The following is a 115016-nucleotide window of genomic DNA, read 5'->3' as shown; positions in this document are numbered from 1 at the left end:
CCCTTACGCACCAGGTCCCCACGGTCCGGGACAGCGTAAAAAACTATCAGAATATGGTTTGCAATTGCAAGAAAAGCAAAAACTTCGTCACATGTACGGTGTAAACGAACGTCAATTCCGCACATTGTTTGACAAAGCTGCAAAAATGACTGGTAAACACGGCGAAAACTTCATGATTCTTTTAGATGCACGTCTTGATAACGTTGTGTACAAGCTCGGTCTTGCGCGCACTCGCCGTCAAGCACGCCAATTAGTTAACCACGGTCACATCCTTGTTGACGGAAGCCGCGTTGACATTCCGTCTTACCAAGTAAAACCTGGTCAAACAATCGGTGTTCGCGAAAAATCAAGAAACCTTTCTATCATCAAAGAATCTGTAGAAGTAAACAACTTCGTTCCTGAGTACCTTACTTTCGACGCTGAAAAGCTTGAAGGTACATTCACTCGTCTTCCAGAGCGCTCTGAGCTTGCTCCGGAAATTAACGAAGCGCTTATCGTTGAGTTCTACTCCCGTTAAGTAAAACGCTCTTTAAAGAGCATTGGATTAAACCCCGGACATGTTGTAATGACAATGTTTCCGGGGTTTTTCTTTTGGGCTGTCAGAATAATGGACAGATGCTCCCTCTCTTTATTAAAAAAAGCCCCTGTCCGGGGCTTTTTTTATGTGCCTACTGGCTTTTCAGCTACATGTACATTAGAAAATCCCATTTGACAAGCAGAAGCGATTTTTTACATAATGAATCATCATACCTTACAAAAAAGGAGCGACGGAATGAACAGCATCCCCTCTATCGTCAGCAAGCACAAAGCCTATTTTGCGGCGGGGCATACGAGACAGCTAGAATCGAGACTGAACATTTTGCAGAAGCTGAAACAAGCCGTCAAAACTCATGAAGCCGATCTCATAGCCGCTCTCTACCAGGATCTCTACAAATCCGAACAGGAGTCGTACACGACAGAAATCGGAATTGTACTGGAGGAAATCAGTTTTGTGATGAAGCGGCTGGGAAAATGGATCAAACCGAAACGAGTCAAAACGCCTCTGACTCACCTAGGCTCGAAAAGCATCATTATCCCTGAGCCGTATGGAACCGTTTTGGTGATTGCGCCTTGGAATTATCCCTTGCAGCTGGCGCTTTCACCCTTGATTGGAGCCATTGCGGCCGGAAACACAGTCGTTCTTAAACCGTCAGAATATACGCCGGCGGTTTCCGCTGTTCTTTCCAAACTCATCAGCAGCGTTTTTCCGAGTGACTATGTCGCTATGGCGGAGGGCGGGCCCGACGTCAGCACTGTGTTATTACAGCAGCCCTTTGACTATATTTTCTTCACTGGAAGCGTTGCCGTGGGAAAAATCGTCATGGAGGCCGCCGCCAAACAATTAATTCCCGTTACCTTGGAGCTCGGCGGCAAAAGTCCCTGCATTGTCCATAAGGATGCTGATATACAGCTTGCCGCCAAACGCATTGTCTTCGGGAAATTTACAAATGCAGGGCAAACCTGCATCGCACCGGATTATTTATTTGTCCACCAAGATATCAAAACGAAGCTCACAGAAGAAATGAAGCGTGCGATCAGTGAATTTTACGGCCCTCAGCCTGAACAAAATCCGCAGTACGGCAAAATCGTCAGTGAACGCCACTATCAGCGGCTGCTCAGCTTTCTAAATGATGGCGTCCCGCTCACAGGCGGACAATCTGATCCTGCTCATCATAAAATTGCGCCGACCATTCTCGAACAAGTGAGGGATGACTCTCCAGTGATGCAGGAAGAGATTTTCGGGCCGATTCTTCCGCTGTTTACATACGGCGATATCGATGAAGTCATCGAGAAAGTCCAATCGCGCCCAAAGCCGCTCGCCCTGTATCTCTTCACAACAAACAAAGGAATCGAGCGAACTGTTTTAGAGAATCTGTCGTTTGGCGGCGGCTGTGTCAATGATACGTTAATGCACGTCGCGACACCGTATTTGCCATTCGGCGGCGTCGGGGAAAGCGGCATCGGCAGCTATCACGGATTTGACAGCTTTAACACGTTTACGCACAAAAAAAGCGTCGTCAAACAAACGAACCGCTTCGACTTCGCTTTCCGTTATCCTTCTTCCAAAAACGGGCTGCGAATGATTAGGAAAATACTTAAATAAAAAAGCGCAGAGTATCTGCGCTTTTTATAAATCCTCTATACACCAATTAATCGGTTCGTCTCCCATTTCATCTAAAAGCGGTTTGATCTCTTCAAAATATTTCTCAGCAGACTCAGCGTCTTGTTGTTTTATCGCGATATACCAATCATTTAATATATTTGCAACTTTTTTAGAAGCCAGTTTACTCATATGATAAACACCTATTTCTACAAATATTCTAAATTTTATCAAAAAATATTCTAGCATACCTTTACATAAAATGTAATTAATAGGAGTTTTTTCGACATCGCGAAATTCCAAAAAAAGGCTATTGACCCACTTTTTCAGAACGGTATTATAGCGGACTATTTATCTCCATTGTCGAATCTACACTCCGCTGTCCCCATTCTTAAATAATAACAAGTCCGGTATAATTTGGATTGTAACGAATATACAATAGGGAGTGTGATTGTTTGAAGAAATTCAAGTCAGCTTTACTTTTGTTTTTGGTCACTGCATTGGTTGTAGGGGTTATGCCTAATTTTAAAGCCAAAGCAGAAAGCAATGAAATGTTGAACACCCCTGCATCAATGTCAAATGATACTGTAGGTGAGAATGTTTTTGAGATTAATGGGGAAAAGTATGTCTATTCTTACGACTTTACTGACCCTGCTGTGAATAAAGCTAAAGTTATTGAGGAAAATGGGACAGTTACAAAATTTGAATACAACAACGAAACAAACACACTTTATAAAAACGGTGAGGTCGATTTTAACCTTACTATGGAGGAAGATGGGGTATTTTCTTCTCCTAATATGTCAACTATGAAGATACCGCCCGGTGGAAAATACATGGGGAAATACAATTATAAATACAATTTGAAAGGCGTTTCTGTCGGTGTGGCAGCCACAGCTATTTCAACAATAACAAAAACACCTTACAACGTAGTATTCGCTATTGTAGGGTTTTTAGCAGGTACCCAAACAACTGCTTACTATACAGTATTCCAATATCGTTATGCCTTTAAATGCAGCGCATACCCTTATGCTAATAGAACAAAATTCTACGAAGACTCTAAAAGAAAGAAAGTCCTTAAAACGGCAGACAGTCCCAAATTTTTTGGAAGCAGGCCAATCCCATCAACTTGCCGACCATAAAAACGAGGTGAAAAAATATGCAACAAGAAAAAACAACGTCTAATGTTAACAGGATATTAAAAAGATATATCCTACTGTTCCTTGTTTTATGTGCATGTTATTTTGTTTACATGGGCGTTTTGGGTAATAAATTCACTCCAGTCCCATTGATTATTTTCATCGCTGGATCAATTATTGGGGAGTTAATCAGAATAGGAAGAATGAGAAGATAGGGGGTTACATCCTCCTATCTTTTTTAAAACACACAAGCTTCACAAATTTGTTTTTACCCATTTTTCTTTTATGCTCGGGTATATAACAGTGAAGACAATAACATCGAAACAGATGAAGTTAAGTGTACGCAAAAGAATTTAATTTTTAGTCTTGGGGATTTTGTACATTCTTTCATTTGATGTTCTGTTCCCAAATCCTCCATCCTCCGTCGCTATGACACGAGGCGCATAAGGGCCCATTTACTTGAGGTTCATGCCGCCTTTATGCGGAACGATATGATTGATAACTGTCTCCGGGGTTCTTCTTCCTTGCATTAAGCAGACAGCACATAACGGATGCTTGGATAGGTAACCAGCGCGCGACGGCCTCCACTTGCTGTTATACCCCCGTTTGCCAGCTGATTCCCGGTATTGGTCATAGGCCGGTTTGGTTCGTTTGTGCTGTTCGCAGTAACCCTCCCTTGTTGGCTTGCATAATATACCTCCATATAAAAAAGCGCCCTTAAAGGTGCGCTTTTTAAAATTTAATACCCGATTGATACGTTAGCCCTGATTTATCTATAAAAGAAAAAGTATCCTCATGTCTAGTGTCAAACAATATTCTGTCGATTATCACTCCTACTATCAAATCATCATCTTCAATATGTGTATCTGCTAATCCTCGAGGACTCGGTATATAGGCTCGAGCACCATCAACCATATATAGGCATACATTCTTTACGGTAGAACCATTATAATTAAGCGAGTAATAGTGATAACTAGCCTTTGAATTTATAAATTTATCAGTAAACTCATTTGAAATATCATTATCTTCTCTATCAGGCTTTTCTTTAATTGTTACAGAAATATCTTCTCTAAGTGTAAAGGTGTATCTGTGATCCCGATCAATACTTTTAACCCAATCTTCACAATGTGCGTTCTTAAGTAACAAAGACATTAATTCTTGATATTTCACTTCAGCATCACCTCTATCAATTTTATCTATAATTCTGACAGAATACTAAATTCTTTCGATTACAAAAATTTTAGACTTAATCGTAGGAACAATATGATTCCTATTAATTTCATTGGTTTTGTGAACATACTTAATACTCTTGCTTAAGATTTTAAAATTCATATCTGAATCGTAATCAAATGTTTGTGTATCACTAAGAAATATTGAATTTTTATTATTTGCCATAAAAATTCTAATCTGTTCTGCTGTATAGATTTGATTAATCTCTAAATCAATATTCTCATATGCCATTCCCTCACCTCCTCTTCCTTATTATCGGCGAAAAAGTATTTAAAGGAACTGTTCGTGGAATTTGTCGAATTATTTATGTACAAGCATTCATTTTGTCTCACTATTATAAATCGTTCCCTTAGCTGCTTCAAACATACAAGAGAATCTTTTCTATAAATTACAGTTTAGCCTTTATCACAGCACTAACCTAACAGCCAAAAACTTTGTACATAGTCTTTCCATAACCTTAAATATAAAGAGCGCCCTCCCGATTGGAAAGCGCTTGGTATATTCTTTCTAAACTGCCCCCGCACTCAAGCCGTTAACCGCCGATTGTCCATCCTGAGATTTACCGGACACAGTTTACAGAGAATATAAAAAACACCCAAAAAAGGGTGTTTAGCTTTTAATTTTAATCTCTTTTTTAATCTGTTTATTTAAACTTTCTAGAGTAATATCAATTTCTTCTTTAAGTGAAGCAGTTTTATCTTGATTCTCTTTTGGATCTGGTATTTCATAAGTAACCAGTAAATTTAGCATTTTCTTTATAGCTTTATTTGCAATCACATTAATTTCATCAGATGAGAATATTGCAATTTCATTGACCCAATTATTTAGTTCTATCCATTTATTTCTTGCCTCATATAAGTTATTACGCTCAATGAATTTATACACTAACTTGGACGCTTCTTCGCTTGATCTTTTAAATGCATCTAATACATCTGACTCTTCTTTCTTTGTCAATTTTAGAATTTCACTTGTATAATTACGAACATCCTCTTCATTAGAACGTTCAAAAGACGGGCAACTTATAAAATAATCGCGACACGCAAGTAGAGCACCATGTGCTTGTAAAGATTTTTTATATAATTCTGGGTACATTTCATATTTCTTATTCATAGAGAAAGTATGAAAGCCCATTTTCTTTTCAAGCCAATGTTTAAGTAGTTGTAATGCTGAATTAAATACCAAAATAGTTATTGTACTTAAGATTACCTTGCCGAAAAATTCCATATTGAAAATTTCATTCACTAATATCCCTCCCACCTTATTATCGCTAAAAGAAAGGAACAATGGAATCATTTACGAAATTTGTCGAACGTTTTACGGAAGCAGTTTATAGAGAACATAAAAAAGCACCCCCGCTCACTAGCAGTGCCGCTCCCTTGATTTATTACCTATTACCATAATACCTTATCTAAAACAAAATGGTGTGCCATCTTTCTGCCGTTATTCTGCCATTTGTCTGCCATCTATTTGTTTTTTCTGCCTTAAGATTAATATAGTCTAAAATTTTTCTATAGTTCTGAATGTCATGATTAAAAAAAGAGGCTAAAGCGTTTATAACAACTAACTTTTCATGTTCTATATCCTTAATTTTCGTTTACAACTGAATTTGAAATTGTCTCTATGATTAAACATGCTTCACTAGAGTTTGCAGATAAAATTTTATTAATTGTATTAGCAATAAATTCCGCTCTTATTGGATTATCTATATATTTTCTGAGCTTTTGAATCTGCTGATCTAAAGGTATATCATTTTCGTTAAAACCTTTCAAAAACATATTGAATTTTATTTCTTGAGCAAAGTCGAATATGTTCTTCGCAAACTTCAACATTGGAGAGATTTCACTAAACATTTCAACATAATCATTTTCTACAATTGTCTTTTTCAAGTGCTTATAACCGTTGAATTCATCTCTTAACCCCTGATTCAAGTCCTCTAATCTCTGAACTAATATCTTTACTTCGCCACTCAATAAAAGCTCCCCTTTTTTTCATCAGTATAACATATCCACATTGTCCACGAATTACCCATATGTTATACTGTGCAACTGCCTGAAGCGCCGTTAGCCCTTTCCCCTACTGTTTTCAACCCATATGCCAATATTTTTCTCAACGTGTGTATGTGGCTATATCATCCAAACCGCCATATTCAGCAGCAGCCCTCAGAATATCTTATAGGCCATCGACTTGGAAATGGGCTTGTTGATCCCTTCGCGGCCAACCGCTCTAATTCCCTGTTCGTTCTCTATCCCTATTTCCCCTACTTCTGGTAAAAATCCTGTTCTCTAGAATAAAAAAGCACCCAATCCAGGTGCTTCATACATTAAAATCCTTCCTTCTTCCGTCACACCATACTCAGCTGGGGTTCAAATAATTCATAGTGAATGGATTCCGGCGGTGTATTGAATTCAGAAATCAGCTTTTTCATTTCTTTAATGAACGACGGTGATCCGCACAGGTAAAAATCAGCATCTTTATCTGTCATCACTTCTTCTAACAGCTGTTTGTCAATCCGGCCTTCCCGAAAACGAATGTTTTCTGAACGGTCTTGTTCGGACGGCTCGCTGTAAATAAAGAGGGTGTCAACGGATGAGTGTTCCGCGGCTTCTTCAGCTTCATGCCGCAACGCATGATACTCTCCGCTCCTTGCCGCATGGATAAAGAGAACGTTTCGCTGCGGCTGGGTTTTGGCAACCGTCTTTAACATGCTGATCATCGGAGTAATTCCGACACCGGCACTGATGAGAACGAGATTCTTTTTGGAATCAGGGTCTAATACGAAATCCCCGGCCGGAGCGCTGATCTCAATTGAATCCTTTTCGTGTAATTGGTCATGCAGATATGAGGAAACAACCCCTTCTTTTTTAACGGAAATCCGGTAATAATCCTTACCGGACACGTCGGATAAGCTGTACTGGCGGATATGCGTATAGCCCGTGTCCGGAATGTATACTTTTACACTGATATACTGCCCTGCTTTGAATTCGGGGAGAACTTGTCCGTCTTCCGGTTTTAAATAAAACGACGTTATCTCCTTGCTTTCTTTTACCTTTTTATCAATTGTAAACGCCTTATAGTCTTTCCAGCCGCCTTTTTGCGTTTCCGCTTGTTCATACATGTCCTTCTCAATTCCGATAAAAGCGTCTGCAATGACGCCGTATGCTTTTTCCCATGCCTGAATGACCTCAGGAGCGGCCCCGTCTTTTAGCACATCCTTTATCGCGATTAACAAGTACTTTCCAACGATTGGGTAATGCTCGGGCTTAACACCGATACTCCGGTGCTTATGGCTGATTTGTTTGACGACGGGGACTATGTTTTCCAGCCGGTCAATATTGGCTGCGGCCGCGATCACAGCATTCGACAAGGCCGTACGCTGTGTTTTTTTCTTTTGATTTGTCTGATTAAAGATATTCAGCAGCTCAGGGTGATGCTGAAACAGCAGGTCATAAAATCGGCCTGTGATTTCTTCACCATGCTCTTCTAAGACCGGCACTGTGCTTTTAATGATTTCAATCGTTTTTTCATCGAGCATTCTGAAATCCCCCTAAAGATGTATGCATCTCGATTGACCTGAGAAAAGAATCGTTTTTGAATTCTTTTTTATAGATTTCCCTGCTTAAAAAGGGTTAATCGTTCCAATTTGAGGCGGATTCAGGAAAAACCAGAAAAACGAAATTGCATATGAAAAATTGTGGACTTGCCACGGTGTACTTGTCCGATGCAAAACCCTCCTTGCCAGCATTTAATAAAGTACGGGAGGTGAGATGAATGGGTAAAAAATCGAAAGTGTATTACTGTGACCCTAAGTATATTGTGACTGACAAGTATACTGACAAAGAAGTGGTTTACGTCCATCCCATCAAACACATTAACAGAGAGCATATCCGTTATGTTCCCCGCCACGTTTATAAGGAAGAAACAATTCACGAAGTCATTGATCCGGGAGATCCGGGGAAATGCGGGTGTAAAAAGCATAAAAAAAGACGCAAAAAGTAATTGGTTCGATTTCTTGCCTTATCTCAAGTTAAACACGTTAGTTTCAGCAGACCTCCGTACCTTTTGGCTCCTCTTTTTCAGAGGGGTCTTTTTTCATAAGCAAATACGTTGTGAGGCGGGAATCTGCCTGATATTCTTGTCATATACAAATTCACAGGAGGCATGATGTATGAGCAAAAAAATCGCAGTTCTGATGACAGATCAATTTGAGGATATTGAATATACAAGCCCGGCGGACGCATTTAAAGAAGCGGGCCACAGTGTGGTGACAATAGATTTGGAAGCAGGGAAAGAAGTGACGGGCAAACACGGTGAGAAAGTAAAGATCGATCAAGCGATCTCAGACGCAGACGCCAAGGAATTCGATGCGTTATTGATTCCCGGAGGCTTTTCACCGGATCTTCTGCGCGGAGATGACCGCCCGGGTGAATTCACTAAAGCATTCGTGGAAGATCAGAAACCTGTTTTCGCAATCTGCCACGGCCCGCAGCTGCTGATTGATACCGACCTTCTTAAAGGAAAAGATATCACGGGATTCCGCAGCATCCGCAAAGACTTAATCAATGCCGGCGCACATTATAAAGATGAAGAAGTCGTCGTGAGCCATAACATCGTAACGAGCAGAACACCTGACGATTTGAAAGCCTTTAATCGTGAATCATTGAACCTGCTGAAATAAGAGAAAAAAGCACAGACCCGTTCAGTCTGTGCTTTTTTTATGGATTTATAAAGAAACACCAATAGTTAGACCTATTCTCTTCCCCATCCATAATAAGTAAAATTAAGAGTAGGTTTTTCGACACTCGACAGGAGGTTCGCTATGTGGATGATCATTTTGCTGCTTATCATTTTAATCGGTTTTACCGGTAATATCGTCTCGCTTTTGAGAGCGCAAAAACACGCATCTCAAAGAATAATTGAGCTTTTAGAAAAGCAAAGCCGAAAATAACCTGTTAGCGCTGTGTTACCCATAATAGTAATAATAATTCCGGCAGATTTCCTGAAATATGATTTGATGCCCTTTCTCGTTCGGATGAAGACCTTCTGACATGCACATGCTGCGGAAAGCGGGATTATACGGGTCGATAAGATCAGTATCAAACAGGTCGGCATACGGTACAGAGAGGAGTGTGCAGGCTTCTTTTTGGGCTTTCACATAGTCAGCCAGCTTCAGACCCAGTTTATTTTTATCAGTATCACGGCGGACGATTTTTCCTTTTGATATTTTTGCTTGTCTCGTTGGGGTCACCACAATGATGCTCGCGCCTTTATTTCCGCTTCGCAGCTGCTGAATCACTTGGCAGAAGCCTCCGTAAAATGTGGTGATATCCTTTTCATCTGTACCGATGGGAATGTGGTTGCACCAATCATCATCTGTTCCCTGGACAATGATGACATCATGTCCCTTTGTTTTAAGCGCCTGCTGATAAATGTTACCGCTTCCGTTGTTGCTCATGTTAACGCCGCTGACAGACAGATTGGTTATATCAGCGTTTGTCCGGTCTTTCAGAATGTCACCAAAGCCGTATTCCGCACGCAGCCCCCGGGCGACGCTGTCACCTAAGATCGCGATTTTTGAAGCCTTCCGCAGCCTGCTTATGCTGATGAAGTCAATGCTGATATGCCCGCTGTCCGTGATATGCAAAAGCTTGCTGCTTATGTTTGGCAAAGAGACTGTCTTTCCTTCAGAGTTATAAAAATCCTCATTCAGCTTCATTCGGCGTCATCCCTTCCTTTTTATCCTCCGGCATCTTTTTTGACATAAAAAACGGACACGAACAAACAGCGCCATGTTGTCAGTTCAGTGTCCGCAGATGATGATACCGGATCTTTTATGCAGTTCTCTTGCCATTATAGCAGATCCCCGTTACTTGTAATAGAGTCTGCAGTCAGCATTTAAAACAGCGTTTGCGGGTGCGTTTTTGATGAGACCGTCTGCTGCGGGAACGGTGTGTCCGGCGATGCGTCCGTCTTCTGCTGCGGGAACGGTGTGTCCGGTGATGCGTCCGTCTTCTGCTGCGGGAACGGTGTGTCCGGTGATGCGTCCGTCTTCTGCTGCGAGAACGATGTGTCCGTTTTCTGCTGCGGGAACGGCGCGAACATTTTTTAGAAACCGGTTCTTGGTATAAATACTCCCCTAAACCTTCTCTTTCCGCAACGGCAACTCCATGTTCAATTTCTTTAACAGAAATAGCGTTCAATTCTGTTCACCTCCCTTTTTCTTTACAACATAACGTATGAAATGAACCCCTCACGTGTATAAGCTTCTCTCTCATATGAGCGAGAAATAGTCATTTATACAACAAAAAGACTCGTGGGAACGGGCCTTTTGCCGGGAACAAACGCAAACATAAGATCGATTTATTTCTTCCTCTCGCTCTCCGGCTCGGGGTGAATCATTACCTGTGCTTGTTTGAATTCATTCGTAATATCTCTTTCAATGCGGTCACACAGGTCGTGCACGTCTTTAATCGTCACGTGAGAGGCTACGACCAGGTGAAAATCAATATACTCCTGCGGGCCGGAGCGTCTTGTACGAAAATCGTGAATTTCAATAAATTCCTGTTGAAATGTTTCAATAATCTTTAAAATTGTTTTTTCTTCCTCTTCCGACAAACGGGTATCAATCAGCGGCGGGAATGCTTCTTTCATTAACTTAAACGCTTCATATATGATATACACCGCCAGCACCATACCTATAATGGGATCAAGTATGTACCACTCCGTTACGGTAACGACCAAAAGGCTTGCCGCTACGCCTAATGATGTGTACACGTCAGTCAGTAAATGCAGGGCATTTGATTTCATTGCCACGGAATTAACCTTTTCGGCTTCTCTTTTTACGAACTTCGAAACGATCAAATTAATGAGAGCCCCCGCAAGCATCACAACAATGCCCAATACGGGCAGATGAACCGGCGCCGGGTTGACCAGTTTTTGAACGCATTCATATATCATCCAAATCCCTGCCGCAAAAATCAGAATCGTCTCGATAGTCCCCGACAGATTCTCGACTTTTCCATGACCGTACGGATGCCCTGTATCAGCCGGCTTTTTTGAAATTCTGACGGAGATAAAGGCAATGAAGGCGGCGATCAAATCTAAAAAAGAATGAATGGCTTCAGAAAGTATCGCGACAGATCCGGTTATTATCCCCACCACTATTTTGAGCATGACGACCAGGGAATTGCTTATAACCGATAAAAAAGCGATTTTAGAGGTGTTTTCCACCGTGATCCTCCTCTTTTTAACTTCTTGAATTTATCGTATCAAACGGCATTCGTGTGGGTCTACGGCAACGTTTTTCACAAAAGCCATACATGTAACTCACCATAAACTAAGTTGGAAAGCGACAAAACAGGCGCACCTTTCTTTCAGCACTCAAGTCCCATTGACAAGATATAATCGCTTACATTATAGTAGTTTCATGAATAACCACTACGGAGGATGTTTATGGAGGATGTTCTGAAAGAATTACAGAAATTTGGATTTTCTCAATATGAATGTAAAGCATATATCGGCTTGTTGAAACACTCGCCTGTTACCGGATATGAAATCAGCAAAAGGTCAGGCGTCCCCCGCTCAATGATCTATGAAGTATTGGGGAAATTAGTTGATAAAGGCGCTGTCCATATTGTGCCGTCTGATCCGGTTACATATGCCCCGCTGGCCGGAAAGGAATTAATCGACCGGCTCCGGCACGATTTCGAGAGCTCATTCGGCTACCTTGAGGAAAAGTTATTGGCACTGGAAAGCGAGCAGGAGATGAATGTCATCCGCCGCATCAGCACGAATGATCATGTCATCAATGAGATGAAGGATATGATTGAAAAAGCCGAGGAAGAGTTGTGGCTGTCTGTCTGGGAACAGCAGATTCCCTTTATTCAAGAAGCCGCTAACAAACGCGCCGCCGAACAATTGCCCGTCTTTTCGATTGTGTTCGGCCCTCCGGAAGTGAAGCTCGGAAATACGACAAATCATAATATGTCTCCTGAAGTGGCGGAGAAACGGATGGGCGGGAGATTAACGATAGCTGCCCGCGATAATAAAGAAGTCTTAATCGCCAATTTTTCCCCGCAGACGAATGCCTGGGCCATTAAATCAGAAGATCCCGCTCTCGTTCTCGTGGCTATGGAATATATGAGGCACGATCTGATGTTCGCGGAGCTTGTGAAAGAAGTAGGGGCTGAAAAAGTTGAGGGCCTGATGAAACAAAACCATTCGTTATTTCATGTCGTCACCGGAAATCGGTTCATATAAATGTGAACCGTATTTTCTTTGATTTTTTCATTAGTCGTTATCATTATAATCTCTATGAAAGGAGTATAAAAAATGATTAACACAGAAGTGCAAAAAACCGCCGTTTCCCGGGAAATGAACGATACGTTTTTACAGGGGGTGCGGGATTGTGTGCCTACGCTGCTGGGCTATATGAGCATCGGTTTTGCTTTCGGCATCGTTGGCGTTGCCTCTCATCTAAGCATTCTTGAAATTTGTTTGTTATCTTTGTGTGTCTATGCCGGCGCCGCCCAATTTATTATTTGCTCGCTCCTTGTTTCCGGGAGTCCTATTTCCGCCATTATTTTAACGACGTTTATCGTCAATCTGCGGCACCTTCTGCTGAGCCTGACCATCGCGCCGTATTTCACGAAATACTCTTTGCTGAAAAATATCGGCTTCGGGGCTTTGCTTACTGACGAATCTTTCGGGGTAGCGGTGAACAAAGCGGCTCAGAACGGCAGGTTATACGATAAGTGGATGAACGGTCTCAATATAACCGCTTACGTGTGCTGGGTTATTTCCTGCGTGATGGGCGGGCTTCTCGGACAATGGATATCTGATCCTTACGCGCTCGGCCTGGACTTTGCTTTGCCCGCTATGTTTGCGGCGCTGCTTGTGCTGCAATTGCAGTCGTCCGCTTCGGAAAAGCTGAAGCACAGCCTCTCCTTAATTCTCTATATGATCATTTTTATGGTCTTGTTATCGTATTTCGTCCCGTCACACATCGCGGTTATCGCCTCAACCGTGATTGTGGCAACGATCGGGGTGGTGACGGACAAATGAGCATCAGCACACAAATGATCTGGATTATACTCGGCTGCATGATTGTTACACTTGTGCCGCGCATTGTTCCGTTTATATTTGTCCGGAACATTCAGATGCCTGAGTTGGCTTTAAAATGGCTCTCCTTTATTCCGCTTTGTATTTTGACGGCTCTGGTAACGGAAAGCATGATTGTGAAAACAAACAGCGCTTTGACCTTTGATTGGAAAGCAATGATCGTTCTCATCCCGACATTGCTTTGCGCGATGCGGACAAAAAGCTTATCCATCACGGTCATCACAGGAGTCGTGCTGATGGCCGCCGTCAGGCTGATATGGTGACAATCAAAAGCCTCCATTCCGCAGAATGGAGGCTTTCCCTTTATGATGTCGGATTTTCTTCTTCCGTCTCTGATTCCTCGGCTTTGGCTTCGGCATTTATGCTTTGCTGCTGTTCCCAATGATCCCGCTGCAATCTTTCTTTTGCGATGGTAAACATGAAATTCACGGCGCAGCACCCCTTCCCTGTTTTGCTTATACTATGTACTGTACTCATTTCCCCGTGCAGTATTCACAAAACATAAAAAAGCAGCCTGCCGCATTGAGCGGCCGGACTGCTTTTTATTTTCAGTACGTGATCAGGAAGTATTTTTTCTTTCCGCGGCGCAGTACGGTAAATTGATCTTCAATGCGGTCTTCCGCAGTCAGAAGATGCCCGATGTCCGTCTGGCGCTCGCCGTTAATGTAAACAGCTCCGTTTTGAATGTCTTCGCGGGCCTGCCGTTTTGAAGGCGACAATTTAGATTCCACAAGCACGTCTACTAAAGACAGTTCTTCAGAGCGGTCTTTTTCAAACGAAGGTACATCTTTAAATCCTACCTTGACGTCTTGAGCGGAAAGCTCTTTAATATTGCCGCTGAACAGCGCCTGGGAGATATGAACGGCCTGCTCAAGCGCTTCGCGGCCGTGTACAAGAACAGTCACCTCTTCAGCGAGACGTTTCTGCGCTTCTCTTTTCTCAGGAGCCGTCTCCGTTTTTTCAGCATAAGCTTCAATTTCCTCTTTTGATAAGAAAGTAAAGTATTTTAAGTATTTGACGACGTCGCGGTCATCTGTATTGATCCAGAACTGGTAGAATTCGTACGGCGATGTTTTTTCTTTATCAAGCCAAATGGCGCCGCCTTCCGTTTTGCCGAATTTCGTGCCGTCAGCTTTTGTGACGAGCGGAATGGTAAGACCGAAAGCTTTCGCCCCTTCTTCTTCTGATTTTCTGATCAGTTCAAGACCGGCCGTGATGTTGCCCCACTGGTCACTGCCTCCGATTTGGAGTTTGCAGTTCTTTTCTCTGTACAGATTCAGAAAATCGTAGGATTGCAGGATCATGTAGCTGAATTCCGTGTAAGAAATCCCGGTTTCAATTCTTGAGCTTACGGTATCTTTCGCAAGCATGTAGTTAATTCCGAAGTTCTTTCCGACGTCACGGAGAAATTCAATAATGCTCAGCTTTCCGATCCAATCAAAGTTGTTCGCTATGACAGCGGGGTTTTCTCCGGCCTCGAAATCTAAAAATCGGGAAAGCTGATTTTTAATTTTTTGCGACCATTCGACAACGATATCCTGAGTATTTAACGTACGCTCCGCTTTTTTGCCGCTCGGATCGCCGATCAGTCCCGTCGCGCCGCCTACAAGCGCAATCGGATGGTGGCCTGCAAGCTGGAAACGGCGCAGTGTCAATATCGGCAGAAGGTGTCCGATGTGCAGGCTGTCAGCCGTCGGGTCAAACCCTGAGTATAAACGGATTTTTTCTTCGTTCAGCTGTTTATTCAGTCCTTCTTCATCCGTCATTTGCTGGATTAAGCCGCGGAATGATAAATCCTCTAATAAGTTAGTCATTTTGTCTGCTCCTTTGTTTATGAAAATAAAAAACGCCCCTTCGTTTAAAACGAAGGGACGATATAATCGCGGTACCACCCTACTAATAAAAGCATAAAAAAGCTTTTATCACTCTTTTTGATAACGGACCGTGTCCGTTCTTTCACTACTGAAAGCCTTGGAATGGCTTTGTTCGCAAAAGCGGTTCATGAGTGTATTCGGCATATCTTATGTGCTGATTTTCACCGGCCATCAGCTCTCTTGAACAATCAGATATCCTACTTGTCTCAATCAAAACCTTTTCGTATGAAGCTTACTCATTTTTAACATAAATAAGATACGATGTCAACGCCGTCTTTAATCTTCCATTGTGGACAGATCGCCTGCCGGCAGGTTCAGCTCCCATGCCTTCAGCACACGTCTCATGATTTTTCCGCTCCGTGTTTTCGGAAGTTTATCTTTGAATTCAATTTCCCGCGGTGCGGCATGCGCGGCAAGCCCCTGTTTTACAAAGAGGCGAATGTCCTCCTTCAGCTGATCGGATGGCTCATGCCCTTCTCTGAGCGCGATAAACGCTTTAATAATTTCTCCCCGGACAGGGTCCGGCTTTCCGATGACGCCGGCTTCGGCAATCGCGGGATGTTCAACAAGTTTGCTTTCGACTTCAAACGGGCCGACGCGCTCGCCGGATGTCATGATGACATCATCGACTCTGCCTTGGAACCAGAAATAACCGTCTTCATCCATATAAGCAGAATCTCCGGAAACATACCAGCCGCCCGGCATGAAATAAGAATCATATTTCTCTTTGTTATTCCAAATGGAATCCATCATCGACGGCCAGCCCTTTTTAATGGCGAGATTTCCCATTCGGTACGGCGGAAGCTCATTTCCCTGATTGTCAACGATCGCCGCTTCCACTCCCGGAATCGGTTTCCCCATTGAACCCGGCTTGATCTCCATGCAAGGATAATTGCAGATGAGCTGACCGCCCGTTTCTGTCATCCACCATGTGTCGTGGATGCGCTTGCCGAATACTTTATGTCCCCACTTGATGACCTCGGGGTTCAAAGGTTCTCCGACACTCAGGACGTGACGAAGTGAAGTAAGGTCAAATTTGGATGCCATTTCATCTCCGGCGCCCATAAGCATTCTGAAAGCCGTCGGAGCGCTGTACCAGACGCTGACACCGAGCTTCTCAATCGTGCCGTACCAGTTTTCCGGACTGAATCTGCCGCCGACGATCACATTCGCCGCTCCGTTCAGCCACGGCGCAAATATCCCGTACACCGTCCCGGTCACCCAGCCCGGGTCCGCAGTGCACCAGTAAATATCGTCTTCTTTAAGATCAAGCACCCACTTGCCGGTCTGGTATTGCTGAATCATGGCTTCATGAACGTGGAGCACACCTTTAGGCGTTCCGGTAGATCCTGATGTGTAGTGAAGCAGGTAGCCGTCTCTTCTGTCCATCCATTCAATATCAAGTCTCGTGCTTTCTCCCTCAGCCGCTTTATCATAATGGATGATTTTATCTCCCGCTTCTTTGCTGCCGCCGACAATGAAAATATGCTCGAGGTCGGGCAGGCTGTCCGCCGGAATCCGTTCGGCCAGTTCAGGTGTCGTCACGACAACCTTTGCCTGGCTGTTCAAGAGGCGGTCTTTGACGGCGCCTTCCATAAACGCTTCAAATAAAGGACCGGCGATCGCACCGATTTTAATTGCGCCGAGCATGATAAAGTAAAGCTCCGGCGAACGCGGCATGAAAATAAAAACGCGGTCCCCTTTTTCCACGTTTCCATACCGTCTCAGTACATTTCCCGCCCGGTTCGATTCCTCCATCATTTCTTTAAATGTGTATTTTTCATCCCGGTTTGCGTCCTTGTAATACAGCGCTACTTTGTTTTTTCGAAATGATTCGGCATGACGGTCAATTGCTTCATACGCCGCATTCAGCTTCCCCGTCTGATGCCAGGAAAACTCCGCTTCGACCTCTTTCCAATCGAAGCTGCGGTACGTTTCCTCATAATTTCGCAGATGATAATTCCCCTTTTCCGCCGGCAACGCTTTCAAATTCATGCAACATCCCCCTTTGCTTATCTATAGACTAATTATAGTAGATGTTCACAGTTTTCTCAATTTTTAAAATATAAATTACAACACTATTGAAAACGCTTTATATTTTGTTATGCTTAAGAGAGATGTGTTTTTATTAAGAACCGACAGGCGGTGAATCAGTGAAACATCATAAAACGTACCATTCTTCATTAATTCAGACAGCAGCCGGCCCTCTTTTAGTAGAAGGGCCCGTTCCTCCAGATGACCTAGCACAGTATGAGTTTCATGAAGGCCTGACAGCCTTTCGCCTTCCTCATGAACAGCACAAAGCGTTAATCGAGATCGCCGGGCTTCCTGAAGGTCGGATCATTATCGCCAGGGACGGACAGACGATTATCGGCTATGTGACGTATTTATATCCTGATCCGCTTGAACGGTGGTCTGACGGAAATATGGAAGACCTCCTTGAACTCGGGGCGATCGAGGTCGCTCCCGGCTACAGGGGCTGTTCTGTCGGAAAAACGCTGCTGACAGTCAGCATGATGGATGAACAGATGGAACGGTACATCATCATGACGACGGAATATTACTGGCATTGGGATTTAAAAGGAATGAAAAAAGATGTGTGGGAATACAGAAAGATCATGGAAAAGATGATGAATGCCGGGGGTCTTGTCTGGTTCGCAACGGATGAACCGGAAATCAGCTCTCACCCGGCCAATTGTCTGATGGCCCGCATCGGCAGGCACGTCAGTCAGGAGTCAATTGAACAGTTCGACAGGCTTCGTTTTTATCAGCGATTTATGTATTGACTGACATACAAAGGGGATAAAAAGATGATTGCAGAACAAATCATGAAACGGGACGTCATCACCGTCTCAAAACACGACTCCATTGAAACAGCCGTCCGTAAAATGAAGGCATATCATATCCGCCATCTCCCTGTCATCGACGACGAGCTGCACGTCACCGGTATTGTCACAGATAGAGACATTAAACAGGCCGGCCCCGGCAGCTTTGAACAAAAGGAACGCGGCGCGTTTCTGACAAACAAAGTGGAGACCATTATGAAGCGGAATGTCATCTGCGCCCATCCGCTTGACTTTGTAGAAGAAATATCCGCTTCCTTTTATGAGCACGGCATCGGCTGTCTGCCGATTACGGTAAACCATAAGCTGACGGGCATTTTAACGAAAACCGACGTGCTCCGGACTTTCGTCAGCCTGACAGGCGCGGCCCAGCCGGGATCACAGGTGGAAATCCTGGTGACGGATATGACAAAAAGCCTTGCTGATCTCAGCTGCATGTGCCGTGATCTTCAGCTGCAAATCCTGAGTGTGCTCGTCTATCCCCATGATTCCGCCGGGTCGAACATTCTCGTCTTCCGGGTGAAGACGATGAATCCGCTCCCTTTTATCCGTGCCGTTCAAGAAGCCGGATACAATGTCTTATGGCCGAAACATTTGAGGGATCAGCCATGAGAGACAGCGTTTTTGTTTACTCGCCTTCTTATCAGACGTATCAATTTCATCAGGAACATCCGTTCAATCAGCGCCGCGTGCTTTTAACATACGATCTGCTTCAGGCGGCGGATGCGTTTGACGAAGGAGATATCGTCACACCGCGCACGGCCGCTAAAGATGAGCTGGCTCTCGTTCATACGGAGGATTATATACAGGCGGTGGAACTAGCGGGTGCGGGCCGGCTCCCTGCCGCAGAAGGAGAAAGCTACGGTCTCGGAACGGAAGACACCCCCGTTTTTGCCGGCATGCATGAAGCCGCGTCACTTCTGGTGGGCGGCACCTTAACGGCGGCTGATTATGTCATGACGGGACAAGCTAGGCACGCCTGCAATTTAGGAGGCGGCCTTCACCACGGCTTCCGCGGCAGGGCCTCAGGCTTTTGTATCTATAATGACAGCGCCGTGGCTATCCAATACATCCAGAAGAACTACGGGGCAAAAGTGCTATACATTGATACAGACGCTCATCACGGCGACGGCGTTCAATTTACGTTTTACGACAGGTCTGATGTCTGCACTGTATCTTTTCACGAGACCGGGCGTTATTTATTTCCCGGGACGGGACAGGTACTGGAAAAAGGAAGCGGGCAAGGCTACGGCTATTCTTTTAACATTCCGCTGGATGCTTTCACAGAGGACGATTCCTTTCTTCACGCTTACAAAACGGCCGCCTCAGAAATCGCGGCTTTTTTTAAGCCGGATGTGATACTTACCCAAAACGGTGCGGACGCCCATTATTACGACCCGTTGACACACCTGTCCAATACAATTTCCATTTATCAGGAGATCCCGCGGCTCGCTCATTCATTAGCCCATCAATATTGCAGCGGCAAATGGATTGCGGTCGGCGGCGGCGGATACGATATTTGGAGGGTCGTCCCGAGAGCATGGAGCCGCATTTGGCTTGAGATGAAAGGGATTGATCCCGGGGAGCGCATACCGCAGAAATGGATTGATAAATGGCAGAAGCACTCCCCCTGCACGTTGCCCGCTTTTTGGAGTGACCCTGAACAATTATATCCTCCGATTCCCCGCAAAGAAGAAATTTCAGAAAAAAATGCCCAAACCGTGGAAAAAGCACTTTTTGCCATCCGGTCTGAGCAGCGGTATAAAACAAAATAAAAAACGACCTTATGACGAGGTCGTTTTTTTGATCACAATTTCTACACGGCGGTTTTCTTTCATATGTCCGGGACTTTTGTTGTCCTTCACAGGTTTCGTATCCGCATACCCGGCAGAGATAAACCGTTTGGCGGAAAAGTCTTCATTCGCGGTAAAATACCGGATCACACTCGCCGCTCTTGCAGACGACAGCTCCCAGTTCGACGGAAATTGATAGGTGGAAATCCGGCGGCTGTCCGTATGGCCTTCTACCTGTATGTCATTCGGAATTGTTTTTAAAAGTACCGCGATCTGATGCAGAACCGGCTCGGCGTTTTTCAGCACATCCGCTTTTCCCGTCTGAAACAGAACGGCCTCCTGCAGCACAAGGACCACTCCGCGCTCATCGCGCTTCGCCGTCAATTTCGAACTCAAATGATGCGCTTTTATGTATGTCTTCACATTTTGTAACAGCAAATCCTGTTGTTTATTTTCGTTTGCTTTGTCTGATGACGCCGGTTCACCCCCGCTGCCGTTTGTATGAATCGATGAAACGGCAGATTGAAATTTTTCCGCGTCTATTTGCGACATCGAAAAAAGCAATATAAAGAACACGAGAATGAGCGTGATCAAGTCAGCGAACGTCACCATCCATCTCGGTGAACCGCCGGAATGTTCCGGTTTGTTTCTTCTTTCAAAACGCTCTTTTCTAAGCTTCATGGACAGCGCCCTTTTTCTTGTTCGCAGGCTGTCCTTTACGCCAGTCTTCTCTTGAGCTGAAGACGACAAGCTGACTTTCGAGGTTGCGGGGATTTTTGCCCGATTGGATGCCGACAACCCCTTCGATCATGACCTGTTTGATGAAAATTTCACTTTCCGTTTTTTCTTCAAGCTTTGCCGCGATTGGGATAAATACCAAGTTGGCAAGCAGCGCTCCGTACAGCGTCGTCAATAGCGCAACGGCCATGTTCGGTCCGAGGGTATGCGGGTCATTTAAGTTTTTAAGCATGAGAACGAGTCCGACGAGCGTCCCGATCATTCCCCAGGCGGGTGCGAAATCACCGGCTTTTTCAAAAACGCGTCTTCCTTTTCTATGTCTTTCTTCCATCGCGGCGATCTCAGAATCCATCACCAGCCGGATCGTTTCCTCGTCCCAGCCGTCAATCGCAAGCAAAAGCCCTTTTTTTAAAAACGGATCCTTGATCTCACGCGCCTGGTCATCCAGAGACAGCAGCCCCTGCCTGCGCGCCTGCTCCGAAAGGCTGACAAATACTCTGACAAGCTCTTTCACATTGTCATCCTGACGGGAGAATACCTGTTTCAGAACAGAAGGGGTTTTCTTTAAATCCCTCGGCGGAAAACTGATAAAGATCGCCGCAGCAAGGCCGCCTGTGACGATTAAAAAAGAAGTCAGATCTAAAAATGAACTGATTCCCGCCAGTCCCGTCCCTGACAGAATACCGATTGCGACAATAATACAGCCTAACATAAAGCCAACGGGCGTCAGATAATCAAAACGTTTCATATCTTCTCCTTACTCAAGTAAAAAAGCAAGATTCCACCCCTCAGAGTGAAGCTTGCTTTTCCGTTTTTTTATGACTTGGTTGATTGTCTTAATTCGATGCGGTGAGGCAATTCGACGATATGCTCTTCAACCGGCTCTTTGTTCATCAGTTTTGTCAAAAGTCTCATCGCCACGGCGCCGATATCGTACGTAGGCTGCACGACTGTTGAAAGCTGAGGGCGGACCATCAGGCTCAATCTCGTATTGTCAAAACCGATAATATCAAGATCATCAGGTATCGAAAGACCTTGATCTTGGGCCGCATGGATAATGCCGAGGGCCATTTCATCCGTCGCAGAAAGAATCGCCGTCGGTTTCCGGTCAAGGCCCATCAAGCTTTGAAGCGCCTCCATACCGGAATCATAGGTGTAATCGCCTTCCGCTACGAATTGCTCGTTAAACGGAATCGCCGCTTCTTCAAGCGCCCGTTTGTACCCTTGCAGTTTTTTCGAACGGTTGATCGGCTCTTGCATCGGTCCGGAGACGAATGCAATATCGCGATGCCCTTTATCAATAAAAAGCTTAACGGCATCATAAATCGCCTGTTCATAATCAATGGCGACAGAAGGCGTCTCGCCCTGTTCTTCCACTGATGCCGCCAAGACGATCGGCACAGGAGAGCGCTTAAATTCTTCGACATGCTCGTCCGTAATGTTGCCGCCCATAAATACGATACCGTCCACTTGTTTGCCGAGCATCGTATTTAACAGATGCAGTTCTTTCTCAAGATTTTGGTCCGAGTTGCTTAAAATAATATTATATTTGTACATCGTCGCGATATCTTCAATTCCACGCGCAAGTTCCGAGTAGAAAATGCTTGAGATATCAGGGATGATGACGCCGACCGTTGTCGTTTTTTTGCTTGCAAGCCCTCTTGCCACCGCGTTCGGGCGGTAGCCGAGCCGGTCAATGGCTTCCAATACTTTTTTTCTGGTCGTCGGTTTTACATTCGGGTTGCCGTTCACGACGCGGGAAACAGTTGCCATACTGACATTTGCTTCTCTGGCCACATCGTATATCGTAATGTTGCTCACTGAAACCACTCCTTTTACTGGATACACTTATCCTTATCTATAGCATAAACACTTTATGTAAAGAAATGTCGTACGATTTCGCATTCTGTCGTTTATGATTGTAAGCGTAAGTCAGTAGTGTACATTATTTTTCATTATTCATCAAATTTAAATATCTCTCATGAAATTATACACGTTTTTCCCAGTGATGAAAACGTTCACTTTCATTTTATAATTAAATAAAATGAAGATACGAAAAAAAAGCCGCGCGAGGCGGCCTTTAAAGAGCGGAACGTTGTATTATGCTTTTACTTTCAGCATTGGCTTTAATTCGTTCAGCCATTTCTCGAATTCAGGTATATCCATCTGCTGCGCAGAGTCTGAAAGGGCAACGGAAGGATCAGGGTGAACTTCGGCCATCACGCCGTCAGCGCCGATCGCAAGCGCCGCTTTTGCTGTCGGAAGCAGGAGATCGCGGCGTCCTGTTGAGTGTGTGACGTCAACAAACACCGGCAAGTGAGTTTCCTGTTTCAAAATCGGCACGGCAGAAATGTCGAGTGTGTTTCTCGTTGCCGTTTCGTACGTTCTGATTCCGCGCTCACAAAGAATGATTTGGTCGTTTCCTTGTGACATGATGTATTCAGCTGCATTGATGAACTCTGAAATTGTTGCGGCAAGACCGCGTTTTAACAATACCGGCTTTTTAACGGAGCCGGCCGCTTTCAGCAATTCAAAGTTTTGCATGTTCCGCGCGCCGATCTGAATGACGTCAATGTAATCAATCGCTTGCTCAATGTGGGCGGGCGTTACGATTTCACTGATCACCGCGAGGTCATATTCATCAGCGACGCGTTTAAGAATTTGCAGGCCTTCAACGCCGAGACCTTGGAAATCATACGGACTTGTGCGGGGTTTAAACGCGCCTCCGCGCAGGATTTTAATGCCTTGTTTTTTCGCTGCGGCCGCTACTTCGGCAACCTGCTCATAGCTTTCTACGGCACAAGGTCCGACGATGAATCTCTGATCGCCGTCACCGATTTTTTCGCCTTTAATATCAACGATCGTATCTTCTGCTTTTTTCTTCCGGGAGACGAGCAACGCTTTGCTGTGATCCTCTTCTTGAAGTTCAAGTCCGGCTTTGAAAATTTCTTTGAAAATATGCTGGATCGTTGAGTTTTCAAATGGGCCGTCATTGCTTTCAATAATGCGGTTAAGCATTGTACGCTCTCTGACAGGGTCAAATCGGTTGACACCCTGTGCTTCCTTTGCTTTACCGATTTCTTTTACAACGGCTCCGCGTTCATTGATTAATTTAAGGATTTCTAAGTTTAGTGCGTCTGCCTGCTGTCTTAGGCTCTCTAATTCCTTGTTGCTCATCTTTTTCATCCCTTCTATGCTATGTTTTATTTTAATGGTTAACATGCATCTTACTACAGTTATGCGAAAATAGGAATATGAAATAATAAATTTTTTCACATTTTACTTTATCACCAAAACGCTTTTAAGCTTTTATGCGTTGAAGTAACGTATATTGATATCCTACATGATCCGGCTGAAATGATCAATAGTTTTTTTCAAAAAAAAACCGCCGGTATCAACCGGCGGCCAGCAATTATGAAAGGTGCTGCTCTATTGCGTTTTTTGTGATTTGTGAATGAGACGCGTGCCATTTCACTTCGCCGTTTGTAATGACGAATACTTGCGGGCTTTCATGTTTCACGCCGTATGTCTCGGCGATATAGTTTGAAAGCGGCCGGCTGTCCTGCACCTGCAGGTAATAAGAAGGCACTTCCGAATGCTCCGATGCAAAGGCGTCAAACTCCTGAAACGCGGCTTGGCTGATCGGGCAGGTTGTGCTGTGTTTCAAAAACACGAGCGTGTTTTCTTTCTCAGCGGCATTTTTGAACTCTTCTTCAGACGATATCAGCTGTTTTGTCATGTCGGTTATCTCTCCTTATTGAAGATCAGCGATTTGCCTGACCGGCTTTTTCCCCGGCGTCTTCCGCTTCGGCCTTGATGCTTTGGGCCGTGTCCTGCATTTCGCTTCTCGTCTCTTCGGCTTTCTCGGTTAGTGTGCTCTTAGAACGGTCTTTTAAATCCTTCACTTTATTCATAATCTGGCCTGACTGATCAGCTACCAGCTGGGTGATATTAGATGTTTTGTCCTTGGCGATGCTGACATATTGAGAGCCTTTTTCTTTCGCGTCGGCCGTCATTCTGTCCGTCTTATCCTTTAACGCAGAAGCCTGACTGCCGAGATCGTCTCGCAGCTCCTTACCTGATTTAGGCGCCAGAAACAACGCCGTTGTCGCGCCGATAATTCCCCCGATCAGCGTTCCGATTAAAAAATCCTTACTATTGATTCCATCTTTGCTCATTATGATTCCTCCTTAGTGGATTTTTCTTATGATTAAAGCGATGTTTTTTTCTTTTGCTTCCACTTGTCCCATATTTCCATAGCGGCCTGGCTCCAGGTGACAACCTGACTGATCTTATCCTGATTCTCTCTTACAGAGGCCGTAACGGAACCTGCTGCCTGCTTTATGGATGTATTAAACTGCTGGACGGAAATTCCCACTTCCTGGACAGCATGGACAACCGTATTTAATTTCTCTGATTTTTCCTGAATGTCTTCCGCGAGACGGTTTGTCTTATGTAACAGCTCGGTTGTCTCTGCGGTAATGCCTTTCATCTGCCCTTCAAGGCCGTCTAAAGTCGAGGCAACGTTTGTTAAGGTCATCTGCACGGACTTTAATGTTTTGGACAGATAGATGACGAGGATGAGAAATGCAACGGCAATGAGTGCGACGCTTAAGTAAAGAATGATGATCATCTAATACCTCCTTAATGCAGGATATAGTGGTATATACCCAATTCTTAAAATGATAAACATATATGAAAGATCTGTATGTATACTATTTCTCCGTTTCTCGGTAAATCCCTTTGCAGCACGCACAAAAAAGCAGTGAGAGCCCCACTGCTTTTTCGTTACGCTATGACGTTTTCATAGGCTCTCATATATTTTTGAATGTCTCCGGCGCCCATGAAGATCAGCACTGCGCCTTCATGCGCTTTTAACACGGATGTGTCATTTTCTTCAATGAGTTCTGCGTTATCGATTTTTTCCTGAAGATCCGTGATCGTGAGCTTGCCGACGTTCTCGCGGGCAGAGCCGAAAATGTCACACAGATACACGCGGTCGGCCGCGCTTAAGCTTTCTGCGAATTCATCCAGGAATGATTGCGTCCGTGTAAACGTATGCGGCTGAAATACCGCGATGATTTCACGTTCGGGATATTTTTGGCGCGCCGCCTCAATCGTGACTTTGATTTCAGTCGGATGGTGGGCGTAGTCGTCGATCAGTACCTGGCTGCCGATCACTTTTTCATTGAATCTGCGTTTGACGCCGCCGAATGATTCAAGTCCGAGCTTAATCATGTTCACGTCTATCTCTTCATAGTGGCAGAGCGCAATGACCGCTAAGGAATTGAGGACATTGTGATGGCCGTATGCCGGGATGTAGAACGTATCGTAAAACGTATTGCGGACAAAGACGTCAAATGTCGTGCCTTCCGTATTTTTTACGATGTTTCTCGCTTGAAAATCGTTTTCTTCTCCCGTGCCGTAATACACGACAGGCACATTGGCGTGAATTTTCGGCAGGTACTCGTCATCACCGCAGGCAATGATGCCTTTGTTGACTTGAAGCGCCATGTTTTGGAAAGCATCAAACACATCGTCAATGTTGGCGAAATAATCAGGGTGGTCAAAATCAATATTCGTCATAATCGCATAATCAGGCTGATAGCTTAAGAAATGACGGCGGTACTCGCAGGCTTCAAATACAAAGTATTCGCTGCTTTCATTTCCTCTGCCCGTTCCGTCCCCGATAAGAAACGAAGTCGGCTTCGCCTGCTGCATCACGTGTGCCAAGAGGCCCGTTGTGGACGTCTTGCCGTGTGCGCCCGTTACCGCGACACTTGTATATTTTTTCATATATTCAGCTAAAAATTTATGATATCTGATGACAGGAATCCCTTCAGCGAGCGCCTTTGCGATTTCCGGATGAGAATCAGGGAATGCGTTTCCGGCGATTACCGTTAAGCCGGGTTTGATGTTATCGGTGCTGAACGGATAGATCGGGATATTTCTTTTTTCAAGGGCAGCCTGAGTGAAAATCTGCTTCTCGATATCCGATCCCTGCACCTGATACCCTGTATCATGCAGGATTTGAGCAAGCGGGCTCATACCTGTCCCTTTTATTCCAACAAAATGATAAACAGTCATAATCGTACCTCCAACAAACGTCTATCTGTTCCCCAGTATATGACGCTCATTTCATTTTGCGACCGCCGCGGGCGAAAAGCCCGCACAGCGGCGCTTCCATTTATTTTTACGTTATCGTCAGTATCTGTAACTTTCTTTTTGATTAAACCTGCCGCATGATATTTCAGCGCGTGACAGTGATGCAGTTTTGATGGTCCATCCACTATCATACCATGTTTGTGAGAAAAATGAACGATATTCTTATTCTTGAGCAATGTCAGCGGCCGTAATCAGCACTTCACGGGGTTTGCTGCCCTTCGCTTCTGAGATCATGCCTTCGGCTTCCATCATGTCAATCAGCCTCGCGGCGCGGTTATAACCGATTCTGAACCTTCTTTGAAGGCTTGAGGTGCTGGCGCTGTTTTGCTCCACGACGAATTGGCACGCCTCAGGAAACAGTTCGTCTTCTTCCTTGAGGGCGGTTCCCTGCCTGATCAGTTCTTCCTGTTCAAACAAATAAGAAGGCGGCAGCTGCTTTCTGACATGAGAGACGACGCGGTCAATCTCTCTGTCGGATACAAAGTTGCCCTGCAGGCGCACCGGTTTTCCGGTACCGTTTTCCCAGTACAGCATGTCGCCCTTTCCGAGCAGCTTTTCCGCTCCCGCCATGTCGATGATCGTTCTGGAATCTACCTGGCTTGAGACGGAGAATGCAATCCTCGTCGGTATGTTTGCCTTGATCATTCCTGTAATGACATCGACAGACGGACGCTGTGTCGCGACAAGCAGATGAATGCCGCAGGCTCTCGCTTTCTGCGCGATTCTGGCAATGCTTTCTTCCACATCGTTCGGCGCGACCATCATTAAATCGGCAAGCTCATCAATAACCACTACGAGGTACGGGAGCTTTTCGCCTGTCTTATGATCGGCGGTTAATTCATTAAAGCGGCCGATATCTCTCACACCCGAATGGGCAAACAGTTCATATCGCCGTTCCATCTCTTCCACAACCCATTTTAACGCGGCGGTCGCGGCTTTGGCGTCCGTGATTACGGGGCTGACCAAATGCGGAATTTGGTTATAAGGCGCAAGCTCGACCATTTTCGGATCAATCAGAAGCATTTTGACATCACTCGGATCCGCCTTATAAAGCAGACTGACCAAAATGGTATTGATGCAGACGCTTTTTCCCGATCCTGTCGCACCCGCTATCAACCCGTGCGGCATCTTTTTCAAATCAATGACGACCGGGTTTCCGGAAATATCGACACCGAGCGCGGCTGTAAGCGGAGACGGATTCGTCCTGAAAGCGGCGCTTCTGATCATCTGCCTTAAATCGACGACTTTGCTTACGCGGTTCGGAACTTCAATGCCGATCGTGTTTTTACCGGGGATCGGCGCCTCAATCCGAATATCCTTGGCAGACAGGCTCAGTTTAATATCATCTGCTAAGTTAGTAATTTTGTTCACTTTCACTCCGGGCTCAGGATGCACTTCAAAACGTGTGACGGACGGGCCTTGTGTGACATGAACGACTTGGGCGCGCACATTAAAGTTTTTCAGCGTAACGTTTAAAAGCTCGCGCTGTTCTTCAATCCACGATTGGTCGTCATGTCTTTGCGCCGGCGGTACGTCCAGAAGCGACAGATTCGGAAAGACATAGCTCGCTCCGCCCTCTGGCGTCTTCGTCTGCTTGTGTTTATCGCTTTTAAGCATCATGACGTTAAACGGAACATTGCGCTCTTTCGGCCGCTCCGCTTTTTTCACAGTCTGAGGCTGTCCGGGATGCTCCGTTTTTTCTTCGGCAGGCCGGGACGGGGCATCGGCCGTCTCGATGCTTGCAGGTTCAGGCTCGGAATCTGAATGCCGCTCGGCTTCATTGTACTCAGGCTGAGCATCTGCTTCCTGTTTCGCGTCGGTTTCACCTGATTCGGGCTTGTCTTCAGACTGCGGCTGAACTTCCTCATCGTATCCGGGTTCTGTGTATGTATACACCGGTTCTTCTGCGGTTTCAAAAGGCGGTGCTTTTTCCGGCTCATGCTCCTGATATTCCTCCTGCGGCGCCGCTTGTTCCTCTGTGTTTTCAGCCGTTCGGGATGCTTCATACTCAGACTCTATTATAGGCTGCGGGCGGGTTTGTTCATGCTCTTGTTCTTCTGTAAAGCCGGCAGACTCCGCGCTTTCCGTGTGCTCCCGCTCTTCAGTCTGCTGCGGTTCTGCTGCTGCAAACACTTGCTCTTTTGCATTCTCACCCTCGGTGTGAAGCTCCTCTTTTTTAGCAGCTTGGATTTCTTCCGTTTCTTGTTTCGCAAACGGTTCTGGCCGGTCATTCGTCTGTTTTGTTATGCCGGATGTTGTGAAGACGGGCTCTTTTTCCGTTTCCTGACCGGCTTTTGGCGGAACAAATTGCTCCTCTGACAGCAATGTTACGTTCTCTTCACGCCGCTTTTCGGAAATAGGCGCTTTTTTTATGCTGTGCTGAGATTGAAAGCCGTAAACCGGTGAAGGAATCGATGACGGTTTAAAGGGCTTTTTCACCGTATCAGGCTCTTTATGTGTATGCTGTTTCCGCTCGGTTTGCTCCTGCCCGGCGGCATAACCCCGGGACGGCTGGCGGCGTTCGTGCCTTTCCCGCTGTCTTTGGTTTTGCTCCGTTCGCTTATAGCCGTCCGGAACGACGGGGAAGCGGAAATTCCCTTTCGGATATTCGTAATATATTTTAGGATCTTCCATGCGCGTTAATTTGCCTTCTGGCTGATCCGGTATCTGCTGTTTCGGGATTTGGGCATGCGTGTTCGGTTCACGTTCATGCTCTTCTTCTTTTTCACCTAAAAATAAGTCAAAAAATTTATTCAGCCAACTCATGTTTAATCACTCTCTAACTCCCTTTTTAGTAGTCTGGGACGATATTTAGTATACCATTGCCGGGCGGCTCAGAAAAGATTAAGCTTCTAACTGAAGAAAGCCGTTAAGCAGGCCTGCTTAACGGCTTTCTCTCACATCATTCGATTCTGTGCGCTTATTTATGGGAGTTAGAATTGAAATGCTTCGCCGGCCTCGCGGCTGTCTTCAAGAACAAGAATCCCTTTTTCCGCCGGCGCATCCGGCAAAGCGAGTTCTTTCGCGGAGCAGATCATGCCGCTTGACGGAACGCCTCTTAATTCAGCGTCTTTAATCACAAGTCCGCTCGGCATTACCGCGCCGACTTTAGCGACGACGACTTTTTGCCCTTTGTCCACGTTCGGCGCGCCGCAAACGATTTGAAGGGTTTCCTCTCCCACATTCACTTGGCAGATATTCAGTTTATCCGCATTCGGATGTTTTTCTTTCGATTCAACGTGACCGACAACAAATTTCGGAGAAAGGTCAACCGTCAGCGTTTCTGAAACGCCGTTTCTGTTCAGTATTTCATTCACATCCTGAACGAATGTCTCAGACAAAGCGACGGGGCCATTGTCCTCAATCTGTAAGTAAGAAGACACATTAAAAATGTTAAAGCCCGTCGTTTCTTTTGTTTCTTTGTTAAAAATTCTGATGACATCGCCTTCTCTTTCATAGGCGATTTCTTCGCGTGCCGCATCTTTAAGAGAGATCAGAAGCGTATCTCCCACACCTTCTTTATTGTAAAAAGCGTTCATAAGAAAAATCCTTTCTAATCCTTTTTCGGCCGGCTTTTCGCCATGATAAACACAGGTTCCAGTCTGCCTTCATTATACAGAAATGAAAGGGCCGTAATCGGCACCGTGCCGCTTGCAAAGAAGCTCATGGACATTTGCCCTAAAATATCATAACCCGATTCATTTCGAATGTCAGCAAGTATTAATACATCTTGATGCGGGACGGAAATCGCCAATTCGCCTTCAGCGGCCTGCTTGTATTCATGAAGAATCGAATCATTGAGAATCCGGCTGGCGTCATAGCCGTCATTCGCCCTGAAAAAATAAAAATAATTGTCCGCAACCGTATCCTGTTTCACAACCGAAGGAAGAGAGCGGAGATTAAATGACGCCGTCTCCCTGATCCGTTCTTTTGTCCAGTTTTCTTTCTCGAGCATACGGCTGTCAATTAAGCGGTACGTCTTACCGAGGTCAAGCGCGTAGTAGATTCTCGTTTCGGCCGTATGGTCATCATACACGAGCGGAATGCCGTCGCTCGTTTGATCGGGAAATGATGTGGAGCGGATGACCGGATAGATTCCGGCTTCCTTTCCGGACATCTCCTGTCCGCTGCCTTCCATCGCCTCCATAGCTTCTGACACATAGTAGACGATTTCGTCGATCGCTTCTTCTTTTTTCGTCTCCCACTTCGCAATGATCGGCGGGAGTTCCAATGTGATGCCTTTTTTGGTCGTTTGATCCTCAACACGGAGGGTGTCTTTTTCTCTGTCAAAAAAGAAGGATCGGTTCTCGTGCTGCAGGCGCTGTTTTAATAAATCCGCCAGCTTCCTTGACGTCATTTTCAAAGCCCGTGGCCTCCTTTATGCTTTAGCAAGGGAATCGGTTAAAAATTGCTCAATTTCTTCTTTTGTTTTACGGTCTTTGCTGACGAAGCGGTTCACTTCTTTTCCTCCGTTAAACACAATAAAGCTCGGAATGCCGTAAATTTCCCATTCCGCGCATGTATCAATAAATTGATCGCGGTCTACGTAGTAATAAGTGAATTCAGGAAAGTCCGCTTCCAGCTCAGGGAGAAACGGCTCCACAAAGCGGCAGTCCGGGCACCAATCCGCTGAAAACATAAATACCGCCCAATCGTCTTGTACCGCTTTTTGCAATTCTTCCGTGCTTTCAATCTTTTTCATTGTCATTCCTCCATCTGGATTATGAGTTTTTTATATGCTGATGTTTGTCCAATTGGATCATACCAGACTGTTTACGGCAAGACCAACTATATGCAATATCATTATCATATTTCATTTGCATTATCAAGCAAGTTTCGTTTACCATTTTGCTTGTAGCCGTACGAAAATCTGAATATGTACATAAGGAGGGGCAAAAGATGCAGTTTGTCGTGTATTTAGCGGGTGAAATCCACAGTGATTGGCGGGATGAAATCAAACAAAAAGCAACAGCGCTGGACCTGCCGATTACGTTTGTCGGCCCGATGGAAAACCATGAACGCTCAGACAATATCGGAGAAGAGATTATGGGCGTGCAGCCCGATTCTGTTTTAAAAGACGCCAGAGCTTCCGATATCAACAATTTCCGTACAGAGGTGCTGATGGAAAAAGCCGATTTTGTGATCGCCCTGTTTGGCGAGAAATATAAACAGTGGAATACCGCGATGGATGCTTCTTATGCCATCGCAAAAGGAAAGCCGCTCATTCTCATCCGTCCGAAAGAACTTCATCATCCGCTGAAAGAGCTTTCCGGAAAAGCCAATATCACGGTCGAAACCGTCAATCAAGCGATGAAAGCACTCTCTTATTTATTTGAAACAGAATAAGCAGGCCGCCTTTATGCGGTCCTGCTTATTTTTTTACACATTTTCTCTGATCGTTTCGACCGTCTGTTTGTCACTCGCCATGACCAGCTTAATGAGCATTTCTTTCGCCGCGGCATAATCATCGACATGGATGATAGCGGCATTTGTATGAATGTATCTTGAACAAATACCGATGACGGCAGACGGAACCCCGCTGTTTGATATGTGGACCCGTCCGGCATCCGTTCCCCCGCCTGAAGCGAAATATTGATAAGGGATATTGTGCGTTTCCGCCATATCAAGGACGAACTCTCTCATCCCGCGGTGCATGACCGTCGTTCTGTCGAGAATGCGGAGCAGCACCCCCTCGCCGAGACGGCCGAACAGCTCCTTATCGCCGCTCATATCATTTGCCGGGCTGGCATCAAGCGCGAAGAAGAGATCAGGCTGAATCATATTGGCCGCTGTCTGCGCCCCTCTCAAGCCGACTTCCTCCTGTACGGTGGCCCCGGCGTACAGATTGTTCGGCAGGTCTTTTCCTTGCAGCTCTTTTAATAATTCAATGCTTAACCCGCAGCCGTAGCGGTTATCCCACGCTTTGGACAATATTTTCTTCTCGTTGGCCATCGGGGTGAACGGGCAGACCGGCACGACCTGCTGTCCCGGTCTGATCCCCATTTTGACCGCGTCCTCTCTGTCATCGGCACCGATATCAATCATCATATTTTTGATCTCCATCGGCTTTGCGCGCTGGGCATCTGTTAAAATGTGGGGCGGGATGCTTGAGATGACGCCGATAATCGGTCCGTTATCCGTCTGCACCTCGACGCGCTGGGCAAGCAGCACCTGGCTCCACCAGCCGCCTAGCGTCTGAAATCTCAGCATGCCGTTATCCGTAATCTGCGTTACCATAAACCCGACTTCATCCATATGGCCGGCTACCATAACGGTCGGCGCATCTTCAGCGCCGCGCCTTACTCCGAAAACACTTCCGAGTCTGTCCTGCACGATGTCATCCGCATATTTCGCAAGCTCCCGTTTCATAAAGGAGCGGACCTGATGTTCATTTCCCGGTGCGCCGGGAAGCTGCGTCAGCGTCCGGAAAAGCGTTTTCGTTTCCTCATTCATATTTTCCCCTCATTTCTATGTAATGCTTTTATTTTATTAGAAAAACAACCGTTTTCCAAGCGCTCAGATTGAATGGGCTGGAAAACCGCCGCTTTACTTAACACCGTCTGGCATCTTCTGTATAATAAAAACTACGACATAATTGGAGGTGCTTCATATTGAAATTACGTCATTTTCTCTTAGGTGCAGGAGTCGGATTATGCGCTGCCATCGCAGTGAAAAAGTATGCGATGAAACCTTATATCTCTTCAGAAAAAGCGCTCCGTATCGTGAAAGCGGCTTTTAAACAGCGCGGGCCGATAGACGGATCATGGATTTACACAGAGCCCGAGCCCTACCAGGTAAACGGAGAAACCATCCAGGTATACAAAACCGGCGTGACACGTTCGGCATTCGGCGAACTGGAGCAATATGAAGTTATGGTCAATGCAAAAACAGGCCAGATTGTCGATGTCATTGATTCTGTCGCCTCATAATTCGGACAAGCAAAAAATAAAGCCCAAAACCATCAGCGTTTTGGGCTTTATTCGGTTACATCGGCCGAATTCGTTTATATACGGGGTGCCACATCGCGTCCTGCACCGCTTGGATCAGATCCTCGGGTTCCGTTTCCGCTACACCGTCCTGAATGGCTGCTTTCGCTACAGCTACCGCCACGGTTGCCGATACCGTCCTGAGATCCTCCACTTTCGGAAGCATCGGCGCACCGGGCTTGCCGACGTCCACCATACCGGCGATGGCATTCGCGCAGGCAACGAACATATTGTCCGTAATGAGCCTTGCTTTCGTCACAATCGTTCCGAGCCCGAGTCCCGGGAATACGAGCGCGTTATTCGCCTGTCCGATATGGTAGGTAACGCCGTTATACGCAACAGGCGGAAATGGACTTCCCGTAGTGACAAGCGCGCGGCCTTCCGTCCATTTAATTAAATCTTCAGGTTTTGCTTCTGATAATGTCGTCGGGTTTGACATCGGCAAAATAGCGGGCCGTTTGACATGCGAGGCCATTTCTTTGACGATTTCTTCCGTAAATGCGCCTGATACGGTGGATGTGCCGATCAGAATCGTCGGCTTGGCTTGACGCACCGTCTCCGCCAGATCGATTGATCCGCCTTCACCGCTGCGGCCGTACTCTTTCACTTCATCAGCAGGGCGAGCGTACGGAACCTGAAAATCACGCAAGTCCTTCATATCATCCGTTAACAATCCGTTTCTGTCGATACACCAAAAATGGCTGTAGGATTCTTCTTCGCTTAATCCGTCATGCACCATGGCTTCGCGCAGCTGCTCAGCAATTCCGATACCGGCCGTTCCCGCGCCGAAGACGACGACTTTATGCTCTTTTAAAGGCACTTTTGATGCTTTCGCACACGCTAAAACAGCTGCAAGCGATACCGCGCCCGTTCCTTGAATGTCATCGTTAAACGTACAGACTTTATCTTTATACCGTTTTAATATGCCGCGGGCGTTAGCCGTACCGAAATCCTCCCAATGAAGCAGCGCATTCGGGAATGTTTCCCGGGCAAGCGAGACATACTCATCAATAAAGCGGTCATATTTCTCGCCGCGTACTCTTGAATGCTGGTTTCCGACGTAAAGCGGGTCATTTAAGAGGCTTTCCTGATTTGTCCCCGCGTCCAATACGACCGCAAGCACTCGTGACGGATCAATTCCGGCCGCCGCCGTATACACCGCGAGTTTTCCGACAGAAATGGCGATGCCGCCGACGCCCCAGTCACCGATTCCCAGAATGCCCTCCGCATCTGTGGCAACGATTAAGTCAATGTTTTCATTTTTTCCGAACTGCTGAAATGCGGCGCGCATTCCTTCAGGGTCATCTATTGACAAATACAGACCGCGGGGTTTTCTGTACTCATGGCTGTAACGCTGGATCGCAGTGCCGACGGTCGGCGTATATACGATCGGAAGCATTTCGCCTAAATGATCATTTAACAGCCTGTAAAATAACGTTTCATTCCGGTCATGGAGAGCGGTCAAGTAGACATTTTTGCTCAGCTCATCAGGCTGCGAACTGAATTGTTCGTAGGCCCGCCTCGCCTGCTCTTCGATTGTCAATACTTTCGGCGGCAGAAATCCCTCGAGCCCGAGTTCCTTTCTTTCCTCCTGTGTAAAGGCCACCCCTTTATTTAAAAAAGGCGTAGAAAGCACTTCTAATCCGCGCAGAGTTGTTTTGATTTCTCCATCTTTCGTCACTTGAAATTGATTCACCTGTCTCTTCCTTTCAAAGCAATTTGTCTTAGGTTTGCTTTTATTCCCGAAATTCATACAGGTAAATCATCGATCCGCTTATTTTTTCTCCCGTTTGACAGATGCAGCCACTTCGCCGTCTTCGCCCCATTTTACCGCTCTGTAAATCGCGTCGTGATAGAAAATCAGCCAGGCGTCTTTTTCTGCCGCGAACGTCTGCCATTTCTGCTTTTGCGGAATGGAGGTCATTGGATAATCATCATAGGCCAGCACCCATAACGGATTTTTATGCGCATTCGTCGGCATCAGGTCGGCAAAATGCACAGCCGTCTCCCCTCCGTCTTCTAAGACGATAACGCTGTGGCCGTCGCTGTGGCCGCCGGTGTGGTGCATCGTAATGCCTTCTGTCAGCTGATACTCGTTCTCAAAGGTTTCGACCTGATCTTGTACCGCCTCCCAATTTTCTCTCCAATATGTATTTTTCGATCTGATATTAGGATTTCTCATTTCGCGCCACTCTGTCGCAGAAGTGATAATGCGGGCATTCGGGAAAACAGAGACAAGCTCCTCTCCGCTGTACTCCGTCAGGCCGCATGCATGGTCAAAATGAAGATGGGTCATCGCGGCAATATGAATGTCCTCACAGGAAAGCCCGAGTTCACGAAGAGATTGTTTCAAATTGGATTCCTGTGTTACGCCGTAATTCCTTTTTTGTTTATCAGAGAATTTCCCTCTGCCGATACCCGCGTCAACCAATATATTCAGGCCGTTTGTTCTGATCAGAATCGGGTCTGTTCTTAATTCAATCTGGTTTTTGTCATTTACGGGGTATTTTCTCGACCATAAAGGCTTCGGGACAACGCCGAACATCGCTCCGCCATCCATATGCGTTACACCGCCGTCCAGCCATGTTAATGAAATATTCCCAATATTCAATGTCTCCATCTTTATCCCTCCTGATGTAATGGTAGCAAATGGCGGCATAAAAAAACAGACTCCCGCATCAGAGTCTGTCTTTTGTTCTCCATTCAACTTCGGCCCGGTAAATCGGCTGGCCGAGCGCGGAGAATTTTTCTTCGTATTCTGTCATAATATTGCCCTTCGGATCGCTGTTGTGCAGATCAAGGCTGACTTCCGTCAGAAACAGGCCGTATTCGGAAAAGCTTTTCAGAGAGTATTCGAATAACCCGCGGTTATCGGTTTTAAAATGAATCTCACCTGTTTCGCCCATCACTTCTTCGTATTTTTTCAAGAACGTTTTAAATGTTAAACGGCGCTTTTCGTGACGGTTTTTCGGCCACGGGTCAGAAAAGTTTAAATATACGCGCTTGATTTCTCCCCGTTCAAATACGTCATTCAGTGTTTCCGCGTCTATATTTAACAAACGGACATTGTGAGCCCCGCTGTCCTTTACTTTTTGGACGGCAGTGACGATGACGCTTTTAAACAGCTCAATCCCGATATAGTTGATATCCGGATTCTGCTTGGCCATTCCTGAAATGAACTGCCCTTTTCCCGTACCGACTTCAATATGGATCGGGTTGTCATTGCCAAAGACCGTGTTCCACCGCCCTTTATACTGGGCCGGGTCACTGATGGCGATGTCAGCGTTTTCTGCCAGAAAATCATTCGCCCAAGGTTTATGGCGCATTCTCATATGATTGACACCTCTATCTATAATTTCGAGTAACAACATACCATGAAACATAAAGAGCCGCAAGCGCCTTTTAAAGGCGCCGGCTGCATAAAAAAAGAGGCTCCCCGGTCCGGAACACTCATGTGATGCATAAAACCGCACCGCTTTGCACAATGTATGACACAGAAAGGATGTGTATATGAATCATGGGCTTAACAAGCGAACATCAGGTCCGGTTATTAAAGGACATACTGGCCGACCACCAATTGGATTGCTGCGGCACGGTTGCCGAGTATGAACAGCTGGAGCGCGTCATCAAATCACTGATGGCCAACACCGGGCTTGATTCAAATATAAAAAACGTGCTCGAGGATGTCTACCGCTACAGCCAGTCCGGCATCACGGCCGATTCCATCGACACGCATATTCAGGAGCACCAAAACCATTTGTCCCAATGGGTGGAGCAGATGGATTCGTACTCCTGACTACTTGACAATCCGCTTCATCAGGGCATGAAGCTCTTCCATGGCATCATGATACGCTTTGTCGTTTCCTTTTGATTTGTGCCAGGCGATGAAGGTGATGGTCTCCGATAACATGTACCACGCCATCCGCAGCCGAAGCCCTTCCGTGAGCTTCATGCCGTACATCCCAAGCCAGCTGTCCCACGCTGGCTCTTCGACGTAATGATACAATAAAGGGCCGAGATCCATGGCCGGATCGGCTATCATGGCGCCGTCCCAATCTATTAAATACAGCTGGTTGTCTTCAGACAGAAGCCAGTTATTATGATTCACATCACAATGGCAAACGACTTTTTCACCGAATTGCACCTGATCCACATGAGCTTCCAAATAAGCAAGGCCTTCCTGAATAAGCGGCGAAAATTGCCGCACGGCAAAGACGGCCTGCTTCAGCTGCGACAAAAGGGCGCCCGGATCAAGCGGTTCTTTTCCCAATCTTTTCAGCATGTCGAGCAAAGCTTTTGATGTGTGGATTTTGCGGAGCAGCTCAGCCACCGGGCGTCCGCTCATATCCTTTGCCTTCAGCTCCCTGCCCGCCATCCAATGCTGAGCCGTAATGACGTCCCCGTTTTCCATCCGTTTCGTCCAAACCAGCTTCGGAACAATGCCTTCGGCGGATAACACGGCTAAAAAGGGCGAGCTATTACGTTTTAAAAAAAGCTGTTGGCCGTTATGTTTCGCATAATATGCATCTCCTGTAGCTCCTCCGGCGGGGAAGATCTCCCAATCGCTACCTAGTAATTGTCCCAACCAGTTCATATCAATGTTCAACCCATCATTTCTTAAAATATTTTAGAATAGGCCTCCAGCCTTTCACTATTGGCGGAGCGGCCTGTCATAAACAATTTCATGAGAATAAAAAAGACAGCTATTGAGAGTCTCATATGCTAATCAATAGCCGTCCTATAAATTTTAGCGCTACAGCACAAACTTCGTCAAGCAAAACTAGCAAGAACACCTGTGAATTCTGAAGATTTATGCCGCGAACCGCTCTTTGCCGTGAAACATGTGACGGGTTTCATTTGTTTATTATGTTTTTATTTTCAACGGCGCGCCGCCCGGCATAAGCCGAAACGGGGTCGTTCCGATCAGCTCGCCGTCAGCGTGAAACGGAATTTTCCCATCTGTTTCAAAAACGAATTCCTTCCCCTTTATCATCGTCACTCCGTCCATTTTGATATGCCGGCCGAAGCTCATCGCCCATAAAAAACGATACAGCGAGAAAAAGGACAGGTTTTCTGCGATGACAATATCAAAATGGTTTTGACGGGGATTTGCTGAAGGCGCCGCTTTCATGCCGCCTCCGTAATAAGGGTGATTAGCCGCAATGACAAACCAGACATTGCGGAATTCACGCCTCTGGCCGTCTGCCGTGCAAACAAATCTGAACGGCTGAAACCCCGAGGCCGTATGTAAATGCGCGAGCGGGTAAATCACAAAGCCGAGACGCAAAAACCGAAGAACGCGCGATAACGGAAAATTCGCCGCCGCTTTCAAAACTGAGGCATCGAAGCCGACAGACAGGTGGTTAATAAAATAAAGTGATTGCGCTTTGTCATGAAAAAAGTTGATGTTTCCCGCAAAAAATTTCCGTGTGAGCGGGCGGTGCAGACTTTTGATTTCTTGGAGGAGCGCCGACTTCTTAATACCGAGCCCTTTCGAAAAGTCATTGTACGAACCGGCAGGCACAAAGGTCAGCTCAATCTGATCCGTTCCTTTCAGTCCGTTAATGACTTCATGCATCGTACCGTCACCGCCGATGACGAAGAGCCGCTTAAGCTTATGATCCTGCATCATTGAAATCTGTCTCGCCAGCACTTCCGCATGTCCGGGATGCCCGGTCAAAAAAGAGCGGTGGCTGACCCCGCGCCTGGTCAGCTCTTTTTGAACTGATTTCCAGACACGCCGGCCCCGCCCGCCTCCTGAGACCGGATTAATAATAAAAAACCATTGACTCATCGTTTGTTTTCACCTGCTTCATAGATGAAGAGACAGCCGGCAAACGTCCGTTTTAATCTAGCCATTCCTGTCTCCGGCTTGAATCGCTCAAGCCGTAAGACAAAAGAGCCTTCGCCGCCTTCAGCTGGTGGTGCTTGATCGGCGCCGTATTTTTCTGCTGCTTTTCCAGCCACTCTGCGGCAGTCCGTTTATCAGCTATTTCCAGCCCGTACGGCGGCTCCGGATAATCAATATAAGACGTTCTGCTGAGCAAAAGCTTCCGCACGGGAATGTCGGCCTGCTTTTCTTTTACGATTTGCGAAACGACCGAGCCCGTCCGGTGCAGGCTGAGAGACGGATTCAATACTTGACGCGTGCTGCCGGAGCCCCTTTCTTCCCAAAAACGGTGTTTTGAACCGATATATACGCTGTCCTCTTCCGCTTCCATAAAAGCGGCGCAGAAAATCTCCAGCGGCGAGATGATGATCATGCTCAGTTCGACGGACGCCTGCTGAATTTGCAGAACCGGATGATACATCACAAAATAGGAATCGGGCAGCTTTTGAGCCAGCATTTTTAACATCCTGTCCCTTTTGACCGCCTGCGAAAGCTCAGACTTTTGAGAAAGCGTAGAGCTCGCCCATTTTAATTGAAAGTCATACAGCTGATCTTTGAAAAAAGGCGCGAGCTCAGATTTTTGAGACGGAAGATTCCCGAACAGCGCCTCTTCTCCCTCCGGCTCATCAAACCATTGGTGCCTCTTTTCATTTATATCGGCCGTATTTTCTTCTTTTCTCTTTTTTAAAGAAAATTTTTTCCTGGCCGGCGCTTGATTTGTTTCCCCGCCTGCAGCCGTTTCCGTTTCTTTTTCTTCCGTCATCCGGTCAAACGCTTCAAGAAGCGCCTCCCAGCGTTCTTTCTTCAGCCGGATAAACTGGTTCATATAATGATATGGATCAAGTTCATATCTGGATATGCAGTCGTGAATTTTGATGATCTGTGCCATGTGATTTCTCCACTCCGAATATTTGTTTATGTCAATTGAAACTGTGCGATTTCTTCGTATTTAGGCGACCGGTCAAGATGGGTCTGAAACAGGGAAAACCGGCTGACGGCACTTTGCACCCTGCCGCTTTCAAACGGCACATCGTCAGGAAACGGCCGGTCTCCCGCCCACTTCCGCGCCATCGTCATATGAGGGTGATACGGCCGTTTTTCCACTTGAAAACCGGCTTTCAAAACAGCCTGTTTTGTTTTTTCCCGCAAATCAAAGAGCAGTTCATTCCGTTCGGGCTCAAGGTGAAGCACTCTCGGCTGTCTGCGGTCGCCGAAAATATCCAGATGCTGAAACTGTACGGTAAACGGCTGCGCTGCCGACGCCGCATCTGCGAGCAGAGACGATAATTTCGCAAGCCGTTCTTCATCCGCGGCTCCGAGAAAAATGAGTGTAATATGATAGTCATGCGGGTGCACCCATTTTTTGAATGATAACGCCGGCTCCTTTTTGGCTGCTTCCCAAATCGGTTCAGCAATGTCAGCCGAAATCGGAATGCCGATAAAATAATGCGGCAATGAAGCTCTCATACGAGGATCTCCCCCTCTTTGGTTATGGTGTTATTATAAAACGGATAAGCGGAGAGGAGAACCCTGTCCGCTCATTATGATAGGATATTATGTACCGAACGTTTTATACAGAAAGGAATGAGCCGGCCTTGAAAATCGTAAACAGCACGGCGGAGCTGATCGGCGGCACACCGATCGTAAAGCTCAATCGCCTTCAGCCAGAACATGCAGCACAGGTCTATTTAAAATTAGAATCGTTTAACCCGAGCGGCAGTGTCAAAGACAGAGCGGCTTACAATATGATCATTGAAGCGGAAAACAGCGGGCATTTAAAACCTGGCTCTGTCATCATCGAACCGACAAGCGGCAACACGGGCATCGGCCTGGCGATGAACGCGGCGGCGCGCGGCTACAAGGCAATCCTCGTCATGCCTGACACGATGACGAAAGAACGCATCAACCTCCTGAAAGCGTACGGCGCGGAGGTTGTGTTAACACCGGGGGCGGAAAGAATGCCCGGCAGCATCAAAAAAGCGAAAGAACTCGCCGAACAGATTCCGGGAAGTTTTATCCCGATGCAATTCGATAACGGCGCAAATCCAGATGCCCACCGAAAAACGACCGCCATTGAAATCTATCAGGCCGTTCAGCAGCTCAACAGACCGCTCGGTGCTTTTGTGGCAACGGCGGGAACGGGCGGAACCATTACCGGAACCGGAGAAACGCTGAAGGAGCTTTTCCCGGATATGATTGTTCATGTCGCCGAGCCGGCGGGTTCCCCCGTCCTGTCTGGCGGAAAACCCGGCGCTCATAAGCTTGTCGGGACAAGCCCCGGATTTATTCCCGGCATACTGAATCAGGACGTTTACGATGAAATCATGAAAATATCTGATGAAGATGCGTATACGACAACACGTCGTCTGGCCCGGGAAGAAGGTATACTCGTCGGCCCGTCTTCAGGCGCCGCCTGCTTCGCCGCCATTGAAACCGCAAAACGCCTCCCTTCCGAACAGATCGTCATCTGTATGACGGCTGATACGGGGGAACGTTATTTATCAACGGATTTATGGTCATTTGAATGATAAAAAGGGATGCCGCTTTCGGCGTCCCTTTTTATTATCACTTGGCAAGCTCATAAATGGCTTCGGCGTATAAAGCGGTTGACCTAAGAAGGTCATCGATTTCAATGTACTCATCCTTTTGATGCGCGCTGTCAGGCCGGCCGGGGAACAGCGGACCGAACGCGACGCCCGCCGAAAGGGATCTCGCATACGTTCCTCCGCCGATTGAAATCAGATCCGCTTTCTTTCCCGTCTGTCCTTCGTAAACCTTTTGAAGCGTCTTTACGAGCGGATGATCGGCAGAAACGTGGTGCGGTTTGCTGTCTTTAAATTCTTCAAGCCGGAATTCTTCAGCAGACGTAAAAGCATCACGGATGACTTTGCTGTCTGAAGTGACGGGATAACGGATGTTGATGCCGAGTTCTCCTTCCTCACCCTTTCTGTATGTAAAGGTGCCGACATTCAATGTAAGCTCTCCGCTGATGTCATCCCTGCAATCAATTTTCAGCTTTTTGCCTCGTGTATCATTTGAAAAATAGTCACTGACGGTTTTGACAAAGTGCTTTCCGGCTCCATCCAGCTCCGTTCCGTTAAGGCATTCAGCAAGCTTTAAGCCGGCATTGACACCATTATCCGGTTCCATCGCATGGCATGATTTTCCGTATACCCGAAGCGTCAGTTTTCCATTTTCCGAAACTGCTTCACCCTGTGTTTTTGACTGCTCAAGCCATTTGCTGAAATATGCGTGCACGGCATCAAGACCGTTCCCTTCAATAACCGCTTCAGCCGCATCCGGCACCATGTTCAAGCGCAGTCCTGAACGGAAGGACAGAAGCCCGTTTTTTGCGTCTTTATCAGAAGCGCTTTTTGCAATGCGCAGTGACGCATCTATAATTCCTTTTTCCGCGTTAATGATCGGAAAATCTGCGTCAGGAGCAAAGCCGATGTCAGGCATTTTTTCGTGTTTGAAGTAGTGATCCACGCATCTCCAATCACTTTCTTCATCCGTTCCGATTATGATTCTCACGCGTTTGGATAAAGGAAGCTGCATGTCTTTGACGATTTTCAGCGCATAAAACGCCGCCATTGTCGGCCCTTTATCATCAATGGCGCCTCTGGCATATATCCGGCCGTCCCTGATATCGGCTGAAAACGGATCGCTCGTCCAGCCGTCTCCGGGCGGAACGACATCGACGTGGCACAAAACGCCGACGATTTCGTCACCCGTTCCCCATTCAATATGGCCCGCATAGCCGTCAAGATTCTTTACGGTGAAGCCTTCTTTTTCACCGAATTCCAGCAGTGACGTCAGGCTGGCATTGACGCCTTCTCCAAACGGCCGGCCGGGACCGGCTGTTGTTTCGTCCATTACGCTGTTGATCTGCAAAAACTTCTGCGTGTCACGGATCAGATCTTCTTTGTTTCTGATGACTTCAACTTCCCAGTTCATCACAAATCCCCTTTCTTGATAAAGACTTGCAAAATGTCGATAAAACGAATAATATAGATGATGTTTTGAAAAAATGTTCGTCATTGGAGGTACTTATGTTTCATCTCGACAAGCATCAAACGACAATAAAAAGAGAAATTACCGCGGGATTGACCACCTTTTTCACAATGGTGTATATCATTGTCGTCAATCCGGTGATCCTTTCCAACGCGGGAATTCCGTTTGACCAGGTGTTCACCGCGACGATTATCGCTTCCATTGTCGGAACTTTATGGATGGCTCTCGCTGCGAATTTTCCGATCGCCATTGCCCCCGGCATGGGCTTAAACGCGTATCTCGCCTTTCACGTTGTCGGCACAGGCAGCGGCATTACGTATCAGACGGCTTTCAGTGCCGTTTTTATCGCGGGAGTCATCTTTATTATTTTATCGTTAACGCCTTTAAGAAAACAACTTATAGAAGCGATTCCGGACAATTTAAAATACGGAATTACGACCGGCATCGGCTTATTTATCGCTTTTATCGGCTTACGCCAATCCGGAATCATCACGGCTGATAAATCCAATCTGGTCGCACTCGGCGATCTTCATTCGCCCGCCGTCATTTTAACGTTAATCGGACTTATCATCAGTATTGTACTGATGGTGCTGAATGTAAACGGGGCTCTGTTCATCGGAATGGCGCTGACCGCTATCATTGCCTTTTTGACCGGACAGATCCATTTCGCGAAAGGATTCATGTCCTTCCCGCACCTGCCGGAGGGGCTTTTGATCACAAATCCGTTCGGTGCCCTCGGGGATGTCGTGCATCACGGTCTGTACGCCGTTGTGTTTTCTTTTCTTCTCGTTACGATTTTTGACACGACCGGCACCATGATCGGTGTCGCCGAACAAGCGGGATTGATCAAAAACAATCAGCTGCCGAATGCCAGAAGAGCGCTTTTGGCTGATTCGACCGCTACGACGGTGGGAAGCATCTTCGGCACCAGCCCGACGACCGCGTTCGTTGAATCTTCAGCAGGTGTGGCGGCCGGCGGAAGAACGGGTCTGACGGCGCTGACGATAGCCGTTATGTTTGCCGTTTCCATGTTTTTCAGCCCGCTTGTCAGCGTCTTATCGGAAGTGTCCGCGATTACGTCACCGGCTCTGATTATTGTCGGCAGCCTGATGATGGGCGCGGTCTCGAATATCCGCTGGAATGAGCTTGATGAAGCGTTCCCGGCCTTTCTCGTCATTTTGGCGATGCCTTTAACGTCCAGTATTTCAACCGGAATCGCACTCGGCTTCATTTCATATCCGCTTGTTAAAGCAGCTAAGAAAAAATGGCGCGAAATCCATCCTCTAGTCATCATCTTCGCCGTGCTGTTTTTTATTCAGCTTTTTATTTTGAACGGACATTAAGAAAAATCCCTTTCCTTTTTCGGAAAGGGATTTTCACATATAAAGAACGGAAAGAATCGCGGCAATGAGACACCAGGCGGAACAGATGATTTGAATGACGGTTAATGCGCTGTTTCGCGCCCGGAAATAATCATCACTGTCTCTCTTGATACCGCTTAAAACCGGTTTATCCGTGATCCGGTCAAATAAAAGCGACGCGGCATAGCGGCTGACGATCGCAAATAAAATAAGGACTGCCGGCTTCACTAAGAGCGGAAGAACGAGAATAAGAGCCGTAAAAGCCGCGGTTAAAAGGTAAAGCTGCCGGAGATACCCGCCGTTTCGGATCAGCACTTTAAAGAACAATTCTTTCCACGCCGTATACGCCGACCGTTTTGTAAAGATGTGCTTTGAGCCGGGATATAAAAACGGCTTGCTCCGCCCTTTATTTTTACCATTCGGGAGCTGCACATCATGGCTGAGCATCAGAACAGAGGCCGCGAATGAAAGCTTGCGCCTGTTCTCCTCAAGCACTTCTTCCTCAAAGGCTGATAATGTCTCCGTCCCTTTCCAAGTCAAAAGAGCGGAACAGATGAACAATATACAGCCCGCCGGCCAAAGCCAATACCATTCGGCGGCAAAGACGATCATAAAAAACGCCCCCGCCATCAGAACCATCACTTTCAGCCAGCCCGCTGCCTGATTCCCGAATGTCCGCCTGCTGTTTTTTCTGTGCCGGTGCACCGCTAATATTGCAGTATGGAAGCCGAACAGACAGCAAAACATACCTGAATATGCCGGTAAGGTACAGTCACCGTATTGGCGCCATAAGGGAAATAACAATACGGCAAACGCACCCCATTTGATAAGGGAAAGGAACATCGAATACAAAAGCGCATACCGTTTCAGCTTTTGCATCAGATGTTTTGCATGCACCAAAAATACGTGATCCGCTTCCAGCAAAAAGGTATGAATAAAACCCGTGCACAACAGCAGAGCACTGAATACATACAGCCAGCCCCACCCTAATACTCCTGCCGCTCCATTAAGAAGCCCCCTGCCGTTCAGCCAATCAGCATATTGATAAACGGCAAATGCGGCAGCCGGAAGAACGATATACAGCGCGACCGTCCAATCAATGACCGTCTGGAACACCTTCCATTGATACCGCCAATAATGAAACAGCCTTTGAAAAAACAAAGCCCGCCCGGTCATCGCTGACTGCTCCGAACCGCTGAATAAAAGCAATCCAGCAGTGAACGGCTCCCCGTTTTTTCCTGAAGCTCCTCTAACGTGCCTTGAAGAAGCAGAGCGCCCTGATCCAGCAAATAAAACCGGTCGCAGATTTTTTCCGCCGTATCCAGAACATGAGTGCACATTAAAATCCCCGCGCCCCTTTCTTTCTCAGCAATCAGCATGTCGGTAAACAGCTTTGTTGAGATCGGATCAAGTCCGATAAAAGGCTCATCAATGATGTAAATATCCGGCTTCGCCAAAAATGCCTGTATGAGCATCAATTTTTGCTGCATCCCTTTTGAAAAGCCGGAAGGCAAATCATGTTTTACAGACGTCAGCGAAAACTCTTCAAGCAGCCGCCCTGCCCGCTCACGGCATTCTTCCCCTTCTATACCCCGCAATGACCCGGTCAGCTCGAGGTGCTCCCAAAGCGTCAGTTCATCGTAAAAACTCGGACGCTCCGGTATGTAAGCATAAGAGGAATCATTCCACTCAATATCGCCTTCTATATCCCGGGACAGCCCGAGAACCGCCTTTATCACTGTACTTTTCCCCGCGCCGTTCGCTCCGATTAAACCGGCAATTTCACCAGCGTTGACTGTCAGAGATACATCAGAAATCACCTTCGGCCTGTCAGCATAACCGGCGCAGACAATGTTTGCATTCAATAATTCTCCCAAACTTCTCACTCCCCCGTTTTCATACGGACATGTATAAAAAAAGTTTCAGTTTCCATAATAATAAAAGCGGACCGGACATAGTAATGCACCAAGGCGGCACCCATTTGGAAAAAATTATCTGCGCTTATTCCTAGATTCATGTCGTCCATATCGTGTATAATGGAGGCAGTTAAAAGAGAAAAAACAGAATGTCATCCTTTGTTGCTTATTCGTACGAAGTTTTAGAGTCGAAAGTTGTGGTATATCAAGTCCATCCGATCTTATGATAGGGAGTGGTTTTTTGAAACCTTCAACAAATCGTATGCTGACTCGGATTAAATCAGTTTACATGTTCATCCAGGAAAAAGGCCTTGTGACAACACAGGAACTGGTTGATGAATTCGGCATTACACCTAGAACCATTCAGCGAGACTTAAATGTGTTAGCATACAATGATCTTGTTCATAGTCCTAGCCGAGGCAAGTGGGAGACAACACGAAAAAAAGTGAAAATTACATCTTAAGCGAACAATTACATAAGGCCCTTTTCGGCCTGACATGCTGCAAGGCAAAGCAGCGTCTTTGCCTTGTTTTTTGTTCCTCTATATAAAAAGCCCAAAACAAATCTGTTTTGGGCTTTTCTGATATCGATTACACTTCAGCGCCTCTCAGCGTTTCGAGCTCCTCTTCAGTCAGCTCGCGGAATTCTCCCGGTTTAAGATCCGGGTCAAGAGAAACAGCCCCCATCGAAAGCCGCTTCAAATAAGCCACTTCATTTCCGACAGCCTTTGCCATCAGCTTCACCTGATGATATTTGCCTTCTGTAATGGTCAAGTGAATCACCGTTTCATCCGGGCTTTCTGTAATGATTTCAACGGCTGCCGGCTTCGTCTTATAGCCTCCTTCAATGACGACGCCTCTTTCCAGATGAACGATGTCTTCCGGTGACAGGGGTGAAGTTAACCGGACCTCATATGTTTTAGGCACATGCTTTTTCGGAGAAAGCAGGCGATGAGCGAGCTGCCCGTCATTGGTCAAAAGCAAAAAGCCTTCCGTATCCTTATCAAGACGTCCCGCCGGAAACGGTTCAAATCGCTGTTCTTCAGGCGTCAGCAGATCAACCACCGTTTGCTGGCGGCTGTCTTCGGTAGCGGACAGCACTCCTTGCGGCTTATTCATCATGACATAAATAAATTCACGATAATCTGCCGGCTCTCCGTATACCGTGATGTCCTGTTTTTCCGGATCGACATGGGTTTTCACATCTTTCGCCGGCTCTCCGTCAATCATGACAGCCCCAGCCTTGACGATTTTTTTCACATCTTTTCTTGAGCCGAATCCGCTGTTGGCAAGCAGCTTATCAAGTCTCATCCTGATCCTCTCCTTTAAAAAGAAAAGCCCGCGATAAGCGGACTATTCATTATTCTTAATGGGCGGAATGCCTGCCTCTTCTCAAAACGCGGGGCAGACGGTTTCCAAACATTTTCTGTAAAAATCCGATTCGGTACGCGGCAAACATGTACACCGCACCGCCGACAGCGGCGCAGACAAAGACGACAATCGCCGCATGCACCTGGCCGCTTTGGTATGTTACAAAGAAGCTGAGCAGCCATTGAGTCAGCTTGACCGCGACTCCCATCAGGACGGACAGGACTGCGATTAAAATGACCCGTTTTATAAGTACCGTATACGAATAGCCCGCATGGCGCTTAATCATGATAAAACCGTACAGAAGAGAAGCGATATAACCGAGCGCCGTTGCCAGGATGGCCCCGTCTCCCTGAAACAGCTTGATCAGCGGCACGTTCAGCACCACTTTTATAATGACGCCGATGAAAAGGCTCACGACAGCAAATTTCTGTTTATTAATCCCTTGCAGGATCGCGGCGTTTACGGTAAACAGAGAAAACAGAATCGCGACAGGCGCGTACCAGAACAATATATCCTGTCCGATATCCGGGCGAAGACTTTCAGAGCCGTAGAAGAACGTATAGGCCGGACCCGATAACACGGACATCCCGACAACGGCGGGAATAACCAAAAACAGAATGATTTGCATCGTCTGGTTAATCTGCTGGTTCAAAAGCTTATAATTCCTGCTCGTAAACGATTCAGTAATCGTCGGAATCAGCGTCAGACCGAAAGCGGTCGCCAGAGAAACCGGGATCATAACAAGCTTCGGCACATAAAGGGTGACAATCGCAAGCATGTCCTGGCTGATATCCTTATGGCCCGCCGCAATCATCGCTTTATTAAACGTATTCGTATCGATATATGAATACAAAGGAATCGCCAGTCCGACAAATACGTAAGGAGCGGCATAACTGAAAAGCTCAATGAACATTTTTTTATAACTTAAGTTCGCGGACGGGACAAGATTCGGCTTCATCGCCAGAAGATCGCCCTTCCGCTTATTCCAGTAAATATAAAGGACGACAAGCCCTCCGAATGATCCGATCAGCGCCGCGAAAGTCGCGTATCCGACTGCGATGACAAGGCCGCCGTTGATCACTCTTAAAATCAAATACGTTGCGCCCAATAAAAAGATAATCCGGGCAAGCTGCTCCACAACCTGTGAAACGGCTGTCGGCCCCATCATCTGGTGACCTTGGAAAAAACCGCGCACAAGACTCATAATCGGCACGACCAAAAGTGCCAGACTGACCATCCGGATGACATAAACGACGTGGTCAATCGTAAGTCCGTTGTTACTCGTGCCGCCGAGAGATGTTTCCGCAAAAAACGGCGCCGAAATATAAAGAATTGAAAAAGCGATCATCCCGGTTACGAGCATAACCGACATTCCCGCTCTCAGCATCCGCCTGCTCGTCTCATAGTCTCCTTTGGAGTTATATTTCGAGACAAATTTTGAAACCGCGGCGGGAAATCCCATCGTGGCAATGTTTAAAAACAGTGTATATTGATTATATCCGTATTGAAACAAAGCTCCGCCCGTCGCTCCGACCATCGCTCCGAACGGGATCAGATAAATCATCCCTAAAATCCGCGATATATAGGTGCCGAGCGTCAGCACGAACGTGCCCCTTAACAATTTGCTTGACATGTTTCCTCATCACCATTTTCTACGAAGATTCAACTTTTCTATTTTAACACAACTGGGCAATTAGACGGTAATAATTACAGCGGGAAACTTTTTGGGAAAACCCTTTAAAAAACAAAATACGTTTAAGGATTCCCTTTCTTTCGCTATAATAGCAGAAAGCGGACATTTCCGCCTATTATACGTGAAAAAGAAAGTTGTTGATGAAATATGAAACATTATGACGTGATTGTGATCGGCGGCGGTCCGTCCGGTTTAATGGCTGCGATTGCCGCAGGCGAAGAAGGGGCGGACGTATTATTAATCGATAAAGGAAACAAGCTGGGACGGAAGCTGGCGATTTCCGGCGGCGGGCGCTGCAACGTGACCAACCGCCTCCCCGTTGAAGAAATCATCAAACACATCCCCGGCAACGGCCGCTTTTTATACAGCGCGTTTTCCGAATTTAATAATGAAGATATCATCGCCTTTTTTGAAAAACTCGGCATTCAGCTGAAAGAAGAAGACCACGGGCGCATGTTCCCGGTGACGGACAAAGCGCAAAGCGTTGTCGATGCGCTTTTGAACCGATTAAAACAACTGAATGTCACCATCCGCACAAATGAAAAAATCAAAGAAGTGCGGTACGAGAACGGCAGGACAGCAGGCATTACGACAAACAATGACGAACACATTAACGCAGACGCCGTCATTATCGCGGTCGGCGGAAAATCAGTCCCGCATACCGGCAGCACCGGAGACGGCTATGCATGGGCGGAAGCGGCTGGTCATACCGTGACCGAACTCTTTCCGACGGAAGTGCCGGTTACGTCGTCAGAACCGTTTATTAAACAAAAAACACTTCAGGGGCTGTCTCTTAGAAACGCGGCCGTCAGCGTCCTGAATAAAAAAGGAAAACCAATCGTCACACACGTGATGGACATGCTGTTTACCCATTTCGGCTTGTCAGGCCCCGCCATTCTCCGCTGCAGCCAGTTTGTCGTCAAAGAACTGAAAAAGCAGCCAGAGGTCAAACTCCGCATCGATCTGTTTCCCGGCATCAACGAGGAAGAGTTATTTCAAAAGATGCACAAGGAACTGAAAGACGCACCGAAAAAAGCGCTCAAAAACGCGCTGAAGCCGTGGATGCAGGAACGGTACCTGCTTTTTCTTCTGGAACGGAACGGTCTTGATCCGCAGACAAGCTTTACGGAACTGCCGAAGGATCAATTCAGGGCTTTTGTCAAAGACTGCAAACAATTTACGGTTGCCGCTGACGGAACGCTTTCTTTGGACAAAGCGTTTGTCACAGGCGGAGGTGTTTCCGTAAAAGAGATTGAGCCGAAACAAATGGCGTCTAAAAAAATGGAAGGCTTATATTTTTGCGGAGAAATACTCGACATTCACGGCTATACCGGGGGCTACAATATCACTTCAGCCTTTGTCACGGGTCGTCTCGCCGGTTTGAATGCAGGACGTTTCTCACGCTCGCTCTAAATGGTTTAAAGCGCATTTACCTGAGCGTCCCCGTTGATAATTGACCAAAAACATGATAGAGTTTTCTGCGTTTTGTTTCACCTGATTGAGGGAATAGGAAGAAAGGAATGATCTGTAATCGTACGACCACACTAAAACAAAATGGCGTATTGAAAAAAATAGTCAGAGGGTGAGAACGTTTGAAGAAGAACATCTCCAGTGTTTTTTGGATTGTGATTGTCATCACAGCAGCTGCGGTTTTATGGGGGGCCATTTCTCCTGACAGCCTGCAGCAAGTCACTGATACGGCACAAAAATTTATTACGGATTCTTTCGGCTGGTATTATCTGCTGGTCGTTTCTATATTTGTCGGTTTCTGTCTCTTTCTCATTGTGAGTCCGATCGGCACAATAAAACTCGGAAAACCCGGGGAAAAACCGGAATTCGGCTTATTATCATGGTTTGCCATGCTTTTCAGCGCAGGCATGGGAATCGGTTTGGTATTTTACGGGGCTGCGGAACCGATCAGCCATTACGCCATCAGCTCTCCCTCAGGTGAAACAGAAACGCCCCAAGCATTTCGTGATGCGCTCCGGTACACATTTTTCCACTGGGGGCTGCACGCTTGGGCCATCTATGCGGTCGTCGCTTTATGTATCGCATATTTTCAATTCAGAAAAGACGCGCCCGGTTTGATCAGCAGCACACTGACACCGCTTTTGGGCGATAAAGTAAACGGGCCGATCGGCAAAGCGATTGACTGTATCGCGGTGTTTGCGACCGTTGTCGGTGTGGCGACAAGCTTAGGGCTCGGAGCGACTCAGATCAACGGCGGTCTGCATTATTTATTCGGCATTCCGAAAACATTTTCCATTCAGCTGATCCTGATCGCTGTCGTGACCGTGTTATTTTTGATTTCTGCGTGGAGCGGAATCGGCAAAGGGATTAAATACTTAAGCAATACCAACATGGCGCTCGCGGGTATTTTAATGATCTTTATGCTCATTGCAGGCCCGACGGTGCTGATTATGAACTCATTTACCGATTCTATCGGCCAATACATCCAAAATATCGTGCAGATGAGCTTTCGCTTGTCTCCGAATGATCCCCAAAAACGCGAATGGATTAACAGCTGGACCATTTTCTATTGGGCCTGGTGGATATCCTGGTCGCCGTTTGTCGGCATTTTTATCGCCCGTGTATCAAGGGGCCGGACGATCCGGGAATTTTTAATCGGGGTGTTGGTGACACCTTGTATATTGGCTTTCTTATGGTTTGCAATCTTCGGTGTATCCGCGATGGATCTTCAGCAGAAAGGCGTATTCAATGTCGCGGGAATGTCAACGGATACGATGCTGTTCGGCGCACTCAGCCACTATCCGCTGACAATGGTGACATCCGTATTAACGCTTGTTCTGATCGCTGTATTCTTTATTACATCAGCGGATTCAGCGACATTTGTGCTTGGAATGCAAACGTCTTACGGCTCATTAAACCCTTCAAACCGGGTGAAAATCATCTGGGGCATCATCCAGTCCGCCGTGGCAGCGGTATTATTATATTCCGGCGGTCTGGCCGCACTGCAAAACACGGCCATTCTCGCCGCGGTTCCGTTTTCAGTCGTGATCCTTCTGATGATCGTGTCTCTGTACAAGTCATTAGCGAGCGAGAGAAAAGGAATCAAACAAGCGGAGAAATACCAAAAACCGAGAAGTCCCCGCGTCAAAAAAGCATAATGCACAAAGAAGCCCGGCATTTCGTCCGGGCTTTTTTATTTTCGGTATAAAATGAGAGCGGAAAAACAATAAAGCTGCTCACCTTCAGGATCACAGGCCGCCGCTACCGTATATTTAATATCAACGAGCTGTTCATCAGAAATCCCCTTTAAAAATGTATTGACTTCAGTCTGCAGATCCTTTTCATGCTCCTCATCAAAAACAGCTATCTTCAGCACATCACCCTCTCCTTTCTCTATCAATTTATTCCGGTTCAATTGAAATATGATAGAGAAAAACAGATTTTCTTTTTTACTGATTTTTACTAAAAGCAACCAAAAATAGTTATTGAAAACGCTTACTAACGTATGATAATATCATTTTAACAATAACCAGGTCATTTCTGTTTAGTAAATATTTAGTAAAAAGGAGATGCGAAATGGTCCGTCTCAAAGATATTGCCTTACAGGCATCTGTATCCAGCGCGACAGTATCGAGAATTTTAAATAAGGATGACTCTTTGGCCGTGACTGATGAAACAAGAGAAAAAGTTCTGAGGATCGCCGATGAGCTGGGCTATCAGCCGTCGGCAAAAAAACGGAAGAACCGCAGCCGCAGCGATTCAGCGCCCCTGATCGGCGTTGTCAGCTGTCTGTCACCGGAAGAAGAACGGCAGGATCCTTATTTTTCGGCGATCCGAAAAGGCATTGAGGAAGAATGCTTTCGGCAAAAAGTTTTTATCACATCTTCTATCCATCTCGGTTCTTTTCAAGAGCATATGTTTCACGAACTGGACGGCGTGATCGTCATCGGCAGCCTGCAAGACGAGGCGCTTACGAATATCAGCGCCGCTTTCAGGCACGCGGTATTTGTTAACGGCACACCCGATCCCGCCCGCTACGATTCCGTCAGCGTGGATTTTTATGCCGCAGCGCAGAAGGCGATAGAACATCTTCTGTCGCTCGGTTATCAGCGGCTAGGTTATATCGGCGGCCGGGAGCGGGAGCATACCGTCATAGACGGCGTAAACAGCAATAAAACGATTGAGGATAAGCGTCTGACCGCTTTCTTACAAATGGCCGGCGCCGAGCCGGAGCATGTACTGATCGGTGAATACAGCATGCACGAAGGGTTCCGGCTGATGAATGAAGCCATCAAAGGCGGAAGTCTCCCCGATGCCTTTTTTATCGCAAGTGATTCGATGGCTGTCGGCGCTTTAAAAGCCTTGCAGGAAGCCGGCCTTCAAGTCCCGCGCGATACGGCGGTTGTCAGCTTCAACGGAATTGATGAGGCAGAATACGCCAGCACGCCGTTATCAACGGTAAAAGTATACACGGAAGAGATGGGCCGGACGGGTGTCAAATTGCTTCTCGACCGTTTAAACGGCAGAACCGTCCCGCTGGCCGTGACGCTCCCCACTTCATTGATTGTCAGACAAAGCTGCGGCTCACAAGAAAGGAGGTGACGTGTCCCGCAGCGTTACTATCATATTTAAAGGAGGAAAAGATGAAACGCTTACTGGCTTTGTTTCTTTCTTTTACTTGCATGATACTTCCCGGCTGCTCGGCAGAACAGAGCGGCGCCGGAGAAAAGCAGAAAACATTGACAGTCTATTCCACCATATCCTCAGACAGCGAACGCGCCGTATTCAGAAAGTTGGCTGATTCATTCCAAAAAGAACATCCGGACATTAAAGTAAACGTTCATTTCCCAGGCAATGACTACGAAAATATGATGAGGGTCAGAATGGCGGCCGGTGATATGCCCGATCTTTTCGACACACACGGCTGGGCCAAAATCCGCTACGGAGAATATACCGCTGACCTCAGCGGCATGTCTTGGACGAAGCGGCTCGATCCGAATTTAAACAGCATGCTCAAAGACGCCAAAGGCAGAATATACGCCTTCCCTCTGAATCAGGCAAAGGACGGACTGGCCTACAACCGCACGTTGTTGGAGAAATACGGAATCAAACCGCCGGAAACAATGGATGATTTTATGAAGGCACTGAGACAGATTAAAGAAAAAAGCGGCGGAACAATCACCCCCTTTTGGTTTGCCGGCTATGAGAAAAGCTCATTTGCCCAATATTACGATCAATTCGCCGCACCGCTTCTCATCACAGATCCCGCACACCGTTACAAAAAACAGCTGTTAAACGGAACCTTCCGCTGGACACACTTCACCTATTTATCTGACAAACTGAAAGAGATGCAAAAGGAAAACCTGCTCAATATAGATGCCGTGACGGCAAAACGGTCCCAGCTCATTGAACTGATGGCGCAAAACAAAATCGCCTTTACGCTGCAGGGCGGCACCCTCGGCCAAGACGTCGCTCAAATCAATCCGAAGGTAAAAGTCGGCATCATACCGACCCCGGCCGTCCACAAGGGAGACGCGCCGGTTTGGATCGGAGGCGAACGTTACACGCTGGCGGCATTCAAGGATTCCCCGCGGCTTGAAGAAGCGAAACAGTTTATCGCATTTATGGCCCGACCCGAGCATGCAAAATCAATTGCCGAAGCGACCTCGCTTCCGGCCGGATTAGTGAATGTGCAAACGGACATTTTCTACGCAAATGACTATAAGCGCTATCAGCATATTAAGGTGCAGCCTTATTTTGACCGCCTTTATTTGCCGAACGGAATGTGGGATGTGATGGGAACAGCCGGGCAGGAGCTGATGGCCGATATCTTAACCCCCGCTGAAATTTCAGCGAAACTCGGCAGGGAATATAAGCGGCTCCGGCTTCAATCTGATTCACGGGGAGCTGAAAAAGAATGAGTGATCTTGCAAGAGAAACCCAAGGATTTCAACATCAAAAGCCGGTAAAACCCGCGTCACTGTGGTGGATGTACGTTCCCGCTCTTGCCACGGTTTTTATTTTCATGATTTTTCCATTTGTCAAAGGCGCTTTTATCACATTTACAAACTGGAACGGCTTCTCACAGACGTATCAATGGGTGGGGGTCACTCAATATAAAAGGCTTTTTACAGATCCGGACACGTGGCTTGTTGTGAAAAACACTTTGCTTTACGGCATCGGAAGCACTTTTTTTCAGAATATGCTCGGACTTTTATATGCGCTGCTTTTGAATCAGAGCTTAAAAATGAAGGCGCTCACAAGAACGATCGTCTACTTGCCCGTCATTATCAGTCCGCTGATAATGGGATACATTTGGTATTTTATTTTCTCATATGACGGGGGTGCGCTGAATGATGTGCTTGGCGCACTGGGAATCGGTCCTGTCAACGTCTTGGCAAGCCCTGCGGCAAACCCGTGGATTATCGTCATAATTAACACGTATCAATACGCAGGCATTGCGATGATTGTATATTTAGCGGGGCTGCAAAGCATTCCGAAAGATTATTACGAAGCCGCAAAAATGGATGGCGCTGGAGGTCTTCAGCCGTTTTTCACCATCACCCTGCCTTTATTGATGCCGGCTGTCACCATCAACATGGTCATCAATATCATCGGCGGGCTGAAGCTGTTTGATGTCATTTTCGCGCTGACCGCAGGCGGGCCGGGCAATTCCTCTCAATCGATGTCGACGTTTATGTATGATTTATATTTTAAACGGCAGGATGCGGGATATGCCGCCGCCCAAGGAGTATTTATGTCCGTCATTATTCTTATCATCAGCTTTTCGGCTCTCGTGTATTTCAAGCGAAAGGAGACGGAAATGTCATGAAAACAGCCCGAATGCGGATTTTTACGCTGTTGGCAGCCGTTATCTCGTGCGTTCATATTGTCCCCTTTTATATTTTGCTGACCACGTCATTAAAAGCAAAAGGAGACTACAGTTCAAAATGGTCGCTGCCATCCGTCTTTTCATTTCAGAATTTTCGTGAAGCATGGGAACGTGCCTCTCTCGGGCAATCCTTTCTGAACACGATCATCATTACAGCCGTTTCCGCCGCTTTGTTAATTTTCATGGGTTCGCTTGCCGCATACCCGCTCGCAAGAAGAAATACAAAGCTGAACAAAATCGTCTTCGGCCTTTTGATTTCAATCATGATCATCCCGCCTTTGACTTCCATGGTTCCTTTATACAAGATGGTCGCTGATGCGGGGCTGATCAATACGCATGCCGCAGCCATTCTCATTAATACGGCTGCATATATGCCGCTGACCGTTTTCTTATATTCAGGGTTTATCCGCTCTTCCATTCCGAAAGAGCTTGAGGAAGCCGCGAGGATGGACGGCGCGGGATTGATCAGGACTTTTTATACAATCGTGTTTCCTTTGTTGAAACCGATTACCGCAACGGTCTGCATTATTTCCTGCGTGTTTATCTGGAACGATTACCAATTTGCGATTTTCTTTTTACAAGATCAACAGGTGCAGACATTGACCGTGGCCATGGCGGGATTCTTCGGCGAAAACGCGAACAATCTTCACTTAGTCGCCGCAGCCGCGATTATGGCGATGCTGCCGATGGTCGTATTGTTTTTGGCGCTTCAAAAATATTTTATCTCAGGGCTGTCCTCCGGGGCGGTCAAAGGCTGAGAAGAAAAGGGAGGAATTTCTGTTGAAGAAAATTACGTTTATCGGAGCGGGAAGCACGATTTTCGCAAAAAATGTACTGGGGGACTGCTTACTGACTGAAGCATTAAACGGGTTTGAATTCGCGCTTTATGATATTGACGCTGTACGGCTGAAAGAATCCCAGCTCATGCTGGAAAACATGAGAGACCGCTACAATACGAGTATATCCATCATCTCCTACGATGACCGAAAACAGGCGCTTAAACACGCCGGCTATGTGATAAACGCCATTCAGGTCGGAGGCTATAAACCCGCGACGGTTATTGACTTTGACATCCCGAAGCGGTACGGTCTCCGCCAGACGATTGCCGATACCGTCGGAATAGGCGGCATTTTCCGTTCCCTTCGCACCATCCCCGTTTTATTTGACATCGCAAAAGACATGGAAGAGGTCTGCCCGGATGCGTGGCTGTTAAACTATACAAATCCGATGGCCTCTCTGACCGGAGCGATGCTCAGACATACAAATGTCAAAACGGTCGGCCTGTGCCACAGCGTCCAGGTATGTACCAAAGATCTGTTTGACTCACTCGGCATGGATCATGAAGGTACGGAAGAACGCATTGCCGGCATCAACCACATGGCTTGGCTTTTGGAGATTAAAAAAGATGGAATTGATTTATATCCGGAAATTAAAAGACGGGCACGCGAAAAACAAAAGACGAAACATAAGGACATGGTGCGGTTTGAGCTGATGGATAAATTCGGCTGCTACGTAACGGAATCATCTGAGCATAATGCCGAATATCACCCGTATTTTATAAAAAGCCGGTATCCGGAGCTGATAGATGAACTCCAAATTCCGCTTGATGAATATCCGAGGAGATGCGCGGAACAAATCAACAATTGGGAAACGATGAGAGACGGCATCATCAACAACCAAAACCTGACGCATGAACGCTCAAAAGAATACGGTTCGAGAATTATAGAAGCGATGGAGACGGGCCGTCCGTTCACATTCGGCGGCAATGTGCTGAATTCCGGGCTGATACCGAATCTGCCGGCGAAAGCGGTCGTTGAAGTGCCTTGCACAGCCGTCAAAAACCACATTATGCCGTCCTATTCGGGCGAACTTCCGGAGCAGCTCGCGGCGCTCAACAGAACAAACATTAACACACAGCTTTTAACCATCGAAGCGGCCGTTACATTAAAAAAGGAAGCTGTATATCAGGCGGCCATGCTTGACCCGCATACGAGCGCCGAGCTTTCCATGAATGACATCATATCTTTGTGCGATGACTTATTCGAAGCGCACAAAGACCGGCTTCCGGCTTATCACTGATCATTCGCGATCCGGCCCCGGAAAGGCTGGATCGCTTTATATGTTCAGCACCAGTTTGACCGTCTGTAAGGTGTGTCCCCTAAAGTCTTCTTCAAATTCACATACCCATTGAAACCCTTTCGCTTGATAAAAGGACAAGGCGATGCGGTTCTCTTTTTCTGCATGGACATAAAGCTTTTTTACCCCGCCGGACTGCCTGATGCATTCTTTAAGGAGTGCCGTTCCTATCCCGCTTCCCTGGCAATCCGGGTCAATATAGATGGCGGTCAGCTCCGCATTTCCGTCTTTTTGAACCGGAGTGACATTTGCAAAACCGAGCACTCGCCCCTCTTCTTCTGCCACAAAGAACAGAGAATGCAAGAGCCGGCGTTCCATCATCTCATCCTGATAGGCGGATTCGAGAAACTGATCTTGAATGTGTCTGGGAATAATCCCTTCATACGTATGATGCCAGCTTCGTTCTGCGACTTGCCGGACCTGTTTGATATCGTTTGTTTTCATAGCGCGGATCATCGGTTTCACCTGATTCGCCTCCCGTTTTTTATAAAAAAAGAAGAAAAAGACGCACGTCCCTTTTCTTCTTCCACTTCAAAGCGTTATTTCTTCGGCTTTGTTTCGCCTTCCCACTCCAGCATGCCGCCTTCAACATTAACCGTACGGAAGCCCTGCTCATGTAAATACATACAAACGTTCATGCTTCTTTTTCCGGAACGGCAGATAAATACATACTCCTTGTCCTTGTCTAACGCATCCATCTTCTCAGGGATGTCCCCCATGCGGATGTGAACGGCCTGCGGAATCATTCCTTCGGCAACTTCTTCGTCTTCTCTGACATCAATCAGATACAGCTCTTCTCCCGCTTTTAATTTTTCTTCCAGTGCGGCTGTGCTGATTTCATTTATTTTCAATGTGTGACACTCCCATTCATCTTTATGGTGTTAAGTATACCAAAGCCTGCGGTGCAATTTCTATGATAGAGGCCTGATAAAAAAGCCCCTCTCTGTAGGAGAGGGGCTTCGTCCGGTCAGTTTGCCACGATATTGACAAGCTTGCCCGGTACGGCAATGATTTTTCGGATCGTTTTTCCTTCAAGCTGCTCTTTTACTTTTTCGTCAGCTTGTGCGAGCTGTTCTAATGCTGCTTTATCAGCATCAGCCGGAACCATTAATTTCGCTTTTACTTTTCCGTTCAGCTGGACGACGATTTCCACTTCATCATCCACCAGTTTTGATTCGTCATAAGCAGGCCAAGCCTCGTATGCAATCGAACCTTCGTGGCCGAGTTTTTCCCACAGTTCTTCCGCCAAATGCGGCGCAATAGGAGAAAGCAGCTTCACAAAACCTTCGATATATTCTCTCGGCAGTTCATTCGCTTTGTAAGCTTCGTTAATGAAGACCATCAGCTGAGAAATGCCCGTATTAAAACGAAGGGCTTCGAAGTTTTCTGTCACTTTCATGACCGTTTCATGATAGACGCGCTCAAGAGTTTCGCCCGCGCCTTCTGTCACTTTGCCCGTCAGCTCGCCGTTTTCCTCGATAAACAAACGCCATACGCGGTCAAGGAAGCGGCGCGCTCCGTCAAGACCTGATTCAGACCAGGCGATAGATGCGTCAAGCGGCCCCATAAACATTTCGTACAGGCGGAGCGTATCTGCTCCGTGAGACGCCACAATTTCATCCGGATTGACGACGTTTCCGCGGGATTTACTCATTTTTTCATTGTTTTCTCCGAGAATCATTCCTTGGTTATACAGCTTTTGGAACGGTTCTTTCGTCGGCACGACACCGATATCGTAGAGGAATTTATGCCAGAAACGCGCGTACAGAAGGTGAAGCACGGCATGCTCCGCTCCTCCGATGTAAATATCAACGGGCAGCCATTTATCCAGTTTCTCAGGTGAAGCGAGCTGATCCGGATTTTTCGGGTCGATAAAGCGGAGGAAATACCAGCAGCTTCCCGCCCATTGCGGCATCGTGTTCGTTTCTCTTCTGCCTTTTTTGCCCGTTTCAGGATCAGTGACTTCCACCCACTCTTTAATGTTGGCAAGCGGTGATTCACCTGTTCCGCTCGGTTTGATCTCATCGGTTTTCGGCAGAATCAGCGGCAGCTCTTCCGCAGGAACGGCTGTTGACGTGCCGTCTTCCCAATGAATAACCGGAATCGGCTCGCCCCAATAGCGCTGGCGGCTGAACAGCCAATCACGCAGGCGGTATGTCACTTTTTTCTCACCGTTTTTCGTTTCTTCAAGCCAGGCGATCATTTTTTCAATCGCTTCCGCTTTATTCAGTCCGTTCAGAAAGCCGGAATTGACATGCTCTCCGTCTCCCGTGTACGCTTCTTCTTCCGTGTTTCCGCCTTTTACGACTTCTTTGACAGGCAGGCTGAACACTTTGGCGAATTCAAAATCACGTTCATCATGCGCCGGCACGGCCATTACAGCGCCCGTTCCGTAAGAGGCGAGGACATAATCCGCTATCCAGATCGGCAGCTTTTCTCCGTTTGCAGGGTTTACGGCATATGCGCCCGTGAAGACGCCCGTTTTTGTTTTCGCAAGATCCGTCCGTTCCAGGTCACTTTTCGCCTGAACTTCTTTAACATAAGCGTCTACCGCTTCTTTTTGTTCAGGCGTCGTGATGGCCTCCACAAGCTCATGCTCAGGAGCCAGTACGGCATAAGCCGCGCCGAACAGCGTGTCCGGTCTTGTCGTAAACACGGTAAACGTGTCATCAGTGCCGTCGATCGCGAAATGCACGTTTGCGCCTTCTGAGCGTCCGATCCAGTTGCGCTGCATGTCTTTAATGCTTTCCGGCCAGTCAAGTTCTTCTAAATCTTCAAGAAGCCTGTCCGCATAAGCGGTGATTTTCAGCATCCATTGTCTCATCGGGCGGCGTTCAACCGGATGGCCGCCCCGCTCGCTTTTGCCGTCAATGACTTCTTCGTTCGCAAGCACCGTTCCGAGCGCCGGGCACCAGTTGACCGGCACTTCGTCTACGTAAGCGAGCCCTTTTTCGTACAGCTTAGTGAAGATCCATTGCGTCCATTTGTAATAGTCCGGATCAGTCGTATTGATTTCACGATCCCAGTCATAAGAAAATCCGAGCGATTGAATCTGACGGCGGAAATTATCTATATTTTGTTTTGTGAACTCAGCCGGATCATTCCCCGTGTCAAGCGCGTATTGCTCGGCAGGAAGCCCGAACGCGTCCCATCCCATCGGATGAAGCACATTGTATCCTTGCATGCGTCTCATGCGCGAAAGGATATCGGTTGCCGTATAGCCTTCCGGATGTCCGACATGAAGGCCGGCTCCTGAAGGATACGGGAACATGTCAAGCGCGTAAAACTTCGGCTTGTCATTCTCTTCACTGACGGCGAACGTTTTATGATCCAACCAGTAATTCTGCCATTTCTTTTCTATTTTTTCGTGCTGAAAACTCAACGTAAAAACCTCCTTCTGATTGAATACGGCGTATGTAGTCCAAGTATTGACGGGATGAGGAAGATTATATTCAGATTATTCTAAAACTAAAAAAAACTCCCTCATCCCAAAAAGGGACGAGAGATTTTTGTTTCCCGCGGTACCACCCTCGTTAGCGCGCTTTTAAGCCGCACTCACTTGATACTTTTAACGCAGTTATGCGTCAGCGGTTTTGCCGCTGCAACTCTGAGGCGAGTTCGGAAACAGACTTGATTGACTTGCACCGGCCGTCAACTCTCTGATTGCAAAATCTGCTTCTTACTGCTCCTCTTCACTGTTCTTATCGCTACCGTAATCTTACCTGTATTTTATAGAATTCTGTTCATAAGTGCAAGCAGGTTTGTATACAATGGGAATGTACCCGGAACGGGTCATGAGCGGGGATATTATTTTGATGGAGGGTTTTTTTGCTGGTGTGGTTTTGCTTCGGCCGAATCACTGTTTTGTTCTCTGACAAAATCAAAGCTCCTGAGAACAGCTTCTCCGCCGTAGCCTGCGATTATGGATAAGATGACGAGTTGAATTCCTGAATCGGGGTCAGCGGATAAGACAAGTAAGATGGAAGCAGCCATTCCGATAAAACCATCTTCCAAAAAACCGAGATAGATAAACCGCTTTGTCATTCTGGGTTTCTCCAGCCTGCCTCTCTTTTTCACATGACCGAGAACCCCCATGATTCCTCCAATTACACAAGCAATTATTACCTGATGCAGCATCTTCATCACCTTCCTAAAGCCCTTATTTAGTAAAGCGACTTCAGGCCATCCAGCCCCCTTACGAATACGATGATTTTCGATATCTACATACCGGCGATTGAGCAGGAAAGTAAAAAGCTTGTTTCTTCCATTATATGTGAACACATGATCGGTAAGCTTGATGCATTAGATTCATTTTTCACCCAGTGACAATGACCTAGTCACTTACTTAGCGATGATGTGCCTTCCCCTTATATATTCAGTGTATATGAGGACAAGCCCGAATGACAAATTGCAAACTTCGGCTGCTTGAATCAGAACATATGTTATGCTACGGTTACTGTAGATTCATTTAAAAAGGGGAGAAACAATGGCTGAAAAAGCGCGCAGCTTTACGGCCAAAAGGGGGTTTTACATGGCTGACTCAAATGTATCCGGAAAACCGGAGCAGCTGGAGCTTATCAAAAAGGCGCTTGATCACGCACGCATCGGCGTGGTGATTACAGACCCCTCTCTTGAGGACAATCCCATCATATATACAAATCAGGGATTTATGGATATGACAGGCTACTCTTCCGAAGAGATATTAGGTAAGAACTGCAGATTTCTGCAAAGCAAAGAAACCGACCGTCAACAAGTCGCGAAAATAAGAAAGAGCTTAAACCAGAAAGAAAAGATCACGGTGCGGCTGAAAAATGTCAAAAAAGACGGCACCCCATTTTGGAATGAACTCAACATTGATCCTCTGTATGTTGAAGACAAGCTCTATTTTGTCGGTTTTCAAAAAGACATCACAGAGCAGAAAGAATACGAAAAGCTCCTTGAGGATTCCCTCGCAGAAATCACGACGCTGTCAACGCCGATTGTTCCGATCCGAAACGGCATCTCCGCTTTGCCGTTAGTGGGAAACTTAACGGAAGAACGATTTGATTCAATCGTGACAACTTTGACGGACATATTAACCGCATCTAAAGATGATTACTTAATTATAGACTTATCAGGTCTGGCCGAGGTAAACGAACAGACCGCAGACCGGATTTTCAAATTGCACCACCTGCTTAAATTAATCGGCACGGAATTGATTATCACCGGGATCAAGCCTTCCCTCGCCATGAGAATGAATCAGCTTGATGCCAGCTTTTCTTCATTAAAGACATATTTAAACGTTAAGGACGCGGTCAACGTGCTTCCGGTCGTATAAACAAAAAAATCCCGCCGAAACAGCGGGATTTTTTTTATGTCGTCATCGCACTTGGACGTTTTGTTTATTAACGGTTTTCAAGCGTTTGTCGTACAGCACCGTCGCTGCGATGCTGACAACAAGAAGCACCATCAGGATCAACAGCAGCACGCTCATTCCGTACTGATCAACCAGCACGCCGCCAAGAAGCGGCCCGATCATTCTGCCGCCCGTCGCCGCACTGTTGACGAATCCTTGGTAAAACCCTTCTTTCCCCTTAGGCGCAAGCTGATTGGCAATGGTAGGCACGGCAGGCCAGACAAGCATTTCTCCGACGGTTAAAATCACCATTGCGGTGAGGTACATCGGAAATTGCTTGGCGCTGAGAAGCACGCCGAACGAGACGATAAAAATACAAAAGCCGATGACCATCTGCGTTTTTAACGCACCGGACCATTTTTTCAAAACAACTCCTATGAGAGGCTGTCCGGCGACAATTAATATTCCGTTTACGGTCCAGAGCACACTGTATAATGAAAGCGGCATACCGATGCTTTGAGTATGTGACGCAACGGTTGTGGACCACTGAGAATAGGCAATCCACCCGAGAACATACCCGCCGCTCAATATGAGAAGCGCCGTAAATTTCGTTCTGCTGCTGACAGGCTCGTAGTCCAGGACAGAAACCTGGCTCGCATTTCCGGTTTTGATATTTCGAAACCCGAAAAATACGATAAGGAAAAACAGCACATACAGCATAGCATTGGCTAAAAACACGTACGTAAACGAGTACGCCGCAACCATCCCGCCGAGTGCCGAGCCGACGGCGACACCTGCGTTCTGAGCTACATAAATCGCATTAAAAGCTCTCCGCCCGCCTTCTTTCCATACCGCTCCCGCCATGGCGTAACTGGCCGGAAACACGATACCGGAACCGAAGCCGACAATGATGAGCAGCCAAATATAAACAGGCCATTGGTGAAACAGAACGAGTCCGAGAAGACTTGCCAATGTGATCATAATGCCGAGCATAATGGATTTGAATCCGCCGATTTTATCAAACAAAAATCCGCCGCATAAATTCCCCGCCACACTGGCACCGGAATTCAGCATCAGAACAATCCCCGCAACAGTCAGCGATTTCCCTAAATGATTATGAATATAGATCGTATTCAGCGGCCACAAAAAAGATGCGCCCGTCACATTGATAAACATTCCGATGATTAATATCTTCAAAGCGCGCGGCATACCGATCCCCCTCTCTCTATAAAAAATCCCATGAAAAAACGGAAACCGCAAGCCGCGGCTCCGTATCGAACACGTTATCATAGCACATTCATTCTATCGCCGCGGACGTCTTTTTTCAACATCAGAATCTGAAAAAAATAATGCCGGAATGTTGAAAAAATTACAAATGATTGGATTCACAAAAACAGGCCGGCCTCACGCTCTTTTCCTCAGCAGCCAAAACGGAATATACAGAATGAAAAAGCTCAATATCACCGCCGCTTCCATTGATAGAAGATACCACGGCCAAGGTCCGAAAACGTTCAGAAGCGAAGCGGTCTTCGGTTTTTTCATTAAATATAGGTAATTTGCATTCAGCACACGGTCAATAAAAAAGACACACGCCCCGTACAGATTTACGATCAGCACCGATACCCACAGCCCGCGCGCCGACGGCCTGTACCTTTCTGAAGCGGCCATGAATAGACAGGTAAGAAAAACACAGCCGTGAGAGACGAAAAACACGATGTACCGAAAATGCGGGAAAGAATACGCCCCTAAATCAGGTGTTGCCATCGCCTGTACGGCGCTGCCCAAACCGGCAAAATAGAGGAAGGCGAACAGTTTTTCGCTTTTTGTCATGACCATCAGCATCGCCAAATAGACGGAAAGATCGCTCAGCTGCAGCGGCAGAGCTGTTTTCAGCGACCAGGCATGATGACAAAGCAGCCATATATGATAGCTGATCTGCGACACGGCAAGGAGAATGAACAGTACATAACGGAAAACGCGATTCGGCCGGCCGTGGTTGAGCTTTTTCCGGAACATGATCACGCCCGTCCCCAGCAATCCGATGATCAACAGCGTGAAAATGTGTTCCTTGGAAAAAAGATGAAAGGCTCCTGTTTCAGATTTCAATTGAAAATACTTCTGCATAAGGCTCCCCCGCGCGAGAAAATGACGTATGTCTATTCTTTTAAAAATCGCTTTCTTCTATTCATACAAAAAAAGCCTCCGCTTATGCGGAGGCTCCTCAACTTGTTTTACAATGCGGATTGAATGACCTTTTTATAGTATAGCACCGACAGCATGCCGAAGATGGAGTACAGCAGCGTATACAGCGCCATGACGATGATCATCGGCGTCCACACTTCCGTTCCGAATAAAAACCATCCTGACTGAACGGCAAAATAGCTGTGGAACAGCCCGAGAACGAGCGGAATCCCGAAATGATACGCCTGCTTCCGGCGGATGCCTTTCAGCAGATCCCCCGTTGTGAAGCCGAGCTTCCGCAATATTGTGTAATCAGCCTTCTCATCCTCACACTCGCCCATTTGTTTAAAATAAAGGATACAGCCTGAGGTGATCAGAAAGGTTAATCCCAAAAAGCCGACAATAAACATGATCAGCCCCATATTTTTCTTTTGGGTGTCAGCCGTTTCAAATTGTGAAAGCGCGCCGTCAGAATAGTGCTGCGCCTGAAACAGACCATCAGCTTTTTGGATGTCCTCTTCACGTTTGAGTGTAATGCCGAAAAACCGATTTGATTTTCCCTGGATGGACGGGTCGATATCTTTCTCGATCCGATCAAATACCTGCTGCGTGACGATAACGGTCGGCAGCCCTCCGCTTGTAAATGTATATGACAGGAGGAAGTCGTTCTTCAAGCCCTTATACGCCAGCGGTATTTTATCCGTTTTGCCGTTTATATCAATGGAACCTGACGTTTTCAGGTCGAGAAATCTTTTCATCATATCATTATATCCGGTAAACACGGCTTCTCCGTCAGAAAGCTCCGTCCCTTCTGCGTCTTTCTCGCTTATAATCGGCAGCGCCAAGCTGGACGGGTCTTGTTGAAAGCTTTTCATATCGCCGTTTATGATGTTCTTCATATTGACACCGGCTTGAATGGTCTTGATTGTTTTCACTTTGTGTTCAATTCCGTTTTTCTTCAATAAAGCGGTAAATGAGTCAGTCTCCTTTTGGTTATCAAACGCAAAGTCCGCGGCTGTATTTTGCTCAGCCGATTTTTCCGCGGAATAGTACGAGATATAGCTTAAAGACAGCAAACCGATTGCCAGCGCCGAAAGAGTCGTAATAATCGTCAGCAGCACGGCGTTTGACTTCATCCGGAACATGATGGATGACAAAGACAGCACTTCACTGACATTCAGATACCCGCCTTTTGATTTCCGGATGAGATTTGCCAGAAAGCTGACCGAACCTTTATAAAACAGATAGGTTCCGATAATGACCGAGCCGAGAATAAACACCATTGCCGAAAACAGTTCGTTCATGCTCGTAAAACTGCCTCCGAATAAATCTGCGGACACGGCATAGCCGGCGATAATGGCCGCAATACCGATAACGCCGATCGACATCTGCACCCAAGAAAGCCGTCTTATGCCGCTTTCTGACGATGACGCGGTTTTAAATAAAGACAAAATGCTTTGCCGTTTAATAAATAAGTAATTCATCATCATAATCAGCAGGTAAATTGCACCGAACACAATTAACGTCTGAACGAGCGCCTTGCTTGAAAAAAACAGTGAGACAGAGGCTTTCACACCGACTGTATGAAACAGCATCATCATACATAATTTCGAGAGAGAAAAGCCGGCAAAAATACCGATCCAAATCGATCCGAAATACAAAATGAAATTTTCTGTGCTGAGTATGCGGAAAATGTGCATTTTCGTCATGCCGATTAATCGGAATAAGCCGATTTCCCGGCCGCGCCGTTTAATAAAAATGGTGTTGGCGTATAAAAGAAATACCGACACGATCGCCACAAGCAGTACAGAGGCGGCCCGGATTGCCGCCGCTCCTTTTATGGAGCTTTTCATTTCATCAAGCGCCGGATCGTATTGCATCGTGACAAACGCGAAATAAAGGGCGGCGCTGAACACCAGCGCAAAAACGTAAAGGTAATAGTTTTTCATATTCTTTTTCAGGTTCTGGAAGATCAAATGATGAATACTCATGCCTGAACCCCGCCCAATACACTTTGCGTTTTCATAATATCCTGAAAAAAGTCCGGTCTGTCCTGGCCGCCTTTATTCAGCTGTGTATACACACGGCCGTCTTTAATGAAAACCACACGTCCGGAATAGCTGGCGGCAACCGGATCATGCGTCACCATCACAATGGTGGCGCGGCGTTTTTGATTCAGACGGCTGAGTTTATTCAGTAAATCCATGGCAGCCTTTGAATCGAGCGCTCCGGTCGGCTCATCAGCAAAAATAATGCCCGGCTCGTGAATAACAGCTCTTGCGGCAGACGTCCGCTGTTTTTGCCCGCCGGAAATTTCACTCGGATACTTATGTCGCAAATCATAGATCCCAAGCTCCTCTGCCGTCTCGGCAAATCGCAGGTCCGCCTCTTTCTTAGACATTTTCGTAATGGATAACGGCAGGAGTATGTTTTCTTTCACGGTCAGGGTGTCCAATAAATTATAATCCTGAAAAATAAAGCCAAGATGCCGTTTTCTGAATTCGGCAAGCTGTTTTTCTTTCATGGATGTAATCTCCGTCTCATTCAGTTTAATGGTGCCCGCGCTCACTTTATCAATGGAGGAAAGCACATTCAAAAGGGTCGTTTTCCCTGATCCCGACGGGCCCATAATGCTGACGAATTCCCCTTTGTGAATCTGAAGATCAATTCCTTTCAGCACCTCTTGTTTATTCAGCTTGTTTCCGTAGCTTTTTTGTATATTGCCTGCTTCTAAAATCATCACGTTATGATTCTCCTTTTACATTGGTTATCTTTATTTTAAAAACAGAAACCGTTTTTTTCGTTTGATTAAGCGAACAAAAGAGAAAAGCATGTGACACTTTTGTCACACGCTGAACATGCTGACGGCATCGTTCTGTTTCGGAAACACCAAGGTAAAAACCGAGCCGCTTTCCGGCTCAGAGCGCACGCTGATCTGAATAAGAAGCGGAGCCGCGGCTTTTCGAGCCAAATACAGGCCCATCCCCGTTGACGCGTGATCACGCCTCATTCGCGTCGAGGTAAATCCCTTTTCAAAAATGCGCGGAAGATCTTTGGGCTCGATGCCGATGCCGCGGTCTTCGATATCCACATGCACCCGGCCGTTTTGTTCATAGCTTTTTACGGTAATGTCATCCGCTTCACTGTATTTAACGGCATTGCTTAACAGCTGCCTGATGATGAAGGAAAGCCATTTTCCGTCACTGTGAACGTCTGGTGAATCAAGCTGAATGTCAAACCCGATCCCTTTTTGTATACACCATGATTGCAGATTTTTAATTTCTTTGAAAACGAGCGGTCTGAGCTGAATGCGCTGGAATGATAAATCATTTTCAATAAAGGACAATCGTTTCTGGTGAAGCTGCTGGTCCAGAAGATGGTGAATCCGCAGCCATTCATACAGCAAAGGGGCTTTCAGCTGCTGTTCATCAAGGCGCTCGATCATGAGATGCATCGCTGTCAGCGGTGTTTTGACCTCGTGAATCCATGACATCAGATCGTCCTTTTCATGCTCTGACGCCGCCTGAAGATGAAGGGAGCTTTTTCTTAACTGCTCCGTCTGCCCTTCAATGCTTTCTTCAACGATAGACTCAAACGGACTGTCAGGCGCTTTAAGATAAGACATGTCTAAATTGGCGTCCCATTCTCTTAAGCTTTTATAATAGGCGGTCTCTTTACGATAGCGGAACAAGAGAAATACAAGAAACACAAGAAGCGACAGGTAAACGAAATACAGCACCGAAAAAAACGGAATAGACGGATCAATATATGCCGCAAAAAGGAGCACAGCCTGCTGCAAAAGAAACATCGCGATCCAGCTTTTTCTTTCGAGCAGAAATGACTTAATCATAAAGACCGTCTTCTTCCTTTGCGATGTATCCCTGCCCCACCTTGGTTTCAATCATTTTCCCGATGCCTAATTGATCGAGTTTTTTCCGCAGCCGGTTGACATTCACCGTCAGCGTATTATCACTGACGAAACGCTCATCATTCCATAGGCTTCTGATGAGTTCTTCCCGGCTGACGATTTTATTTTTCTGCTCAGCCAGCAGTTTTAAGATCAGCATTTCGTTTTTGGTCAGCTCGACCGAACCGTTTTTACGGCTGACCGTGTTGGTTTCTGTGTCAATGACCGCCCCGCACCATCTTTTCATCAGCGCCGGTTCTGTGCCGTATTGATGCACACGGCGGAACACCGCCTGTATTTTCGCGATTAACACATCAAAGTGAAAAGGCTTCTGAATAAAATCATCTGCCCCGAGCTGCATCGACATGACCATATCCGCGGGATGATCGCGCGAGGACAAAAAGAGAATCGGCACGTTTGATTGGGAGCGTATCATTCTGCACCAATGAAAGCCGTCAAATTTCGGCAGCTGTACATCAATGATCACCAAATCAGGCTTAATTTCGGAAAACTCCCGGATGACACGGCTGAAATCTTTTATTCCGTGCACCGCAAATGACCAGCCCGTTAATCTCTCTTTCATCTCGTGAAACAAAGTGTTATCATCTTCTATTAACAAAATGTGAAACATGGTATCCGCCCTTTTCTGATAGATAGAGGAAAAACCGGCTGATGTTCAGCCGGCTTTTTTCCGTTACAGTTCTCTTCTTAATGCAGTCAGAACATTGGTTTTTGTCGCTTTGCGGGCCGGATTCATACCGGAAATCACCGCGACCCCCGCACAAATGACAACTGCGATCACAACGAGGCTGAGCGGGATATAGGAGAAGGTATAATGAAGATCTTCGGCTCCGGTGTTTCCCCCTACCGCTTTCAAAATAACCGGCACAGCCAGATTGACGGCAAAACTCACTACGTAAGAAATGATAATCCCGATGACAGAACCTAATATCCCGATATAGGCGCTTTCCATCAGGAACATTCTGCGGATGATGGACGGGCTTGCGCCGATCGCTTTCATAATCCCGATTTCCTGCGTTCGTTCCGTCACCGCCATCGTCATCGTATTGAAAATACCGATGGCAGAAATCACGACGGCGATAAAGCCGACAAAGATCAGGCCGATTTTAAAGACGAGGAAGAAGGTATTGACGCCCTTCAGCTCGGTTGTGACAGATCTGACATAAAAGCCGTCATCCGTGAGGTCATGGGTAAGCTGATCGACATGTTCGAATTTGTCCGCATACACATTGATGTTTTTTTCCACATTTCCATTCTTCAGATCCAAGAATGTTGAGAAGTCCTTCTTGAATTGATCACTTACAAAAATATTTGTATCCTCTATCCAATCTTGGGACGGTTTTTTTGTAATTCCGACTACTTTGAAGTCGTACGTTTTCGTTTTCTCAACGTCTCCGTCTTTGTTTGTTTTGGAGATGCTCAGCTGTATCGTTTTATTAAGCAGGTCTTTCGTATAGCCTTTTGGTTTTTTCACCTCCGACATGTCGCCTTGGTGATCCTTTAACTCTTTGTCGTAAGCGTCAGCCTCTTTTTTCGTCAATAGGTTCTTCGCAAAATCATAGCCGACCACGATTTCATTCTCTGTACGGGCGACCCTTCCCTGATCAAGCTCCATATTGGCTTTGACTTCATCGTTCATGTTTGTCAGCACAATGGCTGAATCTTCATTTGTTCGGTTTCCTAACGACGCTTTATTCGGTTCATACACTTGTGTTCTTTCAACGACAGACTTGACATTTTTATACTTTTCCAAGTCTGATTTCTTCACAGCTTTTCCGTTCTCTTGGCCGAGCACATTGATTTCCGTAACAATCTGCTGGCTCATCGTAATGTCTGTAATCGTTTTTTGGATGCCGAATCCGACGGACGACAGCACGACCAAAAACGCGCACGCCATTGTCGTTGCCAGCACCGTCATGAAAACACGCAGCCGGTTTTTCTTCATATTTCTTCTGATAAAGTGAATCTGATCCTTAAATCTCAACAGTAACGCCCCCTTTTAATACACCGTCATGCAGCTGGAATTTTGAATGCGCGATTGAAGCGACTTCATCGTCATGCGTAATGATGACAAATGTAATCCCGCGCTCCCGGTTCAGCTGCTGAATTAACGCAAGCACCTCAAGCTCCGTTTCTGAATCGAGGCTTCCCGTCGGCTCATCAGCTAAAATAATCGACGGATTTAAAATCAGGGCTCTTGCGATACTGACACGCTGCTGCTGGCCGCCTGACAGCTCATTCGGATAATGATTCGCATGATTCTCAAGTCCGACCCGTTTCAGCATGTCCGCGACTTTCTGCTTGCGTTCAGACGGTTTGACGCCTTTTAAGGCAAGCGGCATTTCAACATTTTCATAGGTTGTCAGACTCGGAATGAGCTGAAAACTTTGAAAAATAAAACCGAAATGCCCGAGGCGGAACTGCGCCCACTCTTTTTCACTGAAGCCCGTCACATCAGTGCCATTAATGACGATACGGCCCTTCGTCGGCGCTATGTATCCGGAAATTAAATTCAGAAGCGTTGATTTTCCGGAACCGCTCCGCCCGACGATACAGGCAATTTCCCCTTTTTCAACGGTCAAAGAGACATCTTTCAATACCGGAACCTCACTCTCTCTGCCTTTCCTGCCGATTTTAAATGAATGATCAATATGCTGTACTTCTATCATGTACACCACTCCCCCTTATATAAGTTTCGTTTTTTTATAGATGAAGTAATAACTGATGAAAAACCCGATCACCGCACCGATAAGCATGCCGAATATGTAACCGGTATACGAACCGTTATAAGCATATCCGCATACCCCCGCACTTCCCAGCATACTGAGCACCATGACGAGCACTTGAATGGTGCGTTCAATGTGTTTGCTTAGGATAAAATGTCCGCTTCGTTCACTCGGCATTTTCAGGAAATTCGCATAGCCGAATAGATAGAAACAAAATCCCATAATTGCGGAGATTAACAATGCGTGTTTCATGTAATACATCCATGAGGTATGGATGTAAGCGGCAGGCATGAAATAGATCAGAAATCCGCTCCAAGGGAAATCAATATCCGGCACAGCCTGCCTGCCAAAAAGGAACTCAGCGTTTAACAGGTAAATCGTCATAACCACGATCGGAAAGACGGAAACCGTGAACGCCGTGATCAGCTGCGCCGCTAAATTGCCCGTTATCGTGCCGGCAGCTGTCACTAATGCATAAATCATCAAGCTGATGACCAGCATCCCTGAGCTGAATGATTGAAAATGATGGACAGCGTCAGGTTTAAGCGCTAGAAACAATAGGTCAGATACTCCGTAAGAAACAAACTGCGAGCCGGCTAACACGGCTGCTCCCAAGAAAAACTTCGTATGAAATATCCGGCTTCTCGAATACGGAAGACTCAGTGTAAACATCCTTTCAGCCCTGCCTCCTCTTATCAGAAAAAGCCCCATCATAACCGGAGGAATGAAATGCAGCCCAATCAAATTCCGATTGCTGTAATCAATGCTGAACGTACAAACTGAACCTGAATATTGATGAAGTGTTTTTAAACAATCCTTATAGTGAAAATACTCATTTATAATTGCCAAAGGGCCTAAAATAGCTAAGAACCCCGATGTAAGAAGCAGCAGCGTCTGCCGCTGCTTCCATTCTTTATAAAGCAAACCGCTAATCGGCACCTTGCCTTCCTCCAAACTGCTCATTTTCAAACAGATCTACATATGCTTTGACTTCCTGTAAACCGTAAAATAACTGATGAAAAACCCGATAATCGCGCCGAAGATAATGCCGGCTAAATAGCCGAACATCGTGTCTGTGACCCCATATCCGAAAACGCCGAAACCCATAACGGCAAAGGCAATCACCAAGATCTGCACCGGCCGGTCCAATTTTCTCCAAAGAAAGAATCTGCCGTTCCGTTCATTCGGATGTTTCAGAAAGCTGACGTAACCGATCAGATAAAAGACAAGGCTCATCACAATCGGAATGATTAAAATCAAATCCCTTTCTCTGATCCAGTCGTTAAACACATATCCAATAGGGGTTACAAATATAAAAAGACGGGATTCGATATAACTGCTGATAAAAGAAAATTGATCTCCGACACTAAAATCGAATACGACCTCCAAATTCGCGGCCGGCAGACCGATGAGTAAAAAGGGCAGAACTGTGACGGTAAACGCCGTTAACAGCTGGGCGAATATCTGTCCCGTTAATGCGCCGGATGCCATTAACAAGGCGTAAGCCATAAAACTGATGACAATCATTCCGATTGAAAAATGATCAAAATCGTACGTATGGCTCGGTTTCAGCAAAGATATCAGCAATGACGCCGTTCCATAGCCTATCGCCTGAGGAACAACAATGACTGCCCCGCCGAGCCAGAATTTCGTCTGAAAGATTTGGCCTCTGCTGTAAGGCATGCTTAACAAGGCATCCATCGTTCCCTTTGTCCGTTCCAAGCCTAATAAGAAGACGGCAATGATGACACTCACAATCCAGCTGAAGGAAAGAGGCGACCCATTCGTATAATTGACAACGAATTCACAATCTTGAAGAGCTGGGTTATTCAAACATTCTTGATATGTTGAGTAGTTGTTATAAACCATAAAAGGGTTTGCCGCCATTAAAAGAATGCCGCTGCATAAAAACAACCACTGATTTTTTTTCCATTCTGTGTACAACAATCCCCGCGGTATCATTCCGGTCCTCCTCTCTTACACATGCTTCGTTTTTTTATAAATCACAAAATAACTGACCAAAAATCCGACCGCTCCTCCGACCAGCATCCCGGCCACATACCCTGTCATCGTATGTCCCGTCGAGTACCCCGCCAGGCCAAAACCGAGAACGGCGATTATGATCACCACAATCTGAATGGGCCGGTCAAGCTGTCTCCAGAGAAAAAAACGGCCGTTCCGTTCCACCGGCTGCCTGACATAGCAAAAGTACCCGGTGGCATAAAATAAAATGCTCATCACTGCCGGGATAATTAATATATACTTGCTGGCAGATACCCAATCTGTATCAATGTACATGATCGGATTCAAGTATTGAAAAAGATTGTATACTTTGATATAAGCATCGACTGACGGCATCAGCTCATACATGCCGGCTCCGAAGATGACTTCTACATTGGACAATGGCAACGTAATGATCAAGTATGGTGATATCGACACGGCAAACGCCGTTAACAGCTGGGCGAACGTATTGCCCGTTAAGCAGCCTGCGCTCGCGACCAATGTAAAAGCCAAAACACTCACAATGATTTCGCCGACGCTGTAATGGTGGAAGAAATATACGCGCTCAGGCTTTAACAGAAGAATGAGCAGCTCAGCCAGCCCGTAGCCTGTGACCTGAGAGCCGGTAATGATCACCGCCCCGAGCCAAAATTTGGTGTGAAACACCTGAGCGCGGGAATAAGGCAGACTGAACAGCGCATCAATCGTTCCTTTCGTACGCTCCAGTCCGAATAAGCAAACCGCCAAAATGACAGCGGGCGCCCAGTTCAAGTTCAGCATTCCGCTATCCAAAGAATTCACATAAAACTTACAATATGCTCCGTGGGTATCCAGACAGCCCTGATAGACCAGATAGGTATTTAACACTTCAAATGGATTGACCGCCGCTAAAAAAATGCCGACCATCACAAGAACAGTTCGATTCTGCACCCATTCTCTGTACAGCAATCCCCTGTCTACCATCTCCGGTTCCCTCCAAACTTCGCGATGAAGACTTCTTCTAAGTTCACAGGAAGTTCGTTCCATACTTTCGGCTGCAGCTCTTGCAGAAAGTTCTTTTTCTTTTCATCGTTCTTTTGAATCAGCACCGTATAAAACACACCGGCATGGTCGAGAATCGGTATGTTTTGTTCTCTGATCTTCAAGGCGACGTCCTCTTCAAATGCCATTTGGATTTTCATGTACTCTTCCTTCATATCATCCAAGTCCATTACATTCGTCAGCTGATTTCCTTCCAAAAACCCGATCCGGTTGCACATTCGCTCAATATCTTCTAAACGGTGTGAGGTAATCAGAATGCTCGTTTCCCGTTCAGCCACTTCATCCACCATAAGCTGAAGCACGTCATGACGCGTTACGGCGTCAATTCCGTCCGTCGGTTCATCCAAAAGGATAAGAGCCGGACGTGAAGCAAAGGCAAGGACGAGCGCAAGCTGTTTTTTCAGGCCTGTCGATAATTCACGGTATTTCTTCGTTTCCGGAATGCCGTACCTGTTCATCAGCTCATTGGCGTAAGTCACATCAAAATTCGGATAGATTCTGCTTACAATCGCAACTAGCTGTTTATATGTATACTTGTCATAAAAAGGATTTTCAACAGGCATATAAATGATGTTCTGTTTTACTTTCGGATGCCGCTTTATTTCCACCTGATTAAATAAAACCGTCCCTTGATCCGGCAGCAGAATCTGCTGAATGAGCCGGAGCAGCGTTGTTTTCCCTGATCCGTTTCGCCCGAGCAGCCCGAAAATTTCCCCTTTTCCGATGGTGAGCGAAATATCCTTGAGCACTTCTTTACCGTCTATTGTTTTTGAGAGATTCCGCAATTCAATCATGATCCTTGCCTCCTTTCAGATCAGCGCTGATTTCCTTTATCCATTCCTGCAGCTTCTCCAGCTCAACTCCCGCGTAATGGGCATCGATGATGAGCTGTTTCAATTGCTCTTTTATCATCGTCATCTTCCCTTCAACCAATGTCGTTTTTGCATTCTCCGATATATACGTCCCTCTTCCCCTCAGCGTTTCAATGACACCATCGCGTTCGAGCTCCTTGTACGCTTTGCTGACTGTGTTCGGATTGGCGATAATGATCGTTGCCAATTCCCTGACAGAAGGAAGTTTATCCCCCGGCTTCATGATCCCTTTTAAACAAAGCTCTTTCAGTTGCTGTATGATCTGCTCATAAATCGGAGTTGAGCTTCTCGGATCGATTTGAATCATTTACTTCCCTTCTTTCTTTTACGAGCTGCTCTCTTTCTTTAAATGTTCTGCCATTGAAATCCGATGACGACAAGAACGGCAAACAGACTGCTGGCCAAAACCGAGGCGGCGATAATAAGAGGCACATCTTGTTTTACGGATCTTTTGTTTTTCATGAAAGTTCCCCTTCCCTATGCTTAACATTTATATGTCGATTTCATTTTTCGAGTGTTTTATGTGTATTACATCAAGTAGTACACGTAATACAATAAACACACTCCGCCCTATTGTCAATTCTTTTTTTAAAAAAATACAAAAAAACCCGCCGGGATTCCGGCAGGTTGGCTGAACCATTTGAAACGGAGCGGTCAGTAATCAAAATTACGCTGCAAAATCATATTGTTTTGCAAGGTCTGCAGCTGCAATCTCATTCGGTAAAGCTGCTCTCTTTGCTGATCATTCGCAGATAATGACAGCTTGTTTAATTCATTCACCGCGTTTTCAAGCATCATTTGCGCTTCACTGTACTCATTATCATTATAATGCTCTTGTTTCGAAGCGGTCATAAATTGCTCATTCGCAAATTCATACGCCTGTTCGCTTCTTTGGAGATGTTCATCTACTGATTGTCTTGTTGCCAACGAAACCCCTCCTCAGTGAATGGGAAATCAAACTTAGTTTGAGCGGACCAAAAATAATAACACCCGAAGGTTTCAGGAAAGAGAACCAAATTTTCCGCGTTTAAGCTAAAAGAATGAGAATCCTGCCTGGAGTCATAATAAACAAAAGAAAGCAGCATCCTGTTTTCAGATTGTGAACCCCCATCATTCATGCTACAATTTTAGGATGCATCTGATGTGAGGGAGGCTTTTTGAACATTGAACGAGAATAACCCTTTTCCTTATTCAAATACGGAAAAACGGTACCATACATTAAATTATCATCTGCGGGAGCATTTCGGGCATAAAGTGTTTAAAGTCGCGCTTGACGGCGGTTTTGACTGCCCGAATCGGGACGGCACGGTTGCACACGGAGGCTGCACATTCTGCAGCGCGGCGGGCTCCGGCGATTTTGCCGGCAATCGGGCCGATGACTTACTCACGCAATTTCACGATATTAAAAACCGCATGCACGAAAAGTGGAAAGACGGCAAATATATCGCATATTTCCAAGCGTTCACGAATACGCATGCCCCGGTAGAGGAACTGCGTGAAAAATTCGAATCCGTCCTCAAGCTTGACGGCGTTGTCGGCATGTCGATCGCGACCCGTCCGGACTGCCTGCCGGACGATGTCGTGGAATATTTGGCCGAACTGAATGAGCGGACATATTTGTGGGTTGAACTCGGGCTGCAGACCGTGCATGAGCGGACCGCCCTTCTGATCAACCGCGCCCATGATTTTGACTGCTATGTTGAGGGTGTCAATAAACTGAGAAAACACGGCATACGCGTTTGTTCCCATATCATTAACGGGCTTCCGCTTGAAAACAGGGACATGATGATGGAGACGGCCAAAGCCGTCGCTGATTTGGATGTGCAAGGCATTAAAATTCACCTGCTTCACTTATTAAAAGGCACACCGATGGTGAAGCAATATGAAAAAGGAAAGCTGGAGTTCCTTTCTCAAGAAGAGTATGTAAGTCTTGTATGTGATCAGCTCGAAATCATTCCCCCGGAAATGATTGTTCACCGCATTACGGGAGACGGGCCGATCGAATTAATGGTCGGACCGATGTGGAGCGTCAATAAGTGGGAAGTACTGGGCGCCATTCAAAAAGAGCTGGAAACACGGGGAAGCTATCAAGGGAAGCTCTTCAGAAAGATCGGGGAGGAGACCGCCCTATGACCTTGATGCACATCCTCCCTTTCAGTAAAGAATTGCTGAAGTCCGCCGCACAGGAAGGTGATATCACGGTTGACGCGACGATGGGCAACGGACATGATACATATTTTCTGGCCGGCCTTGTCGGTGAGACAGGACATGTTCATGCTTTTGATATTCAAGCGGACGCACTCGCTAAAACGAAGGAGCGGCTCGGTGCCGACTTCGGCCCGCGCGTCACGCTTCACCATAAGAGCCATGATCAAATAAAGGCATCGCTGCCTGAAGATGCGCACGGTCGTGTGGCTTGCGCCGTCTTTAATCTCGGCTATCTGCCCGGCGGCGATAAAAGCATTACGACAAACGGTCACTCAACCATTTCCGCGATCGAACAGCTCCTTGAACTGCTGAAGGAGAACGGGCTGATCGTTCTCGTTGTGTACCACGGGCATCCTGAAGGCAAGACGGAAAAAAGTGCATTACTGGAGTACTGCAGCAATCTTGATCAGGAAAAAGCGCGCGTGCTGAGCTACGGCTTTCTCAACCAGCGAAACGACCCGCCGTTTATTATAGCGATTGAAAAGAAATCTGCCGGCAAATAAAGAATCGGCCTGTCATAAGCGGGCCGACTCTTTTTTTGTTTACTTTTCAAGAAAAATCAATTACTATGAAATAATGGAAAAAAAGCACATCTTTTAAGTGTAACATCTGGGAGGAGCGGCAGTTTGAATATTCTTCGCATCATATTTTCAAGTGTTCCCTATGTGATGTTCGTCATCATTTTATCAAGACATTTAGGATTTGAGTTCGCGAAAACCTATTACTGGTGGTTTGCTGCATTTTTTGTCATCGGGCTGATCGGCAAATTCGCAATGCACCTTGCGGCAAAAAAGAAACCGTTAAAAAAAGAGACAGCGTAAAATGCGCATGTCTCTTTTTATTTACTGTTTTGCAGCACGCCGCGTGTATAAGCGGGATTGTTTGTAAAGACACCATCTGCTTTTTGTTTCAGCATAATAGGCGTCAGCGTATGCTCGTCTTCCTTATCAAAAAACACGTGCACTTTCATCTTATTGTGATGAATGCGCTTCACGACTGCTTCATTTGCCAATTTGGCGTTGAGCCCGACTGTATCAGCATACGTTCTGATGGTTTGCAGCTGCTTATCATTTATCTCCTCAGCCTCGTTATCTTTTAATAATCGGACAAGAGGAACTTTTTTATTCATAGATCGAACTTTCTTTAAGCTCTTCCCGCTAAAAGACTCAATGACTGCTTTATGGCTGGAAATCAGCTTATGTTTTTGTAATATGTCAATCAGTTTCTTTTCCATCACCAGGCTGCCGTTGCTTTCTCTTGTCTCAATATAGTAATTGGCAGTTTGTCCGAATTTCTGTATGATTTCTTCTAATGTTAAAATCTTTTCTCCTTTTCCCGCATTCAGTTTCTTAATCTGAGCCAAAGACAGATCATCTGTCATCCCTTTACCATCTGTTGTCCGATCTACCGTTTTATCGTGAATTGCAATCAGATGGCCATCCTTCGTCTCCCGTAAGTCTATCTCAATATAATCTGCTTTGTCTTTAATCGCACGTGTATAAGACAAAGCTGTATGTTCCGGCTCAATCGCAGAAGAGCCCCTGTGCGCTATCAAGACAGGATGATAGCCGGCGGAAGCATGGATGACGGAGCAGCCTCCGGAAATGGAAAGTAATGCTATAGCCGCTAAATACTTTAATTTTTTCATAAAATTAAAGTATCATATTCTGCAGGCGCAAACAATGTTTCATTTCATACTTCACGTCATAAATAAAAAACTGCGCCGTCATGATGTACACGAGAGGCGCAGTTCACCCATTACGAACTTTTCGTCCAAGCCATCTTCTGAAATTTGCGGTAGGCTCTTCCGTTGATATAAAAGAAAAATGACGTTTTTCCGCTTGCCCTGATCAGCTTTCGCGCGAGGCGGCCCATTTCTTTTTGGCCGGCGACTTTGTCATCGGATAAATAGACGCCGAGCAGCCCCCTGTTGATCAGCCGGTGAAAATTTTCATGCGGAATGCCTTGCAAATGTTCATCCGCTTTTTCAATAAAATGCTGCAGTCTCTGCATCATTTCTTCATGAGACTGATAATACGTACAGAAATTCAGATCGCCTTCAAGCAGATCCTCTTCCTGGTCAATTAAATAATCAAGCAGTATATGCAGCCCTTGTATGTACGGAAAATAACTGCTGCGGATTTTCTCAGCGGTATGTTCGTTAAAATCAGGCTGGAACGAGTAAGCAACGAGACAGAAAATGCCTAACGTCGATCCGGCGCAGGCCGAGAATTCAAACCATTCCATTTCCGGAAGCTGTGACCGGTACTGCTCAAACCAGCCTTTAAGCCTCGGAACGCGTTCATGCTCAACGACATGCTTATGAACCTGAAGATCGCAATAATAATCACATAGCTCAAGCAAATAAGGTTTAATGATACCGTAATGTTCTATTGACCCGAGCACCCGCTGGCATGTTCTGACCAGCTCATGAAGATAACCGCCGTCATCCCGCTCCTCTCTGTACTGATAGTACGGCCGCACCTCGGCACCGACCGTCAGCGCGTCACGCATGGAGAGATGAAGCATGCGGAAGTCCTCGGGATCAAGCGAGGTGCTGCGGTCGCACAGATTGTCCAGATAATCACTGATTGTCTGATACGCGATGATAAATTGCACGCATTTCTGTTTCTGCTCTCCCGAAAGCAGGGCTAAAATGCCGCCGCCTTCACAATGAAACGATTTATCGCGGATACTTGCGGCCGCCTGCTGCCGCAGTTCGGTATTTTTAATGGAATCTGATTTTTCCCGCCACATGTTCAATTCCTGATGAACGAGCGGAAAAATTTCCCGATACACTTTTGCCATAAGGTTAAAAGGATGTTCCGGTACTGTCAACATATGCACCCCCAGCGAATTCAAATATACTGATCTGTAAAGGCTTTTGCCGCCTTAAACACAGTTTCTCTTTCCGGTTCATTAAAAATTTCATGATAAAGCCCTTCCCATTCCCGGTACGATTTATTATGGGAAGCCACACCGGAAAACCATTTGCGGACCTTCATTTTATCGACGATTTTGTCATCACCGCCCTGCATAAGCAAAAGCGGCACCTTTAAAAACGCATCAGTCGGCACCATAGCGGCATCAATGGTTTTTAAAAGCTCTCTGTACCATCTTACGGATACCTTCGTGACATATAAAGAGTCGTTTTGATCCGCTTCAATCATATCCGCATTCCTCGTTGCCATATCAGGTGATAAGCCGGAATCCACTCTGAGGGACGGAGCGAGGACGTTCAGTCCTTTAGACGCAAAATCAAGGACTTTATTGACTTTTATTTGCAGACCCAGACAAGGTGATGATAAAATGAGTGCCGTAATGCGGGGATTTCTCTGCTGCTTAAACCATTCTATCGCAATCAGTCCGCCCATGCTGTGGCCCAAAAGGAAAACGGGCGCTTCAAGCGTTCTCGCTTTATCAATCCATATATCTACTTCATCAATGTATTCTTGGAAAGAGCGAATATGCCCTCTGGCGCGGGTCGACGTTCCCTGACCGGGCAAATCGCCCATCACCACGTTATATCCGGAAGATCTCCACATTTCAACGAGCCATTTATAACGCCCGTGGTATTCGCTCGCCCCGTGGATAATGACAATGGTACCGACGGGCCTGTCTGCTTTCCAAGTCCACATGCAGTTCACCTCTTACATAAATTTAGAGAAAGAAGGATGAGACATGATAATCTACCCTTATAAACAATTTACGCCTGACATACATCCTGAAGCGTTCATTGCGGATAACGCCGTCATTACGGGCGACGTCGTGATCGGAGAACAATCAAGCATCTGGTTCTCGGCCGTCATCCGGGGGGATGTTGCGCCGACAAGGATCGGAAAAAGAGTCAGCATACAGGACTTGAGCTGTCTGCATCAAAGTCCGAACCGCCCGCTTCTTATTGAAGATGACGTCACGATCGGCCATCAGGTTACACTGCACAGCGCAATCATCAAAAAGAATGCTTTAATCGGTATGGGCTCCGTCATTCTTGACGGGGCGGAAATCGGAGAAGGCGCGTTTATCGGCGCCGGAAGTCTCGTTCCTCCGGGCAAAACCATTCCTCCCGGCTGTCTTGCGTTCGGCCGGCCCGCAAAGGTTATCCGCCGGCTGACAGAAGAAGACATACAGGACATGGAAAGAATCAGAACGGAATATGTTGAAAAAGGCCGATATTATAAAACACTGCAAAAGAAATAAAAATAGATCAGCTTTGTTTTTACTACTGTACCATTTTTCAAAATATTATTTAAGTAAAAACCATTTGCATTCTCCCGATTGTCAGGAAACAGAAGCAAAATGTTCAGGAATTTGTTTTATTCTTCCCCCGCCGGCCCGATCCTATGAAAAAAAGAGCCCATGTCCCGGGCTCTTTTTTTACGCTTTTTCGGCGAATGTCTGTCCGTTTTCCAGACCTATGTCTTTTCTTTTATGGAAACCTTTCCCGTAATAGGCGGCTAATAATATGCCGAACCAGACAGGACCGATGATGACGGCCACCCTGGTCTCTGCATCAAAAGCCATCAGCACAACGACAAAAGCGAGAAATGCCAGCGAGATATATGAGGAAAAGGGGTATAAAGGCATTTTATATTTCAGTTTTTTCCGTTGTTCCGGCTGTAAGCTTTTACGGTATTTCATTTGGGAAAGCAAAATAATCGACCATGTCCAAATCGCCCCGAACGTCGCAATGCTCGTCACCCACGTAAACACTTTCGCCGGCACCACGTAGTTCAGCAAAACGCCGATGCACAACGCGCCCGCTGAAACCAATACCGCTTTTCCCGGCACACCGCCTTTTGTGACCGTACCGTATGCTTTAGGCGCTTCATTTTGCTCCGCCAGATTGAACAGCATGCGCCCCGTGCTGAAGATCCCGCTGTTGCAGGAAGAAAGAGCCGCCGTCAATACGACAAAATTAATGATTCCGGCTGCAGCGGGGATTCCGATTTTTTCAAATGTCAAAACAAACGGGCTTCCGCCTGAACCGATTTCCTGCCACGGATAAATTGACATAATGACAAACAAAGCTCCGACGTAAAAAATGAGAATGCGCCAAAAAACAGTATCTATGGCCCGCGCCAGTGATTTTTCCGGATTTTTGACCTCACCGGCTGTGACACCGATCAGCTCAATCCCGAGATAGGCAAACATGACCATTTGAAGCGACAGCAGCACCCCTTTAATCCCATTCGGGAAAAAGCCGCCGTGGCTCCATAAATTGCTGATTCCGAGCGCAACGCCTCCGTTTCCGAGACCGAATACGATCATCACCAGACCGATCGCGATCATTGACAGAATCGCCAAGACTTTAATGAGCGCAAACCAGAATTCAAGCTCACCGTACGCTTTAACCGCCAGAAAGTTGACAGCCGTCATAATGACGAGTGCACAAAGCGCCCAGATCCATGACGGCACGTCAGGGAACCAGTAGCCCATATAAATGCCGACCGCGGTGATTTCCGCCATGCAGGTAACAACCCATAAAAACCAATAATTCCAGCCTGTTAAAAACCCGGCAAGCGGACCGAGATAATCTCTGGCATACCGGCTGAATGAGCCGGCTACAGGCTTTTGAATCGCCATTTCCCCTAATGCCCGCATAATAAAAAACATAATCAGTCCGCTGCAGGCGTAAGCGGCTAAAATCCCCGGCCCGGCAAGCTTTATGGCAGAAGCCGACCCGAGAAACAGCCCGACTCCAATCGCGGCGCCCAACGACATAAGCGAGATATGCCGCTCTTCCAAGCCGCGGTGAAGCGTTTTTTCTTTGTTTTGCATAACTCTCCCTCCCCCTGATTTTGACAAAGAAACAACAAACCGAGACGAAATAGCCAGAAAACACTTTCCGGAATCTACCCGATTAGTCCTATTATAACCTTTTTCTGAATATTGCGTAATACTTTGTCGAAAACAGAGCGGAATAGACGGTTTACAAAAAAACAATAGAAAAAAGGCTTTCGATAACATCGAAAGCCTTTTGGATTAAACGAAAATGACTTCTTTCGGCTGATGATTCAGCTCTTCCGGCACCAGTCTTTTTTCAACATTGATGCTGTGCCAGATCATGAAGATCAGCACGGTCCAGATTTTGCGGCTGTTGTCCGCTCTGTCGGCACAATGATCTTCTAGAAGCTGAAGGACATAATCCTTTTCAATATAAGCATCTGTTTCACTTTCACGAATGATGTTGCGAACCCATTCGTTCATTTCATTTTTCAGCCAGTGGCGGATCGGCACAGGGAAGCCGAGTTTTTTGCGGTTAAGCACATGATCAGGCACTACCCCTTCAGCAGCTTTGCGCAGAAGGTATTTCGTCGTGCCGTTTTTCGTTTTCAGTTCATCCGGAATTTTAGAAGCCACGTCAAACACGACTTTATCAAGGAACGGCACGCGCAGTTCCAATGAGTTGGCCATCGTCATTTTGTCAGCCTTTAACAGGATGTCGCCGCGCATCCACGTATGGATGTCAACATACTGCATTTTATTAATGTCGCTGTATGAACGGCTTTCCGTAAAGTACGGCTTCGTGACATCACGGTATGAAAGCTCTGGATTGTAATGTTTGAGCAGCTGTTTTTTCACGGGCTCTTCAAAAATCTTCGCATTACCGATATAACGCTCCTCAAGCGGTGTGCAGCCGCGGACTAAGAGGCTTTTCCCTCTCATTCCTTCAGGCATGACGGACGCCACATGAAGAAGCATTTTTTTCAGACCGGACGGAATGCGTTCAAACGGTTTAAGCGAAAGCGGTTCGCGGTAAATATTGTACCCGCCGAACAGCTCGTCCGCGCCTTCCCCGGATAACGCGACCGTTACATGTTTTTTCGCTTCTTTTGCGACAAAGTACAAAGGAATCGCCGCCGGATCTGCAAGCGGGTCATCAAAGTGCCAGACGATTTTCGGAAGCTCGTTCATATACTCCTCAGGAGAAATGACTTTGCTGATATTTTCAATCCCGAGCGCGGCAGCCGTTTCCTTCGCTACGTCAACCTCACTGAAGCCCTGCTGCTCAAAACCGACGGAAAATGTTTTAAGGCTCGGGTGAAATTCTTTCGCAACTGAGACGATAAAAGAAGAGTCGATACCGCCGGATAGAAACGAACCGACAGGAACGTCACTTCTCATGTGAACTTTGACAGAGTCAAAGATTGCGTCTCTGACTTCTTTCACCAATTTATCTTCATCAGACTGAACAGGCTTGAAGTTCGCTTTGAAATATGTTTTAAACGCGATGTCGCCTTCCGGGCGGATCGTAAACTGGCTGCCCGGCTCGACTTTTTTCACTTCAGCGTCAAGCGTGCTCGGTTCAGGAACGAATTGGAAAGACATATATTGCTGTAAAGAAGCTGTATCAAGATCAATGCCGTTTTGAGCGGCCATTAAACTTTTTCTTTCAGATGCAAAATATACTTTGTCCCCGATGGTTGTGTAATACAGCGGCTTAATGCCGAACGGGTCTCTCGCGCCGTACATAACGCGGTCAGCTTTGTTCCAGATTAAAAACGCAAACATTCCGCGAAGCTTTGAAGCGGCTTCTTCTTTATAATGACGGTATGTCGCAAGGAGCACTTCAGTATCGGAATCTGTATTGAAAGTGTAGCCTTTCGCTTCAAGCTCTTCTCTCAATTCAATGTAGTTATAGATTTCGCCGTTAAAAATGATCCAATATTTTTCGTCTTCATATGATAAAGGCTGTCCGCCGTTTTCTACGTCAATAATACTGAGCCGTCTGAAGCCGAATCCGACGTGCTCGTCATGATAATACCCATCGCTGTCAGGACCGCGGTGAACGATCATTTGGTTCATTTGTTTGATTAGCTCTTCTTGATCTGCGGTTTGAGTTAATGGATGCTTATTAAAAACACCGACAAATCCACACATAGTATAGCCTCCATAAGTGTAATTTTCTAATTGGACCCCCTTTTTATAGACGCTGTGTTTCGCCATTGGTTTCACGCTATGTAAAAATAAGCATGGCAGCATCTACAAAAAGGGAAAGCCGCTTAAGTAAGCGGCTATAAAATTATTCTCCTAGTGCTTCTTTGCGAAGCGCATCCGCCTTGTCAGTACGCTCCCAAGGAAGATCCACATCATGACGTCCGAAGTGGCCGTAAGCAGCAGTCTGCTTATAGATCGGGCGGCGCAGATCAAGCATTTTAATAATGCCGGCAGGTCTCAGGTCGAAGTTATTCCGTACGACTTCGATCAGTTTTTCTTCAGAAGCTTTTCCTGTATCAAATGTATTGATGGAAATAGAAACAGGCTGTGCCACGCCGATTGCGTATGCAAGCTGCACTTCACAAGAATCAGCAAGGCCTGCTGCCACGATGTTTTTCGCTACGTATCTCGCAGCGTATGCCGCAGAACGGTCTACCTTCGTCGCATCCTTACCGGAGAATGCGCCGCCGCCGTGGCGTGCATATCCGCCGTATGTGTCAACGATGATTTTACGGCCGGTAAGACCCGCGTCACCTTGAGGTCCGCCGATTACGAAACGTCCCGTAGGGTTGATGAAGTATTTTGTTTCTTCATCGATCAGTTCCTCAGGCACGACAGGATTAATGACATGCTCTTTCAGATTGCGCTGAATCTGCTCAAGCGTAATTTCCGGGTGGTGCTGAGTTGAAATAACGATCGCGTCGATGCGGACCGGCTTGTTGTTTTCATCATATTCAACGGTAACTTGCGTTTTGCCGTCAGGGCGAAGGTACGGAAGAATGTCTTCTTTGCGGACTTCGCTCAAACGGCGGGCTAATTTATGCGCTAAAGAGATCGGAAGCGGCATAAGCTCTTTCGTTTCGTTACACGCATAACCGAACATCAGGCCTTGGTCTCCCGCTCCGATTGCTTCGATTTCAGCATCGCTCATTGTGCCTTCACGCGCTTCAAGAGCCTGATCGACACCCATTGCGATATCCGCAGACTGTTCATCAATTGATGTTAAAACAGCGCAAGTCTCCGCATCAAATCCGTATTTGGCGCGTGTGTAGCCGATTTCTTTAATCGTTTCACGGACTGTTTTCGGAATGTCAACGTATGTTGATGTAGTAATCTCTCCGCTTACCAGCACAAGTCCTGTCGTTACAGATGTTTCGCAGGCCACGCGCGCGTTCGGGTCATTTTTTAAAATCTCATCTAAGATACTGTCAGAAATTTGGTCACAGATTTTGTCCGGATGACCCTCAGTAACAGATTCAGATGTAAATAGTCGACGGTTTTTACTCATTCACTTTTCCTCCTGAAAAAAGATCTTTTGCAAGACCTTCTCATATGATACGGAACTCGCTCCCTCTTAATACAATGTCATACTATATCAGAGAATGTTAATTGGCATATTTTATGAAATAAAAAAACCTTTTCCACTCGAGGAAAGGGTTTGGTCTGTGTGCCTTTCACTCTTATCGCTCAAGGAAAATATTAAACCTTGCATCAGGTTAGCACCTTGGTTTCCCACAGTGTTTTCACCTGCTTTTTTACAGAGAAACCGGTTGCTGGGCTTCATCGGGCCTGTCCCTCCGCCAGCTCGGGATAAGAGTATCCGCTCAATGAAATATCTTATCGTAAAAGGGCGGAAAGTGTCAATATGAATTAAAGCGATTACGCGCCTTTATTTCGGGAAGCAATGGAAAAACACAAACAAAAAACCGCAAATAGTATAGACTATTTTTAGATATATGTTATACTAATTCCACATTCAGCGAAATACAAATAAACCGGCAAAGGAAGGTTTTTATGAAATTAGTTGATTTAACCGCAGATCTTCAAGCATTACTTGCAAGTCCGAATGTGCATCATAATTTATCGGCTCCAAAACTTACCGAAAAAGTGATCAGCCGAAATGAAGGAACGCTGACATCAACGGGCGCCGTACGCGCCACCACCGGCGCTTATACAGGCAGGTCACCTAAAGATAAATTTATCGTCCGTGAACAAAGCACAGAAAATCAAATTGATTGGGGCGCGGTGAATCAGCCCATTTCTGAAGAGGCGTTTGAAAAGCTGTACGCCAAAGTCGTCAGCTACTTAAAACAGCGGGATGAATTGTTTGTTTTTGAAGGATTCGCAGGAGCGGATGAAAAATACAGACTCCCGATTACGGTCGTAAATGAATTTGCGTGGCACAATTTATTCGCGCGCCAGCTGTTTATCAGACCGGAGACGGATGAAAGAGATCCGCAAGCGCAGCCTTTCACCATTCTCTCAGCTCCGCATTTTAAAGCAGATCCGGAGACGGACGGCACGCATTCGGAAACATTTATCATTGTCTCTTTCGAAAAGCGCGTCATTTTAATCGGCGGCACCGAATACGCCGGAGAAATGAAAAAATCAATATTCTCCATTATGAACTTCCTGCTACCGCAGCAGGATATACTGCCGATGCACTGCTCAGCCAATGTCGGTGAAAAAGGCGATGTCGCCCTGTTTTTCGGTCTTTCCGGCACAGGGAAAACGACGCTTTCAGCCGATGCGGACCGCAAACTGATCGGCGATGACGAGCACGGCTGGTCAGATTCCGGCGTTTTCAACATTGAAGGCGGATGTTACGCTAAATGTATCAATCTGAGCGAGGAAAAAGAACCGCAGATTTTTCGTGCGATCCGCTTCGGGTCTGTTCTTGAGAATGTCGTGCTTGATGAAAAAACGGGTGAAGCGGATTACGATAATTCCTTCTACACGGAAAACACAAGAGCCGCATATCCGATTGAGATGATCGGCAATATCGTGCAGCCGAGCATTGCCGGCCATCCGCAGGCAATCGTCTTTTTAACGGCGGACGCATTCGGTGTGCTCCCTCCGATCAGCAAACTGACGAAGGAACAGGCGATGTATCACTTCTTAAGCGGGTACACCAGTAAACTCGCGGGAACCGAGCGCGGCGTGACATCTCCGCAAACGACTTTCTCGACGTGCTTCGGTTCACCGTTCCTTCCGCTTCCGGCGCATGTATATGCCGAAATGCTCGGGCATAAAATCGACGAACACGGCGTTCAAGTCTTCTTGGTCAACACAGGCTGGACCGGCGGAGGGTACGGAGTCGGAGAACGGATGAAACTTTCGTATACAAGAGCGATGGTCAAGGCCGCTATTGAAGGCAGGCTGAACCAGACTGACATGACGGCAGACAGCATTTTCGGCCTGCGCAGTCCCGTTCATGTTCCGGGCGTTCCGGATGAAGTTCTTCAGCCTGAAAACACATGGAGCGATAAACAAGCATACAACGAAAAAGCGCTGTTTTTAGCCAATGAGTTTAAAGAAAACTTTAAAAAGTTTTCCCATGCAGACTCGATTGCCAAAGCCGGCGGACCTCTCGTGTAATCAAAAAAGCCAAGGGCGTTTATGCCCTCGGCTTTTGTTTTTTCAGTTTGTCGAATGAAGCGACGTGAGTCTGTATGTAATGCTTGTCCGGCCGTTCGCCCATTCGAGCTTTTGGACCTCGCCGGTGCCGGATTTCTCGCCGGTTTTCGTTTTGCGCACGTCCATCGGAATATCAAGAGGATAGACGCGGTAGCCCTCTTTCTCCAATAAAAAGATATTTTCCTCTATCCGTTTTTCATTGCCTTTTGTCACAATCATGGTATTAAATTCAACAGGCATTCCCAAAATGAAAATCCCCTTTCATTCTCTTATTCTTTATTATCATATCATAAATCAGGCATCTTACCGTGTCTTCATCCATTCCGCCAGCCGCCGGACAATGCGTCTGTTTTCCTGCGGCGGAAAATAATGCGTAAAACCGCTGTAATACCAAGTTTCCACCGGTTTCCCCGCCTCTTTCAGCTTGTCCTCGATCATTCGGGCGTGTTTGATCGAAACATTCTCATCATTCTCTCCATGGATGAGCAGCACAGGGGCCTGAATGCGGTCTGCGTTTTCAAACGGCGAACGCCATCTGTATTCATCCGGCACCTTTTTCGGCGTGCCGCCGATCACCCGCTTCATCATCCGCCGCATATCCTTCCGCTCTTCATAAGTAAGCACCATATCGCTCACACCGCCCCATGAAACGAGCGAAGCCGCTTGATGCCCCATTTCGATCGCGGTCAAAAGCCCCATGATTCCGCCCCGGGAAAAACCGAAAATATGCACCCGCCCTTCCCTGACGTTCGGATGCTCCCGAAGCAGGCGAAAAGCGGAAAACGCGTCCTCTCTGTCCTCTCCCGCAAAATCTTCATTTCCCTCGCCGCCCTGGTTGCCTCTGTAATAAGGCGCAAACACGACAAAGCCTTGGGAAGCGAATTGAACGATTCTTCCGGGGCGTACCATGCCGACATTTTTTATGCCGCCGCGCAAATATAAAAAACCGTCATATGTTCCCGGCGCCGCAGGCTCGGCAAGGAGCCCCTTTACCTTCAGCCCTTCTGACTCATAGCATACCGCAAAGAGGCGGACATGCGGACTCGGAGACGGGAACCTTTTCTTTTCTACCAGCAAAACAATGAGCCTCCTTATATCATCAGTTTTTTTATTCTTTCCCAACGTGAATATGGGCACTCACACATTTTTTATACCCATCATACGATATGTAAAGCAGAAAAGGTTATTTTAACGCTTAAAACAAGGAGGTTACACCGTGAACAAATGGCTCAAAACGGGCTGCGTTTTTGTCATATGCGCCTTTTTCCTGCTCATTCTTCCGGCCTGCAGACAGGAAGAAAGTCTGACGAAGGTAAAGGTGGCGGAAGTCACACACTCCATCTTCTATACGCCTCTGTATGTCGCTGAAGCAAAAGGTTTCTTTAAAAAAGAAGGGCTCCAAGTGTCACTTCAAACAACATGGGGCGGAGACAAAACGATGACATCGCTTTTGTCAAACGGGTCTGACATCGCGCTGGTCGGTTCTGAAACATCCATTTACGTGGAGGCGCAGGGAGCAAAAGATCCGGTCATCAACTTCGCGCAGCTGACACAGACGGACGGCACATTTCTCGTGTCACGGAAGGATGAGAAATCATTCAAATGGAGCGATTTAAAAGGAAAAACATTTCTCGGCCAGCGAAAAGGCGGCATGCCCCAAATGGCCGGTGAGTACGCCCTGAAAAAGAATCACATAGAACCGAAAAAAGACATTAACCTCGTTCAAAACATTGATTTCGCCAATATTTCCAACGCATTCGCATCCGGAACGGGTGATTATGTGCAGCTGTTTGAACCGACGGCATCCCAATTTGAAAAAGAAGGCATCGGCCATATCGTCGCATCCTTCGGAGAAGCTTCCGGCCAAGTGCCATACACAACCTTTATGGCAAAAGAAAGTTATTTGAAAAGCAATGAAAAGACGGCGGAAAAATTCACCCGCGCCATCTATCGCGCCCAGCAATGGGTGGAAAGCCATCCGGCCAAAGACATCGCAAAAACGATTCAGAAGGAATTTGCCGATACTGATCCGGCCATTATCGAAACATCAATAGAGCGCTATAAAAAACAAAAGTCATTCTCTGCAGACCCAGTTCTGCAAAAGGATGAATGGGAACAGCTTCAATCTATTATGGATGAAGCCGGAGAGCTCCCGAAACACATTCCGTACAGCAAACTCGTCAACACAAAAATCGCCCAAAAAGTCACCTCAGAACAATAGGAGGAACATGAATGTCTTTTTTACATGTGGATCATGTAACACATACTTATTTCTCGCTGAAAGAAAAGACAACCGCCGTGAAAGATATACATTTTCAGATTGAAAAAGGGGATTTCATCTCCTTTCTCGGGCCGAGCGGATGCGGAAAAACAACACTCCTGTCCATTCTGGCCGGCCTTATCACCCCTGCGCAAGGCCGGGTGCTGATTGAAGGAAGCGTGCCGAACCATAAAGAACACCAAATCGGTTATATGCTTCAACAGGATTATTTATTTCCTTGGAAATCAATTGAGGAAAACGTGCTGCTCGGTTTACACATTTCAAAAACATTAACAGAAGAAAAAAGAGCTGAAGTTCTCAGCCTTCTGCCTAAGCTCGGATTAATCGGCGTTGAAAAAAAATACCCGAAAGAGCTGTCAGGCGGGATGCGGCAGCGGGCGGCACTTGCCAGAACTCTTGCGCCGGACCCGGGCCTGCTGCTCCTTGATGAACCGTTTTCCGCGCTGGACTTTCAAACGAAGCTTTCTTTAGAAAACCTTGTCTTCAGAACATTAAAGGATTTTCAAAAAACCGCCGTGCTCGTCACCCACGATATCGGTGAAGCCATCGCCATGAGCGATACGATCTATTTATTTTCGAATCAGCCGGGCACCATCCACCAAATATTCACCGTGCCTAAGGAGCTCGCGGCTTTAGATCCGTTTGACGCGCGTCAGGATCCGGCCTTTCAGCCGCTGTTTCAAACCATATGGAAGGAGCTGAATTCCCTTGAAAAACAGCAGCGGCACGATTGAACAGCTTCATCAGCAGTTTAAGAAAAGACACCAAAAAGAAAAGCTCCGGATCCGTGCGTATCAGGCCGCCATTTTCATCGTATTTTTTGCCGGATGGGAAATATCGAGCAGGGCGGGCTGGATCGATCCGTTAATCTTCAGCTCACCCTCCGCCGTTTGCAGGCTTTTAGTTGAAAAGATTGCGGACGGATCCCTTGCGGCGCACATCGGCGTAACCTTAGGAGAAACCGTTCTCGGCTTTTTGCTCGGCACGCTTCTCGGCACATGCCTCGCCGCTCTGTTATGGTGGTCAAACAGGCTCGCCCGGGTTTTAGACCCATACCTCGTCATTTTAAACGCGATGCCGAAGGTCGCACTCGGACCGATTCTCATCGTGGCTCTCGGACCGAATTTCACAAGCATTGTCGCCATGGGAGCAGTCATCAGTGTCATTATCACGACAATCGTCGTCTTTACGGCTTTTCAGGAAGTGGATGAAAACTATATTAAGGTCATGAAAACCTTCGGGGCGAAAAGAAGCATCATGTTTAAAGAAGTCATTCTGCCGGCATGCGCCCCCGCGATTATTTCCGCGCTTAAAGTGAACGTCGGTTTATCCTGGGTCGGTGTCATCGTCGGCGAGTTTCTCGTTTCCGAAAAAGGTCTGGGCTACATGATCATTTACGGATTCCAGGTCTTCAATTTCACTCTTGTGTTCTTAAGCCTTCTGATCATCGCGATTTTTGCGACATTGATGTATCAGGGAGTCGAACTGTTAGAAAGAAAATGGACGAAAGGAAAAATTTAAAAAAGACCCGTGCGTAAGCGCCGGGTCTTCGTTTTTATGATTGAAATACGCCATCCTCTTTCAGCTTTTTCAGACTGATCGGAAGCACCGAATCTTTCATAATGAAACTGAATTTTTTATTTCGGGGGAGATTCTCCGGCAGTTCGCTGAACAGCACCGGCCCCTTTGTTTCAAAATAGTCAGCCTGTTTTTCAAGCTTTTCAATATCGGCAAAATAAATATTCTTCACGATTACCTTTTCCCTGCCGAGTACTTTATACTGTCCGACGTACTTCAGATGTCTTACCGCGGCACCGGTTTCTTCTTTCACCTCGCGCAGGGCCGCTTCCTCCGCACATTCCATCGGCTCCACTTTTCCGCCCGGAAATTCAAACCCCCGGTCTTCATGCTCGGTCAAAAGCCACTTATCTCCATATCGGCATATGACCCATACGTGCTTCGGGCTGTCTGAAAAAGGCTGGTGTTCAAAGGAGAGCTGAACAGTGTTCTGATAATAGTCTTTAAACTCGTACATGTTTATCCCTCTAATCCGTTCCTTCATATCTTCCATACATCATACCACAGTTGCGTTTGTTCGGAAGCCCTTTATCAAAAATTCAGAGGAAAACCATCATACCCGCTAGTATAGCCTCCTTTGAAGCAAATGTTACGGTTTGCGCTTGAATTTATTTTTCAGGGTATCCAATAGGTCGACGAGCACCTGCGGAACCGGTATGCCCAGCGAGCTTGCCGTAATCACGATCTGAACCGATTCGTATAAGATATAAAACATGATAGCCAAATTACGGATGGCGCCTTCGGTATGAAGCAGCTGGTCAAAAAAATGGCAAACTGAGACTAATGCCAGGGTCACGATTTTTTTGACCAGCCGCGCAAAAAGCTTTCTTGCGCTCAGCTGCTGCAAAAGAGATTCTTTTAAGCTTGTACTGATAAACTCAATCGCCATGACCGATAGCAAAATCAGAAACGAATACTGAAAACCTCCGAAGAAAAACCCCGCTGCCGACACGATCACTGCAAAAAACGAAAAGATGCCAAAGTCTTTGCCCACTTGATCCAACATCCTTTCACAAAAACGGCCTTACATTATTCTATGAAAAGTGAATGGAACGGACTGGATTTTTCAGAAAAATGGACAACACCTCTCTTCGGCAGCCAAATAAAAGACCGAGTGCTTTATAGCCCCGGTCTTCCCTTGTTGATTATCCTAAATACGCTTTCAGCATCCAGTTATGTTTCTCGATATTCTGGTGAATGGCAAGCAGCATATCACCGGTCGTTTCGTCTCCTACCTCATCTGCGAGGTCCATGCCGCTTTTCAGCTCTTCCGCAATGACAGTGAAATCATCATAAATGTTCTGTACCATTTGTTCTGCGCTCTCATTGCCTTCCGCTTCTTTTACAGACGCTGTCTTCAATGATTCCGTCATTGTGCCGATCGGCTTGCCGTTTAATGCCAGCAGACGTTCTGCCAGATCATCAATATATGTAGCCGTTTCGTTATACAGCTCCTCGAACTTTTCATGCAATGTGAAAAAGTCCTTCCCTTTGACGTACCAATGATAGTTATGTAATTTCACATACATGACCGTCCAGTTTGCAACTTGCTTATTGACTGCATCCAATAGTTTTTCTGACATGCCTATCTTCCTCCTTTGGTTTACTATTGATATACCCTATATATCGTGTGTTAAAACATAAATTTTTAGCCCTTGATTTTACGGATGGAAAATATGTTATGATTTGTTAAAAAGGAGGGATTTCATGCTGCTTCTTCTGAGCTTCGGCTTTCTTATCGTGCTCGCCGTGCTGCTTTTATCCATCTGGTCGACTGTAAGAGCTTATAATGTAAAACATACGATTGACCCGCCGGAGGACGCATCAAAAGGCTTGACGGATAAAAAAAATCCTTAATGATGATGCGTCTGTTCCTTATGGCCGGAGGAATCATCGGCAGCTTCAGCATCCCCGACACGCACTTTTACAGTCGGCATATTATGCTGCTGTTTTGCCGTTACGTGGGATTGAACGGTATAGACACCCTCTTCATCAAATTCAGTCCGCAGGTGATACGCCCCTTTTTCCTCCTTGGCCTTGCTTGTTTTGCTGCTGCCTTTTTTTCCTTCTTTCCATACTTCAAACATGACTTCATCCGCATCCGTGACACGCTTGCCGCCGTAAAAAACCTCCGCCTTGTATTCCGCTTTTTCATGCGGCGCTGCCGTTTCCGGTCCTGTAAGCTTGACCTCAAGCGCTTTAGGCTCCTCATCCGCGGAGGTTTTGTCCGAATTGCTCCCGCAGGAAGATAATAGAAATACCATACCGCACATACCTGCCAATACAGCCCGTTTCATCCCATCACTCCTTTATGTTTGCTTCTATTTTAGCAAACGCTTACACACAAGGTGTGACATTTTTTAGAAATATGTAAAAAAGCCTTTTTGCATGTCAGCAAAAAGGCCTGTTTTTTATCCGAACACTTTCAGCAAATCTTCTTTATCTTGTGACAGCCAGAAACGCATCAGACGTTTCGCGCCTTCTAAATCATGAAGTTTCGCCTGGCCGCACTGTTTTTCGTTGGCCGCCGGAATCTCCGTAATATCGATGGCTTCTTTCAGCGTAGCGTCAAGCAGGTCTACAATTTCTTCCGCTGTCGGCTCGCCGCTGACAACAAGATAATAGCCTGTCTGGCAGCCCATCGGTGAGATATCTATGATGTCGAAGTGATCGTATTTCTCAGAATGTGTGCGAATCGTAAACGCAAGCAAGTGCTCAAGCGTATGAATCGTATCCGGCTTCATCGCCTGTTTGTTCGGCTGGCAGAAGCGAATGTCAAACTTATTCACGACGCCGTCTGTTCCGACTTTATGCACTCCGCAATGTCTTACATACGGAGCCACAACCGCATTATGGTCAAGCTCAAAACTTTCTACTGAAGGCATAATGGCACTCCCTTTTTTTCAGAATATGCATCCATTATAACACAGTTTTCCGATAAGAATTGTGGCGGAAGCTTTTCAATCTGAAATTTTTTTTCTATACTAGCATCAGAAAGGTGGTTTTTTGATGAAAACCATAATGATTGCGTTCATCCGCGGATACCAGAAGTTCATCTCTCCGCTGACACCGCCGTCATGCCGCTTTTATCCGACGTGTTCACAGTACGGAATCGAAGCCGTCAAGACTCACGGCGCATTAAAAGGCGGATGGCTGACACTGAAGCGGATTTTAAAGTGCCACCCTTTTCATCCGGGCGGTGTTGATCCCGTACCGGACAAAAAACAAAAACATTAGTCCATATGCTGGTAGCCGTCGATCACCAGATCAAGTTTACCGGTTTCAGGATCAATCACCAGACCGTGCACCGGCACATTGTCAGGGAATAGCGGATGGTGTTTAATGACGTTTACGCTGTCTGTAACACTCGCTTCTACTGAATCAAAGCTTTTCAGCCATTGATCAAGATCAACTCCTGAGTGCTTCAGCATGTCAATCCGCTCTTTCGGAATACCGCGGTCGATAATTTTATCAAGCATATCCTCGCTGTTGATTTTGCTCATGCCGCAATCATGGTGGCCGATAACGCAGACTTCATCGGCGTTTAATTCGTATACGGCCACTAAAAGGCTGCGCATGATACTTCCGAACGGGTGGGCGACAAGCGCGCCGGCACTTTTAATAATTTTCACATCGCCGTTTCGCATGTTCATCGCATGCGGAAGCAATTCTACAAGACGCGTGTCCATACAAGACAAAATCGCCATCTTTTTATCCGGGAATTTAGATGTTTGGTATTTTTCATAATCTTTGTTTTTAGTGAACTGCTCATTAAATTGCATGATATCGTTTAGAAGACTCATCTTGGTGTTTCCTTTCTGCTTTTTTATTCACAATATAACATAAGACGGGTCAATTCGTCACTCCCCGCACGAGATGACAAAGTGCTCAATAAATAAGACAAACCCCATTGGGCTTGTCTTATTTCCCCATATTGTATTTTTTGTTGAACTGTTCGACTCTCCCGCCTTTTTCGTTGAATTTTTGGCGGCCTGTATAAAACGGATGCGTATCTGAGCTGACTTCTACTTTAATCAGCGGGTATGTTTTTCCGTCTTCCCACTCTGCCGTTTCCTCTGACGTTTTCGTTGAATGGCTTAAAAAGCGGTAGCCGCTGTTCACATCTTGAAAAATCACTTGATGGTTATCCGGATGAATATCTTTTTTCATGCTGATCTCCCTTTCACAAATCGTAATAATTACGTTTTATTTTAAACCTTAAATAACCGCTTGTCAATCATATATGCCCTGATCCCTTGGTTTCTAAACCCTGCACATATATGGAATCAGAAGAATAATCTAATCGCTTCAGCAAATAATATAACCACATTACATAAAACGGTAATTTAGAAAGGCGGTTTATGATCGTGGATGATTTAGTGTTAGCCAGAAGCCTGTTCGGGACAACCATGGGCTTTCATATTATTTTTGCGACGCTTGGTGTCGGCTTGCCTCTGATGATTTTAATGGCTGAATTGATTTATCAGAAAACAAAAGATCCGCATTATGCCATTATGGCGAAAAGGTGGACGAAGGCGCAGGCTGTTTTGCTCGGCGTGGCGATACCGACCGGAACGATCGCGGGTACACAGCTTGCCCTTTTGTGGCCCGGATTCATGGAAGTCATCGGCAGGGTGATGTCACTCCCGTTTCAGATTGAAATTTATGCTTTCTTTATCGAAGCGCTGTTTATGTCCATTTATGTCTACGCCGCTGACCGGCTGACTCCGGCGATGCGCATCATTGCCGTTATTTTCGTTTTGATCGGCGCCGCGGCATCCGCCGTCTTAATCACAAATGTTCACGCATTTGAAGGAACGCCGGCCGGCTTTAAAATTTTAAACGGCAAAATCACTGACGTCGAACCGTGGGCAGCGTTTTTTAATCCAAGCTTTTTCACCACCGCGGGCCATGTCGTACTGACGGCTTTCATGACCGGTGCATTTATCGTTGCGTCAGTTGCGGCTTATAAAATGCTGAGAACGAGAAAACAGGAGCAGGTATACCGCTTTCACCGAAAAGCGCTGCTGCTCGCCTTAACGATCGGCGGAATCTTTTCCATTCTTGCCTCTTTAAACGGTCACGAGTCAGCCCAGCTTCTTTACGAATACCAGCCTGAGAAGCTTGCGGGCGCAGAAGGGCTGTTTGAAACTAGATCACACGCTCCGCTTGCGATCGGGGGTTTTACTGACGCAAAAGAAGAAAAAGTAAAATGGGCGATAGAAGTACCGTGGGCTTTAAGCTTTTTGGCTGCAAACAGCTTTGATACCGTCGTCAAAGGATTGAACGCGTTTCCGAAAGACGAGTGGCCGCCTTTATTCATCCATACACTTTTTAACGGAATGGTCGGCATCGGGATGCTGCTCATTTTGTACTCAATCGTCGGCATCGTCTGGAGAAAAATTTTAAAGAAAGACAGCTTTCCGACTTGGCTTTTGATTTTATTTTTAACCGCAGGACCGCTTAGTCTGATCGGAATTGAATTCGGGTGGATATTCGCTTGTACGGGGCGGCAGCCATGGGTGATTTACCATCTCCTGAAAACGTCTGATGTCGTCACGACAACCGGTTCAATCGGTTTGCTGTTCATCCTGTTTACGGTCGTTTACGCCATTTTGGCAGCCGCAGTCATTTATGTGCTGCTTTATTATTTCCGCAAACATCCCGTTGAGGAGGATGTAAAAGCGGCGGAATCCTAACAATAGAAAGGGCTGAATTGAAATGGACATTACCATGGATGCTCTCATTGCGATATCAATCGTATGGGGCTTCGTGTTTATCTACGCGGTCATGGCAACGATGGACTTCGGAGCAGGCTTTTGGTCGATGATTTATTTAAATAGAGAACAAACAAAGGCGACAAACATCGCCAACCGTTATTTGTCCCCGACATGGGAAGTGACCAACGTCTTTATCGTCGCGATCGTTGTCGCCCTATTCAGCTTCTTTCCAGGGGCAACCTTCGTGCTGGGAACCGTTTTATTGATCCCGGGGAGTATTATTTTGCTGCTTTTGGCCATCCGCAGCGGCTTTCTCGTCTTCTCCAATACTGCGAAGGAAAGAAAAATCATGAGATATATCTCCGGAATTTCGGGCTTCATTATTCCCGCTGTGCTGATTTTGGTCCTTCCGGTCACACACGGAGGATTTATTGAGAAGACGGGCGGCGTGTATCACCTGAATTTGGCAAATGTCTTTACAAGCCTTAATGCGTATGCGTTTATCGGCTTTGCCATTTTAAGCACTTTATTTTTATCTTCACTGCTTCTGGCCGATTTTTCAAATGTTGCGGAAGAGGAGCATGCGTACCGCATCTACAGACGGAGCTCTTTACTAACAGGGCCGCTGTCGCTTCTGTTTGCCTTCTTCATTATGCTGACATTACGCTCTGAAGCCGGCTGGCTGTATACGGGGATGATGAAAGACAAGACATGGCTCATTCTGTCTGTCATTACATTTATCATTGCCGGCGTGGCTCTGTTTTTGCCGAATAAGCGCTTCGGCCGCAACCTCGGCAAACCGAGAATCGCCATGATCGCCATTGCGCTTCAATACTTTCTGGCAAGCTATGCATACGGACGGGCGCATCTTCCTTATATGATTTATCCGGATATTACGGTCATGTCAGGATTTACGGAGCCGGCAACCTTCAGGGCGCTGTTTATGACGTATATCGTCGCTTTCATCATTTTGTTTCCCGGGTTTTATTTCTTCTGGAAGCTCTTTATGAAAGACAGACGTTATATCCGCCAGGAGGAATAACAGAAATCAAGGCGGCTCATACTAATGGCGTACCTTTTATCTTGGAGGGGAGCCAGCATGGACCAAAAAATTCTGTGTGAAGTCAATAACTGTTCATATTGGGGCAGAGGAAACAAATGCACGGCCGACGCTATTTATGTGGTCAGCCATACAGGCGAAACCGCTGAAAAAAGTGAAGAAACGGATTGCAAAACCTTTAAACCGCATGATTTATAAAAGAAAAGAGCTGTTTTATACAGCTCTTTTTAATTTCCGCGCCGCAAGCCTTTTTGAAATCAGCCCTTGAGCCGGAGAAAACAGAAAGGCCAGCAGAAAAAACACGCCGGTCATCGCAGCCATCGCACCTGAAATTGACACGTTGAGCCATGTGGCGGCGCCATATCCCAATACGGCTGACAGCCCGCCGATACCCGCGCTGATGAAAAGCATGGAAGAAAGGCGGTTTGTCAGTAAATAGGCGGCTGCAGGCGGTACAATCAGCATCGCAACGACTAAAACCGCTCCCACTGAATCAAAAGAAGCAACCGTCGTAAGCGACAGCATACCCATCTGCACATAATGAATGACCAGGACAGGAATGCCGATGGCTATCGCCATTTCCGGGTCAAAGGCGGCGATTTTAAATTCTTTATAGCAGCAGACAATCAGCAGCACATTGATGATAAGCACAGATAAAATCATCCAAAACGCTTTAGGGCCGATATCAGCGCCGAACAGCTGAGCTGTATTCCACGGAACGAAAGCAATTTCTCCCATAAGCGAATGTTCTATATCAAGATGTACATGTTTGCCGTATACAGACAGCAGAATGACGCCGACCGCAAACAAGGACGTAAAGACGACACCGATAGCCGCGTCAGACTGCACGCCTTTACTGTGCAGAAACTGTACGAAAAAAGCCGTCAGCAGCCCGGATGCCGCAGCTCCGATAAACATCGGAATTCCGTTAAGGGCTCCCGTCACAAGGAAAGCGCCGACAATTCCGAGCAGCACCGTGTGGCTGATCGCGTCAGCAAGCATCGCCATGTTTCTCAGCACAAGAAAAGTGCCGATTAACGCGCAGCTCACGCCGACTAAGATTCCCGTTGCGATAATCCACGCTTCATAACTCATTGTAAGCGCCTCCTTTCTCCTTTTGAAGTGATTCATTCGGCATTCGCCCGTGCAATCGTAAAAGCTGCAAAAGCTTTTCTTTCAGTTCTTTCGGCAGAAGATCCGGATGAAATTCGTCCCTGGCGGCCGTTTCTATACCGGCCAGTTCCGTTTCATGCATGAGGTAAACTTCATACATGCGCTGTGATAAGACAATTTCGTATCCCTTCGTCAGCCCTGCCTCCGTCATCCGCCATTGTTCGGCTCCGCTGCGCTTGAGGTATCCCTTTTTCTCCAGTTTCCTGATAGGGCGCTCCCATTCTTTTTTCAACATCTGCCCGGTGACTGAGGTTTCATTCGTTTGTTCACTCATCTCGTAAATAGCTGAGAGCGTTTGCTCAAAAGCGGTCTTTTTTCTCAGCCGGAAAAGTTTAACCGTCTTTGACACCAGTCCGCGATCCGGAGCGAATAATAGAGAAAACAGAAAAACGGAAGCCGCGCTTAAAATAATTAACGGCCCGGTCGCCATACCGTCCGTCGTCGTACTTAAAAGCGTTCCCGCCACACCGGATAACCCGCCGATTAATCCGGACAGCACGATCATGACCGTTAAACGCTCCGTCCAATACCTTGCGGCGATCGCCGGCGTAATAAGCATGGCCGCCATTAAGATGACACCGACCGTCTGCAGCCCGATCACAACCGCACAAACAATTAAAAAAACCAGCAGTCCGTTCAGAAACCTGACAGGCAGTCCCGCCCCTTTCGCAAATGCCATATCAAATGTGATCAATTTGAATTCCTTAAAAAAGACGGCGCACAATAAAAGCAGAACGGCAGAAATGACTCCGATGATGACAATGTCCTGTTTAACGAGTGACGCCGCCTGACCGAATAAAAAAGAATCAAGCCCGCTCTGGCTTCCGGAACCGAGTCTTTGAATATAGGTCAGAAGAATAATGCCGATCCCGAAAAACACGGACAATACGATGCCGATCGCAGAATCCTCCTTCGTTTTTGAATGCTCCGTGATGTTCTGGATGCACCAAGTTCCCGCAAGCCCCGCGGCAGCCGCTCCGATCAAGAAGAACAGCATCGTCTTTTCTCCGGCAATGAGAAACGCAAGACATACTCCGGGCAAAGCCGAATGAGCCATGGCGTCGCCGATCAGACTCTGCCTCCTGAGAAGCACAAAGCTTCCCAGCACGCCGCTTGCCATGCCGAGAAGCAAAGTTCCCGCCAACACCCATTGGGTATTCGGTTCCTGAAGCTGAAGCCATATATGATGCAGCGCCATCAGCCCGTTCCCCCTTCGGCCAGGAGGTGATCTTTCAAAAATGCAAGCCTTCCTCCGTACGTTTTTTGTAAATTTTCGATTGTAAACACGTGTTCAGTCGGTCCGAAAGCAATCTTTCTCATGTTCAGCAGCAGCATCCAATCGAAATACTCCTTTGCCGTCTGCAGGTCATGATGGACGACGAGCACGGTTTTTCCTTTTTGTTTTAATTCCGTCAACAGCGTGATAATCGCCCGCTCCGTAGCGGCGTCAACTCCCACAAACGGTTCATCCATAAAGTATATATCCGCATCCTGACATAAAGCCCGGGCCAGAAAAACCCGCTGCTGCTGGCCTCCTGAAAGCTGGCTGATCTGCCTTTTGGCATAATCAAGCATACCGATCTTATCCAAACAGGCTTCAGCAAAATCAATATCACGTTTTTTCGGACGCCTGCACCAGCCGATATGCCCATATCTTCCCATTAAAACGACATCCAGAGCGCTTGTCGGAAAATCCCAATCCACAGAACCGCGCTGCGGAACATAGCCGATCCTCTTCCGCTCCTTTTCTGATGATTTCCCATAAATAGAGACCGTTCCGGAGGCGCTTGGCGTTAATCCTAAAACAGCTTTTATCAACGTTGATTTTCCGGCTCCGTTCGGCCCGATAATCCCGATCAGTTTTCCTTCCGGCACCTGCATGGTGACGTTCTGCAGGACCGGTTTTTTGTGATAGGCTACCGTCACATTTTCAATGCTGACAGGATACACGTCATTCTCTCCCTTCCTGTTTATTTTAATGAGCTGACAATCGTATCTATGTTATGGGCGATCATACCGGCGTACGTGCCCTCTTTTGTCCCCTTTTCGCCCATGGCATCTGAATACAGCCAGCCGCCGACCGAAACATCATGACCTTTTTCTTTGGCGCCCTCAACAACCGCGTTTATTGACTTTTTCGATACGCTGCTTTCCGTAAACACAGCTTTAATTTCCTTATCCGCAAGCAGACTGACAAGCTTTTGAACATCTTTCAGTCCGTAATCAGAGTCCGTGCTCAGCCCTTGAAGTCCTCTGACCTCAAATCCGTATTCCTTGCCAAAATACGCAAAGGCATCATGTGCCGTAACTAGTACACGGCTTTTTTCGGGAATTGTCCCGATCTTTTCTCTCGATTTTTTATCTAAAGATTTCAAATTCTCTTTATACTCTTGGGCGTTTTTTGTAAAGTCGTCTGCATATTCCGGTTTTGCTTTTTTTAATTGCGCTTCGATTTCGTCAACGGCATACAGCCATAACGGAATGCTGAACCATACATGCGGATCATACATATTCTCACCCGCTGGAATCAATTTCTCCTTCGGTATTGATTCAGCCACTGCTGCGGACGGCTTTTGCCTGCTGATTTTCGTTAACATATGCTCCATTTTCCCCTCTAAGTGAAGTCCGCTGTATAAAACAACATCCGCCTCCGTTAATTTTTTCGTATCTCCTTGTGATGCTTTATAAAGATGCGGGTCGACTCCAGGCCCCATCAGTGACGTCACTTCAACATGGTCTCCGCCGATATGTTCAGCGGCGTCAGCCACCTGAGAAGTGGTAGCCGTAATCGTGAGCTTTCCTTTTTGTCCGCCTGAAGATTCAGAGCTGCATGAAGACAATGCAAAACAAACCATCAGCACAGACGCCATTACACTGCTTTTTTTCATATCCGTCCCCTTTCCTTTGTCCCGTTCTCTTTTAAATGTGATGTTGATGTCAGTCTTATGACAATTCTTTATATTTAAGAACAAATGATTGATACAGGACAAAAAGTTTCCTTTGTGCAAAATTATCGCACACACTCACATTTGTCAAGTGTCCGCTCATTAAAAAAACCGGCTGATACAGCCGGTTCAAACGGGGGAAGGGGTGATGATGAACAGTTTCAATATAACAGCAGCATACAGGCAGCTCAACTCGCTGAAATGTCTTTTTATCAGTTGTTTGTCGTAAAAACGTCCATTTGGGTGACGTATTTTCTCATTATTTCCTGATTGACTTCGACACCCAGTCCGGGACCGTCCGGAACAGAGATGAACCCCTCTTCGATATGGATGTCGGGAGTGACAATATCCTCCTCCCAGTATCGGTCTGATGAGGAAATATCACCTGGTATCGTAAATTGCGGCAGCGAAGCAAGCGCGACTGTCTGCGCTCTCGAAATGCCGGTTTCAAACATTCCGCCGCACCAAACCGGCATGTGATGCTCTCTGCATAAGTCATGTATTTTTAAAGCCTCTGTCAGGCCTCCTACACGCGCCGGTTTTATGTTAATGATTTTACAGCTCCCAAGCTCAATCGCCCGCCTTGCGTCATCATATGAGCATATGCTTTCATCAAGGCATACCGCGGTTCTCAAGTGTTTCTGCAGGTGGCGGTGATCGACAATATCATCTGCCTGAAGCGGCTGTTCTATCATCATGAGCTGGAATTCATCCAACTCTTTCAGCCTGCTGATGTCTTTCAGTTCATATGCCGAGTTGGCATCCGCCATCAGCGGTACGTTCGGAAAACGGCTGCGGATGGCTCTGACCAGATCAACGTCATGGCCGGGCTGAATTTTTATTTTTATACGTTGATAACCTTCTTTTACGTATTGCTCAATTTCCCGAAGCATCTCATCAGCCGAAGCAAGACCCACCGCCACGCCGGCGGGCACTTTATCTCTTTTGCCCCCTAAGGCTTCTGCGAGTGATATCCCTTTTTTCTTGGCATATAGATCCCACACGGCTGATTCCAGCCCCGCTTTTGCCATGCGGTTTCCTTTGAAACGCGCGAGACTGTCAGGCACCTCTGACGGATGGAAAAACTCGCGGCCTACGACATTCGGGATGAAAAAATCTCTCAGCATATGCGCGCATGTCTGAATCGTTTCTTCTGTATACCACGGAGAAGAAAACGCCGATACCTCCCCCCAGCCGGTTCTCCCGGTTTCATCGATCGCTTCCACGATCAAAAATTTACGGTCCTGCAGCGTTTCAATACTTGTTTTAAACGGTTTTTTCAGCCTCATACTTACATGATAAAGGGTGATTTTTTCAATCTTAATCATGACAATTCTCCTTTACGAAGCTCATTCAGCCGATGTCTCATCAGTTTATTGGACGCGTTCCGCGGGAGCTCGTCAACCGCGAAAAAAGCAGCCGGTATTTTATATTTTGCAAGCCGCTCACGGCAAAAGGCGGTCAGCTCCTCAGAACTGACAGAAGAAGTCAGCACGAGAAAAGCATGCGGCACTTTCCCCCACTTCGGATCTTCTGCTCCCGAAACACCGGCCTCCGCTACAGCCGGATGGGCAAGCAGCGCCGCTTCCACTTCTGCCGGGTAGATGTTCTCTCCGCCTGAAATAATGAGGTCCGACCGCCTGTCCAGCACGTATAAAAACCCTTCATCATCCAAATAGCCAAGATCGCCCGTTTTAAACCATCCATTATGAAAAGCGGCCTGGTTTGCGTCGTCACGATGGTAATACCCTTTCATTACATTCGGGCCTTTCACCGTAATTTCACCGTGTTCAAACGGCGCACAAGGGTTTCCGTCTTTTTCAATTCTAATTTCGCATGAAAACAGCGGTTTACCGGCCGAGCCGAGCTTGTCCATGCTGAATTCCGGAGAAAGCGTGACAATCTGTGAGCAGGTTTCAGTCAAGCCGTAAGATTGGAATACCGGAAATTGTTTCCTGCGGCATTCTTCAAGGAGCGGCAGCGGTGCCGGCCCCCCGCCAAGCAGAATGCAGCGCAGTGATTCAGGACATTGTTCAGTTTCCGCAAGCAGGCCCGAAAGCATGGTCTGCACCGCTGAAATGATCGTGACCTGATGGCAGCTGATGCTGTCAAGCACATCGGTGACAGAAAATTTTTGATGAAGCACGACAGGCATGCCGTAAATGACCGACTTAAACAGCGCAGACAGACCGCTGATATGAAACAGCGGCAGCGCAATAAGCCAGCGGTCCCGCTCCGTGACCCCCAGATTCAGCGCAGACGATACAGCGCTGGAATAATGATTACCGAAAGTCTGCTGCACCCCCTTCGGCCTTCCCGTTGTTCCTGACGTATACATAAGAGTCGCCGTATCATCAAGCGTTACATAAGCTTCAGGTTCAATGTCACCCGCCTCTTCAGCCTGCAGCTCGTCCACATCTGCGGCGGCAACCGCAGATTCATATTCTTCACGGCAAAAACCGTCCTCCGTCAATAAAAGCTTTGCCTGTGAATCTTCGAGCTGAAACAACCGTTCCTGTTTTGAGAGTTTCGTATTCAACAGCACAGCTTCCGCCCCTAATAAGAAGCAGGCGTGAACGGCATAAACCATTTCCGGTCTGTTAGAAAGCAAAATCGCGGCACGGTCTCCTTTTTTAAGCGAGCAGTATTTGGACAGCCGCGCGGCCATTTGTTTAGAAGCATGATATAATTCTCTGAATGTCATCTGTTTGTTTTCAAATATGAGAGCGATTCTCTCTGGTGTCAGCTGAGCCCTTTGAATGAGCCAATTCGGCTGTTCTGTCAGCATGTTATCATCTCCGAGGTAAAAGTACTTTTTTTGAAAAGAAAACAGCTTGGACCAGAGCGGCTCAAGCTGTTTCGTAGTTTCATCTGATCACGGAAAACGAGGGAATTGACCGAAATCGGGACTGCGTTTCTCTTTAAAGGAATCGCGGCCTTCTTTCGCTTCGTCAGTCGTGTAATAAAGAAGCGTTGCATCTCCTGCAAATTGCTGAATTCCGGCGAGGCCGTCTGTATCTGCGTTAAATGCCGCTTTAAGGAAACGAAGGGCTGTAGGGCTTTTCTCAAGCATTTCTTCACACCATTTAATTGTTTCCTCTTCAAGTTTCTCTAATGGGACAACCGTATTGACAAGCCCCATGTCGAGCGCTTCCTGCGCGTTGTATTGACGGCACAGGTACCAGATTTCACGGGCTTTCTTATGTCCGACGATACGCGCCAGGTAACCTGAGCCGTAACCGGCGTCAAAGCTTCCCACTTTCGGTCCGGTTTGGCCGAAAATCGCATTATCGGCCGCAATCGTTAAATCACAGACGATATGAAGCACATGGCCTCCGCCGATGGCATAGCCTGATACCATCGCTACGACCGGTTTAGGAATAACACGGATCAAACGCTGAAGATCAAGCACATTCAGACGCGGGATCTGATCGTCTCCGACATATCCGCCGTGACCGCGGACTTTTTGGTCTCCGCCTGAACAGAATGCTTTATCTCCCGCTCCCGCAAGAACGATGACACCAATATTGGAGTCATCACGCGCACAAGCAAACGCGTCAATCATTTCTGATACCGTCTTAGGAGTAAATGCGTTATGTACCTCCGGGCGGTTAATTGTTATTTTTGCAATACCGTTATACGTCTCGTACAGGATTTCATCGTACTGGCGTTCACTTTTCCATTCTGCAGCCATTGATATGACCTCCTTCATTTTTGCCTGAGTCCGGCCGAAAAGCTATTTTCTTTATGCTTTACAAGCCGTATAAAAACTCACTTACTATCTTACCAAAAATTCGCGGCTGTTCCACATGTACCGTGTGCCCCGCCTGTTTGACAACCTCTATTTTACTTGATGGGAGCAGGTTATGCACCTTTTGATTAATAGCGCAAAACTTTTCATCCCATTCACCGCATATGAGCAGGACGGGCGCCTTGATGCGGTGTAATGCCTCCCACCAGGAAGGCTGTGAGCCCGTCCCCATTCCGAGCAGGCTGCCTGCAAGTCCGGACGGATTATTTTTCAGCCTGCCGGCACGGATGGATGCCTTTACGCTGTCCGGCAGAGAAAGCTGCGTGGCAAACAACGGAATGCTCTCCCAATAATCGACAAACGATGTTATACCTTCCCGCAATATAAAGTCAGCAAGCTTCCGGTCTGACTGAATCCGCTTCTTGCGTTCCTGAAGCGTGCTCAGGCCCGGGGTTGTACTTTCCAAAACAAGCGCTGACACCCGATGCGGAAATGCCTGTGCAAAGGAATACGCAAGTCTCCCCCCCATAGAATAACCAATAAGTTTCACTTTGTGAAGTTTTAATTGATCAAAAACGGCGGCAAGGTCCGCAACCTGCCGGCTCGTAGTATACCTTGCCGCTTGCACAGGCGCGTCTGTCTCCCCGTGACCCAGGCAGTCAATCATCACCATTCGTTCGCCGGGAAACATGCCGCGTAAAAACATCCATGATTCTTTGCTGCCCGTAAATCCATGCAGACAAACAATAGCTTCAGACGATTCGTGTCCGCTATCAGCAGCCCGATAGCATACACCGTCTGCCGTTTTAACAGTTACAGTTTCCATTCTTTTTTCACTTCCCGCACTGCGGCCTGCAGCAGATCGCGATGGAATTGAACTCTTGATGTCCGATCTGTTTTCAGCTCGATTATATGAAGTCCGGGCTTGTCCGCCTGCGGCTGATACGCATCCTTAAATGCTTCCCATGTCTCAGGGCAAGTATACGTCCCGCCGTACAGTGCGGCGGCATGCCGGAAATCAAGACCCGTCGGCGTACCGAACAGTTCTTCAAAATGAGTCTTATCAGATGCCTGCGGCAAAAACGAGAAAATCCCGCCGCCATCATTGTTTATTAAAATAACCGTAAGCGGAATTCCAAGTTTTTTAGCCGCTAACAGCCCGTTTAAATCATGGTAAAACGATAAATCTCCAATTACAAGCGTGACAGGAGCTTTTGTACCCTCACACAGTCCCATAGCCGAGGAGACAACTCCGTCAATGCCGTTAGCGCCGCGGTTGGCATAAACACGGAAGGAACGATCTTGTTTTTCAAAGAACGTATCCACGTCGCGAATCGGCATGCTGTTGCCGACAAAAATCGAACTGCCTTCAGGGACAAGGTGCTGAAGCTGACGATATACATTTCCTTCAAATGATAAATCATCCATGTTCGCGGCCTGTAAATGACTCCGGAACCGGTCATTGACAAATTGCCATTTCTCAAGCCATTCGGACGGCCGTTTTCCGGTTTCAGCTGAACGGACCGCTTCCAAAAACACCGACGGATGGCAATGAATCATATGCGCGCCGGCCTGGGTGGGATCTCTCCATCCTCCGTCTTCATCGACGATAAACTGCTCAATGGCAGGATCATCTCTGAGCCATAAAAAGAGCGGTTTGGAAACCGGCATCGGACCGAAGCGGATCACAGCGTCAGGGCGCAGCGCCTCTTTTATTTCTTCATCTTTTAAAAACGAGTCATAAGCATCAATAATCAGCGTCTTATCATGCTCCCCGTTTCGGAGGTTTGAAAGCGGATCAGCCAAAATCGGGAACTGAAGCATCTCGGCAAGCGCGATGATTTGCTGCTTTTCTGCTTCACCGTGAATTTCGCCGCAGACGATCATACCTCTTTCGGTACCCGCGAGACGCTCTGTAATATGACAGAGAGAGTCTTGAGCAGCTGACTGAATCCCTGTTGTGACTGAGACGTGCCGCCCCTTTCTCATTCTTTCAAAAGGTCCGGCTGATAAATCCGGCATCAAAGGCTCTCTGAGCGGCACATTGATATGGACCGGCCCCATCGGGCGCTTCCCGGCTTCACTTACGGCTCTGCCGGCCAATGTTCTGATATAGCTCAGCATTTGAGGATTTTCTTCAGGCAGAGCCGAGTCTGTGAAAAACTTAACAAAGTTACCGAACAGAAAATGCTGGTTAATCGCCTGAGGCGCCCCCACTTCCCTCAATTCATGAGGCCGGTCAGCAGTCAGGACAATAAGCGGCACTCTTGAATAATGAGCTTCAATCACGGCCGGATAGAAGTTAGCCGCTGCCGTTCCTGACGTACAAATCAGCATGACCGGACGCTGGCGGGCTTTTGCAAGACCGAGTGCGAAAAAACCTGCGGACCGTTCATCAATCTGTATATGGACTTGAATATCCGGGTGGGCCGCCGCCAAAACCGCCAAGGGAGTTGACCTCGACCCCGGGCAAACAACTGCATCGGTCACACCCGATAGAGCGAATTCATCAATAAAGCTTCCGATATAATGTGTAATCGGGTTTGTCAAAGCCTTTCACCTCCTAAAGCAGAGATCATCGGCTTTAGTTTAATTTGTGTTTCTTCATATTCTGATTGCGGATCTGAATCTTCAACAATGCCGCAGCCTGCGAAAAGCCGCGCACTTTTGCCTTCAATCAGCCCTGATCGGATAGCCACGACAAATTCTCCGTTTTCCCTGCCGTCCATCCAGCCGATCGGAGCCGCGTACCATCCGCGTGTCATCGGTTCAATATCAGCGATAACTTTAATAGCTTTCTGCTGGGGAGCTCCGCCCAATGCCGGTGTGGGATGCAGCTTTTCAATTAAATCAAACAGCGAAGCGGACGTTTTAAGATGGCCTGTGATCGGCGTATATAGATGCTGAACACTTTTTGTTTTATATAATTGCGGACCTGCAGGCTTTTTCACATCCCTGCAGCTCGACAAGAAAGAATCGTGTATCATCTTAACCACAAAATCATGTTCCGCGAGATTTTTTTCGTCATGCAGCAATTCCTTGCCGAGACGCTCATCTTCTTGTTGATTTTCTCCGCGCTTAATTGAACCTGCCAGACAGGTGGACATAACGTCTTTGCCGGATTTTTTGATCAGCCGTTCCGGTGAAGCGCCGACAAAGCATTTATCTCCCTGCTCAATCGCAAAAACATAGCTTGTCGTTTGGTCCGTCAAAAGCTTACGGACAACGCTCTCTGCCGGAATAGGCCCATCATATGACAAAACGACTTCCCTTGCCAGCACGACTTTATCATATTGATTTGCTTTCATATCATTTGTTGCTGTTTTAATGGCTTCAAGCCAGTTTTCCACATCAAGTTCTTCCGCTTTTGTTAAAACAGGATATTCTTCATACTCGATTGAAGAAACTGAAAAAGCTTCCGAAAAAGATTTCAGACGTTTCAGCGTATCTTCTGCCTGATTACCGTCTGCCGCCCATTGATTGACGGTTAAATAATCACCATCTGCCGTCTTTGTCAGCATGAGTGAGGGAATAAAGAACAGTCCTTCTTCGAACCCGTTCCATTCGTCTCCTCTCTCTTCAGCGGGATTAAATGAAAAGCCGCCGAATAAAACAGGGCCGACCGCGGTATGCGCCGCCTCTTCTTCTTCATGAATATGAAAAGCCGTCTTTTTAAAGCGCTCCCATTGTTCAAAAACGTCGTGATAACGCTTTCCATTTTTTTCATTCGATTGGAACAGCGCTTCTGTGCCAAGACCGACTATTGTTAATTCACTACCGGGTTCTGACCAAAAAAATCGTTTGCCTTTATATTTTTTTGCTCCGTCTTTGAAAAATGATAGAGGGTCTAAAGACGCAATACGTCTTGAATAGCTCAATAAGACAGCATGGTTGACTTGTTTGGCTTTATGTAATGCATGATCTGCTTCCTCTCGGAACGTATGCTGCACCGTTGTCACCATGAGACATTCCTCCATAATCCGTTAAATGCTTTTAATACAATACACCTGTGATGACTTTGTGTCAAACACACAGATTTGAGCACGACAAAATGCCTGCATTTCTTATTATAAACCTTTTTGCGCAAATGAATAAAGAAACAAACTTGAATTTTCTTTCCCCACTCTCGGCAATCACTGTATCCTTTTACTTCCTCATGGGAAAATGACTATTTTTATCCACCATTTTTCTGCGAAAAAGCGTTCATACTAACAGTAAGCATCACATAGAAACGAGGGATTGATGTGCTTACAAACGAACAGATCACACACTTAAAAAAAGAATTGGAAGAAGCCAGACATGATATTTTAAGCCGCTTTAAAGAAAATGATCAATTTCAGTTAACTGATGAATTCCCGTATCAGTCATCCGGCGAATTGTCTTCCTATGACAATCATCCCGGCGATCAGGCGACCGAATTATACGAGCGGGAAAAAGACCTGGCTCTGCTCGACCATGAACGGGAGCACCTTCGCGACATTGATTACTCTCTGAAACAAATTGAAAACGGCACATACGGCACGTGTGAAGTCAGCGGCAAGGACATTCCTTATGACAGACTCGAAGCTCTGCCGACGGCTACGACATTGGCGGAATATTCCTCGCAGGATGCCGTTTCCAAAGACAGGCCGATTGAAGAGGAAACACCGTTCGGACAGTTTGAATTTGATGATGATGAATCAATCCGGGCGGCTTACGATAGTGAAGATGCTTATCAGGATGTTGAGGAATACGGAAACTCAGAAACGCCTCAGGATTTAGAGGATCCTCCGCTCAGCTATGGGGATATGACAATGAACTCAGAAGAAAACATCGGCTATGCTGAGGATTATGAAAACTTTATCGCGACAGATATTACCGGCAAAAACATTTCCGTGTATCCAAGCAAAGCACACGAAAAATATGAACAGGAACTGGACGAAGAAGGAATAATGACGACCTTTGGCGATCTTCATGCTGATTAAAACCCCGGCCTGCCGGGGTTTTTGAATACAAATAAATGGTTTGCTGCATTTTCACACTGAAAACCCATACACTTAATGGTGCATGAACCTTTTAAAAGGTTTTTAATATTTCCAAAAAAGGGAACTAACGTATTGACATTGAATGGCGGAGGGAACATCGGTGCGATTATTGTATTTATCATTACATATGTCTTGTTTTCTTTAGCGGGGGTTCTCTTTCCCATCGACCGGGAATGGTATGACGCGCTGCAAAAAACCGACTGGACGCCGAGCGGATCAGTGATCGGCATCATATGGGCGGTTTTGTTTGCGCTTATTTCGCTCTCAGCAGCCTTGATATACGCAAAGTTTTCATGTAAAGAATCCAAAGCTTTTTGGGTGATGCTTCTCATCAATTATATCGTGAATCAAGGATTCAGCTATTTTCAATTCACACAGAAAAATTTGCTTGCTGCATCTATCGATTGCCTGCTTGTGGCGGTGACAACACTCATTCTGTTGCTCATTGCCGGTAAATACAGTAAAGCTTCAGCCTGGCTTCTGGTTCCTTATTTATTATGGAGCGCTTTTGCCACATACCTGTCTTTTACCATTTATGCTATGAACGCATAATAAAAAACCTTGCATAGT

The 115016-nt window shown here is 46.6% G+C and carries 123 protein-coding genes, 2 pseudogenes, 1 riboswitch and 2 other annotated features (1 of these 128 cut by a window edge); of the genes and pseudogenes, 42 read left to right on the top strand and 83 right to left on the bottom strand.

Annotation, left to right across the window (positions count from 1 at the left end):
- Positions 1 to 517: the 3' portion of a 30S ribosomal protein S4 gene (gene rpsD / locus K3G25_RS04070; protein ID WP_003152406.1), read on the top strand. The gene continues 86 nt to the left of window position 1, outside the view; 517 of the gene's 603 nt are visible here — the last part of the coding sequence; its start codon lies beyond the left edge, outside the window; it ends in the stop codon at positions 515 to 517.
- Positions 518 to 772: 255 nt separating this feature from the next.
- Entirely contained in the window at positions 773 to 2143 is a 1371-nt protein-coding gene (locus K3G25_RS04065) for an aldehyde dehydrogenase (protein ID WP_029973326.1), read from the top strand.
- Positions 2144 to 2167: 24 nt separating this feature from the next.
- Here K3G25_RS04065 and K3G25_RS04060 read toward each other — a convergent pair whose 3' ends face one another.
- Positions 2168 to 2332: a response regulator aspartate phosphatase gene (locus tag K3G25_RS04060; RefSeq protein WP_232489598.1), complete on the bottom strand. Its 165-nt coding sequence runs from the start codon at positions 2330 to 2332 to the stop codon at positions 2168 to 2170.
- 263 nt (positions 2333 to 2595) lie between these two features.
- On the opposite strand from K3G25_RS04060, the gene K3G25_RS04055 reads away from it, so the two are divergent.
- Entirely contained in the window at positions 2596 to 3279 is a 684-nt protein-coding gene (locus K3G25_RS04055; RefSeq protein WP_029973324.1) for a hypothetical protein, read from the top strand.
- A gap of 350 nt (positions 3280 to 3629) precedes the next feature.
- Here the strand turns inward: K3G25_RS04055 and K3G25_RS20850 are convergent.
- The 6 genes and pseudogenes from K3G25_RS20850 to hmpA all read right to left on the bottom strand — a co-directional run bounded on the left by K3G25_RS20850 (position 3630) and on the right by hmpA (position 8038).
- Positions 3630 to 3971: pseudogene (locus tag K3G25_RS20850) on the bottom strand (HNH endonuclease).
- 37 nt (positions 3972 to 4008) lie between these two features.
- A complete protein-coding gene (locus tag K3G25_RS04050; protein WP_029973323.1) occupies positions 4009 to 4446 on the bottom strand; it encodes a hypothetical protein in 438 nt (145 codons plus the stop codon).
- A 45-nt stretch (positions 4447 to 4491) separates the two neighbouring features.
- Entirely contained in the window at positions 4492 to 4737 is a 246-nt protein-coding gene (locus K3G25_RS04045; protein ID WP_029973322.1) for a hypothetical protein, read from the bottom strand.
- A 378-nt stretch (positions 4738 to 5115) separates the two neighbouring features.
- Entirely contained in the window at positions 5116 to 5748 is a 633-nt protein-coding gene (locus K3G25_RS04040; protein WP_029973321.1) for a hypothetical protein, read from the bottom strand.
- Between the two features lie 341 nt (positions 5749 to 6089).
- Complete coding sequence (locus K3G25_RS04035; RefSeq protein ID WP_050569573.1) at positions 6090 to 6476, bottom strand: hypothetical protein; 387 nt, start codon at positions 6474 to 6476, stop codon at positions 6090 to 6092.
- 371 nt (positions 6477 to 6847) lie between these two features.
- Positions 6848 to 8038, bottom strand: a complete 1191-nt coding sequence (gene hmpA / locus K3G25_RS04030) for an NO-inducible flavohemoprotein (RefSeq protein WP_032873653.1) — start codon at positions 8036 to 8038, stop codon at positions 6848 to 6850.
- Between the two features lie 159 nt (positions 8039 to 8197).
- Here hmpA and K3G25_RS20845 point away from each other — a divergent pair, with 159 nt between their 5' ends.
- The 4 genes from K3G25_RS20845 to K3G25_RS20705 all read left to right on the top strand — a co-directional run bounded on the left by K3G25_RS20845 (position 8198) and on the right by K3G25_RS20705 (position 9451).
- Positions 8198 to 8269 carry an SWIM zinc finger family protein gene (locus K3G25_RS20845; protein WP_223204447.1) on the top strand — a complete coding sequence of 24 codons (72 nt, stop codon included), beginning with the start codon at positions 8198 to 8200 and terminating at the stop codon, positions 8267 to 8269.
- A 5-nt stretch (positions 8270 to 8274) separates the two neighbouring features.
- Positions 8275 to 8502, top strand: coding sequence for a hypothetical protein (locus tag K3G25_RS04025; protein ID WP_021494455.1), 228 nt, complete (start codon positions 8275 to 8277; stop codon positions 8500 to 8502).
- A 169-nt stretch (positions 8503 to 8671) separates the two neighbouring features.
- Complete coding sequence (locus tag K3G25_RS04020) at positions 8672 to 9181, top strand: cysteine protease YraA (protein ID WP_031304262.1); 510 nt, start codon at positions 8672 to 8674, stop codon at positions 9179 to 9181.
- Positions 9182 to 9322: 141 nt separating this feature from the next.
- Entirely contained in the window at positions 9323 to 9451 is a 129-nt protein-coding gene (locus K3G25_RS20705; protein WP_007408761.1) for a hypothetical protein, read from the top strand.
- A gap of 15 nt (positions 9452 to 9466) precedes the next feature.
- Here K3G25_RS20705 and K3G25_RS04015 read toward each other — a convergent pair whose 3' ends face one another.
- The 4 genes and pseudogenes from K3G25_RS04015 to K3G25_RS04005 all read right to left on the bottom strand — a co-directional run bounded on the left by K3G25_RS04015 (position 9467) and on the right by K3G25_RS04005 (position 11733).
- The gene (locus K3G25_RS04015) at positions 9467 to 10219 is read right to left on the bottom strand and encodes an SGNH/GDSL hydrolase family protein (RefSeq protein ID WP_022552821.1); all 753 of its coding nucleotides are present in this window, start codon (positions 10217 to 10219) and stop codon (positions 9467 to 9469) included.
- 179 nt (positions 10220 to 10398) lie between these two features.
- The gene (locus K3G25_RS04010; protein WP_151276345.1) at positions 10399 to 10605 is read right to left on the bottom strand and encodes a hypothetical protein; all 207 of its coding nucleotides are present in this window, start codon (positions 10603 to 10605) and stop codon (positions 10399 to 10401) included.
- Positions 10606 to 10652: 47 nt separating this feature from the next.
- Positions 10653 to 10703, bottom strand: a pseudogene (locus tag K3G25_RS20840) (hypothetical protein); the annotation flags it as partial.
- A gap of 160 nt (positions 10704 to 10863) precedes the next feature.
- Complete coding sequence (locus K3G25_RS04005; RefSeq protein WP_014418648.1) at positions 10864 to 11733, bottom strand: cation diffusion facilitator family transporter; 870 nt, start codon at positions 11731 to 11733, stop codon at positions 10864 to 10866.
- Between the two features lie 222 nt (positions 11734 to 11955).
- Between K3G25_RS04005 and K3G25_RS04000 the strand changes: the two genes are divergently transcribed.
- From K3G25_RS04000 to K3G25_RS03990, 3 genes are all read left to right on the top strand, one after another.
- Positions 11956 to 12762, top strand: coding sequence for a TrmB family transcriptional regulator (locus K3G25_RS04000; protein ID WP_007408765.1), 807 nt, complete (start codon positions 11956 to 11958; stop codon positions 12760 to 12762).
- Between the two features lie 72 nt (positions 12763 to 12834).
- Positions 12835 to 13566: an AzlC family ABC transporter permease gene (locus K3G25_RS03995; RefSeq protein ID WP_021494461.1), complete on the top strand. Its 732-nt coding sequence runs from the start codon at positions 12835 to 12837 to the stop codon at positions 13564 to 13566.
- Positions 13563 to 13886 (top strand): AzlD domain-containing protein, encoded by a 324-nt coding sequence (locus K3G25_RS03990; protein WP_007408767.1) that lies wholly within the window; start codon positions 13563 to 13565, stop codon positions 13884 to 13886. The genes K3G25_RS03995 and K3G25_RS03990 overlap by 4 nt, the downstream gene beginning before the upstream one ends.
- Before the next feature lie 40 nt (positions 13887 to 13926).
- On the opposite strand, the gene sr7p is transcribed toward K3G25_RS03990, so the two are convergent.
- The 3 genes from sr7p to acsA form a co-directional block, all read right to left on the bottom strand.
- Entirely contained in the window at positions 13927 to 14052 is a 126-nt protein-coding gene (gene sr7p, locus K3G25_RS20700) for a small protein SR7P (protein WP_007408768.1), read from the bottom strand.
- A gap of 119 nt (positions 14053 to 14171) precedes the next feature.
- Complete coding sequence (gene tyrS, locus K3G25_RS03985; protein ID WP_007613147.1) at positions 14172 to 15437, bottom strand: tyrosine--tRNA ligase; 1266 nt, start codon at positions 15435 to 15437, stop codon at positions 14172 to 14174.
- A gap of 50 nt (positions 15438 to 15487) precedes the next feature.
- Positions 15488 to 15720, bottom strand: a binding site (T-box leader).
- Positions 15721 to 15773: 53 nt separating this feature from the next.
- A complete protein-coding gene (gene acsA / locus K3G25_RS03980) occupies positions 15774 to 17492 on the bottom strand; it encodes an acetate--CoA ligase (protein WP_014418650.1) in 1719 nt (572 codons plus the stop codon).
- A 158-nt stretch (positions 17493 to 17650) separates the two neighbouring features.
- Between acsA and K3G25_RS03975 the strand changes: the two genes are divergently transcribed.
- Genes K3G25_RS03975 through K3G25_RS03965 form a run of 3 tightly spaced genes read left to right on the top strand, consistent with a single transcriptional unit; the run spans position 17651 to position 20115 of the window.
- On the top strand, positions 17651 to 18283 hold the full coding sequence (locus tag K3G25_RS03975; RefSeq protein ID WP_014418651.1) for a GNAT family N-acetyltransferase: 633 nt from the start codon (positions 17651 to 17653) through the stop codon (positions 18281 to 18283).
- A gap of 24 nt (positions 18284 to 18307) precedes the next feature.
- Positions 18308 to 18952 (top strand): acetoin utilization AcuB family protein, encoded by a 645-nt coding sequence (locus K3G25_RS03970; RefSeq protein ID WP_014418652.1) that lies wholly within the window; start codon positions 18308 to 18310, stop codon positions 18950 to 18952.
- Entirely contained in the window at positions 18949 to 20115 is a 1167-nt protein-coding gene (locus K3G25_RS03965; protein WP_232489736.1) for an acetoin utilization protein AcuC, read from the top strand. The genes K3G25_RS03970 and K3G25_RS03965 overlap by 4 nt, the downstream gene beginning before the upstream one ends.
- Before the next feature lie 9 nt (positions 20116 to 20124).
- On the opposite strand, the gene motS is transcribed toward K3G25_RS03965, so the two are convergent.
- The 12 genes from motS to K3G25_RS03905 all read right to left on the bottom strand — a co-directional run bounded on the left by motS (position 20125) and on the right by K3G25_RS03905 (position 31738).
- The gene (motS, locus tag K3G25_RS03960; RefSeq protein ID WP_232489597.1) at positions 20125 to 20814 is read right to left on the bottom strand and encodes a flagellar motor protein MotS; all 690 of its coding nucleotides are present in this window, start codon (positions 20812 to 20814) and stop codon (positions 20125 to 20127) included.
- Complete coding sequence (gene motP / locus K3G25_RS03955; protein WP_007408775.1) at positions 20804 to 21619, bottom strand: flagellar motor protein MotP; 816 nt, start codon at positions 21617 to 21619, stop codon at positions 20804 to 20806. The genes motS and motP overlap by 11 nt, the downstream gene beginning before the upstream one ends.
- A 68-nt stretch (positions 21620 to 21687) precedes the next feature.
- Entirely contained in the window at positions 21688 to 22692 is a 1005-nt protein-coding gene (ccpA, locus tag K3G25_RS03950) for a catabolite control protein A (protein WP_003152385.1), read from the bottom strand.
- Between the two features lie 279 nt (positions 22693 to 22971).
- On the bottom strand, positions 22972 to 24048 hold the full coding sequence (locus K3G25_RS03945) for a bifunctional 3-deoxy-7-phosphoheptulonate synthase/chorismate mutase (RefSeq protein ID WP_003152383.1): 1077 nt from the start codon (positions 24046 to 24048) through the stop codon (positions 22972 to 22974).
- A gap of 235 nt (positions 24049 to 24283) precedes the next feature.
- On the bottom strand, positions 24284 to 24610 hold the full coding sequence (ytxJ, locus tag K3G25_RS03940; RefSeq protein ID WP_014418654.1) for a bacillithiol system redox-active protein YtxJ: 327 nt from the start codon (positions 24608 to 24610) through the stop codon (positions 24284 to 24286).
- Between the two features lie 25 nt (positions 24611 to 24635).
- Positions 24636 to 25049, bottom strand: coding sequence for a YtxH domain-containing protein (locus tag K3G25_RS03935; RefSeq protein WP_003152380.1), 414 nt, complete (start codon positions 25047 to 25049; stop codon positions 24636 to 24638).
- A 32-nt stretch (positions 25050 to 25081) separates the two neighbouring features.
- Positions 25082 to 25504 (bottom strand): DUF948 domain-containing protein, encoded by a 423-nt coding sequence (locus tag K3G25_RS03930; protein ID WP_232489596.1) that lies wholly within the window; start codon positions 25502 to 25504, stop codon positions 25082 to 25084.
- A 155-nt stretch (positions 25505 to 25659) separates the two neighbouring features.
- Positions 25660 to 26958, bottom strand: a complete 1299-nt coding sequence (gene murC, locus K3G25_RS03925) for a UDP-N-acetylmuramate--L-alanine ligase (protein ID WP_061862490.1) — start codon at positions 26956 to 26958, stop codon at positions 25660 to 25662.
- Between the two features lie 240 nt (positions 26959 to 27198).
- On the bottom strand, positions 27199 to 29802 hold the full coding sequence (locus K3G25_RS03920) for a DNA translocase FtsK (RefSeq protein WP_109567133.1): 2604 nt from the start codon (positions 29800 to 29802) through the stop codon (positions 27199 to 27201).
- 167 nt (positions 29803 to 29969) lie between these two features.
- Positions 29970 to 30575: a YtpR family tRNA-binding protein gene (ytpR, locus tag K3G25_RS03915; protein ID WP_022552814.1), complete on the bottom strand. Its 606-nt coding sequence runs from the start codon at positions 30573 to 30575 to the stop codon at positions 29970 to 29972.
- A gap of 14 nt (positions 30576 to 30589) precedes the next feature.
- Positions 30590 to 31399 carry a DUF1444 domain-containing protein gene (locus tag K3G25_RS03910; protein WP_012118213.1) on the bottom strand — a complete coding sequence of 270 codons (810 nt, stop codon included), beginning with the start codon at positions 31397 to 31399 and terminating at the stop codon, positions 30590 to 30592.
- Positions 31400 to 31414: 15 nt separating this feature from the next.
- On the bottom strand, positions 31415 to 31738 hold the full coding sequence (locus K3G25_RS03905) for a thioredoxin family protein (RefSeq protein WP_014418658.1): 324 nt from the start codon (positions 31736 to 31738) through the stop codon (positions 31415 to 31417).
- 197 nt (positions 31739 to 31935) lie between these two features.
- Here K3G25_RS03905 and K3G25_RS03900 point away from each other — a divergent pair, with 197 nt between their 5' ends.
- On the top strand, positions 31936 to 32382 hold the full coding sequence (locus K3G25_RS03900; RefSeq protein ID WP_014418659.1) for a YtoQ family protein: 447 nt from the start codon (positions 31936 to 31938) through the stop codon (positions 32380 to 32382).
- Between the two features lie 33 nt (positions 32383 to 32415).
- Here the strand turns inward: K3G25_RS03900 and K3G25_RS03895 are convergent, their stop codons facing one another.
- Positions 32416 to 33489, bottom strand: coding sequence for a M42 family metallopeptidase (locus K3G25_RS03895; RefSeq protein WP_014418662.1), 1074 nt, complete (start codon positions 33487 to 33489; stop codon positions 32416 to 32418).
- Positions 33490 to 33647: 158 nt separating this feature from the next.
- Here K3G25_RS03895 and K3G25_RS03890 point away from each other — a divergent pair, with 158 nt between their 5' ends.
- Positions 33648 to 33965 (top strand): PepSY domain-containing protein, encoded by a 318-nt coding sequence (locus K3G25_RS03890; RefSeq protein ID WP_003152366.1) that lies wholly within the window; start codon positions 33648 to 33650, stop codon positions 33963 to 33965.
- 55 nt (positions 33966 to 34020) lie between these two features.
- Here the strand turns inward: K3G25_RS03890 and K3G25_RS03885 are convergent, their stop codons facing one another.
- The 3 genes from K3G25_RS03885 to trmB form a co-directional block, all read right to left on the bottom strand.
- On the bottom strand, positions 34021 to 35718 hold the full coding sequence (locus K3G25_RS03885; protein ID WP_007408782.1) for an NAD-dependent malic enzyme: 1698 nt from the start codon (positions 35716 to 35718) through the stop codon (positions 34021 to 34023).
- 78 nt (positions 35719 to 35796) lie between these two features.
- Positions 35797 to 36642, bottom strand: a complete 846-nt coding sequence (locus K3G25_RS03880; RefSeq protein ID WP_021494470.1) for a YtnP family quorum-quenching lactonase — start codon at positions 36640 to 36642, stop codon at positions 35797 to 35799.
- Positions 36643 to 36700: 58 nt separating this feature from the next.
- Positions 36701 to 37354 (bottom strand): tRNA (guanosine(46)-N7)-methyltransferase TrmB, encoded by a 654-nt coding sequence (gene trmB, locus K3G25_RS03875; RefSeq protein ID WP_103526692.1) that lies wholly within the window; start codon positions 37352 to 37354, stop codon positions 36701 to 36703.
- A 185-nt stretch (positions 37355 to 37539) separates the two neighbouring features.
- Between trmB and K3G25_RS03870 the strand changes: the two genes are divergently transcribed.
- Positions 37540 to 37818 carry a YtzH-like family protein gene (locus tag K3G25_RS03870; protein ID WP_003152357.1) on the top strand — a complete coding sequence of 93 codons (279 nt, stop codon included), beginning with the start codon at positions 37540 to 37542 and terminating at the stop codon, positions 37816 to 37818.
- On the opposite strand, the gene K3G25_RS03865 is transcribed toward K3G25_RS03870, so the two are convergent.
- The 4 genes from K3G25_RS03865 to thpR all read right to left on the bottom strand — a co-directional run bounded on the left by K3G25_RS03865 (position 37819) and on the right by thpR (position 41379).
- A complete protein-coding gene (locus K3G25_RS03865; RefSeq protein WP_003152355.1) occupies positions 37819 to 38616 on the bottom strand; it encodes a phosphotransferase family protein in 798 nt (265 codons plus the stop codon).
- A 270-nt stretch (positions 38617 to 38886) separates the two neighbouring features.
- Positions 38887 to 39816 (bottom strand): YegS/Rv2252/BmrU family lipid kinase, encoded by a 930-nt coding sequence (locus K3G25_RS03860; protein ID WP_138092787.1) that lies wholly within the window; start codon positions 39814 to 39816, stop codon positions 38887 to 38889.
- Between the two features lie 52 nt (positions 39817 to 39868).
- Positions 39869 to 40801, bottom strand: a complete 933-nt coding sequence (locus tag K3G25_RS03855) for a hypothetical protein (protein WP_095272654.1) — start codon at positions 40799 to 40801, stop codon at positions 39869 to 39871.
- Between the two features lie 26 nt (positions 40802 to 40827).
- A complete protein-coding gene (thpR, locus tag K3G25_RS03850) occupies positions 40828 to 41379 on the bottom strand; it encodes an RNA 2',3'-cyclic phosphodiesterase (protein WP_045208531.1) in 552 nt (183 codons plus the stop codon).
- An 89-nt stretch (positions 41380 to 41468) separates the two neighbouring features.
- Here thpR and cysK point away from each other — a divergent pair, with 89 nt between their 5' ends.
- Positions 41469 to 42440: a cysteine synthase A gene (gene cysK / locus K3G25_RS03845; RefSeq protein WP_020954278.1), complete on the top strand. Its 972-nt coding sequence runs from the start codon at positions 41469 to 41471 to the stop codon at positions 42438 to 42440.
- Positions 42441 to 42477: 37 nt separating this feature from the next.
- Here the strand turns inward: cysK and pepV are convergent, their stop codons facing one another.
- A complete protein-coding gene (pepV, locus tag K3G25_RS03840; RefSeq protein ID WP_014418667.1) occupies positions 42478 to 43869 on the bottom strand; it encodes a dipeptidase PepV in 1392 nt (463 codons plus the stop codon).
- 95 nt (positions 43870 to 43964) lie between these two features.
- Here pepV and K3G25_RS03835 point away from each other — a divergent pair, with 95 nt between their 5' ends.
- Entirely contained in the window at positions 43965 to 45269 is a 1305-nt protein-coding gene (locus tag K3G25_RS03835) for an NCS2 family permease (RefSeq protein ID WP_014418668.1), read from the top strand.
- A 33-nt stretch (positions 45270 to 45302) separates the two neighbouring features.
- Here the strand turns inward: K3G25_RS03835 and K3G25_RS03830 are convergent, their stop codons facing one another.
- Together K3G25_RS03830 and K3G25_RS03825 are read right to left on the bottom strand one after the other, a co-directional pair.
- Positions 45303 to 46463, bottom strand: coding sequence for an ABC transporter permease (locus K3G25_RS03830; RefSeq protein ID WP_109567135.1), 1161 nt, complete (start codon positions 46461 to 46463; stop codon positions 45303 to 45305).
- A complete protein-coding gene (locus K3G25_RS03825; RefSeq protein WP_109567136.1) occupies positions 46460 to 47164 on the bottom strand; it encodes an ABC transporter ATP-binding protein in 705 nt (234 codons plus the stop codon). The genes K3G25_RS03830 and K3G25_RS03825 overlap by 4 nt, the downstream gene beginning before the upstream one ends.
- A gap of 280 nt (positions 47165 to 47444) precedes the next feature.
- On the opposite strand from K3G25_RS03825, the gene K3G25_RS03820 reads away from it, so the two are divergent.
- Positions 47445 to 47666, top strand: a complete 222-nt coding sequence (locus tag K3G25_RS03820) for a DeoR family transcriptional regulator (RefSeq protein ID WP_003152337.1) — start codon at positions 47445 to 47447, stop codon at positions 47664 to 47666.
- A 127-nt stretch (positions 47667 to 47793) separates the two neighbouring features.
- On the opposite strand, the gene K3G25_RS03815 is transcribed toward K3G25_RS03820, so the two are convergent.
- Together K3G25_RS03815 and K3G25_RS03810 are read right to left on the bottom strand one after the other, a co-directional pair.
- Entirely contained in the window at positions 47794 to 48513 is a 720-nt protein-coding gene (locus K3G25_RS03815; protein ID WP_007408795.1) for a pseudouridine synthase, read from the bottom strand.
- Between the two features lie 55 nt (positions 48514 to 48568).
- Positions 48569 to 50206, bottom strand: coding sequence for a putative polysaccharide biosynthesis protein (locus K3G25_RS03810; protein ID WP_014418671.1), 1638 nt, complete (start codon positions 50204 to 50206; stop codon positions 48569 to 48571).
- A gap of 207 nt (positions 50207 to 50413) precedes the next feature.
- Here K3G25_RS03810 and K3G25_RS03805 point away from each other — a divergent pair, with 207 nt between their 5' ends.
- Both K3G25_RS03805 and K3G25_RS03800 read left to right on the top strand, forming a co-directional pair.
- Positions 50414 to 51679, top strand: coding sequence for a BaiN/RdsA family NAD(P)/FAD-dependent oxidoreductase (locus K3G25_RS03805; RefSeq protein WP_007408798.1), 1266 nt, complete (start codon positions 50414 to 50416; stop codon positions 51677 to 51679).
- A 179-nt stretch (positions 51680 to 51858) separates the two neighbouring features.
- Positions 51859 to 53394, top strand: a complete 1536-nt coding sequence (locus K3G25_RS03800; protein WP_232489595.1) for a glycine betaine transporter OpuD — start codon at positions 51859 to 51861, stop codon at positions 53392 to 53394.
- 35 nt (positions 53395 to 53429) lie between these two features.
- Here K3G25_RS03800 and K3G25_RS03795 read toward each other — a convergent pair whose 3' ends face one another.
- Positions 53430 to 53612 carry a sporulation protein Cse60 gene (locus tag K3G25_RS03795; protein ID WP_003152309.1) on the bottom strand — a complete coding sequence of 61 codons (183 nt, stop codon included), beginning with the start codon at positions 53610 to 53612 and terminating at the stop codon, positions 53430 to 53432.
- Between the two features lie 200 nt (positions 53613 to 53812).
- Between K3G25_RS03795 and K3G25_RS03790 the strand changes: the two genes are divergently transcribed.
- From K3G25_RS03790 to melA, 5 genes are read left to right on the top strand one after another with little or no spacing between them, the layout of a single operon-like run.
- Positions 53813 to 54838 (top strand): LacI family DNA-binding transcriptional regulator, encoded by a 1026-nt coding sequence (locus K3G25_RS03790; protein ID WP_038459551.1) that lies wholly within the window; start codon positions 53813 to 53815, stop codon positions 54836 to 54838.
- Between the two features lie 41 nt (positions 54839 to 54879).
- Complete coding sequence (locus K3G25_RS03785) at positions 54880 to 56157, top strand: ABC transporter substrate-binding protein (protein ID WP_110124305.1); 1278 nt, start codon at positions 54880 to 54882, stop codon at positions 56155 to 56157.
- On the top strand, positions 56154 to 57068 hold the full coding sequence (locus K3G25_RS03780; RefSeq protein WP_094296093.1) for a carbohydrate ABC transporter permease: 915 nt from the start codon (positions 56154 to 56156) through the stop codon (positions 57066 to 57068). The genes K3G25_RS03785 and K3G25_RS03780 overlap by 4 nt, the downstream gene beginning before the upstream one ends.
- The gene (locus tag K3G25_RS03775) at positions 57065 to 57886 is read left to right on the top strand and encodes a carbohydrate ABC transporter permease (protein ID WP_014418676.1); all 822 of its coding nucleotides are present in this window, start codon (positions 57065 to 57067) and stop codon (positions 57884 to 57886) included. Before K3G25_RS03780 ends, K3G25_RS03775 begins: the two co-directional genes overlap by 4 nt.
- 22 nt (positions 57887 to 57908) lie before the next feature.
- Positions 57909 to 59207: an alpha-galactosidase MelA gene (gene melA / locus K3G25_RS03770; protein WP_038461570.1), complete on the top strand. Its 1299-nt coding sequence runs from the start codon at positions 57909 to 57911 to the stop codon at positions 59205 to 59207.
- A gap of 36 nt (positions 59208 to 59243) precedes the next feature.
- Here the strand turns inward: melA and K3G25_RS03765 are convergent, their stop codons facing one another.
- The 4 genes from K3G25_RS03765 to K3G25_RS03750 form a co-directional block, all read right to left on the bottom strand.
- Entirely contained in the window at positions 59244 to 59720 is a 477-nt protein-coding gene (locus K3G25_RS03765) for a GNAT family N-acetyltransferase (RefSeq protein WP_014418678.1), read from the bottom strand.
- An 83-nt stretch (positions 59721 to 59803) separates the two neighbouring features.
- Complete coding sequence (locus K3G25_RS03760; protein ID WP_007613212.1) at positions 59804 to 60115, bottom strand: rhodanese-like domain-containing protein; 312 nt, start codon at positions 60113 to 60115, stop codon at positions 59804 to 59806.
- Between the two features lie 116 nt (positions 60116 to 60231).
- Positions 60232 to 62646, bottom strand: a complete 2415-nt coding sequence (leuS, locus tag K3G25_RS03755; RefSeq protein WP_022553637.1) for a leucine--tRNA ligase — start codon at positions 62644 to 62646, stop codon at positions 60232 to 60234.
- A gap of 109 nt (positions 62647 to 62755) precedes the next feature.
- Positions 62756 to 62969, bottom strand: a binding site (T-box leader).
- A 102-nt stretch (positions 62970 to 63071) separates the two neighbouring features.
- Positions 63072 to 63407, bottom strand: coding sequence for a DUF4257 domain-containing protein (locus K3G25_RS03750; protein WP_015418038.1), 336 nt, complete (start codon positions 63405 to 63407; stop codon positions 63072 to 63074).
- A gap of 388 nt (positions 63408 to 63795) precedes the next feature.
- Here K3G25_RS03750 and K3G25_RS03745 point away from each other — a divergent pair, with 388 nt between their 5' ends.
- Positions 63796 to 64581 carry a YtvA family blue-light photoreceptor gene (locus K3G25_RS03745; protein WP_232489735.1) on the top strand — a complete coding sequence of 262 codons (786 nt, stop codon included), beginning with the start codon at positions 63796 to 63798 and terminating at the stop codon, positions 64579 to 64581.
- Between the two features lie 42 nt (positions 64582 to 64623).
- Here the strand turns inward: K3G25_RS03745 and K3G25_RS03740 are convergent, their stop codons facing one another.
- From K3G25_RS03740 to K3G25_RS03670, 14 genes are all read right to left on the bottom strand, one after another.
- Entirely contained in the window at positions 64624 to 65808 is a 1185-nt protein-coding gene (locus tag K3G25_RS03740) for an MDR family MFS transporter (RefSeq protein ID WP_022553639.1), read from the bottom strand.
- A 195-nt stretch (positions 65809 to 66003) separates the two neighbouring features.
- Entirely contained in the window at positions 66004 to 66723 is a 720-nt protein-coding gene (locus K3G25_RS03735; protein WP_029974134.1) for a YwaF family protein, read from the bottom strand.
- 107 nt (positions 66724 to 66830) lie between these two features.
- Positions 66831 to 68771, bottom strand: coding sequence for an ABC transporter permease (locus K3G25_RS03730; protein ID WP_232489594.1), 1941 nt, complete (start codon positions 68769 to 68771; stop codon positions 66831 to 66833).
- Positions 68768 to 69523 carry an ABC transporter ATP-binding protein gene (locus tag K3G25_RS03725; protein ID WP_007408812.1) on the bottom strand — a complete coding sequence of 252 codons (756 nt, stop codon included), beginning with the start codon at positions 69521 to 69523 and terminating at the stop codon, positions 68768 to 68770. The genes K3G25_RS03730 and K3G25_RS03725 overlap by 4 nt, the downstream gene beginning before the upstream one ends.
- Positions 69524 to 69625: 102 nt before the next feature.
- The gene (locus tag K3G25_RS03720) at positions 69626 to 70630 is read right to left on the bottom strand and encodes a sensor histidine kinase (RefSeq protein WP_061862497.1); all 1005 of its coding nucleotides are present in this window, start codon (positions 70628 to 70630) and stop codon (positions 69626 to 69628) included.
- A complete protein-coding gene (locus tag K3G25_RS03715) occupies positions 70623 to 71318 on the bottom strand; it encodes a response regulator transcription factor (protein WP_014418686.1) in 696 nt (231 codons plus the stop codon). The genes K3G25_RS03720 and K3G25_RS03715 overlap by 8 nt, the downstream gene beginning before the upstream one ends.
- 63 nt (positions 71319 to 71381) lie before the next feature.
- Entirely contained in the window at positions 71382 to 72692 is a 1311-nt protein-coding gene (locus K3G25_RS03710; protein ID WP_232489593.1) for an ABC transporter permease, read from the bottom strand.
- Positions 72682 to 73377 (bottom strand): ABC transporter ATP-binding protein, encoded by a 696-nt coding sequence (locus K3G25_RS03705; RefSeq protein ID WP_007408816.1) that lies wholly within the window; start codon positions 73375 to 73377, stop codon positions 72682 to 72684. Before K3G25_RS03705 ends, K3G25_RS03710 begins: the two co-directional genes overlap by 11 nt.
- A gap of 15 nt (positions 73378 to 73392) precedes the next feature.
- Complete coding sequence (locus K3G25_RS03700) at positions 73393 to 74373, bottom strand: ABC transporter permease (RefSeq protein WP_232489592.1); 981 nt, start codon at positions 74371 to 74373, stop codon at positions 73393 to 73395.
- A gap of 36 nt (positions 74374 to 74409) precedes the next feature.
- Complete coding sequence (locus tag K3G25_RS03695) at positions 74410 to 75396, bottom strand: ABC transporter permease (protein ID WP_021494491.1); 987 nt, start codon at positions 75394 to 75396, stop codon at positions 74410 to 74412.
- Between the two features lie 15 nt (positions 75397 to 75411).
- Complete coding sequence (locus tag K3G25_RS03690) at positions 75412 to 76398, bottom strand: ABC transporter permease subunit (protein WP_182071936.1); 987 nt, start codon at positions 76396 to 76398, stop codon at positions 75412 to 75414.
- Positions 76392 to 77270, bottom strand: coding sequence for an ABC transporter ATP-binding protein (locus tag K3G25_RS03685; protein ID WP_003152276.1), 879 nt, complete (start codon positions 77268 to 77270; stop codon positions 76392 to 76394). The genes K3G25_RS03690 and K3G25_RS03685 overlap by 7 nt, the downstream gene beginning before the upstream one ends.
- Positions 77263 to 77655: a GntR family transcriptional regulator YtrA gene (gene ytrA, locus K3G25_RS03680; RefSeq protein WP_014418691.1), complete on the bottom strand. Its 393-nt coding sequence runs from the start codon at positions 77653 to 77655 to the stop codon at positions 77263 to 77265. The genes K3G25_RS03685 and ytrA overlap by 8 nt, the downstream gene beginning before the upstream one ends.
- Positions 77656 to 78002: 347 nt before the next feature.
- Complete coding sequence (locus K3G25_RS03670) at positions 78003 to 78275, bottom strand: YtzC family protein (RefSeq protein ID WP_003152272.1); 273 nt, start codon at positions 78273 to 78275, stop codon at positions 78003 to 78005.
- A gap of 237 nt (positions 78276 to 78512) precedes the next feature.
- On the opposite strand from K3G25_RS03670, the gene K3G25_RS03665 reads away from it, so the two are divergent.
- From K3G25_RS03665 to K3G25_RS03655, 3 genes are all read left to right on the top strand, one after another.
- Entirely contained in the window at positions 78513 to 79481 is a 969-nt protein-coding gene (locus K3G25_RS03665) for a tRNA modification radical SAM protein MnmL/YtqA (RefSeq protein WP_007408822.1), read from the top strand.
- Entirely contained in the window at positions 79478 to 80059 is a 582-nt protein-coding gene (locus tag K3G25_RS03660; protein ID WP_007613246.1) for a tRNA 5-(aminomethyl)-2-thiouridylate-methyltransferase MnmM, read from the top strand. Before K3G25_RS03665 ends, K3G25_RS03660 begins: the two co-directional genes overlap by 4 nt.
- A gap of 123 nt (positions 80060 to 80182) precedes the next feature.
- Positions 80183 to 80377 carry a hypothetical protein gene (locus K3G25_RS03655; protein ID WP_003152265.1) on the top strand — a complete coding sequence of 65 codons (195 nt, stop codon included), beginning with the start codon at positions 80183 to 80185 and terminating at the stop codon, positions 80375 to 80377.
- A gap of 17 nt (positions 80378 to 80394) precedes the next feature.
- On the opposite strand, the gene K3G25_RS03650 is transcribed toward K3G25_RS03655, so the two are convergent.
- From K3G25_RS03650 to K3G25_RS03640, 3 genes are all read right to left on the bottom strand, one after another.
- The gene (locus tag K3G25_RS03650; protein ID WP_021494494.1) at positions 80395 to 81204 is read right to left on the bottom strand and encodes a glycerophosphodiester phosphodiesterase family protein; all 810 of its coding nucleotides are present in this window, start codon (positions 81202 to 81204) and stop codon (positions 80395 to 80397) included.
- Positions 81205 to 81314: 110 nt separating this feature from the next.
- Positions 81315 to 82394, bottom strand: a complete 1080-nt coding sequence (locus tag K3G25_RS03645; protein ID WP_038461867.1) for a tetraprenyl-beta-curcumene synthase family protein — start codon at positions 82392 to 82394, stop codon at positions 81315 to 81317.
- A 20-nt stretch (positions 82395 to 82414) separates the two neighbouring features.
- A complete protein-coding gene (locus K3G25_RS03640; RefSeq protein WP_003152261.1) occupies positions 82415 to 83194 on the bottom strand; it encodes an alpha/beta hydrolase in 780 nt (259 codons plus the stop codon).
- A 46-nt stretch (positions 83195 to 83240) separates the two neighbouring features.
- On the opposite strand from K3G25_RS03640, the gene K3G25_RS03635 reads away from it, so the two are divergent.
- Complete coding sequence (locus tag K3G25_RS03635; protein WP_026092272.1) at positions 83241 to 83756, top strand: gamma carbonic anhydrase; 516 nt, start codon at positions 83241 to 83243, stop codon at positions 83754 to 83756.
- 177 nt (positions 83757 to 83933) lie between these two features.
- Here K3G25_RS03635 and alaP read toward each other — a convergent pair whose 3' ends face one another.
- The 3 genes from alaP to metK form a co-directional block, all read right to left on the bottom strand.
- Positions 83934 to 85337: an alanine permease AlaP gene (gene alaP, locus K3G25_RS03630; RefSeq protein ID WP_017418420.1), complete on the bottom strand. Its 1404-nt coding sequence runs from the start codon at positions 85335 to 85337 to the stop codon at positions 83934 to 83936.
- Between the two features lie 204 nt (positions 85338 to 85541).
- Complete coding sequence (gene asnB / locus K3G25_RS03625) at positions 85542 to 87440, bottom strand: asparagine synthase (glutamine-hydrolyzing) (protein WP_003152255.1); 1899 nt, start codon at positions 87438 to 87440, stop codon at positions 85542 to 85544.
- Positions 87441 to 87582: 142 nt separating this feature from the next.
- Positions 87583 to 88785 carry a methionine adenosyltransferase gene (gene metK / locus K3G25_RS03620; protein ID WP_003152253.1) on the bottom strand — a complete coding sequence of 401 codons (1203 nt, stop codon included), beginning with the start codon at positions 88783 to 88785 and terminating at the stop codon, positions 87583 to 87585.
- A gap of 169 nt (positions 88786 to 88954) precedes the next feature.
- A riboswitch (SAM riboswitch) is annotated at positions 88955 to 89094 on the bottom strand.
- Between the two features lie 197 nt (positions 89095 to 89291).
- Here metK and pckA point away from each other — a divergent pair.
- Complete coding sequence (pckA, locus tag K3G25_RS03615) at positions 89292 to 90875, top strand: phosphoenolpyruvate carboxykinase (ATP) (protein WP_007613256.1); 1584 nt, start codon at positions 89292 to 89294, stop codon at positions 90873 to 90875.
- Between the two features lie 42 nt (positions 90876 to 90917).
- Here pckA and K3G25_RS03610 read toward each other — a convergent pair whose 3' ends face one another.
- Both K3G25_RS03610 and K3G25_RS03605 read right to left on the bottom strand, forming a co-directional pair.
- Positions 90918 to 91160, bottom strand: coding sequence for a DUF2584 domain-containing protein (locus K3G25_RS03610; protein WP_003152249.1), 243 nt, complete (start codon positions 91158 to 91160; stop codon positions 90918 to 90920).
- A 57-nt stretch (positions 91161 to 91217) separates the two neighbouring features.
- Positions 91218 to 91991 (bottom strand): alpha/beta hydrolase family protein, encoded by a 774-nt coding sequence (locus K3G25_RS03605; RefSeq protein WP_232489591.1) that lies wholly within the window; start codon positions 91989 to 91991, stop codon positions 91218 to 91220.
- Between the two features lie 139 nt (positions 91992 to 92130).
- Between K3G25_RS03605 and K3G25_RS03600 the strand changes: the two genes are divergently transcribed.
- The 3 genes from K3G25_RS03600 to K3G25_RS03590 are packed head-to-tail and all read left to right on the top strand — an operon-like array spanning position 92131 to position 94716.
- The gene (locus tag K3G25_RS03600; protein ID WP_232489590.1) at positions 92131 to 93135 is read left to right on the top strand and encodes an ABC transporter substrate-binding protein; all 1005 of its coding nucleotides are present in this window, start codon (positions 92131 to 92133) and stop codon (positions 93133 to 93135) included.
- Between the two features lie 11 nt (positions 93136 to 93146).
- Entirely contained in the window at positions 93147 to 93929 is a 783-nt protein-coding gene (locus tag K3G25_RS03595; RefSeq protein WP_003152246.1) for an ABC transporter ATP-binding protein, read from the top strand.
- Complete coding sequence (locus K3G25_RS03590) at positions 93904 to 94716, top strand: ABC transporter permease (protein ID WP_014418698.1); 813 nt, start codon at positions 93904 to 93906, stop codon at positions 94714 to 94716. The genes K3G25_RS03595 and K3G25_RS03590 overlap by 26 nt, the downstream gene beginning before the upstream one ends.
- A 34-nt stretch (positions 94717 to 94750) precedes the next feature.
- Here K3G25_RS03590 and ytkD read toward each other — a convergent pair whose 3' ends face one another.
- The 3 genes from ytkD to K3G25_RS03575 form a co-directional block, all read right to left on the bottom strand.
- Positions 94751 to 95230 (bottom strand): RNA deprotection pyrophosphohydrolase, encoded by a 480-nt coding sequence (gene ytkD / locus K3G25_RS03585; protein ID WP_003152244.1) that lies wholly within the window; start codon positions 95228 to 95230, stop codon positions 94751 to 94753.
- A 132-nt stretch (positions 95231 to 95362) separates the two neighbouring features.
- The gene (locus K3G25_RS03580; protein WP_007408834.1) at positions 95363 to 95767 is read right to left on the bottom strand and encodes a phage holin family protein; all 405 of its coding nucleotides are present in this window, start codon (positions 95765 to 95767) and stop codon (positions 95363 to 95365) included.
- Positions 95768 to 95918: 151 nt separating this feature from the next.
- Entirely contained in the window at positions 95919 to 96356 is a 438-nt protein-coding gene (locus K3G25_RS03575; RefSeq protein WP_007408835.1) for a Dps family protein, read from the bottom strand.
- 124 nt (positions 96357 to 96480) lie between these two features.
- On the opposite strand from K3G25_RS03575, the gene ytzI reads away from it, so the two are divergent.
- A complete protein-coding gene (gene ytzI / locus K3G25_RS03570) occupies positions 96481 to 96630 on the top strand; it encodes a YtzI protein (protein WP_007408836.1) in 150 nt (49 codons plus the stop codon).
- On the opposite strand, the gene K3G25_RS03565 is transcribed toward ytzI, so the two are convergent.
- Positions 96627 to 97070, bottom strand: a complete 444-nt coding sequence (locus K3G25_RS03565) for a FixH family protein (protein ID WP_154817613.1) — start codon at positions 97068 to 97070, stop codon at positions 96627 to 96629. The two genes, ytzI and K3G25_RS03565, sit on opposite strands and share 4 nt — an antisense overlap.
- Positions 97071 to 97184: 114 nt before the next feature.
- Positions 97185 to 97658, bottom strand: a complete 474-nt coding sequence (locus K3G25_RS03560; RefSeq protein ID WP_003152237.1) for an S-ribosylhomocysteine lyase — start codon at positions 97656 to 97658, stop codon at positions 97185 to 97187.
- 124 nt (positions 97659 to 97782) lie between these two features.
- Between K3G25_RS03560 and yidD the strand changes: the two genes are divergently transcribed.
- Positions 97783 to 98010: a membrane protein insertion efficiency factor YidD gene (yidD, locus tag K3G25_RS03555; RefSeq protein ID WP_007408838.1), complete on the top strand. Its 228-nt coding sequence runs from the start codon at positions 97783 to 97785 to the stop codon at positions 98008 to 98010.
- Here yidD and K3G25_RS03550 read toward each other — a convergent pair.
- A complete protein-coding gene (locus K3G25_RS03550) occupies positions 98007 to 98576 on the bottom strand; it encodes a beta-class carbonic anhydrase (protein WP_003152233.1) in 570 nt (189 codons plus the stop codon). The genes yidD and K3G25_RS03550 overlap by 4 nt on opposite strands.
- 118 nt (positions 98577 to 98694) lie before the next feature.
- Complete coding sequence (locus K3G25_RS03545) at positions 98695 to 98943, bottom strand: type B 50S ribosomal protein L31 (RefSeq protein ID WP_003152229.1); 249 nt, start codon at positions 98941 to 98943, stop codon at positions 98695 to 98697.
- A gap of 197 nt (positions 98944 to 99140) precedes the next feature.
- On the opposite strand from K3G25_RS03545, the gene K3G25_RS03540 reads away from it, so the two are divergent.
- The 3 genes from K3G25_RS03540 to K3G25_RS03530 are packed head-to-tail and all read left to right on the top strand — an operon-like array spanning position 99141 to position 101751.
- On the top strand, positions 99141 to 100472 hold the full coding sequence (locus tag K3G25_RS03540; RefSeq protein ID WP_025649757.1) for a cytochrome ubiquinol oxidase subunit I: 1332 nt from the start codon (positions 99141 to 99143) through the stop codon (positions 100470 to 100472).
- Positions 100473 to 100494: 22 nt separating this feature from the next.
- Positions 100495 to 101535: a cytochrome d ubiquinol oxidase subunit II gene (locus K3G25_RS03535; RefSeq protein ID WP_014418703.1), complete on the top strand. Its 1041-nt coding sequence runs from the start codon at positions 100495 to 100497 to the stop codon at positions 101533 to 101535.
- 57 nt (positions 101536 to 101592) lie between these two features.
- Complete coding sequence (locus K3G25_RS03530; protein ID WP_007408842.1) at positions 101593 to 101751, top strand: DUF1540 domain-containing protein; 159 nt, start codon at positions 101593 to 101595, stop codon at positions 101749 to 101751.
- Positions 101752 to 101766: 15 nt separating this feature from the next.
- Here the strand turns inward: K3G25_RS03530 and K3G25_RS03525 are convergent, their stop codons facing one another.
- The 10 genes from K3G25_RS03525 to K3G25_RS03480 form a co-directional block, all read right to left on the bottom strand.
- Complete coding sequence (locus K3G25_RS03525) at positions 101767 to 102648, bottom strand: metal ABC transporter permease (protein WP_061862507.1); 882 nt, start codon at positions 102646 to 102648, stop codon at positions 101767 to 101769.
- Positions 102638 to 103924 carry a metal ABC transporter permease gene (locus tag K3G25_RS03520; protein WP_017418425.1) on the bottom strand — a complete coding sequence of 429 codons (1287 nt, stop codon included), beginning with the start codon at positions 103922 to 103924 and terminating at the stop codon, positions 102638 to 102640. The genes K3G25_RS03525 and K3G25_RS03520 overlap by 11 nt, the downstream gene beginning before the upstream one ends.
- A complete protein-coding gene (locus K3G25_RS03515) occupies positions 103924 to 104676 on the bottom strand; it encodes a metal ABC transporter ATP-binding protein (protein WP_072177721.1) in 753 nt (250 codons plus the stop codon). The genes K3G25_RS03520 and K3G25_RS03515 overlap by 1 nt, the downstream gene beginning before the upstream one ends.
- A gap of 20 nt (positions 104677 to 104696) precedes the next feature.
- On the bottom strand, positions 104697 to 105614 hold the full coding sequence (locus tag K3G25_RS03510; protein WP_094296104.1) for a metal ABC transporter solute-binding protein, Zn/Mn family: 918 nt from the start codon (positions 105612 to 105614) through the stop codon (positions 104697 to 104699).
- Positions 105615 to 105883: 269 nt separating this feature from the next.
- Positions 105884 to 106999 (bottom strand): o-succinylbenzoate synthase, encoded by a 1116-nt coding sequence (gene menC, locus K3G25_RS03505; RefSeq protein ID WP_025649760.1) that lies wholly within the window; start codon positions 106997 to 106999, stop codon positions 105884 to 105886.
- Complete coding sequence (locus K3G25_RS03500; RefSeq protein ID WP_109567150.1) at positions 106996 to 108459, bottom strand: o-succinylbenzoate--CoA ligase; 1464 nt, start codon at positions 108457 to 108459, stop codon at positions 106996 to 106998. The genes menC and K3G25_RS03500 overlap by 4 nt, the downstream gene beginning before the upstream one ends.
- 87 nt (positions 108460 to 108546) lie before the next feature.
- Positions 108547 to 109365, bottom strand: a complete 819-nt coding sequence (menB, locus tag K3G25_RS03495; protein ID WP_003152221.1) for a 1,4-dihydroxy-2-naphthoyl-CoA synthase — start codon at positions 109363 to 109365, stop codon at positions 108547 to 108549.
- A 58-nt stretch (positions 109366 to 109423) separates the two neighbouring features.
- Positions 109424 to 110248 (bottom strand): 2-succinyl-6-hydroxy-2,4-cyclohexadiene-1-carboxylate synthase, encoded by an 825-nt coding sequence (gene menH / locus K3G25_RS03490; protein ID WP_094296106.1) that lies wholly within the window; start codon positions 110246 to 110248, stop codon positions 109424 to 109426.
- On the bottom strand, positions 110236 to 111972 hold the full coding sequence (gene menD / locus K3G25_RS03485) for a 2-succinyl-5-enolpyruvyl-6-hydroxy-3-cyclohexene-1-carboxylic-acid synthase (RefSeq protein WP_094296107.1): 1737 nt from the start codon (positions 111970 to 111972) through the stop codon (positions 110236 to 110238). Before menD ends, menH begins: the two co-directional genes overlap by 13 nt.
- Positions 111969 to 113384, bottom strand: a complete 1416-nt coding sequence (locus tag K3G25_RS03480) for an isochorismate synthase (RefSeq protein WP_134986597.1) — start codon at positions 113382 to 113384, stop codon at positions 111969 to 111971. Before K3G25_RS03480 ends, menD begins: the two co-directional genes overlap by 4 nt.
- Before the next feature lie 282 nt (positions 113385 to 113666).
- Here K3G25_RS03480 and K3G25_RS03475 point away from each other — a divergent pair, with 282 nt between their 5' ends.
- Together K3G25_RS03475 and K3G25_RS03470 are read left to right on the top strand one after the other, a co-directional pair.
- A complete protein-coding gene (locus K3G25_RS03475) occupies positions 113667 to 114386 on the top strand; it encodes a TraR/DksA C4-type zinc finger protein (RefSeq protein ID WP_007613312.1) in 720 nt (239 codons plus the stop codon).
- 138 nt (positions 114387 to 114524) lie between these two features.
- Positions 114525 to 114998: a TspO/MBR family protein gene (locus K3G25_RS03470; protein WP_232489734.1), complete on the top strand. Its 474-nt coding sequence runs from the start codon at positions 114525 to 114527 to the stop codon at positions 114996 to 114998.
- Positions 114999 to 115016: the final 18 nt, after the last annotated feature.

The organism is Bacillus sp. FCW2 (assembly GCF_021228595.1).
Classification (GTDB): Bacteria; Bacillota; Bacilli; order Bacillales; family Bacillaceae; genus Bacillus; species Bacillus velezensis.
This window is presented reverse-complemented; position numbering and strand designations above follow the sequence as displayed.

Bases quoted from the DNA above. Each gene is read 5' to 3' on its own strand.
- K3G25_RS03785 (WP_110124305.1), top strand. From the start codon at position 54,880: ATGAAACGCTTACTGGCTTTGTTTCTTTCTTTTACTTGCATGATACTT.
- K3G25_RS03720 (WP_061862497.1), bottom strand. From the start codon at position 70,630: ATGATTAAGTCATTTCTGCTCGAAAGAAAAAGCTGGATCGCGATGTTT.
- K3G25_RS03970 (WP_014418652.1), top strand. From the start codon at position 18,308: ATGATTGCAGAACAAATCATGAAACGGGACGTCATCACCGTCTCAAAA.
- K3G25_RS03690 (WP_182071936.1), bottom strand. From the start codon at position 76,398: ATGGTAGACAGGGGATTGCTGTACAGAGAATGGGTGCAGAATCGAACT.
- K3G25_RS04060 (WP_232489598.1), bottom strand. From the start codon at position 2,332: ATGAGTAAACTGGCTTCTAAAAAAGTTGCAAATATATTAAATGATTGG.
- ytrA (WP_014418691.1), bottom strand. From the start codon at position 77,655: ATGATTCAAATCGATCCGAGAAGCTCAACTCCGATTTATGAGCAGATC.
- K3G25_RS04045 (WP_029973322.1), bottom strand. From the start codon at position 4,737: ATGGCATATGAGAATATTGATTTAGAGATTAATCAAATCTATACAGCA.
- K3G25_RS03900 (WP_014418659.1), top strand. From the start codon at position 31,936: ATGCAGTTTGTCGTGTATTTAGCGGGTGAAATCCACAGTGATTGGCGG.
- K3G25_RS03705 (WP_007408816.1), bottom strand. From the start codon at position 73,377: ATGATAGAAGTACAGCATATTGATCATTCATTTAAAATCGGCAGGAAA.
- K3G25_RS03695 (WP_021494491.1), bottom strand. From the start codon at position 75,396: ATGATACCGCGGGGATTGTTGTACACAGAATGGAAAAAAAATCAGTGG.
- K3G25_RS03575 (WP_007408835.1), bottom strand. From the start codon at position 96,356: ATGTCAGAAAAACTATTGGATGCAGTCAATAAGCAAGTTGCAAACTGG.
- K3G25_RS04010 (WP_151276345.1), bottom strand. From the start codon at position 10,605: ATGTTCGCGCCGTTCCCGCAGCAGAAAACGGACACATCGTTCTCGCAG.
- motS (WP_232489597.1), bottom strand. From the start codon at position 20,814: ATGAAGCTTAGAAAAGAGCGTTTTGAAAGAAGAAACAAACCGGAACAT.
- K3G25_RS03780 (WP_094296093.1), top strand. From the start codon at position 56,154: ATGAGTGATCTTGCAAGAGAAACCCAAGGATTTCAACATCAAAAGCCG.
- K3G25_RS03545 (WP_003152229.1), bottom strand. From the start codon at position 98,943: ATGAAAAAAGATATTCATCCGGATAACCATCAAGTGATTTTTCAAGAT.
- K3G25_RS03815 (WP_007408795.1), bottom strand. From the start codon at position 48,513: ATGAGACTTGATAAGCTGCTTGCCAACAGCGGATTCGGCTCAAGAAAA.
- K3G25_RS03745 (WP_232489735.1), top strand. From the start codon at position 63,796: ATGGCTGACTCAAATGTATCCGGAAAACCGGAGCAGCTGGAGCTTATC.
- cysK (WP_020954278.1), top strand. From the start codon at position 41,469: ATGTACCGAACGTTTTATACAGAAAGGAATGAGCCGGCCTTGAAAATC.
- K3G25_RS03510 (WP_094296104.1), bottom strand. From the start codon at position 105,614: ATGAAAAAAAGCAGTGTAATGGCGTCTGTGCTGATGGTTTGTTTTGCA.
- K3G25_RS03775 (WP_014418676.1), top strand. From the start codon at position 57,065: ATGAAAACAGCCCGAATGCGGATTTTTACGCTGTTGGCAGCCGTTATC.
- K3G25_RS03520 (WP_017418425.1), bottom strand. From the start codon at position 103,924: ATGGCGCTGCATCATATATGGCTTCAGCTTCAGGAACCGAATACCCAA.
- K3G25_RS03835 (WP_014418668.1), top strand. From the start codon at position 43,965: ATGTTTCATCTCGACAAGCATCAAACGACAATAAAAAGAGAAATTACC.
- K3G25_RS03550 (WP_003152233.1), bottom strand. From the start codon at position 98,576: ATGAGTCTTCTAAACGATATCATGCAATTTAATGAGCAGTTCACTAAA.
- K3G25_RS03895 (WP_014418662.1), bottom strand. From the start codon at position 33,489: ATGAATGAGGAAACGAAAACGCTTTTCCGGACGCTGACGCAGCTTCCC.
- thpR (WP_045208531.1), bottom strand. From the start codon at position 41,379: ATGAGAGCTTCATTGCCGCATTATTTTATCGGCATTCCGATTTCGGCT.
- K3G25_RS03500 (WP_109567150.1), bottom strand. From the start codon at position 108,459: ATGCTGACAGAACAGCCGAATTGGCTCATTCAAAGGGCTCAGCTGACA.
- K3G25_RS03595 (WP_003152246.1), top strand. From the start codon at position 93,147: ATGTCTTTTTTACATGTGGATCATGTAACACATACTTATTTCTCGCTG.
- tyrS (WP_007613147.1), bottom strand. From the start codon at position 15,437: ATGACTAACTTATTAGAGGATTTATCATTCCGCGGCTTAATCCAGCAA.
- hmpA (WP_032873653.1), bottom strand. From the start codon at position 8,038: ATGCTCGATGAAAAAACGATTGAAATCATTAAAAGCACAGTGCCGGTC.
- K3G25_RS03640 (WP_003152261.1), bottom strand. From the start codon at position 83,194: ATGTGGACTTGGAAAGCAGACAGGCCCGTCGGTACCATTGTCATTATC.
- yidD (WP_007408838.1), top strand. From the start codon at position 97,783: ATGAAAACCATAATGATTGCGTTCATCCGCGGATACCAGAAGTTCATC.
- trmB (WP_103526692.1), bottom strand. From the start codon at position 37,354: ATGAGAATGCGCCATAAACCTTGGGCGAATGATTTTCTGGCAGAAAAC.
- K3G25_RS03750 (WP_015418038.1), bottom strand. From the start codon at position 63,407: ATGAAGATGCTGCATCAGGTAATAATTGCTTGTGTAATTGGAGGAATC.
- K3G25_RS03870 (WP_003152357.1), top strand. From the start codon at position 37,540: ATGGGCTTAACAAGCGAACATCAGGTCCGGTTATTAAAGGACATACTG.
- K3G25_RS03965 (WP_232489736.1), top strand. From the start codon at position 18,949: ATGAGAGACAGCGTTTTTGTTTACTCGCCTTCTTATCAGACGTATCAA.
- K3G25_RS03855 (WP_095272654.1), bottom strand. From the start codon at position 40,801: ATGGCACAGATCATCAAAATTCACGACTGCATATCCAGATATGAACTT.
- K3G25_RS03740 (WP_022553639.1), bottom strand. From the start codon at position 65,808: ATGCCGCGCGCTTTGAAGATATTAATCATCGGAATGTTTATCAATGTG.
- K3G25_RS04065 (WP_029973326.1), top strand. From the start codon at position 773: ATGAACAGCATCCCCTCTATCGTCAGCAAGCACAAAGCCTATTTTGCG.
- K3G25_RS03945 (WP_003152383.1), bottom strand. From the start codon at position 24,048: ATGAGCAACAAGGAATTAGAGAGCCTAAGACAGCAGGCAGACGCACTA.
- menH (WP_094296106.1), bottom strand. From the start codon at position 110,248: ATGGAAACTGTAACTGTTAAAACGGCAGACGGTGTATGCTATCGGGCT.
- menC (WP_025649760.1), bottom strand. From the start codon at position 106,999: ATGATTAAGATTGAAAAAATCACCCTTTATCATGTAAGTATGAGGCTG.
- alaP (WP_017418420.1), bottom strand. From the start codon at position 85,337: ATGCAAAACAAAGAAAAAACGCTTCACCGCGGCTTGGAAGAGCGGCAT.
- K3G25_RS04025 (WP_021494455.1), top strand. From the start codon at position 8,275: ATGGGTAAAAAATCGAAAGTGTATTACTGTGACCCTAAGTATATTGTG.
- K3G25_RS03860 (WP_138092787.1), bottom strand. From the start codon at position 39,816: ATGAGTCAATGGTTTTTTATTATTAATCCGGTCTCAGGAGGCGGGCGG.
- K3G25_RS03990 (WP_007408767.1), top strand. From the start codon at position 13,563: ATGAGCATCAGCACACAAATGATCTGGATTATACTCGGCTGCATGATT.
- K3G25_RS03650 (WP_021494494.1), bottom strand. From the start codon at position 81,204: ATGAAAAAATTAAAGTATTTAGCGGCTATAGCATTACTTTCCATTTCC.
- ytxJ (WP_014418654.1), bottom strand. From the start codon at position 24,610: ATGACAAAACAGCTGATATCGTCTGAAGAAGAGTTCAAAAATGCCGCT.
- K3G25_RS03930 (WP_232489596.1), bottom strand. From the start codon at position 25,504: ATGATCATCATTCTTTACTTAAGCGTCGCACTCATTGCCGTTGCATTT.
- K3G25_RS03765 (WP_014418678.1), bottom strand. From the start codon at position 59,720: ATGATCCGCGCTATGAAAACAAACGATATCAAACAGGTCCGGCAAGTC.
- metK (WP_003152253.1), bottom strand. From the start codon at position 88,785: ATGAGTAAAAACCGTCGACTATTTACATCTGAATCTGTTACTGAGGGT.
- K3G25_RS03565 (WP_154817613.1), bottom strand. From the start codon at position 97,070: ATGAAACGGGCTGTATTGGCAGGTATGTGCGGTATGGTATTTCTATTA.
- K3G25_RS03560 (WP_003152237.1), bottom strand. From the start codon at position 97,658: ATGCCTTCAGTAGAAAGTTTTGAGCTTGACCATAATGCGGTTGTGGCT.
- K3G25_RS03535 (WP_014418703.1), top strand. From the start codon at position 100,495: ATGGACATTACCATGGATGCTCTCATTGCGATATCAATCGTATGGGGC.
- K3G25_RS03730 (WP_232489594.1), bottom strand. From the start codon at position 68,771: ATGAGTATTCATCATTTGATCTTCCAGAACCTGAAAAAGAATATGAAA.
- ytpR (WP_022552814.1), bottom strand. From the start codon at position 30,575: ATGAACGCTTTTTACAATAAAGAAGGTGTGGGAGATACGCTTCTGATC.
- K3G25_RS03790 (WP_038459551.1), top strand. From the start codon at position 53,813: ATGGTCCGTCTCAAAGATATTGCCTTACAGGCATCTGTATCCAGCGCG.
- K3G25_RS03830 (WP_109567135.1), bottom strand. From the start codon at position 46,463: ATGACCGGGCGGGCTTTGTTTTTTCAAAGGCTGTTTCATTATTGGCGG.
- murC (WP_061862490.1), bottom strand. From the start codon at position 26,958: ATGACTGTTTATCATTTTGTTGGAATAAAAGGGACAGGTATGAGCCCG.
- ytkD (WP_003152244.1), bottom strand. From the start codon at position 95,230: ATGTACGAGTTTAAAGACTATTATCAGAACACTGTTCAGCTCTCCTTT.
- K3G25_RS03735 (WP_029974134.1), bottom strand. From the start codon at position 66,723: ATGCAGAAGTATTTTCAATTGAAATCTGAAACAGGAGCCTTTCATCTT.
- K3G25_RS03995 (WP_021494461.1), top strand. From the start codon at position 12,835: ATGATTAACACAGAAGTGCAAAAAACCGCCGTTTCCCGGGAAATGAAC.
- ytzI (WP_007408836.1), top strand. From the start codon at position 96,481: ATGCTGCTTCTTCTGAGCTTCGGCTTTCTTATCGTGCTCGCCGTGCTG.
- K3G25_RS03805 (WP_007408798.1), top strand. From the start codon at position 50,414: ATGAAACATTATGACGTGATTGTGATCGGCGGCGGTCCGTCCGGTTTA.
- K3G25_RS03865 (WP_003152355.1), bottom strand. From the start codon at position 38,616: ATGAACTGGTTGGGACAATTACTAGGTAGCGATTGGGAGATCTTCCCC.
- K3G25_RS03920 (WP_109567133.1), bottom strand. From the start codon at position 29,802: ATGAGTTGGCTGAATAAATTTTTTGACTTATTTTTAGGTGAAAAAGAA.
- pckA (WP_007613256.1), top strand. From the start codon at position 89,292: ATGAAATTAGTTGATTTAACCGCAGATCTTCAAGCATTACTTGCAAGT.
- K3G25_RS03530 (WP_007408842.1), top strand. From the start codon at position 101,593: ATGGACCAAAAAATTCTGTGTGAAGTCAATAACTGTTCATATTGGGGC.
- K3G25_RS03880 (WP_021494470.1), bottom strand. From the start codon at position 36,642: ATGGAGACATTGAATATTGGGAATATTTCATTAACATGGCTGGACGGC.
- K3G25_RS03525 (WP_061862507.1), bottom strand. From the start codon at position 102,648: ATGAGTTATGAAGCGTGGATTATCGCAACGGGAATCTTAGTCGGCGTG.
- K3G25_RS03715 (WP_014418686.1), bottom strand. From the start codon at position 71,318: ATGTTTCACATTTTGTTAATAGAAGATGATAACACTTTGTTTCACGAG.
- K3G25_RS20705 (WP_007408761.1), top strand. From the start codon at position 9,323: ATGTGGATGATCATTTTGCTGCTTATCATTTTAATCGGTTTTACCGGT.
- K3G25_RS03480 (WP_134986597.1), bottom strand. From the start codon at position 113,384: ATGGTGACAACGGTGCAGCATACGTTCCGAGAGGAAGCAGATCATGCA.
- K3G25_RS03685 (WP_003152276.1), bottom strand. From the start codon at position 77,270: ATGATTGAATTGCGGAATCTCTCAAAAACAATAGACGGTAAAGAAGTG.
- pepV (WP_014418667.1), bottom strand. From the start codon at position 43,869: ATGAACTGGGAAGTTGAAGTCATCAGAAACAAAGAAGATCTGATCCGT.
- K3G25_RS03660 (WP_007613246.1), top strand. From the start codon at position 79,478: ATGACCTTGATGCACATCCTCCCTTTCAGTAAAGAATTGCTGAAGTCC.
- K3G25_RS03810 (WP_014418671.1), bottom strand. From the start codon at position 50,206: ATGTCAAGCAAATTGTTAAGGGGCACGTTCGTGCTGACGCTCGGCACC.
- K3G25_RS03935 (WP_003152380.1), bottom strand. From the start codon at position 25,049: ATGAGCAAAGATGGAATCAATAGTAAGGATTTTTTAATCGGAACGCTG.
- K3G25_RS04000 (WP_007408765.1), top strand. From the start codon at position 11,956: ATGGAGGATGTTCTGAAAGAATTACAGAAATTTGGATTTTCTCAATAT.
- motP (WP_007408775.1), bottom strand. From the start codon at position 21,619: ATGAAACGTTTTGATTATCTGACGCCCGTTGGCTTTATGTTAGGCTGT.
- asnB (WP_003152255.1), bottom strand. From the start codon at position 87,440: ATGTGTGGATTTGTCGGTGTTTTTAATAAGCATCCATTAACTCAAACC.
- K3G25_RS04020 (WP_031304262.1), top strand. From the start codon at position 8,672: ATGAGCAAAAAAATCGCAGTTCTGATGACAGATCAATTTGAGGATATT.
- K3G25_RS03905 (WP_014418658.1), bottom strand. From the start codon at position 31,738: ATGAAAAAGATTGAAAGCACGGAAGAATTGCAAAAAGCGGTACAAGAC.
- acsA (WP_014418650.1), bottom strand. From the start codon at position 17,492: ATGAATTTGAAAGCGTTGCCGGCGGAAAAGGGGAATTATCATCTGCGA.
- K3G25_RS04015 (WP_022552821.1), bottom strand. From the start codon at position 10,219: ATGAAGCTGAATGAGGATTTTTATAACTCTGAAGGAAAGACAGTCTCT.
- menB (WP_003152221.1), bottom strand. From the start codon at position 109,365: ATGGCTGCAGAATGGAAAAGTGAACGCCAGTACGATGAAATCCTGTAC.